Raw genomic sequence first — 89673 nt, forward strand, 5'->3', positions numbered from 1 at the left:
ATACACTCACAAATACTGCAATTGGACCTGTGAAGGCAATGGCGTTGTAAGGACGTATTCCTACCAAACGGGCGATTTCGATCTGACGTAGGCAGAAACCAATCAGAGCGAATGCACCATGGAGAGCGGTGAATGACCACAATCCACCAATTTGACACCAACGAGCAAAGTCTCCTTGAGCCTCTGGACCCCAGAGGAAGAGTAGGGAATGTCCCATGCTGTTGGCGGGGCTGCTGACGGCTACGGTCAGGAAGTTACAGCCTTCTAGGTAAGAACTGGCTAACCCGTGGGTATACCAGGATGTGACAAATGTGGTTCCGGTTAACCATGCTCCAATGGCGAGGAATGCACATGGGAACAAGAGTATACCAGACCAGCCTACAAATACGAAGCGATCGCGTTTCAGCCAGTCATCCAGGACATCAAATGGTCCTCGTTGACTCTGCGGGCGTCCGACTGCTACAGTCATAACTAATTTTATATCCTCTTGCTTTTATTGACATACTCCCGACGTTGCGCTTACGCGACACTGCGGGGTTCTTCAACTCGCAAAGGAGTCGCTGTTTATACAGAGGTGATGTCCTCCCCCTGTTTTTTCTATGTTCCCCTTTGGGAGAGCACGGGACTTCCCGCTGTTTTTGTTAAAAAGTTTGCTTTCTTAAGCAAGTTAACATAAGTATATATAGGTTTAAGAAATTTTGCAATTATCTTCCTGAGTAGCTTGAATTTATTTAAGCTTTTCTTTAGATTTCAGATATAAAAAAAATTATAGAACCCATTTGGAATATTAGCCCACGTAAAAAATTTTAAAATTATACCATCTTTTAAGCTTTCTTCCCTCTTCCTTACCGAAAAATTTTGGCGATCAAGCCTCCCCTTTTAAGGGGATAAAAAGCGGTCGTTAGCGCAGCTTCCCGAAGGGTGGGATGGCGAGGTCTCCTCGCTGGCGTCCATGAGACCAAGAGAAAGAGAATATTTCAGATTTCAATCCCAATACTTTCCTAGGTGATGCTGCGCAAACAGCCTTAGGTACTGATAACTGATGACTGATAACTTAAATGGCCCTTCCAGACCCTGTACTCTCGACACTCCCCATCTTTCCCACACTCTCCACACTCCCCCTATATCTTTAAATATATCCCATAAGGGTTCTCTATTTATTTTGGGTCTAAAAAATTTTAAAATTGAGAATGGTATGTAAATATAGAAAGTTTATGACTACTCAAACTTTGATAGGCGATCGCTTACTGCGCAAGGAAATTATTGGGTCTCGTCGTCTCAGTAATTACTTCTGGGCTGTAATTGTTAGTATGGGAGGTATTGGTTTCCTCTTATCAGGGATATCTAGCTATCTCAAAGTTAATCTATTATTTGTTGCGGACCCTAGCCAACTGAGTTTTTTACCCCAGGGAATAGCTATGGGATTTTATGGTGTGCTTGGTACCCTTTATGGACTCTTTTTGTGGTTCAGTATTATTTGGGACGTTGGTGGTGGCTACAATGAGTATAATCAAGAGAAAGGCCAGGTGATAATTTTTCGCTGGGGATTTCCCGGTAAGAATCGTAAAGTAGAATTTACTTGTCCTACTGAAAATGTGCAATCTATTCAGGTAGATATTAAAGAAGGTCTCAATCCCCGTAGAGCTATATATCTTCGTCTCAAAGATAGTCGGAAAATACCTCTTACCCGTGTAGGTCAACCATTGGCCTTGTCAAAATTAGAAAATGAAGCGGCTCAACTGGCGAAGTTTCTTCAAGTCCCTTTGGAAGGCTTATAGCAGAAGGAAGAAGGAAGAAGGAAGAAGAAAGAAGGAACAGTCTTATTTTGTCTGAGTTTTAAACTTTTGAGATGTCCGCGCCCTTTCCTTCGACTGCTATATAATACCAACGATCAAACAAGAAATTGGAAAATGATGACTAAAATTAGCTATTTTCCCATCCTAGAAGCTACCTATCCCTATCATTTTTTTCCTTTATTTCTTCTTTCTTTACTCTTGTGGCATGACTAGACCGCACTTTGCATAAATTATTTAGATTTTAGACTTAACTTGGGATGATTCACAATTTCCAGATTACTATGGATAGGTACTCTTGCTCCCTTTGAAAGAGGGCAGGAAAAATCTATAAAATCAATATTGAATGTCTAAAGTCCACGATAATAATTTTAGTGAAAATGCAAAGAAAAATCAGCCAGTGGTTATTGTCATTAATCATAGTAGTAACTTTGTTGGTGACAGGATGTACTGCCACCTCTGTTCCTAATAAGGAAGTTTCGACCCTATCAAGTCAAACAACATTAGATGCTAAGTACAGCAGTTTACCTCAGCTCAAGGGTAAAGCAACAGTGGTGATGACTGTGAATTCCTCTCCTATAACTATAGAAGTAGACGGCATTAACGCACCTATTACAGCAGGTAACTTTATTGATTTAGTTCAAAAAGGAGTTTATGATGGGTTAGTATTTCACCGAGTAGTGCGTGAACCTCAACCTTTTGTGGTTCAGGGTGGCGACCCTCAAAGTAAAGACCTCAATATTCCCTTAAATAATTTAGGTACAGGAGGTTTTATAGATCCCACAACTTCTAGTGAACGTTACATTCCTCTGGAAATTAAACCTCAAGATGCTTCAGATCCAGTTTACAGTAACACTTTAGAAGAAGCTGGTATTGCGCAGCCACCTGTTTTACCTCATACAAGAGGAGCTGTAGCAATGGCTCGCTCTCAATTTCCTGACTCTGCTTCATCCCAATTTTATTTTACTTTAACTGACCTGCCATTCTTGAATGGTAACTATGCGGTATTTGGTTATGTGACACAAGGGATGAAAGAAGTTGTTGATAATATTGAAGCTGGCGATCGCATTGAGTCAGTTAAAATAGTTGAAGGTCTGGAAAACTTAACCATAAGCACTAGCAACGAATCATAACTTAACTGTGAAAGTTGTAGTTACGGGTATCGGTCTAACTTCTGCTTTGGGAAACCTTCATCAAAGTTGGGAAAAAATGCTGGAGGGTAAGTCTGCTATTAAGTTACATCAACCTTTTGCAGAATTACCTCCCTTACCTTTGGGTTTAATAAATTTTCAACCTGTTAATTTAACTCAGTTAACCAAGGAAGTCGTAGAAACTGCTGTCAAATCTTCAGGTTTAACACTGCCCCTACCTGAATGTGGTGTAGTCATCGGTTCTAGTCGTGGCTATCAAGGAATGCTGGAAAAATTGGCAAAAAAGCAGCTTATTGGAGATGGTCAGCAAAACGATCTGGAAAAAGATGACACTTCATTTATTAATTTGTTACCACATCAACCTGCTATTTTTGCTGCGAGTCAGATAGGTGCAAAGGGGACTGTTCTTGCTCCAATGGCTGCTTGTGCGACGGGAATATGGGCGATCGCTCGTGCCGTAGAGTTAATTGAAACTGGTCAATGTCAACAGGTAATTGCGGGTGCTGTAGAATCTCCCATTACACCTCTGAGTATAGCAGGATTTAGAAAAATGGGAGCTTTGGCTCAAACAGGTGCTTATCCTTTTGACCGCAGTCGGGAGGGGTTAGTGTTGGGGGAAGGAGCTGCTGTTTTTTTATTAGAGTCGGCTGAATTTGCACGGCAAAGATCGGCTAAAATTTACGGTCAAATCCGGGGTTTTGGTTTGACAAATGATGCCAGTCATGGTAATGCTCCAGACTTGAGTGGCAAAAGTGCAATGTTAGCGATCGCTCAATCTTTGGAAAGAAGCAGTTTATCTGCTGAAGATATTGACTATATTCATGCTCATGGAACGGCAACTCAATTAAATGATCGCCATGAAGCTAATTTAATTCAGCAAATTTTTCCCCAGGGAGTGGCAGTTAGTTCGACAAAGGGAGCGACGGGTCATACATTGGGAGCATCTGGAGCATTGGGTGCTGCATTTTGTTTGATGGTGATGGAACATCAGATTTTACCTCCCTGTGTGGGATTAAATGAGGCAGAATTTGATTTAGACTTGGTGAGGTATGCTCGTCATTCTCAGGTGGAAAATGTTTTATGTTTGAGTTTTGGGTTTGGGGGGCAGAATGCAGTGTTAGTTTTAGCTTCAGGAAATTAAATTTTCCAATCTGAGGAAGAACTAAAAAATTGTGAAGTAAGGGCGATCGCTTTTACTACTCTCGCTGAAATATTCGCTTTCTTTCAATTCAGGATTTTTCCGACAAATTATGTGCCATGAAAAGCCTATCTTTTGTGCTTTTTCAGAGGCATATCTTACCAAACTCACTACCGTATTATCAGCCAGATTAACTGTTCGACTAATGCCTCTTCAACTACTGCATCAACCATAGGCATTTGTTCAGGTTGAATTTTTCTACGATAGTAGAGCTTGTCAAAAGTATCGGTGTTTGCGCAGCATTCCGCAGGAAAAGTTTGTAGGCATTCAGGACAATAATATCGTTGACTTCAAATACTTGTCTTTCCATGATACCTGAGCTTTCTGATGTCTACACAGAGGACATTCCATGATGATTGAAAGTATTTAGCGGGACTTGAATATTTTTTAGGCTAAAAATGGCTTCAAACTCAATGATAACAACGTATTTTCCTTGCTCTGGCTAAAAATGGCTCTTTGCGTAGCATTCCGCAGGAAAACCTAGATAGATCAATCAATAGACTATTTTGACGTTAAAGCATTATACCAATTTAATAAATGTTTGCTACAAATAGCTAGGGTACTTTTTAGGAGTCAGGAGTCAGGAGTCAGGAGTCAGAATGAATTGCTTCAATACCATTTTTTAAGCCGTAAATCATCTTTTTTCTCAAAAGGACATCTCCTGCAAAATATTTTTATCGCCCTTACTATTCGTAACATTCTTTTTTCACGCTTGGTATTACATAGCAAGGGTTGAAAACTATTTTTAAGGCATTTTTTACTCAAGTCCCGCTAGGAACAATAATCATCTTATTATTCCCACACTTTCTTGATGCACTACCATTTCATTTTTCCTAGCTCTTTACTTGATGAATTTTGAAGGATTAAATTTGCGTTTGAGAGTTGAAACTGCACCTAGAGTACCAAGAGCGAGAAGACTTAAGATACTTGTGCTTTCTGGTACATCTACAGAAACCTCAATTTCTTTAATCCGAAAATCGTCGTTTCTATCGTCAGTATAGAAATCGAACACTAAACCCTTGGCAGGGAATAGAGCATTGGTTCCGTCACCATCAAAGTCAACACCACCACTGAAATCTACCTTGCGATCGCTTCCACCGGGAAATCCTGCTCCAGGAAAATTCCGGAGTGTGTCAGTTGCGAAAGTATCATTAATGTCTAAATCTATACCATCAATGCCAAGATCAAATTCGTCAACTCCTGCACCAGCATTACTGGCAGCTTCAAAGATAGTGGATAATAGAGTCACTTTTTTATTAAAAGTAAAACGCAGAAATTCGTTTGGACCAGAAGCATCTAGTTGACGTGAGTCACCAGGTTGTCCACTAAGGACACCAATACCAGGTCTATTTCCATTTCTTTGCGCGATCAGAGCAGAATTAATAACATTTAAAGGAGCATCTGCCGAAGCTCCACCAGAGTGAGTCCCCGCAGTAACTGTCAATTCTAAGCCATCACCTAGATCATAAAATAGTGAAGGCACATTTTGACGAGGCCCTGCAAAGTCTTGGTTTTTGATCAAGGTGATAGCATGAGAAGCTTCGCTAATGCTTAGACCTACAGCAACTACACTGCTTGCTATCAGACTTTTATGTAAGTTATTCATGGAAAACTCCTATTAATTTGTTCTGAATTAAGAATAGCGAATTCTATCAAAATAAAGCAAGAGTAAATCACCATCTTTACTGAATCTTTATCAAATCAAAGATACATGAAGATATAAGTTATTCAAATGCCCATAAAATCTAGTAAAATCGAGATAAATGATATTAAATTTTATTTTAAAAACAACATTAAATCATAGACTAAAAAACGGCGATTATTAATAAATAATAAGGCAGAGAATATCTAAATCATATATCAAAAAAGAGTGTGTTGTTGAACAGGATATAGTGCGTGCAAAAATTCTAATTTTCAACTAAATTTTGATCGAAAAAAATGATGCTAATTAATGATTCAAATATACAAAATCCCTTTAACGACGGAAATACGTTGGACTTATAATTAAAATTTATAGTAGATTTTCAAAAATTCTGAAGATTCATCTTTATTTAATCTTCACAAATTAAAAAATAGGTTGATATTAAGCCTGGGTTATCGTAGCTATGAGTAATATAAAAATTGGCGCTGCTGAGAGGCGGGATGAATCTTTTTTGAACAGGTAAATCTCATCCTTAATACTTCATACTTCTTTTTTGTCCAAGCATACAATTCATCCCACAAATATGCAACGCCTAAAAATTAATTAATATTTTCCCAGCATTCATCTGGAATTGATAATGATGTAATCGATGAGTTCTAGTAGACATCTCCAAAAATCAAAAATAAAATCAATTCTTATCCATAAATTATCAATTACTTCTCCCTGTTGCCAGATGAGCTGTTGCCTCTTTTCTGGAGATGTCTAGTAGAGTGCTTTAGAAACGTAACGCACCTTACAAGATATATGATAGCACTATATTCATGCTCATGGAATGGCAACTAAATTAAACGATCGCCACGAAGCTAATTTAATTCAGCAAATTTTTCCCCAGGGAGTGGCAGTTAGTTCGACAAGGGGAGTGACTGGTAACACATTGGGAGCATCTGGAGCATTGGGTGCTGCATTTTGTTTGTGGCGATCGAACATCAGATTTTACCTCCCTGTGTAGGATTAAATGAGGCAGAATTTGACTTAGACTTGGTTAGGTATGCTCGTCAGTCTCAGGTGAAAAATGTTTTATGTTTGAGTTTTGGGTTTGGGGGGCAGAATGCAGCTTTAGCGATCGCGTTGTCTTAGCGGTGGAAGGGAATTTTCTGTTTCATCCTCTTGAAAGAGGAGGCTTGATATTAACTGTCCGCCGTAACCCACCGAACATAAGGAATATTAAGGCATTCTAGCTGTCTTAATCTTTGCTTGTGTATTCACTCTTTTAAGAAGGCGGGGCTTGTAACTGTTGCCTAAAATCTGGTTTTATCTATAAAATATGGGATTATCTGTTTATGCTACTTGGATTCAAAACTGAACTGCACCCAAATAAGCAGCAAAAAACCTTACTTGCTAAACACGCTGGTATATCTCGTCACGCTTGGAATTGGGGATTATGGTTGACTAGAAACATCCTTAGTCACAATTCAAATAATCCTGACAGCAAACTTAAATTTCCTACTGCAATCGACCTGCATAAACTTTTAGTAGCAATGGTTAAACCTAATAAATATTGGTATTATGAAGTGTCTAAAACAGCCCCTCAGTATGCTTTGAGGTATTTATCGTTATCTTGGAAGCGTTGCTTTAACAAAATTTCTGGTCAACCTCAATTCAAGTAATTGGAGAAAAGCACAACTAAAAATAGCAAGACTACACAGTAAAATAGACAACATCAGAAAAGATACATTGCATAAACTAACTACTTATTTGGCTAAAAACCACAACCCACCCCCATCCTCTCCTGGGAGGGGAGCAACAGGGGTGGGTGAAGACCTTAATGTATCAGGAATGATGGCTAACCATAAGCTAGCTAAAGCTGTTGCTGACATGGGTTTTTATGAGTTTCGTAGACAGTTAGAATACAAATGTCGGTTGTACGGCTCTAAATTAATTATTGTAGATAGATGGTTTCCTAGTTCTAAAACCTGCAGTAGGTGTGGAACTGAATCGCGAGTCTCTGTTTTTATCAGAGCGTGTTTTTAATTGCGAACACTGCATAGCTGTGATTGCTCCGCAACGCTAGCGCGAACGAGACTTGATAAGATCGTTAAATTTAGCTATGGCGGGCAGTGAGAGCTACGCTCCGCGTTCCGCGTTTCGCCCTAGCGTTGCGCAGCAAACGCCGGTATCAGCTTGTGGACTGGATAACGCCGACGTTGCCAGGTTGAAGCAAGAATAGAACAGATTCTTTATAGATAATCATAGGTTTCTAAGAACGGATAATCGCGACTTAGTTTCGACACTCCACGGGATAAATCTGCGCGGATTCTTTAGATGATAGACTTTGACTATCCGGCTCTAAGAGGCTGCTTGTAAAATTTTGTTAAGTATAAATGCTCATTTATTCTGGAAGGATATAATAATAATAGCGGTGTATAGGAGCTTCCGGATTTAGAGCTATTAACTATTAAATTTTCATTTTCTGAATCCGTTAATCAGTCTAAAGTATAACTTTTTTGAACCTTAAACGACTCTATGCGTAAGTCCTGAACATTTTCAAAGAGGTACAGAGTTATAGGGTTTTCACCGAATAGGAAACAGTGATAATTGGGAAGAGAGAGACGCACTCAACTGGAGACAAGAGTAAAAGTATTTTGTTGATACTTTGTAAACGAGACATTTAGTCGCGGGAGGACATTCCGAGACTCGAAACGGACGTGGAGGGAAGCATCACCCTCCCCTATCCCCTCCCAGGAGCGGAACAAAAGGGGTGGGTGCAGCACCCGATGAGACGTCAACACTCTGAGGCAGCTCAGGCTCGGTAGAAATTTCTATGCCTTTGGGCTGCAGAGGATATCAATTGCTAAAAGTTTATTCTCCAAAAGGAGGAGTAAATATGGTTACTTCTTACTTTGATGTAGGATCGGCACCTGCCTATCACCCCTACAGCAATAGCATTTACCTCGATGATTATTACACTGATGATGTTTACACCTTCAGCGTTGACCAGACCAGCAGTATTAACTTGAATCTCCATAATATCACCGCTAATGATGATGCTGATTTGGAACTCTATGAGGACACAAATAATAATGGTGTGTTAGATGATACAGACCAATACCTTGCTGGTTCTTGGAACGGGGGAAACAGTGATGACAGCATTAACTATCAAGTTACTGCGGGTAACTACTTAGCCCAAGTATATCATTATGATCTTGGTAGCGATGGTTGGTTAAATTACGACCTAGACCTATCGGCCACTCCAATCTTTCCCTTCCCAGCAAATGACCCAGCACAGGCTCCTAACCTACTTCCAAGGGAGGTCGAGGTGGGTCATATTGCCCTGGGTAGCCTCGATTCGGAAACCATTACTCAATTTGGCTGGGTAGGCCACGATGATAATGACTTTTATACTGACTCTAATACTGCTGATACCTACCACTTCTCGGCAAGTGGTTCTAACGATGGGGTAGATATCAGTGTAGATCTGACAGGATTGAGTAGTGATGCGGACATCCGACTAATTCAGGATCATAACTGGAATCAAATAGTCGATCCAGGTGAGGTCATTGCTAGTTCTACTTTTGGTGGTTCCTCAAGTGAATCATTTAGCACATATGTAGACAACTTTGACCTCGCAAGCTACGATCACTTCGTCCAGGTTTATCAATACTATGGCAACACCAACTACGACCTCAACATGACCTTTGAATCAGTTATCGGATAACTTTATTAGAGAAATATCTGACAGTTGAGTGCTTGTCGCTGATTAACAGTAAGCGGTGCTAGTGATATAATAGTCAATAGCTCCGCTTCCTACCCCAAGTCTAAATATCTTAGAAGAATGCTGTCTCCTGTGACTTGTACCTGTCACTATCTTGCTAACCAGATAGTCTCAATCATTGGAGGTAAGCAGATATGACAACTTTACCACTCGGCGATCGCTCTCTAACCACTGAAGAAATAATTCCCCTGCTTGCGAGTTACAAGCTCATTCCCCAATTTATCTGCGAAAGCATTATTGACCGAGCAATTGCCCCTATTCGCTGTACACCGGAGGAGACAGCACAAGCTTGCCAGGAGTTTTATCGACATTGGGAGCTAACCTCAGAAGCCGAAAAGGAGGCGTGGCGGGAGCAATACGGCATGAGCCAAGAACAGTTAGAAGGGCTGGCAACGCGCAAGCTGAGAGTGGAAAAATTTAAACAAGCTACTTGGGGAAGTCAACTAGAACGTTACTTTCTCAAACGCAAAAGCCAGCTAGATAGCGTTATTTATTCCTTAATTCGGACTAAAAACGGAGGAATTGCCTACGAACTATATTTTCGCCTTGAAGAAGGAGAGCAATCCTTTGCCGAACTGGCTCGTGAATATTCCGAAGGTCCAGAAGCAGGGACTGGCGGACTGATGGGGCCAGTTGAGCTAGGCACTCTGCATCCAACTCTTGCTAATATTCTCTACAGTAGCCAAGCTCAAATCGGTGTAGTTCGGCCACCGATCCGCCTGGGAGAAGTGTATGTTATTATCCGCGTTGAAAAGTTGATTCCAGCGCAATTGAATAATTTTACCCGCCAGCGATTACTTCAGGAAAAGTTTGAAGCTTGGTTTCAACAACAGCTTAATCAACTCCCAGACCGAGACAAGATTTGGATGGGAGTTCCAGTAAATCGCCAGATTGAGGCGAGCAGCAATCTGGGGTATAGATCAAGATATGTAGGGTTTGCTGAAAAAGTCTTATGAGTGAGGGTAGGAGTCAGGAGTCAGGAGTCAGGAGAAATAGGAATTATAGAAGAGGTAGTCGGATATATTTGTCCCTTGATTTTTCCGCCCTTGTCTGCTCAAAATCCTCATATTTTGAACTTGAGCGACCGAAAAGCTGGCACTTTTTTCACTCCAAAAAAGCTAAAGCCTTTATCTGTAAATGCTTTGAGAGTTAATCAGCCAGCCCTATGTAGAAAATAGGACACGATGTAAAGCTCACGGGGTGACAAGAACCTCAAAACCATTGTGAGTTGAAGAAGGAGACAGGAGACAGGAGACAGGAGACAGGAGGAAAATTACATGGGGATTCGCTCCCCCAAGTAATTTTGAACACTCCAGTTGACGGTGGGGTATTAAACCCACAAAGAAAATGATAAGGGGTTATATCATGTCCGGTTGAACAGTTATAAATAAATAACTACGGAGTCCTCAGGAGTCAGTCGGACTGAGTCAGGAGGGAAGAAAGAATAACAGGAGAAGAAGGAGAAAGTTTTTTTATAACGAATTATCCGGACATGATATTATATCAAATTCGCTTGGCAACGGAAGTGTTATAAGAAACCGGGTTTATGGGAGATAGATGTCAGTGTAGTAGGGCATTTCATATAAACCCGGTTTCTGTGCTTTATTTATACCGATGCTACCGGATTTGGTATTAAAGGATATTTACTCTGTAAAAAATTGATGGTTTTTATAATAATGATAATCATCATTACTGAGGGTGTGAGTGAGCGAATATCTCCCACACCCCCTTTTAGAGGTGATTTTTATGTCAATTATTGATGATAGCCATAAGTCACAAAAGTACCTTTTGATAACCGGATTTGCTATTAGACATTCTGCACCTAGATCGACAAATAAATTTTTGCTCCTTGCTAGTTTAAGACGATTTAGAATTGAGGCAACGGGTCAGTTCAAGAAGTTGTTGATAAACTGATTCATGGGTATATTCATCATCGGGGTGAGGTGGCTGTCCCGGACGCTGAAAATAAGGTCGCTCATTATTCATTTCTCCCCACAGCATATCGACCTGACGTACTAACTCATGAAGAGTTGGGGGATTCTCCAAAATGGATTTCAATAATCCTAATAAAGCTTGCAATGGTGAATCTAGATGTTTACTAATTCGGGCTGTATCTTCATCAACCCACCTACATAGAACTGCTTCTAAAACTCCTGAGACATCCCGCAAATTCTGGCTAATCAAAGTATTGATTTCAGCCTTGACCTGCACCAGTTTAGGAACTGGAGATTCCCCTTTCATAAAAGAACCGCCTTCTTGACCAATAACATCAGCCAGGGTAAACTCCCGGCCTCTCAGCAGATCACGCCGTATATCTTCCTCTTCCAGTTGATTCTGAGGTTTTCCTTTTGGGTGAGATTGTTCGGAGTTGGAGGAGTCTGAAATCATTACTCGCTTAATTAAGACTAAATTCTAAATTCTAATTCAGGGATTTTCCTTAATTTTAATGAGCGATCGGTAGTAACGGAACCAAATTGTAAGCTTTCTTATTAATATTTAAAATAAATAAATAATATTTATGTTTGTTTTCTTACTTTGGGTACAGGTTTGAAAAAAGAATGTTACAAATAATCAGGGGAATTAAAATGATTAAATCAGATTTATCTTTGATTAAAAAAGGATATTCAAGGCAATAAATGAGATTTAAACTATTTATCTTTGATGTCTATTAATAAACAGCAAAATCAGTAATTTTACGTCGCTCAGGTGTTTTGAAACCAAGTACAATTTGCTGATGAGATATACCTAAATTAACAAATTCATTGGCGACACCTTCTTCTGTGCCATCTTGTTGTATCCAAATTTTTTGGTTGATAATGTCAAGATGAATTAGAGTTCCATAAATTCGTCTACTATTTTGCCAACCTATTTCTATTAGTAAGTAATGATTTCGAGTCTCATCTATGACTAATTGAATTTGAGTTTCCGGGTCATTTCCAATATATTCAATATAGTCTTGTAAAACCTTAATAATTGCTTGCTTGAGTTCAATATTTAGGGTATCCATTTGACAATTACCTCTTTAGTGGGATTAAAGCTAACAAGACGTAATATTCGATCTTCTATTAATATTATTCCAGCTTCTTCTTCAAACACTGATTGACGTATTTCTTCAGAAACAGCTAAGTATAATTTTCGCTCAGGTTCGTAACGATTTAAAATATGTTCATACAATACAAATTGACCAATAGCTTGTTCTAAATCTTTCATTTCTGAAGCACTCCGAAAGCTTTTGACTTCAATAGCAATTTTTTCTAGTCCTTTTTCTGCCGCAATTAGACGTTCTGCACCTAGATCAACAAATAAATTTTTCCTCCTTGTAAGTTTAAGAAGATATGAATCCTCAGTGATTCTCCATCCGTCTTTTTGAATAGCAGATTTGACAGTATTATGATAATAATCGCGGGCTGGCATTATGACTATTTTCCTTACTGGACTAATCCGTACATCCGTGGCCAAATCTGTGTCTGCAAATGCAATCTAAAATTCAAACCTTACCGAAAGAAGTTGTCAATTTAATTGCCGCTGGAGAAGTGATTGATTCTTTGGCGGCAGTAGTACGAGAATTAGTAGAAAATTCTCTGGATGCTGGTGCAACTCGCATTATAATTTCTATCATTTCTGAACAGTGGCGAGTGCAAATTTCTGACAATGGTATGGGTATGAATTTAGCTAATTTAAAACAAGCAGCTAATCCTCATAGTACGAGCAAAATTACTAATTTTCAAGACCTAACAAAAATTACCAGTTTGGGATTTCGTGGAGAAGCACTTCATAGTTTAGCTAATCTCTCAACTTTGGAAATATTAAGTCGTCCTAAGTCGCCTCTTTTCGAGAATGAAAATGAAGGTTGGCGAGTTGTTTATAATGAGCAAGGAAAGGCTGTTGAAGTTGAAAGAGTTGCTGTTGCTCCTGGTACTATTGTTAAGGTTTCTAATCTTTTTGGAAAATGGCCTGTACGTCGTCAAGGAATGCCTTCTTCGGCACAACAAATGCGAGGTATACAATTAGTTATTCAGCAAATAGCGCTTTGTTATCCTGATGTTACTTGGCAAGTTTGGCAGGGTAGTAAATTATGGATACAAATTAGTCCTGGCGCTACGGCAAAACAAATCTTACCTCAAATTTTATCAACAGTAAGATTGAGTGATTTGCAATATATTCAACAAGAAATTGATGAGCAAGAAGCAGAAGAATTAAATCTCAAAACATCAAATTTTTCCCAATATCAAGATTCTCAATTTTTGGATAGACAATCATTAGAATTAGTCTTAGGTTTACCTGATAGATGTCATCGGAGACGACCTGATTGGGTGAAAGTTGCTATTAATGGGAGGGTAGTAAAAGTGCCAGAATTAGAACAAAAAATTATTAGTTCTTTGGCGCGGACTTGCCCTCGCGATCGCTATCCTATATGTTTTATTCATTTCCAAATTTTTCCTCATCAAATAAATTGGAATCGTCATCCGGCAAAAACAGAAGTTTATCTTCATAATCTCAGTTTTTGGCAACAACAAATTGAGCTAGTAATTGCTAAGGCATTACAATTTAATATGGAAGTAATGCCAGAATTTCCTTTGTCAGAAAGAGTGGAAAAAATATTAAAAGTATCTGAAAATACAGGGAATTATCAAACTCGTCGGTCGATACAAGTTTCTCCAGATAATACAGCAGAAAAAAATCAAGAATTTGGATTGATAGAACTTAAGGCGATCGCTCAATTACACAATACTTATATAGTAGCTGAACATCCGAGTGGTATTTGGTTGATTGAGCAACATATTGCCCATGAAAGAGTTTTATATGAAAAATTATGTGATGCTTGGGAAATAATTTCTTTAGAGCCACCAATTATTTTGCATAATTTATCTTCTAGTCAAATAGAACAACTTCAACGCTTAAATATAGAAGTAGAAATTTTTGGATATTTCCTTTGGGCAGCTCGTACTGCTCCAGCAATTTTAGCTAAAAGAAATGACTGTGCTGAAGCTTTAATTGAACTGAGTAAAGGTGGTGATTTAGAATCTGCTAAAGTAGCTACTTCTTGTCGAAGTGCTATTAGAAATGGAACTCCTTTAAGTCTGTCAGAAATGCAAAATTTATTAAATCAATGGCGACTTACTCGTAACCCTCGTACTTGTCCTCATGGCAGACCAATTTATTTATCTTTAGAAGAATCAGCTTTAGCTCGTTTCTTTAGACGAAATTGGGTAATTGGAAAAAGTCATGGTATTTGAAGGAAGAAGGTGGTAGGTGGTAGGTGTTAGATAAATAATATTATGTTCTGTTGAATAGTTATAAATAACAAAACAGAATTCAGGTAGGATATCTATCAGATTGGTGAGTTCCAGTATTTACCTCCAAAAGGTATAAATTATAAATTGCCAAGGATTTCATATATTTTGAGAACATTGATATTATTCCACTCCCTAGAATAACTTTTAGGCGCTTTGTCAGCTATTAGGTGGTAGCTTTTAGGTTTTAGGTAAGTAATACTATGTTCTATTGAATACTTATAAATAACAAGGCAGAACTCAGGTAGTATATCTGTCATATTGGCGAGTTATATCAAGTCTCATTAATTAGCCATAATAAAAATGTTTTCTATGATAAATTTTTCCCTGTTACCTGTTCCCTGTTCCCTGTTCCCTAAAATTTTTATTGTGGGCATTTAAAGATACATGATATTACAGTATTTACATCCAAAAGGGTTTTATACATTTTGAGAACATTGATATTATTCCACTCCATAGACTGACTTTTAGACACTTTATTACTTATTAGGTTTTAGGTAAGTAATACCATTTCTCAAAAACTTTTCTACACTTTGTTGAGCAGGGGAGTATGGTAATGGGGTAGTGGGGGGAGAATCAAACATAAGAATAATTAACATTAACTTAGCTGAAATTAGCAAAAAAGTGATTTTACTTGTGCTGATTAGTTGACAACTGAAGTATTGCTATACTTGGGCAATACTTTTGGGAATTGGTATAATACCAAGCGTGAAAAAAGGGGGTTGCACATTATGGAATGATACTGCCAAAAAGAGGTTTAGACTTTGACTAAAAAAACCTAATATTAATTGTTCTAGCAATTATCAAATTCAAAATCAAATTCAATCAAAAATCTCAAATCATTCGCCACTGTGCAACGCCGAAAAAAGAATGTTACGAATAATCAGGGCAATTAAAATACTTTATAGGAGATGTCTCTTGGAGGAAAAAGATAAGTTCAGACCTAAAAATTGCTATTAAAGCTATTCATTCTGACTCAGTCAGACTGACTTCTCCTCCACGGGAGGGGTTAGGGGTGGGTTGACTCCTAAGAAATATCCTAGCTATTTGTAGCAAAAATTTATCAATTTTGTATAAGTAGGTAGGTCTAATTAAACGTAAAAAAATTGTAGGGGCAGGTTTAACCGAAAGCTTTGACTTCAGCGCGATCTAATTCTAAAAACCCGCCCTCTAATATTGCTTTTATTTATGCTCATCTACTTAATATCATCTTCTGTTGAATAGTTATAAATAACAAGGCAGAACTCAGGCAAGATATCTGTCAGATTGGTGAGTTACAGTATTTACCTCAAAAAGGTATAAATTATAAATTGCTAAGGATTTCATACATTTTTAGAACATTGATATTATTCCACTCCCTAGACTGACTTTTAGGCACTTTGTCACCTATAAAGTTTGTCCCATTAGGTAAACTTTCTCATTTACCGAATAATTAAATTTTAAAGCCTTTCCTTTAAAGAGGAAAAAATCAAAAATTTTCCTTTTAGTTAATCCTTTTCTTTTCAGAAGGTATCTATAAAATAAATCTTCAGGGATGTTAAAAAATTGCTTCTAGTGGGTTACGGCTAATCATAGCGACAACTATGAAGTTTAACTATTAATCTGCGCCTAACCCACCCTACACCAGAATTTAATATTTTATTTACAGATACCCTCTCAAGGAGAGGTAATTGTTAATTGTTAAAAACTGCAAAACTACCACCTAATACTTAATATTTTAAAGATGAATTATTCCCAATATCGACAGTTATTTTATTCAGAAATTAATCAACCTGATGAAAAAATAGATTTAGCTAAAGCTGCTCTTTATTTAGCTTTAGAATATGAACCAGAATTTGACCCTGATGAATATCTGAATGCTCTGGATACCATGGCAGATGAAGTTCGAGAAAAACTACCAGAAACGCTTTACCCTCTACAAATTATTAAAAGTATTAATAACTATCTCTATGATGATTTAGGCTTTGCTGGAAATACAATTGACTATTACGATCCACAGAATAGTTTTCTGAATCAAGTAATAGAAAGACGCACTGGTATTCCAATTACTTTATCCCTAGTTTATCTAGAAATTGCCAAGAGAATTAATTTTCCGATGGTTGGTATTGGAATGCCAGGACATTTTTTAATTCGACCTGATTTTGAAGAAGCTGGCATATATGTAGATGCTTTTGATCGAGGTGAAATTCTTTTTCCTCAAGATTGTCAAGAAAGATTGGCCAGGATTTATGGTCGAGCGGTAGAGCTACAACCTCAGTTTTTGGCAAAGGTAAGTAAAAAACAATTTTTAGCACGAATGTTGACAAATCTTAAAGGAATTTATTTGAACCGAAATGAGGGGTTAAAAGCTATTGCAGCTATCGACCGGATTTTATTATTATTTCCTGATGCAATTGTAGAAAAGCGAGACCGAGGCGTATTATATTATCAGTTAAATTTTTGGGCAGAAGCTCGTCAAGATTTAGAGAGTTATCTAGTAAATCTTCCCCAAGCAGAGGATGCAGATATAATTAGACAATTACTGGCTAGTATGAGTCAAGATTTATAACTGAATATGACAGATTTGGGGAACCCCATCTCTCATCTTTCAGACCTTATATACAAGAGTGAAAATACATTGAACAAATGTAATTATTAATTTTTGAGGAATAGTAGAATGAAAAATATTTTTAATTCAGGGCAGTGGAACAATAAATCCAAAAAGTTTGGTGATTTTAGGCAAGGAATATCAAATTTTTTCTACCTTTTTTTTGCCGGATTTTTGGCAATTATTAGTAGTGTTTTAATCTTTACTGCTCAACCAGCAGATGCTATAGATGAAATTAAAATTACCTATGACGGTTTGAATATACCCATAGCTATTGCCGATCTAGTAACTTTTGCTGAGACAGGAGAACAGTCTGAGCAATTAAAGTCACTGTTTTTAACTGCAAATGCTACTCAGGAAAATATTGATACAGTTCGGGAAATTTTAAATTATAAATTAGAGGTTGAAGCTGATTTTGTAAATACATTATTAGAATCGCGTTATGGCAAACTTGGTGTAGAACAATTTAGTCGTTATTTTTCTCCAGATAGTAATGTATCTCAAGTAACTAACGATATTATTGATACAGTTAATCGAATGATTAGTGATGGAGAAATATCATTTTTAGAAATGGTGCAAGAGTTTAAATGGACAGATAAAATTTTGATTGATGCTAAAGGTATTGAAACATTTTTTGTAGAGACTATTGATGTTGCAAAAAGAGGACTAGATTTTCTAAAGGCCCAGCCACAGGTACAAAAATTATTCTGTGAGTAGTCTACAGGTCAGGAAGGTAAAAGAAGCAAGAAAGAAGAAGGTTAATTCTCAATTATTTCAGCTAAAATTAATATTTTTTACTGAATAATTAAGGTTGAAAACCTCTTCTTTTAAGAAGGTAGAAGGCAGAAATAAAAATTTTCGTTGTCTGAGTTTTAAGTTTTTGATATGTCAAATACAGTCATGGTGACTACTATAATTATTAATTGTTGAAAACCAATTTGTTGTCATAAATTTTGATAAATTTAACCCGAGTGCTGCGCAGAAAGTAAGAAGATAAAATTGAAAATAAGGAGTTTACCTCACGGGGTGACAAGCACTTCCAAACTATTTTTTGTAAGGATTTCAAGGGTATCCACTCTGTCAAAAATTGAGGTTTTTTATAGGAGTGGGATCATCATTATTAGTGAGGGTGTGGGTTCGCGATATAGCTGCCGCTAGGCTCCGCCAACGCGAACCCACACCACAAATTACATTGATTCATTGTTCAATCAAATGTATCTTAGAACATTTATGTAAGTCAATTGAAAAATGTTTAATCATCAGATGAAAGGTAAGACGTTGAGTATAAATAGTTAGGGTTTGCGTATGGAAAGTCTTATGGGTGAGGGTAGGAGACAGGAGACAGGAGACAGGAGACAGGAGAAATGGATCGGGGGCGTTGCACAGCGACGAATGATTTGAGATTTTTGATTGAATTGGATTGTGGATTAATCAATTGCTAGAATGATTAATTAATGGTTTTTTTTAGTCAAAGTCTAAACTAATTTTTGGCAATATCATTCCATAATGTGCAACCCCGGATCGGGAGCGAGGAAGTAGGAGCGGGCGTTTTGTAAGAATGATTTTTCTGCCCAACTATGCGCCTAAAATACGCTCCATGCATGAGCGTGAAGAGCTGAAAACCAAGGTATTACAGACCCAAAAAAGGCTAAAACCTTTATCTGTAAATACTTTTAGATTTAATCAGCAAGCCCTAGTTAAATATTATCTAAGATTGACAGAGCTTTTAATCCCCTGTGATTATCAGACTTTTTTTGAGGATTCAGGTTAATTATCTGTTAACAATTTAGGTTTCCCGCTCCGTTTATACGCCTCGTCTCACCGTTAAATCTCGCGATTATAACTGGAGTCCTCTTTCAACATTTATGATAGTATTGTTCTTCTGCTACTCTCTTCAAACGTCGCAGTTGAGCTTCCATATCTGCTTTTGTCCATGAGGCAGCAAACTTATTAAAACCGAATTGAATTACAGGATTCGGTATCTCAAATTCAAAACGATTTAATAAACAAGTACCTTCAGCTTCTGGTTGACATTCCCAGCGATCTCGACCTCGAAAAAAACCCTTAAACTCCCAGACAATTAAACCAGGTTCTCGTTCTACCACAACACTATCTAAAGATGGATATAAAAAGGGAATATTTATGATAAATCTACTACGACTTCCCACAAATGTATCCCATTTGCCCACAGGTTCACAACGTAACATTGGATTTAACCACTTGTGCATGAGAATGTTATTAGTAATACAATCCTCTACAATAGTGGCACTGGCACGAATTAAAATAAATTGCTGAAAAACTTGACTAAATGACATAGTTACCTTCAAGCTATAAGGCATATATTGGTAATCTCATCAGGTTGCTAATTTAAAGGTCACATTAACCCAAAAAAAGCATGAATGGCACTTGGCAAATTATTACACAATCAATCAGTGAGCCAATTCAGGCTAATTTGATGTTAGCCTCAAATATTTTGGCACAAACTGAAGCAAATCCTGTAAATATGGTGTCCCAAAATTTTACAGCAATTGCAATTTTGGACATAGTAACAGCAATTGCAATTCTAGTTGTAGGCTGGATAGTGGCTTGGATTCTCTCCAGCTTCCTTGGAGGACTATTCAAGAAGACCAAAATCGATAACAAAATTGCTGGTTGGGTAACGGGTAGTCAAGAACAAGCTCAGAATTTACCAGTGGAGAAATGGATCTCCTCTTTGATTTTCTGGATCATCATGATCTTTGTTCTGATAGCTTTCTTTGATAAGCTCAACCTGACGGCAGTTTCTCAACCTCTCAATGCCTTCCTCACAGAAATAACTAGCTTCTTACCTAATGTAGCAGCTGCCCTAATTTGGCTAGGTATTGCCTGGTTAGTGGCAACTATAGCTAAATTAGCAGTTACTAAAGGACTGAGGACATTTGGTTTAGATGACCGTCTGAACCAGCAAGTTAGTGATGGACAAACAGAAAATCAAGTGCAAATTAGCGATACTATTGCTAATGCTATCTATTGGTTGATTTTCTTGTTATTCTTGCCTGTAATCCTGGAAGCTTTACAACTACAGATTGCACTACAACCTGTTCAGAACATTGTTGACCAAATCCTGCAGTCTCTTCCCAGAATTCTCAAGGCTGTTATTCTAGCTGGAGTAGGTTGGTTAGTTGCTACTGTGGTTAAGAAAGTTGTTACTAATCTTCTGGCTGCGACAGGTGTAGACCAAATAGGTAGTAGGTTTGGTATGAGTCAAACTACTGGGGGTCAAAATCTTTCTTCCATTATTGGCACAGTTGTTTATGTTCTGATATTGATTCCTGTAGCGATCGCTGCTCTGAGCGCTCTGGATATTTTGGCCATTACTACTCCAGCAGTGGCGATGCTCAATGATATTCTGACGTTTATACCGAAAATCTTTGCTGCTGCTGTGATTTTGGTAGTTGCTTATTTTGTTGGTAGATTTGTTAGTGATTTAGTTACTAATCTTCTGACTAGCGTTGGTTTCAATAACCTTTTCAACTGGCTTGGTTTAAGTTCAACCCCACCATCTACACAACCAGCTTCTGACCCAAATGCTACTGTAATTCAGGGTGAACCTGGTACTCCTGGGGCTAAACCTACTGCACGGACTCCTTCAGAAATTGCTGGTATTGTAGCTTTTGTGGGTATTATCCTTTTTGCTACAGTTTCAGCTACCCAGATTATGGAGTTGGAAGCTCTGACCTTAATTGTCAATGTTGTAATTTATATTGCAGGTCGGGTTCTTTATGGTTTAGTAGTATTGGCTATAGGTCTATACTTGGCTAACCTTGCTTATAATTTAATCACCAGTTCTGGTAATTCTCAAGCTAGACTTTTGGGCCAGCTAGCTCGAATTGGGATTATTGTATTAGTCTCAGCTATGGCTTTGCAACAAATGGGAATTGCTCCTAGTATTGTGAATCTAGCTTTTGGACTTTTCATGGGAGCAATGGCAGTAGCTATTGCTTTAGCTTTTGGTTTAGGAGGACGAGATATTGCTTCTTCTAAAATTCAAGAATGGTTAGAGCAGTTCAAAAATCAGAAATAATAAGTAGTTAAAGCTACTGCAAAAGTATTGTATTGGGGAGAGTAGAAAGAATTTTAAAGATTTTAATCATCCTCTCTCCACCGTAAGCATTCAGCAGTCAGCTATCAGCTATCAGCTTTATTACCTGATAGTGGACAATTTAAGCTTCTTGTTCTTGTACTTCAATTCTTTGTATAAAAATGTAGTAGAAGTTAACAAAATGCTTGCTTCATTCATTAAAAAGCTGACTACGAGAGCATTCCGTAGGAAGAGCTGACTGCTAATAGCTGAATGCTTACTCTCCACCTAGTCAAAATCTCAAACTATTGCCATCCATCAATAACTAAACTATTGTGCTTTTTGTCTGCCAAAATTTCGGATAAATTATCTATTTTTTTTTCTGATAAAGTTCTTTGTAGTTTTTCTTTGAGAGGATCTAACAAAGCATAAAATGTCTCTATATTCTCTAGGTGAACCAGAACATAATTTCTGAATTCAATTTACTCATTGTTGGAAAATTAGCCTTGATCACAGAATTTTTACCTCTGTAGCAGGAATAATTAATATTTGGATATCCTCCACAGCTAAAATAAAAATATCTTCTGTTTTCTTCATAGTGAGGTAAAGTTTGAGACTAATCTATAATTTTTATTCATTCCTTGTTCCCTATTTCCTGTTCCCTATTCCCTAAAAGAATAAAACTTTGTACCTTATCAACTCGAAAACTGCTGTAATTTAATCAGGTAATTTTGCCCCGCACTCTGAAAGAAACATGATGTGTAAAATCTTTCAATGATTCAAATTATTCGTAACATTCTTCTTTCACACTTTACTATTACTCTGCAATACTATTTTTTCGTTAGTAAAGCTTTCCTGATTTTGCTATTTTGCTATTGCTGATTACTGAAATTTTTGATGTTTAACTTAGCTATTAACTCTTCCTTAATTCGACCCATAATTGAAGTTTCATCCAGAGATTCTAAAATATGACTCACTACAGCTTTTGGACCTTCTTCTCCCCAAGATGCACCATTAGCAAGATAAGTTTTGCTTACTTGTCCAATTCCATAAGATGATAAACCTGCCACTGCAGCTTGAGTTACCGCTACAGATAAATAAGGCGCTAAAGACAACCCACCAGTAGCAGGTGCAGCTAAACCCAATAATCCTTTCACAGAACTTAGTCCTAGATTTGCCACTAATTCACTAGCTGTAATGCCACCCATACTAATAGCTATCTTTTGCAGTAAATCTATTGCTCCGCTTTGGCTCATATTTATACCATACAACTTTGATAAAGTCAATATCATAGCTACATCAATTACAGCTCCACTCAGAATATCTACCACAGTTACAGGGTTAAGAGCGATCGCCATGGCTTTGGCCATTACTGCTTTCCAGATTACTTGATTAGCACTTTGTTCGCGAATTTCTATTTTCCGCCGCACCAACTGCTCGTTGACATTATCAGCATAGAGCATACTATTGAGAGCTACCAGAGATTTACCTTCTTGGTCTAAAATTTCTAATATTTTTAGCTTTAAATCTTCTATCTGGGGGTCCCCGCGCTCCATCTGTACTGTAATATTACTGTCGGGTTGTCGCAATACCTTAGCTACAAGTGGATAAGCTGCTGCCATGACTATTTCCTTGGGAGATAGTAGCTCACGGACTCGCTCATCTCGGATTTTATTGTATATAGCTAATCTATCTGCCTCTGGATACTGGTCTATTTTATTAAATACCAACAACATCGGTTTACCAGCATCTCGTAATTGGGAAAGAGCTTCATATTCTACTTGGGTAATATCTCCTGCCACAATAAACAAGAGTAAGTCTGCTTGCTTTGCCACCTGTCGGGCCATCAGTTCCCGAGTTTCTCCGTCTACTTCATCAATACCAGGAGTATCGATAAGTTCAATTTGGGATATTCTGTAAGAAACTAGAGAGGTATCAGATGAGGATTCTGTTTCTTCTAAGTTCTCTGTCCCTAATTGCCATTGCTTGATTTCTGTAGTTTTGGTAACACCATGAATTGGGCCTGTTTCAAATACTTTTTCACCTAACAAAGCATTGAGAACTGAAGATTTACCTCTTCCTACCATACCGAATACGGCAATATGTACAGAGGCTTTTTCCAGTTTTTCTAACATTGATTCTAAACCAGAAATTTCTGAGTCTAATCCGGTTCTTTCTTCGGGAGTTAAATCTATATTATCTACGATTTCTTTTAAAGCATCTTTGGCATTGCGGATGTTAAGTTCTGCTTGAATATCTGCAAAACTTAGTATTGTATTGTCTAGTTCTCGATCTAGATTCATTTCTGGATAGTTTTCATTTAATAATTAATTCCCTATTCTAGTTGTTGATTTCAACTTTATTGAATAAGGCAAAAGGCAGAAGGAGTGTTCCCTACCCACAGGGCTAATTCTTTGTCGTCAGAGAATATTTACAACTCTATATTTTTGGTTAACTAGTTCTAGCAAGATCTACGAAATTTCAAAGGATACAATTTTTCTAAGCGTGACAATAAATTAACCCTACACCGTCAACGGAGGTGCTGAAAATTGTTTGGGGTTATCATACACGCGCGTGGTCTGTCGTTGACTATGCATAAGCAATTAGACCTTCTTTCTTCTTCCTTCTTCAAATTAGACATTACTAATATCATAAAATACTAGCTAAAGCTCTATAAAATTTATTTCAACACTTCTATAATATTTGCCACTGTAAATTTTTTGCTTTAATAAAATTGTTTTTGACGTCGTGCTGCTACTACCTTTTTCTTTCGTTTTTCCTGAGAAGTTTTAAAGTACCGACGTTTTTTTTCACATTTGCAAGGATACCTGCTCTAGAAACTTGACGCTTGAATCGCCGGAAGGCCGACTCTATACCTTCGTTTTTACCTAGTAATATCAAATCCGGTTAAACAACCATAGAATGGTTAAGTTATGAGGAGTCAGGAGTCAGTCCTCAGGAGTCAGGAGAAGAAAGAATTACAAAGATGAGCGTAGTTATGACGATTGAAGATTTTTTTTATGTCCAATTAAACGGATTTGATATAACACTTGGGTCATTACTTTTTCTTTTTGTCTTTACTTAACCTATGCTTAGTATTTAACTACCCACAGCTACAAGCTAAGAGGTTATCTAATTATTTATTATTTATAATACGATAGCTAAATTAGGCAACATATTTAATCTTTTTAATGTTTACCGTATTTTTTATTTATTTTATCATTTTCTTTGTGGGTTTAATACCCCACCGTCAACGGGGGTGTTCACGCATTACTTGGGGGAGCGTAGACGCGGAGCGGCCCTTCGTTGACTATCCCCATGTAATTTTCCTCCTGTCTCCAGTATAGCTGTCTCCTGTCTCCTTCTTCAAATATTTAGATTAACTATAAGTCCATCATGTAAATGATACTTGAAAACTTTACTCTGAGCTTTATTTTAACATTGCAATATTATTCCTGATGTTAACTTAGCTTATTCTAGATTTCGGAAGCTTTAACAGCTTTTAGTAGCTCTGTTCAAGTCCCCGGTTTCTTCTATAAACCGGAAGGTGCGCGGAGGGGTTAAAATCTCCTTCTAAACATTTACTGCTGAGTGCTGAGTGCTTATTTAAAATATTCTAACGAATCAAAGATAAATCAACCCTACCAAAGTTAGTACTTAAAGCAACCTGCATATTTTCTAGAGCTTTAACTAACCACATAACTGTTTCTCTAGTATGTGATTCGTAATGGTTAAATAGTATAGAAAATCGTTTTTCTAGGTATGGTTTGACTCTATAGCAGACCAAAACTATTTTCAGTAAAAGGCCAGTAGTTGTGATCGGACCCAGGTTACTCATTAGATTGAGAAATAGAAAGTGTTGTGGTTTTTGGGTACTTTCTACAACTAGATATCCTAACATTTGATTACAAGTTCTCATCAGCAAAAAGTCATTAAACTGTTTGTCATTACTGTGAGACATAGTATTTTTTAGCTGCTTATATAGTTTATCTTGAAACTGATGCTTAATAGATTTGGAATCTACATCAAAAGATGTACTTAAATATTCATAGAAACTTTCTTTAAAAGAACGATAGGATTGAGGTTGTCTGACATGGGTTAGGAAACTTTTTGCATTATCTCGATAGTTATTACCATTTTCAACTTTACCTACAAATTTTTTAATTGCTGATAATACTTCTCGATCGCTCAAAAGAGTAGGATTTTGAATATTGTTGGTGCCTTCCCAACGAAATGCTGTCAAGTTTGAAAGTGCAGCTTCTCTTTCAGAGGCAGTTGTTACTACTCTCTGTCTAATTTTATGAGTTACATATTTGGATAAGTCTATTTCAAATTTTCTTTGTTTGTGTCGTTGAATTTTTCTGATAACTTGTTGGTGTTCATAACTACTATCTGGAGTAACTAAACAATGTTGGTATATGTAAGGATAGCGTGGAATTAGAGTTCTTAAAGGTTGAGCTAGAGCACTATTAGTGTTTCTGCAACTTCCTGTTTGTTGGTTAATTAATTCTGTTAAGCGTTTTAAGGAGAGATATTGCTCGCTTCTTGTGAATGCTTGAACCAGTTCTAATAATTTCTTACTATTATGAGAACCGTAGTAGTGGCGACGTGCTGGTTGATTTTCAACTCGAGCGAAAAGCTTCATTAAGTCTAGTAAAACATCTTTTTTATAGTTATAGGGTTGTTTTCTATTGATAACTATATGACAGCAGCGATTTAAGATAAAATTAAAATCTTCTTCAATTTCTGGCAATGCTGTAATTCTATCTAGTGCTTGAGATATTTCTCTGTCAGGATATCCCGAACCATTAATAAATAACATTCTAAATCTTTCAATTACTTCTTTTGAAGACTTTAGATCTATCAATTGGATAAAATGGTTATAGATATTTTGTTCATCTTGAGATTTGTATTTGTTATATTCGTCCATAAGATTTTTCATTTTATATACTTCCTACCTACTTTAAGATTTTTATCTTCTAGGGCTAGTTTGACGATTAATTAGCGTCTATAGTTTGTATAAAATTGTATATTTAATTCCAAATTTTAGGTTGATATTTACTTTACTATACTAGGTATAATTTTTATCTATAACTCAGTATTAAAACCCTTAGATTATTCTATACCTAACATCGATACCCTACAGTTGACTAAAACCCATAACTTTCATTATCTTAAAAATTTACTGAATTTGTGTGAAGTTTCAGTAAAGATTTTGCTTGATTAAAAACTCTCCTACATCGGTCAATTTTGATTTTACTGATTTATTAGTAGCATCTACTTCCAACTCCATACAAATTTTTCGTTACTGATTGTCATATACATAAGATAGTCTAAATTTTATTAATCCTTGCTCGGCAAAGTTTTAGTTATTTTGTCTGGTGTCAGCTCTAAATTATGACAAAATTTACCAAACTTAAAAAAAATTTTTCCCCTAGAGAATTATTTATACTTTTTATTTTTTCCTGATTGCTCAGTTAGCTCCCAAAAAATAAATTGACTTCAAAAATAATAAATACTCTAATATAATTGTTATACATATTTGAGTAGGACTGCCAATCGTTATGGTCTGTCACATTACCTTATCTCAATTAATTGAAATCTTGGCTGCTACAACACTTAAAAATTTTCAGATTCCTGAAAAAACATTAATTACAGGCATAAATACAGACACTCGTAACTTACAATCTGGTGAAGGATTTGTGGCATTACGAGGTGAAAAGTTTGATGGCCATAAATTTGTGAAACAGGCAATAGAAAAAGGGGCTTCTTGCATCATTGTTGAGGAAGAATATACCTTAAAGAATAGAGTTACACAAGAGTCAAATAGCGTAACTATATTACAAGTAGAAAATACTTTAGAAGCTTACCAAAAAATTGCTCGTTGGTGGCGAGATCGGTTTGCTATTCCTGTAATTGCGGTCACAGGTTCAGTTGGTAAAACTACTACTAAGGAATTAATTGCTAAAGTCTTGGCTATTCAGGGTCAAGTGCTGAAAACTGAAGCTAACTATAATAATGAAATAGGTGTGCCTAAAACTCTACTAAGACTTTCCTCTGATGATAATTATGCTGTGGTGGAGATGGCAATGCGAGGACCAGGGGAAATAGCAGAATTAACACATATTGCCAATCCGACAATTGGCTTAATTACTAATGTTGGTACTGCTCATATTGGTCGTTTGGGTTCTGTTGAAGCGATCGCTGAAGCTAAGTGTGAATTATTAAGAGAAATGTCTAATAATAGTATTGCTATTCTAAATTATGATAATCAACGGTTGATAGAAACTGCGGCTAAGTTTTGGTCTGGAGAAACTTTTACTTATGGTTTAGAAGGTGGAGATTTACAAGGAAATTTAATTGATTCTCAAACTATAAATGTTGAGGGTTTAGATTTACCTTTGCCTTTACCTGGTAGTCATAATGCTTCTAATTATTTGGCGGCTTTGGCTGTATTTAAGGTAATTCATGGTCAAAGTATTTCTACCAAAAATTTATTCCAACCTTTGATTAATAATTTGTCGGTTCAATTACCTGAAGGTAGGGCAAAAAGATACAATTTAGATAATGATATTGTAATTTTAGATGAAACTTATAATGCTGGATTAGAGTCGATGATTGCTGCTCTAAATTTGTTAGTTGAAACTCCGGGAAAACGTCATATTGCTGTGTTAGGAACGATGAAAGAATTAGGAGATAAATCAGTTCTATTTCATCAACAAGTTGGGAATGTTGTCAGGAATTTGAATATTGATGGTTTATTTATTTTGGCAGATTTTGAAGAGGCACAGGCAATGGCTATTGGTGCTGCTGGTTTGCAGTTTATAGAGGTAGAAAATATTAGTTCTAATGATGTTCATCAGAAATTAGCAACACATTTGCAGGATTTTTTACAACCAGGCGATCGGGTTCTTTTTAAGGCTTCTCATTCTGTGGCACTTAATCAAGTTGTTGAGATTTTAATAAATAAGTAATGTATTTATAGCACAGGCATCTTGCCTGTTACAGTTGTATCTTAACTGATATAAAGCACCCTGGAATATTAAATCCATATTTGTTCTTGACTGTATTAAATATGAAATTTTTAAGAAGCAGACCAACCTCACAAATCAGAGCGATTTTCAGCGTGGGTTGAAAGCTCTATCCCAGCTAAAGTAGTAGTTAGAGCTTTCTTGTCACCCTTAAAACTCCGTTTCTCAGGCGTTGCAAGTCCCTTAGTCCAAACTAGTGCAGGATGACGGAAATAACTGACCAGTTATAAAATCCTAAAACAATTACAAATCAAAAATGATTGACTTTTAAATGCATGACTTTTAGAGCTGATTTATAAAGTAAATATTAAGAGGCTGAATTTCTGTCAATACAAGGGTTTTGGGAGTTATAGTCCAATAATACCTAAATCCCTGAGAGTTAGATGAAATAAGGGTTTTAGCTAAGTTTACAAATCAGCTCTTAACTTCCGCGTAGCGGCAGTAGAGTTTCACCCCTCACCCCCGAAAGTTGGCGGCGGCAGCAGGCCAGTTTTTATTGGCGCGGGCAATATTGCCTGGAATATCACGTTCCCAGCGATCGCGAACCCTTAAACTGAAATTGAGATATAGCCTCCCTTCGACAATGCTCCATGCTTCTGGAACGATAGGAGCAGTGTATCCATTGGCAACGGCAAAAGCACAGAAACCGCCATACTGCGGAGCATATTGCTCTGGGTTTGCTGCAAACAAGTCGCGATTTTTGGCACTGGAAAACCACCAGTTGACACCCATCCAGTTGTGAGTAAATTGTTTATTTCCTTGGACAGGTTTACCTACTTGAAAATACGCAACTGGGTCAGCACCTCGAATGGCAACTCCGTTTTCCGCAAAAATCGGCTCTGTGACATTGGCAATTTGAGATTCATCAGCCTTGTTGGACGATACGGCAATAGCAGGTGGTACAGGATTGGTTGATAGTTCCACTGATGGCTGAGAGGAATCTTTCGTTTGTAGGGAAGCACACCCTATGACCAACCCGAAACTAACTGAAGACAGGACAAAATATCGACGTTTCATTTAACTTTTTCTCAAAAGGATTTTGGGATTGCAGGACCGACATCCTTAACTTAGGTCAGTCAACTGAGCAGACTGTGAGAAATTCCTGAAACTCTTTTCATATTGATACTCCCCGCTCTAAAGATACGGAGATTCTTAAGCAATCCAAAACTGGATTCTTAAAGGCATTATCAAACTACCTCTACTGACTCCTTCGAGAGAAAACTCCAAAGTTGTCGCTACTTTTTTGAGAATATTAGCTGCTCCATTCACATCAGCATTTACTAATACCAAATTCAAAAAAGGCAGTTACATCTTAATTTGTGATTTATTCCTAAAAGAAAAAATTATAAATTCCATAAATTATAAAATTTGCACCTTTTTTCCTCGTTAATATTTATGTTTTTCTTTCTCTGTTCCCAGCTCCGGTGTTCCCTGTTCCCTGTGTCCTCACGCTTTGCAATATTTGATGAAATTGGTATAACAAACCGTTTTTGGTTTGATATAAACCTCTCTGTACTCGCTTTCCTGACGGCGTCCAGCTCTCGGGTTTTTCACGCCCTGTTGGGCAGGAAATCATCATCTAAAAAACTTGCTTGCGAGGTGTAAGATTCTTCAGTTTCAATAAACTCTATGCCGTACAATTCCCATAACTTACTAATTCGTTCTTTGAGTTTAGCTGTGGGAATTTGCACAAATTTTTGATTGTTTTTGGCTCCAATGTTAATAGCATTTTTTTGCCCCTTATTCCATCCAAAAACAATCCTACCAATACCATTTTCTAAGCAGTTATTTATAACTAATCTGGCCGCTTTATTCACAGCATGGCGCATTTGTCTGTTGCGTTTTTCAGTTATATTGGCTAACTTTTTTGACCAGAATCATTGAGGTTTGTTCTCTTTAATTGTTGCTATTTTTTTGTGATACCACTGGTTAAGTGATTTTAAATGTTTGCCATCTACAATCAAGCTTGTTCCTACATTGCTAACCCAAGTTAACCAATTACCAACTCCGTGGTCAATACCGAGAACTTTATCCCTGTCAAGTTCAGGTTAATCGACCTATAACTGATAAACCCACTCAACATAAAAGCAACCATTACGAGGTAGAATCCTTATTTCTCGAATTTTTTTAAACTCAAGATTGCTGGGAAAATTTAGCCAAAAACTATCAACTGAAATAGCTTTAACTTTTTTCCCCAGAGGTACTCTCACCTGGTTTCCTTTCAGTCTCAAAGCTTGTTTTGGATAAGTTATAACTCCTAGTCCTCCCTTTTTTCGATATTTGGGAAGTTGAGGTTTATTTTTCAGTTTTCCTAGATAGTGTTTGTAGGAAAGCTCCTTGTAGGACTTAAAAGACTCTGTTACTCCTCTCAAGGTTTGCTGTGCTGCTTGAGAATGAAGAAATTGATAATTATGATTTGACTTTAATTGCTTCTCTAAGTCGTGTTTTCCCGTGATTTATCCCTACTTAGGGTTTGCTGAAAAAGTCTTATGGGTGAGGGTAGGAGACAGCTATAATGGAGACAGGAGACAGGAGAAAAGGTTCGGGAGCGAGGAGGTAGGAGTAAGAACTGTAAGAATGATTTTTCTGCCCAACTATGAGCCTAAAATACTAACTTTTTGAGCATGAAGAGCTGAAAACCAGGCACTTTTTTAGACCCCAAAAAGGCTAAAACCTTTATCTGTAAATACTTTTAGATTTAATCAGCAAGCCCTACTTAAAATACCATTGTCTAGCCAAATAAATCCCACAATTAATAAGTCGGTTAACCGTGGTACATAAGTATTCTAAAAACGGGATATTTTCTGAACTTTTAATTAGCTCTTGCTGACATCCATACATCTTTATCACTTTTATGTTTTTATAATAAAATTAACATTAAAGGATAAAAAATAACAACTTTTTTAGGCGATTAAAATCGCCCGTTCATTTTTCATCCACGCTTTAAAAAGATGTGGCTTTCAAACTTTCTTCCTTCTTCCGTAATGTTCTGAGTTAAATAAAAGAAGAAATTAGAAACTTGACTCATTATCATTGGTTGAATTTTCTTTGATTGATTAAGGGGGGTATGGCAACCGAATTTAGAATAAATTATCGGATTCTTTCAGTATTTCATTTTTGATTTCAGACTTAATTCGGTAACTTCTAGCCTTTAACTTCTGACTTCAACTATAATCCCCACCAGAACCATATTGCCATTGTTCAATCCAACGACGATAATAATAATTTTGCACCAGAGGAATTTTTGTCACTAAAAACCCCATCATATTTCCTATAGGAGATAATAAACTAAAAATTCCCAAATTAAAATAATGTCTCATCCAATCTAATAAATTTCCAATGCCAACTTGAGGAATAATTTTAATGACTAAACCTGGTTGCTTCAAAGAAGTCATAAATAAAGTTTGTGCTAAAGCAGGAAACTGCACCACATCTTGTAGAAAAGGTGTAAGTACAAATTCCCCTAATTTATCCATTACCTGAAATACACCTGCCAATAGTTGATTAATTTGATTTGGTTCAACTTTTTGGTCTATCCCTACACTCATAGAACGTTGAAACAACCAAGTGACTGATATACTAGGCTGATAAGGTTGCAAAAGTGCTAGAGCATTTGAAGAAAGATTATCAGTTTGGAGAGCTTCATCAATACCCCCGGTTAGACGTTTCAAGTGACGTACCATAGCTCCAAAACCGCCAAAACTAAGAGGAGACTGACTCCCGCTACTATCTCCCACTGGCAAAATACGATTCCAAGGAGTTTGAAGAGGACTTTGACGATAACAAGGAAAAAAACCAAACAGGGCACGTTGGAATGTAAGTTGACTAAGCTCCACTTTTTGATATTCAGGCAATAAGCGGAGATATTCTTCAAAGAATGATTCTAGGGAAATTCTATCTGGATGAGCATCTAAATAGGTAAATAGATAAGTAGTTCGTCCATCTCTAGCAGGAAATGCTTCCCAAAAGTATTGACATTGGTTTTTTATAGGAGTGAATGAGGCAAAAATGTCTCCTGTATCGTTTTTTGGGTATCCAGTGGCACAAGTACCAACTACTAGACAGACAGCATCAGGTTTTTTGCCTTGGCGTACTTGTTTCACAATAGGAGAAAAATGCCCCATTGCATCTAGGAGCAGTCGAGCTTTGAATGATTGGCCACTACTAACCTGAATGTCGATACCATCTGGATGAATGGTTGCTGCTTCGTAAGCTGTGTTTTCAAATAGTTGACCACCTGCTTCCAGGAAACGCTGTTTGAGAGTTTCTAGGAGGTAAACTGGATCTACACCAATATTGAGAACATCTTTGACCCAAATATCCTTGCTCTCTGGAAAGCTAATTCGCGCAGGGTTATATTCAGTGGCGATCGCTGTTTCTAATTCTTCTGAGGAGAGAAGATTTAATTCTATAAATGTTTCTAGTTCTTTGCGGGATATGTTCCATTCTTGTTTTCTCCCTTTGAGGATACCTCGTTCTAACAGAGCTACCCGCCAACCTTTTTTTGCTAAGGTTGCTCCAATAAGTATACCCAGAGTTCCACCACAAATTACTACATCCCAGTCTAAAGTGTTTAATAATTGAGTTTCTTTTTTCACAGTAGTAGGAATAGAAATATTGTCTTCTCGAAGGTTTTGCCAAACCTGGTCAGCTTTCCGCAGACCTTGTAAAGGACTTCCCGGAATTTGCGAGAGAATTTGTTCTGTTAAGGACATAATTTTTTTGATTAATTTTTGCCGTAATTATTTTATTGCTGATTTTTAAATATTCATTCAAATTATAAGCAATTTTGACGTTGCTGATTTGAGGTATGAAATCCTACTTTAGGTAAATTTTCAGCCAAAATAATAGTGCAAATTATACCTATTTCTTCCTATTTAGTCTCCGAAAAACTCCTTTTTATCTACTGAATCGCTCCTGATGAATCCTGTTAACTAGCTATCAGCTTTTCCGTTCCGGAATGCGACCCTTGCCAGCATTTAGTTGTCAGCTAAAAATTCGATGGTTTAAGTCCCCCCATTATATTTGAAAAAATTAGTGGTGCGTGTTAATTGGGGTTTTAATCCCCCATTATAAACCTTGAAAAGCTGACTGCTGATAGCTGAGTGCTGACTCCTACTTCAAATCATACATTTATTCACCAACGCCGTAATTTTATATGACAATTTCAATATAATTGTCATCTTTGTTATGAGTTTAAATAATTACAAAACAGATTTTTAGTTTGGAAGGCTTTTTTAGTAATTTGAAGTATTATAAGATTTTGCTTAACTATATTTAATATAACTATAACCATTTTTATTAATTGGTTAAGAAGCGTTGCACAGTAGACATCTCCAAAAATCAAAAATAAAATCAATTCTCACACATAAATTATCAATTATTTCTCCCTACTGCCTACTGCCTACTGCCTACTGCCTCTTTTCTGGAGATGTCTAGTGACTAATGATTTTTGATTGAATTAGATTTTGAATTTGAGAATTGCTAGAATTATTAATATTAGGTTTTTTTTAGTCAAACTCTAAACTAATTTTTGGCAATATTATTCCATAATTTGCAACCTCGTTAAGATAATTATATTGATACTATAGCAATCCTAAATTGGTTGTGACAATTTTTATAATAGCTAATTTGAACTGAAAACTTTTAAAATTATGACTCTTGACTCCTGAATCCTGTAGGGGCGAATGGCCATTCGCCCCTACCACCAAAATATTACAAGTTAAATAGGATTGCTATATTTATGATTATTTTTAATAATTATTCAATTTCATCTAAGGTAACTTATAACATTTCTCCAAAGTAATACTATAGTTGATCACTATTGCCTCTACTTCATATAGGGATTATTTCAGATATTTACACCTAAATCTCGAAGTAAATTCAACCCTATTTTTGTTATTTTTACCCACTTAACTTTTAAAATAGATGTAAAGAAACTCAATTTTTTTGCATTGTACACCTAATTTAATTAGATTATCTCATCATTACTATCTGATAACTGAGAGCAAATAACAGTTTCAATCCTAAGACAATTCAGTTGTTTCTAATCGCTCTTAACTTACTTAAAACCGATCAAAATTATACCTGACAAAGTTAAAAATAGGTTCACCCATGTTTAGGTATTTTTGAAGATAAAAATACTCAAATTTGTCAACTTGTCTTTCAAAGTCTATTTGCTGCCAAAAACTAGGTTTCAAATACTGTAGATGACTCTAGTTTTTTGCAGCACTTTGGAATACCTAGATGATGATAATCGCAGATTTTAGAGACCATTACGATTACTACAAAATTTATCTATTCTTCCTCATTATTTTCATCTTCTTTTTCTACTTCTATATTAATCTGCCTAAGATGAATATGTTTATGTCCTAACTGGATAATAAATTCATCCCCTGGTTTTAATCCCATTTCTTGTGTATAGTTAGCGCCTATTACTAACTGTCCATTTCTATGAACACAAGCACGGTAAGTAGCAGCACGCCCTCTTCCATCTTTAACATTGTTATCATCTAAATTTAGCCCCTTTGCCTGTAAAACAGCATCGTAGAACTTAGCAAGATTTACTCGTTTCTGCTTATCTTTTGTAGTTGAATAATATCCGCAAGCAATAGCAGTATCTTTCTTTGACTTGTGGGAGAGTTCTTTTACTTTCTTCAACAATGCTTTACCAGTCAGTGGAGTATTTGATTGTTCTGAAGTATTTAATTTTTCTGTTGTTGTTTTAGCCATCTTCTCCATCTACTTAAAATATTCTTCCATAAACTTTAACACTTACGTCGTCTAATATCAAGCCTATTTAACGTTTTCTTTGAGGATATTATCTAATATCAACTTCAGCGGAGCAACCAACCCTTAAAATCAGACTGTTTTAAGATGTAAAAAAACTAATGATTAATAGTTATGTACTACTTACCAAATAATTAAGTTTTCAAGACTCCGATTTCAATAATAAATAAATCAAATAAATTATGTTCGTCAATCATATCCATTTTCAGGATAGGTAATTATTAATTATTAATTGTTAATTGTTAATTATTTATAGTTAACTGTTTGATGATTTTTGCCTTTGTATAAATTGTGATTTAAATAATTCAAATTTATTTTTTCCCCAGCAATATATCCAAAAGAAAAACCTAAATCATTATTAACGGCAGTCGATTTCTGAATTTTACATTTTACACCTTCTTGCTTTAAATATACTTGAATAGCTAAAGAATATTTTTCAAACATTGAGCGTACAACCATAGCAGATGCCGAATTTCGATCGTCACTACTAGCAATACCTTTTTCCTCCATGGATTTTCGTCTTTGCTCTAATCTCTGTCTTAATCTAGTTGCACAACCAACTCGAAAAGCATTAATAAAAGTTCTTCCTTTACCCCTATGTTGTTTTACTAAACTGTCAACTACAGCAGTTAAATATTCATAAAGTGATTTAGAAACTGTAATATTAGTTTCTGTTCCTACTAATCTCATTTCACCACTGTAAGTAGAACGCATTGCTTGACATCCATTAGCATTAGCAATTCCTGCTAAAATCCACATTTTCCAGGTAACATAACGACCTGTTCTATCAATAATACCCTTAGTAATATCTTCATCCTTTTCTTTTCCTAAATCTGCTACAGATAAATTATGTTGAGCTAATAATTCTGCTGCCTTCTCAGCCGCTAATGCAGCTTCATGTTCATTAGGTGAATTGGCAAGAGCTAGGAGTTTACTAATCTTTTCCAGGAGATTCTTATTGACCATTTCTCTCAGCTTATTTCTAATGCTTTATTATAAATTTTTTATTATGCAACTATACTTACTCAATGTAATATTTATGGTGTTGCTGATGCGTAGGTATGATTTGTATTTGTTGGCGATAATGCTCTGCATAGCTACCGCGAACGCTAAACTATTAAATGACAAATACTTGATGTTATTCAGTTTTTATTTTCATACCTTGATTCAGCAATGGGATATTTACTAGATATTATGGTTTGTTTCAGAATAATTTTTTTTGATTATATTTAATTTTTCACAATTATTCTGTAGTGAATATCATATAGATTATGATAGTAATTAGCTTTGATGTAATCCTATATAATCAAAATTTATCAAGCTATAAATAACTTTATTGAATTACAAAATGCTATGGCTTCATAACTATCAAACTTTCAAAAATGTGTTTTAGTATAATTCAACAAATGCTATTTTACTATAGTGCTTAAAACAGTGTTTTATTGAGTGATACATATCCAAATTTATTGTCTATTTTTTGTCCTCTAAATCCCAATTTTTTATCTCATCCAACTGATAAAAGCTATAGGTAGTGCTGCATTGTAATGGTCGTGCATTGTCCGACAATTTTTGTTACGAGGCACGGCAGTGGGAGTCTCTTGCTGCCGTACCTGGTATTTCTGTTTGCTGTATACCACTACGCTCCGCAGGACTACCAAGCTATAAACTACATTTAATTTTGCTTCGAGCGATGCTTGATCGCTTATACCGTTTCACTAAAGTCAGAAGTCAGAAGTGATATTTTAGGTATTTAAAACCTCTACTCTACAGTAATTTCTGTTTATTATTTGACTTCATCAGTTACCAACTATTGGTGACATTATTTTAAGTGAATTGGTATTACAACATCACTTCCTGATATTTTTAATAACTCTATGGTAAATTTTATCCAGAAAAGTTTTGAATTATATAAAAGCTGAAAGATAATTTTCTTCCAGCTCTATACTTATGTCAATTAATTATAACAGATAAAATCTATATCCTTTAAACTTAGTCAGCATTTTCTCGATACCATTCAATTGTATTCTTCAGTCCTTGCTTAAAATCTACATTAGCAACAAAACCAAACTTTTCTTTTGCTTTTTGTGTATCTAAACATCGCCTAGGTTGACCATTAGGTTTATCAGTTTCCCAAACTAATTCTCCCTTGAAATCCATTAATTCACAAATTAACTCTACTAAATCACGAATCTTTACTTCATGATTAGTTCCTAAATTAATAGGATCAGATTCATTGTAAAATTGAGTTGCCATAACAATTGCTCTTGCAGCATCTGTAGAGTATAAAAATTCACGACTAGGACTACCATCACCCCAAACAGGTAATTTTTTATCTCCTCTAACTTGAGCTTCATGTACTTTCCGAATTAAAGCAGGAATTACATGGGAACTCTTAGGATCGAAATTATCTTCAGGTCCGTACAAGTTAACAGGTAACAGATAAACACCATTAAAACCATACTGTTGACGATAAGCATCCAGTTGAACTAAAAGAGCTTTCTTGGCAATACCATAAGGAGCATTAGTTTCTTCTGGATAACCATTCCAAAGGTCTTCTTCTTTAAAAGGAACCGGAGTAAATTTAGGATAAGCACATATCGAACCCACACAAACAAATTTTTCTACATTTGCTTTATAAGCACAATCAATTAATTGCACTCCCATCATCAAATTATCGTAAAATAACTCACCAGGTTTTTCCTTATTCAGACCAATACCCCCTACATGAGCAGCAAGGTGAATTATAATATCCTGTTCTTGGACAGCTTTTTGGCAAGCTTCCAGAGTCCTAAGGTCATAATCACGCGATCGCGGTACAGTAATCTTATCAGGATTAGCTCCTGCTTTATGAAGTTGATCTATAACTTGGCGTCCAAGAAAACCCGATCCACCTGTTACCAAAATTCTCTTGTTTTCTAACTCTAATTTACTCATTAAAAACCTCCAAGATTGATACTAATTAGACTTTAGCTTTAAGGTATTGTGGATTAAAATCAGCCCAATAAAAATACGGTTATACTATAGGTCTTAGAGATAGAAAAATCTCTTATTTCCTATTACTGGGATTTAATTGCTACTCAAGATTTTTCCAGCTTTAGGGTGTAGAAGAAATTTTGGCTTTCCTGAGATGATATATAGCGGTGCAAGTCAAAAGTTATAAGGTAATATCTGAGAGAGTTTTCGATGCCCAAATGCTTCCCTAGGGGATGCTACCCATTCATGTCGCGCAGCGTGTCAAACCATTTTGCTCTGCAACATTAAAAGCGTTTGCGGAGCATGACCTAGGAAAGCTTTCCGCCTGCAAAAAAGCAAACAGGATTTACCAATGTCCAAGTCCTATATGCATAGTGCTATAGAAGAAAATTTGACAATTTAAATTTTACCAAAAATTTAGGAATTATATCCAGCATTTGTACAGTCATAATCTCATAGACCTTAACTGTTAATTTTTAGTTTAACTAAACTTCTCACATTCTGCATTAGTAAACAGCTATTTATGATTGCTATAGTAGCATCTAAAAACAATCAATTCCTACTAGGACTGTAGCTAAATATCATCTTATATTGATGCCAGCTTTTTACTTCATACTTATTCTAGTGCTAGAAATGTTTTTTCTTGAATTACTCTCTACTTTTACTCATTATATTATCTAGATACACCTGATAATTCTCTCTTTCTTTTTAGCTACTTTTTCATCATCAAGTTTGTTTAATTTTGATAGTGCCAAAAGACCAATAAAAGCACTATCACCTCAAAAAAATTAAGGATTACCTCAAGAGTTAAATCCTCTTAATAACTTAGCCAAAAAATTTTAATCAAAACCATTGCTCATGGTAGTAGCTTTTTCCAAAGCTTTAATATCAGAATCAACCATTAAATGTACCAACTCTATAAATGTAACTGATGGTTTCCAACCTAACTTTTCTTGTGCTTTTGTACAATCACCAATTAATAAATCAACCTCCGCAGGACGTAGATAACGCGGGTCAAACTCTACATAATCTTGCCAATTTAGATTTACATAAGTAAATGCTATTTCTAGAAATTCTTGAATAGAATGAGTTTCATTTGTAGCAATCACATAATCATCTGGTTTCTCCTGTTGTAGCATCATCCACATAGCTCTAACATAATCCTTTGCATATCCCCAATCTCGTTTAGCATCCAAGTTACCAAGATAGAGTTTCTTCTGTTTACCCGCTACAATTCTAGCTACAGCACGAGTAATTTTACGAGTTACAAAAGTCTCACCTCGACGAGGACTTTCATGGTTGAATAATATACCATTACAAGCAAAGAGATTGTATGATTCTCGATAATTTATTGTTTGCCAGTGGGCATAAACTTTAGCACAAGAATAAGGACTACGGGGGTAAAAAGGTGTAGTTTCTTTCTGAGGTACTTCTTGAACTTTGCCAAACATTTCCGAAGAACCAGCTTGATAAAAACGAACTTCAATTCCAGTACGTTGTTGATAGTCTCGAATTGCTTCGAGTAAACGTAGAGCGCCCATTCCCACGGCATCTACTGTATATTCTGGAGAATCAAAGCTAACCCTCACATGGGACTGGGCACCTAAATTGTATATTTCTACTGGCTTAACTTCTTCCAGAATTCGACGTAGAGTAGTCCCATCAGTTAAGTCTCCATAATGTAGAAATAATCTAGCATCAGGATTATGAGAATCTTCATATATATGGTCTATTCTATCTGTATTGAAGCTAGAACTACGTCTAATAATACCATGAACTTCATAGTCCTTCTCTAACAAAAGTTCGCTCAAGTATGAACCATCTTGACCTGTAATACCAGTAATTAGTGCTCGTTTCTTTTCAGTCATTGGAGTTAATATTTACTAAGGTAATAAATTGGCATGGGAATGTCCATAATAATTAGCTCAATCGCTACAGTGCAAAAAAATAAATATATATTTATTTTTTTGTTTGCTTATATAGTTTGGTTATACTCTCTACCATCCCCAGATTTCTAGACTAACCTAAAATTGTTCTCATAACCAAGTATTTTGAGTTAATATTTATCAACTTTACTCCTTGAAAAACACTATTTCTCTCAAGCAACTAAAACTGATTTTATTTAAGCTGATCAATTTTGGTTAGTAGGTTAGAAAGATAATAGTTGGAAAAATACTATCAACCTCTAACCCCGTAATAACTTCAATTGATTTTAAATCACTTAGTCATTAATGACAAGCCTTAGTAAGCACCATTATTTTTTGGGAAAACAACAATACCAACTGTTTTAAACATGATCCATATATCTATCCAAAAATTTCTGAAGTTTACATAAAAAAGGTCAATTTGAACTCTCTTAGGATAGGGAATATCATTGCGACCAGAAACTTGCCATAAACCTGTAATTCCCGGTTTGATTGTCAGAATTTTATCCATGTGATGACCATATTTTGGTAGTTCTTCAACCACTAATGGTCTAGGCCCTACAACGCTCATATCACCTTTCAAAACATTCCAAAATTGGGGAAATTCATCTAAACTCGTTACCCTGAGAAATTTACCTATCCATGTAATTCTAGGGTCATGTTTTAATTTAAAACTTTCTTGAAATTCTTGGCGCAGATGAGGATATGTTTCCATAATTTCTCCTAACATCTCATCTGCATTTTTCACCATAGTTCTAAACTTCAAACAACGGAAAAGCTTTCGATTTTTACCCACTCTTTCTTGAACATAAAAAACAGATCCTGGTGAGCTAAAGACAATTAGTAAAGCTATAAACAGGTAAATAGGGGCAAACAATATGAGAACCGACAGAGAAAACAGGATATCAAATAATCGTTTATAACATCCTACCTCTAGGCCCTCTAGAAATCGACTTTTTTGTCTATCTCTGGGGAGGAAAGGTTGAAAACCGTGTCCTGTAAACCCTCTAATTACCTTGCCAGAGATGAATTGGCTATCGGCAGTCATCTTACTCCTTCACTTCACACCACACACAGTCCTGATCATAAAGCTTATAGCGAAATAGAGGGCAAATTTAGTTACGAAAAAGATGACTAATTTTGGAAAAGGACAATTATTTGGCTCTCGCTTCGGACACTTGGGTGCCTCTATTGATAGATTTTATACAAATCTTTGATTTGTATTAATCTCAAGATTAACCATGAGGATTATGATAGTCCCATATTTATATGAAATGCTAAAATTTTTGCTACAAATATAGCAATGTGCGCTGGCATATTTACAAATTGCAGGAGGTGTTCAATAGCTCAAAGTCTTATCTGACCAGCTTTTTATTCCCCCAAATGAGGTGTTCCCTATTGCCTGTTCCCTGGGCGCAGCGCTATAATTAGGATCTTCAAATGAGTCAGGAGGCATAATTTAGAAGTCAGGAGTCAGGAGGAATAGCCTACATATCATGTATTAGAGTAAAACTCTGTTTTTAGTCAAATCGACATTTCTGGGTAAAGTTTTTGAACCAGTTAAATTATTCGTATCATTCTTTTTTATATTTCATATTTCATATTAGATATTTACTATACCTACTTAGTTAATATCAGCCTATACCACCAGTCAATCGGCAATTATAAATAGTCAGTAGTTAAAGTTCAAGTTGAATCTATTGCAACATGAAAGTATAGCAGTACGTTCTTTGGTTAGGACAATAAATTTGAGTGAAAAGGCAATAGGGAGCAGGGAGTTGGGAGTTGAGAATAGGAAGACTGTAGTAAAAAACATCTGAAAAATAGCCTCAAAAGCTTACGTAGCAATAATTTAACGTCAAATTAGCTTGTTTGTCGATCTATCTAGGTTTTCCTCGGTCATGCTACCCAAAGAGGAATTTTGAGCCTATTGATGTATTTCCTTTGTCCTGTATGGGTTTGAGCTATTTTTACCCTCAAAAATATCAAAGTACCTATAGGAAATAGAAGAATCTCCGCGCCCTATTTGCGTAGTGCTATAGTGTGATATTCTACATCTAGCATAGGTTAAACACTAACAGTCGCAGAATTAGCACTCTCAATAATTATATTCTCAATTGCCTCAGCAGATAAACTAGGATTAGCCTGTTTAATTAAAGCTGCTACACCTGCAACATGGGGTGTTGCCATAGAAGTACCAGCAAAGAAACTGTATAAGTTACCTGTTATTGAAGGAGCTACAGGTCCATAAATATCTCCTGCATCTTCAGGAAAACCATCTCCTCCTGGGGCCACAACATAATCCAGTTCACCTCCAGCTTTATTAGAAAAAGAAGAAAATTGGGCATTTCGATCTACTGACCCAACTGCAATTCCATATTCATTAGCTAATCTTGCTGGATAATCAGGACTGCTTAAACTACCATTACCTGCTGCAGAAACAAATACAACACCTCTGTCAGAAGCATAACGAATAGCATCGAGTTCGCTGGGGACTAAATTTCTCCCACCAGAACTAAAGTTAATTACATCTGCTCCATTCTCAACTGCATAGAGAATAGCTGATATTCCATCGCTAACCCTACCCACCCCTTCATCATTTAGTACCCGGAGAGACATAATTTTAGCATTTGGAGCTACTCCAGTTGTTCCTACTCCATCTCTCTTCGCAGCAATTGTACCTGCGATATGAGTTCCATGACTTTCTTCATCCCTTGGGCCATTGTCATTATTGACAAAATCCCAACCCCAGGTATCATCTATATAACCATTATCATCATCATCAATACCATTATTGGGAATTTCACCGCTATTGCTCCACATTTGGCCTGTTAATTCAGGATGGGTATTATCTACACCACTATCAATGACAGCTACTACAATACCTTCTCCCTGAAAACCTTGATTCCAAACTTCTGGTGCTTTGACTAAATCTAGTCCCCACTGATTTCCGCCGATATCTGGAATATCTGGAAAAGGGGCAGCTCCAGTAGCACTGGCCACTGCTGCTGAGGCATCAACTAAACCATATCCAAAAGTACTGTTAAAGCTTGACTGTATAGAACTAGCTGTTTGTGGAACTTCATTTATACTTATAGTATTATCAAAAATCAAGCGACTTTCAACAAGTTGTGTGTCAGATATTGCTTTAATTCTTGCTAAAATTAAACCATTTGTCTGAACTTGAATTAATGTATCCCCCGATAAAGAATCTGCTGTTAATAAGATATCATTTTCTGTTAAATTTTCTGGTATTTTAATTCTGTCAAAATTAAAGTCAAAATCATTAATAATATCTGCCATGTCTATATTATTATTTTGATATTCTCGCAGCACAAATGTGTCATTGCCTGATCCTCCAATTAATGTATCTTTTCCTAAGTCTCCAGAAATTAGATCGTTACCATCTTCACCTAATAAAAGATCGTTTTCTTTACCTCCAAACATTGTATCGTTGCCTAAATCTCCATAAATTGTATCGTTGCCTAAATCTCCAAAAATTTGATCGCTACCTTGGTCAGCATAAATCAAATCATTATCTTTACCTCCTCGTAAAGTATCAGAACCGTCCCCACCAAATAGGTTGTCGTTGCCTTTATTACCATTAATTAGTTCAGGATTTGATGAGCCTATTACTGTATCATTACCATCTAGAGCTTTTAGACCTTCTGGGTATGGAGTCAGTAAATTTAGGGGTACAATAAAGTTATTAGGATTGTTATCTAATGAATAAGATAAACCATCAGAGCTAGGACCAATCATTGCATTCTTTTCTTGATACTAATTTTTAGTATAGGCGCACTTTATTTATTTTGCGTTAAATCATATATTCCCTTTTTCCCTGATGCCTTAAATTTCATTAATCTTAGGAAATTAATTATTTTGCTTTAGCAACTTTTCAAAGTTATTCTTTCTGATTATTCCTATTCATTAGGAGTCTTACTTATTCCTATTTTAATTATTTTCCATTTCATATTCAGCTTTTTGATAATTCTTTTTATTGTATCTTTACTTACCTCTATTTACAATTTTTTTTGAATTTTAACCATCACTTTATTGAGACTTTTTGATTCAGATTTTACCATCTATTTTGTCTAAATTTTTTAACCTACATTCCGCACTTCAAAACTTAGTATAAATGGCAAGTAGTCAGTAGTCATTTAGGGGAGCAGTCGGATTGGCGACGTACATTAGTCAGTAGGCAATGACCCTGACTAATTAGGGCTTGCTGATTAAATCTAAAAGTATTTACAGATAAAGGTTTTCGCCTTTTTGGGGTCGAATTGCAGTGCCTGGTTTTCAGCTCTTCATGCTCAAAAAGGAGCGTATTTTAGGCGCATAGTTAGGCAGAAAAATCAAAGGACAATTCTTACTGCTACCTCCTCGTTCATTCCCTTTTCTCCTGTCTCCTGTCTTCCACTCCACCGGAGGGGTTAGGGGTGGGTTGTCTCCTGTCTCCTACCCTCACCCATAAGACTTTTTCAGCAAACCCTAATAATCTGACTCCATCAAATATTTATGCTTGATTTATTCAATTAAATTTTGCTTTCGTCTCAGTTAAATTATGATGATTTATAGACTATAAATACCGATAACACACTGATATTTGTGCTACTTTTTATGTAACAAATTGACGTGGGGAATCTGATTTTCAAAATCATTATCCCCTTTTAATGCCCAATTTTTTCGATTATTCTTTACTTTTTGTATGCAACGAGCAACTTTATTACTCTTAATCAATACCACCATGTGATAGTCTTAAATCTAATCTTTTCTTGATTTTTTTGATTTGCTATTCCCTTAAAATAGGTTTTTTCCTATTTGCTTTCGTTCGTTATTGTTTAAATTTTTGAGGAATCTATCTCCTTGATTATTGTATCTTGATAACAATTTATTTTTCATCAGGCAATGTAGCAAGACCAACATTAGTAGTGGAATGACCACTCTTAAATGTTGCTTTGGAAAAAATGCTCAAACTTTGCCAGAATAGAAATTAAACTCAAAAAGCTAATGCACTCTTTAAAAGTAATAATTCCAGTAGTGGATTGACACATCTAAAATGGTGCGTTATGACGGATTGTTAAATACTCTTCACAAATTATATTTTAGACATCTAACGCACCCTAATGGACTGTTTGAGCTAAAATACTGCATTAGATTTGTCATTTTAGCTAGAGGAAGTTATCTCTTAAAAATTTGTTATTGCAACATTTAAGATTAAACAGTCCACTACTGGATTGACACGCCTTAAATGTTGCTAAAAAAAAAGCTTAAACTTTTGCAGAACAAGAGTTACATCAAAACAGCTAATGCACTATTCTAGCTTTGTCAGTCCAGTAGGTTTTGAGCGAGAAGTTAGTAAATCTGTTCCAAATCACCTCAACAGCTATTCAAAAGGCCATTGAAGGAGGTGAAATTAAATTTATCCAGAAAAATGCTATCCAGAAAAATGCTGGTGGACTTGGTGTTTGCTTTAGTTGTGTATAATTTCTAGAACTAAACAGTAAATAGGGAAAGCTGACAAGGACTAAACGAGAGACGGTGTTGAGGCGATAGCCCATAATTTAATATTCCTTGCTTGTGCTTATGAGTACCATAACCTTTGTTATTAGTCAAGTCATAAACAGGATACTTTTTTGCTAAACGTATAATCAATGTATCTCGCCAAACTTTAGCCACAATACTTGCAGCAGCGATCGCTAAACACTTACTATCTCCTTTAACAATGACCTTCTGAGGTATAGATAAATCTTTAATTTGCTGATTCCCATCAACCAAAACCAAATTTGGCCGACATTTTAACCTAAGAACAGCTCGCCTCATAGCCAATAAAGAAGCTTGTAAAATATTCAAACGGTCAATCTCGCGCACGGAAGCTATACCAATTTTACAATCCAAAGCTATAGCTTGAATCTCACTAGCCAAATGACTACGACGCTTTTTTGTTAATTTTTTACTATCTGTTACTTCTCCCCCTTGATAAAGGGAAGCTAGAGGGGATGGCAAATCATCCAATTCTGGCAAAATTACTGCTGCTGCCACTACAGGCCCAAATAATGCTCCACGTCCTACTTCGTCCACACCAGCAGTGATAGGTTCAATTATATTAACAGGATATACCATTTATTCTTGAGTAGGGGAGTAGGGGAGTAAGGGAGAAGTCATTTCAGTTATCAGTTATCAGTTATCAGTACCTCTGGAATAAGGAGGCTTGACATAAGGAATATTCTCTTTTTTTTATCCCCTTAATAAGGATAGGCTTTAGACCACAATTTATCGGTAAACATAAGAATAATTAACAATAACTGGTTAATAATCATCAAAAAATTATTCATTATATGTTAATTACTTAATAACTGAAGTGTCACTTAAGCGTGGCACTTTTTTTAAAATTGGTATTACAGAACTGAGGTTTATAGATATAGCAAGGAACGAGTTGGTGTTTGATAGAGATTGATGATGAACTTGAGACAGAGAAAAGCTTTTACCGAATAATATTGGTTTAAAGCCTCTCATTTAAAGGAGAAAAAATTTTTTCTTTTGCGTCAATCCTCTTCTTTTCAAGGAGAGGTAATAATTAATAATTAATTATTAATTATTAATTGTTGAACACTGTTCCCTGTTCCCTACTATAAATATAAATTCTGTTTATTCTTCTGTCGGTGCTGAAGAACGACGACGCCGTCGCCGAACTTGCCCTGAATCACCAGGGTCATTGCTATCTGAACTTATATCGGCATCTGGATCGCTAAATTCTACCTCGTACTGACCATTTTCCTCATCACTATCAAAATTAATTTGCTCCTCTTCCTCTAAAGACATTGATGAGTCAACCTCCTCTAATTGTGGATCTTCATCGTTATTCTCCTCTTCGTACTCTACTTCTGACTCAAGCTCAACATCTTCTTTTTTTTCTGTTATTTCTCTAATACTTTTCTCCCCAGGTTGCTGAATAGAAATAATTACTGATTTAGGACTTTTAACCGTTCCCTCCTCTAAAAGTGTTATTGGAGAAATACCCATCAAAGCATAAACATCTTGCTCATCAGGTGTCATTTCTACTGTCACTATCTCTGGAGGTTCAGTAATAGGTCTAATTATCTCTCTTCCCGGGCGTCGATTAGGTGTTGTTAGTGGATATCCTTCTGAAAGCATAGGATATTCCATATCTGTGCCCATTTCTCTTTCTTGCAATTCTAATGATTCATCTTGCATTGTTTCACCGACTCCTACTCGTCGCCGTCGTCGCCGTCGGTTAGATTCTTGATAACTAGGGTGATTCAACAATTCTAAATCTGAGGAATGATTAGTAGACTCTACTTCTTGATATCCTTGTGTAGTCTCCCCAGTAGAAGTTTGAGTTGCTGTTACCAAAGTTGGAGGAGCAATAGTTGGTCTCATAGTTTCTTCGACCTCTGGGGTACGACTAACCACAGACAAATTAACTTCCTCCATCGGAATTTCTGATTCCCCTGGTAAACGAACTAAATGTCCTAATCCATTACAGCTAGGACAAGTGTGACCAAAAAGTTCATATACATTTTGACCTTGGCGTTTACGAGTCAACTCAACTAACCCCAATTCTGATAACTGAGCTATTTGAGGTCTCGCTTTATCAGCTTTGAGAACTTGATTAAAGTGTTCAAGAACTTGGAGTTGGTCTCGCCGTGAGTCCATATCAATAAAGTCCACAATAATGACTCCAGCAATATTACGCAGGCGTAGTTGACGAGCTATTTCTGTAGCTGCTTCACAATTTGTCCAAAGTACTGTTTCGCGAGCTGTAGCGGAGCGTGTGAAGGAACCGGAGTTGACATCTATCACAGTTAGTGCTTCAGTAGGTTGGATAATAATGTAACCACCAGAGGGTAAGTCTACTCTAGGTCTAAGAGCTTCTCGAATGGCTGCATTAACCCGGAAATATTCTAGAATCGGGATACGATCGCTATGATAGTCAATTAAAACTTGTAGTGGTTTGCCCCCGCTCCAGTTAAGCAGGTGTTTTTTGACTCGCTTCACTGCCTCATTGGAGTCCACTACAATCCGATTTACATCTGTGCTATACATATCTCGCAGTACTCGTTGAATAAAGTCACTATCACGATTTAGTAGTGCAGGTGCTCTATTGGAGTTGCCCTCCATTTGAATTGTTTCCCACTGTTTCTGCAAGAGTTCTAAATCTTCTAGAATTGCTTCTTCTTCCATTCCCTCTGCTTCAGTACGGACTAATAGTCCCATGCCTGCTGGTTTGATTAAAATCGCTAATGCTCTGAGGCGATTTCTTTCGTTTTCAGAACGAATACGTCGGGATAGGTTGACACCCCGTCCATAAGGCATTAGGACTAAATAGCGACCTGGTAGAGTTATGTTGCCTGTTAAGCGTGGTCCTTTTGTCCCAGTGGGTTCTTTCATCACTTGCACCAGGACTTTTTGTTGGGGTGTAAGTAGTTCTGTTATTGCACCGGAAGACCGTTTTAATCTTAATGGCCCTAAGTCGCTAACATGAATAAATCCGTTGCGTTCTGGATCTCCAATGTTTACAAATGCTGCATCTATCCCAGGTAGTACATTTTCTACTACTCCTAGATATATATCACTAACTTGATGGCTACCTGTAGCAACGACAAGTTCTTGTATTTGGTCTTCAGAAAATACCGCAGCAATTCTATGTTGCTCGGCAATAATTATTTGCTTTGGCATTCAATTCCCTCAATTGCTTAATAAAAATGTGGCGCTATAAATTAAGTCACCTTTGGTGTTATTTAGGTTATTTGTAATCTTGGATATTCACTACAATGCTTGTTTTTTTCGGTGAATTTTACTTCTTTTTTGGCGTTTGTGATTTGAGGTATGAAATCAGTAATTTAGGTAAATTAAGAGTAATTCTTTGAATGGCAAGATTAGATATTGTCTTTACTTAGATTGACCGAAAAGCACTTTTCTTTCTCCTGAATCCTGTCTTTCTCCTGAATCCTGACTCCTGACTCCTGACTCCTAAGTAATTAAAATGAATATCATACACTAATTCACTAACGCCTCTTTTTTTTTGATAATGCTTGGTCTGGTGTTGAGTAGTTTAAGCTTCAGTTTACCCTTACCCAGTTGAATACTTCTACCAACTTATATCTTATTGTATTTTCAATTATTCACACTCAAAATAATCCAATTTTTTTACAAATCTTCATTTTTTGACCGGTTCTATATCAACCTAAATTGTATTGCTTATGATTCACATTTTTGTAATTTGAATGAAATTACAGCGTTTTTTATGACCTAAAGAAATACGTTAAGTCAGCTTTGCTAGAGGCATAAATAATCAGGTATATTTTTGCTGTAAACTCTATATTAGAGCGGAACTAAATTTATTAGTGAATCAAGGTAAAAAATGTTTTTTAGGTTTAGAAAGACAGTAAGCATTCAGCTATTAGTAAGTCAGCACTTCCTTCCGAATGCTACGCAAACAGCAGTTAGTAATGAATAATTACTTCTAAGGTTCAGGAAAGGGACTTTGGCAGCAACTTTTATTCAAACTCAATTTCAAAGGTTGCTTTTACCTTTCCCAAAATTAATAGCTGACGGCTGAATGCTTAGGAAAGATAAGAGAGTAAAGGTTTCCTGATTCAAATCCCGATCATTTATTTGTAGGATTTCTATTCCAACTTATACCTTCTTACCTTTTTCCTCCTTTGTAAAGTAATTTTATCAATTCTGACACTAAAAAAAACAAAAACCTAACTATAGATTCTTATTTAATTTATATCACCTCAAAAACAACTTTTTCCGGTGAGAATGCAATAATTCAAACTCCTGTTTGCTTACTTGTTCCAGCATATAAATTATATGTTGTGGTCTTAGTAAAGTTCCATCATTCTGATAACTTCCTACATAACGAAGAATGCCATCTATTTTAGCGTCCCATTTCGTTTCTAAAGAAAAAATATCAGTGGTTGGATACTCTATATACTCCAACTCAAATAAGCGATCGCGTAAGTTAATAACTTTTACTTTACCCGACTTAGTTGTTTGTTCCCACAGAATTGACTCACTATTATTTATTGCCTCTACCCACCCTTGCCAATTTAGCTTTTCTTCTGTTGTTTGATTGTGGAAATCTTTTGTTAAATTTTCTGAAGATTCAGCTATTTTTCGGACTTTCAAAATATATTCTGCTTTCTCCAATATCTGAGATACAGAAGGACTCTTTACCTCTACTTCTTCAACCTTATATATAGGTATATCCGTTGGTAAAGCAGCTCCCAGTTTATTTTGAAATGCTACCACATCCATTCGTTCTGTCAACTCAAAATCCACAATTTCCCCTGTGCTAGTTGTTCCAAGAGATAAAGCACTAGCCGGAATAATTCGTGGACTTGGATGATATCCTCCTGTAAAAGCAATAGGTATAGAGCTGCGACGAACTGCCCTAGCAAATAGTCGAGCTAAATCTAAATGACTAACTAAAGCCATTTCTCCCAACTTCCCTAGCCAAACTCTTAGACGTTGTACCTTATTCTGGTTTGGTACAAACTGACCATCAAACTCTGGAATAGACAAAGGTGGAACTACAATATTATGACCTAAATCGGGACCACATACACCACAATGAGAACAAGTTGCGAAAAAGCAGTCCGGAACAGTTATTGCTGCTAAAGCTCTGTGCAAATCTTCTTTTAGCCAATTTTTATCAATTCCAGTCTCTATATGGTCCCAAGGTAGAGGTTGGTCAAGTAGAGATGATAAGTTTTGAACAGAAGTAATTTCAGTAGAATTTTCTGTATTTTTAAATACATTCCACTCACCATTTTCTACTTGGCGATATTTCCAACTCAAGTCTGATTCTGCAATAGCTTCACTCCATGCAGCAAAAGCTCTGTCCAAACTTTCCCACCAAGAGTCCATTCCTGCTCCTCGTTCCCAAGCACGGCGAATTACAGATGCTAGACGGCGATCGCCCCTACCCAGAAAGTCTTCCATTGCTGAGATACGAACATCGGTATAATTTACCTTTACACCTTTCATTCTTCTAAATTCTGCCTTCAGTAATTCTTGCTTACGTTCAAATTCAGCTACTGAGACAGAATGCCACTGAAAAGGTGTATGAGGTTTTGGAGTAAAGTTGGAAATTGTCAGAGTCACCTGTAGTTTCTTGCGACCTTTAGTTCTGCACTCTTGTTGTAACCAATGAACTGTTTCTGCAATACCCAACACATCCGCATCAGTTTCACCAGGTAAACCAATCATAAAATAGAGTTTAACCTTATCCCAACCTTGTTCATAAGCGGTTTTGACTCCTCGCAAAAGTTCTTCATTTGTCAATCCCTTATTAATAATGTCCCGCATTCTTTGCGTGCCTGCTTCTGGTGCAAAAGTCAGACTACTTTGCCTCGTACCACCAATAATATTGGCAATATTTTCATCGAATCTATCAACTCTTTGACTTGGTAGAGATAGGGAAATATTTTCATCTTTGAGGCGGTTTCTAATTTCAGTGCCTACTGCTGGCAATGCTAGATAATCAGAACAACTTAGGGAAAGTAAAGAAAACTCATTATGTCCAGTAACTCTCAAACCTTTTTCGATAGTATCTATTATTTCTTCTGGGTCTACATCTCTTGCTGGTCGAGTCAACATACCTGGTTGACAAAAGCGACATCCTCTGGTACATCCACGTCGTACTTCTATTACCAGTCGGTCATGGACTGTTTCTACATAAGGAACTAAACCTATAGAATAAGCTGGCATGGGAGTGGCCACTCGGCGCAAGATTTTTTCTGGCACATCCTTACGAATGGGGAACACAGAACCATCTTTAGCCATTTCATAAAATTGTGGCACATACACCCCAGGAATTTGGGCTAAATCTAACAGTAATTCTTCTCTAGTTAATCCATTAGTTTTTCCTTGCTCAACTATTAGTCCAATTTCTGGCAGTAACTCTTCTCCATCTCCTAAAGCAATAAAGTCAAAAAAGTCTGCATAAGGTTCTGGGTTTGAAGTTGCTGTTTGACCACCTGCAAAAATTAAGGGATAGGTTTGTTGTGCTTGAGGAGACTGGGACGTTAATTTTCGTTCTTGCCAAGTTAGGGGAATACCTGCCAAACTTAGCATCTCTAAAATATTTGTAGCTCCTAGTTCATAACTGAGGCTAAATCCTAGAATATCAAAGTCAGTGAGCGATCGCCTTGATTCTACAGCAAATAGTGGGGTATCTGTAGCTCGTAATTTCTGTGCTAAGTCTGGAGCTGGTAAATATGCGCGGTCGCATAGTTGTCTTGGTTGAGAGTTTAAGATGTTATAAAGAATTATATGTCCTAAATTAGAAGCTCCTACTTCATAAACTTCTGGATAGGTTAGTACCCAGTGGACTTGAGCATTGTCCCAAGGTTTATGGAAGGTTCCCAACTCATTACCAAGGTAACGAGCAGGTTTTAATATTTCGGATGTTAGTAAATTCTCTACTGCTACTGCCACTATTCGTACCTAACTTGTATTTTTTGGACACACATATTTCGGCGTTGCTGAAATATGTGTATGATATTAATCTTAATTACTTAGGAGTCAACCCACCCCTAACCTCTCCCAGGAAGGGAAGGACCGAGTCAGGAGAGAAGAAAGAAGAAGAAACAGTAGTAGAAGGAGAAAGTTTTTTACTCGCGCTCTTATCCTGACATGATATCGTACCTCAAATCAGCAATGCCCATATTTCAAGATAACACCAAAAACTTACTACTGGCGTGACATGCCTAAAACTGTGTAATAGATTTTTGTTTCTAGTGTCTTTATCTACCATCTCCCCATCTCCCCATCTCCCCATCTAATCCACCATTTTAGCTGTGTCAGGCCACTACTGTGAAATTCTGATTTACAGATGACAAGTTACTGGTAATTTCAAGTTCAAATGATTCATATCACTCTCTTGTCTAGGATTAGATCACCTACAAGAGTAAGCATTTAGCAGAGAATTTAATTATGTAGGGTTTTTCTATTAGCAATGGAACCAAAATGTATGATTCAGAAACTTGTATCTAAAGCTCTTTATTTTCGCAGACTGACTCCTGAAATCGAAAATCAAATCAACTTAGAGTTGACACGACTTGGCTATATTTCTGATGTAGATTATGAAGCATTAGAATTATTAATGGAGGAGATGGATGCAGGCAGAGTCCAGCTTGTTCCCAGTATATAAACTGCAAATCATTTGAATTTTATTATGGTTGAAAATTTCAGATGTTTAACTGATATCTAACATCTATCAATTGTTGGTATTTGGTATATTATGTAAGTCTTTGATAGATAGCCTTGGTCTTTGAAAAATAAATGCTTTAATGGGTATAATTATTTAGTTGATTGTATCTGAGTCTAGTGAGTTAGTTGAATTATGATTATATTTTTTGTTAGGGTGCATAAATCTGAATTTTATATATAATTTTGATATTTTATCTAGATTTTGTGAAGTAGATTTATTTTATGTAGTTGGAGATAAATTTAAGAAGCATAAGTTAGGTGTATTAGGTTGAGATTTTGAGTGTTGATTAATTCTTTATTTGTTATTTTCATGCTATCTTCTCTACATCATTAACACAAGTTCTAAGCTTAATAAGTTTTCATAAAAATTTTTCATCACTAAATCCAGTTGAGATAGACCAGACAAAAGTCTACTATAATCCATCTCTATCAAGCTTTTTTCCATAATATACTTGGTCTATAGTAATCATATTTGGTATAACTTTAGTCAAATTCAATAACCTCTAATATTATGTCTCTTTAAATAACCACAATAAAAAATTTAGAGAGTAGGAAGTAGGGAGTAGAGAACAAGGGGAAGTTTGAAGAATATTATCTCTCATAGACATAGAGAAGAAAATTTTTATTATGGCTAATTAATGAGATTTAATATAACTCACAGTTAAATTTTTGGTAAAATTATCAATATATCTAATAACTATAGTATTTTTATAGCAATTCCCAAGAAGCATAAGGTACAAAATTTATTTTTTTTAGGGAGTAGGGAGTAGGGAGTAGGGAGTAGGGAGTAGAAAAGAAGAAAAACAACTGTACCTCAGTAACTTGAGAAACGCTATATTTGAGATGTAAATTATAGATTGAGGTTTTTTCTTATTAAAAAAAGCGGGCAGATTGAGTACTTATATCCTTGTGTTTGCTACTATTTAATACTGCTTTCCCTCCTTTACTATTCCCTCCATACCTTTTTCATAGCACTTGCTCTCCACATCCTAGTGTCGCTACCCGGAAGTTAAAAGTCATGCATTTATAGCGGTTTTCATTAACATAGAATACAGCTATCAAGTTTGTAACTTATCAAACTTCAAACATACTTATATTTTTCTGTAGTCTACCTTTGTGAAAACCGCTATAAAAGCGAGTGCTAATTGGTGAGGTTTCCTCAGAATGTAAGACGCACATCTGAGAGTCAATCATTTTTGATTTGTAATTGTTTGAGGATTTTGTAAATAGTTTTCAACTAATAGTTTGGGTTGAAATATATTTTATAGCAGTCCTAAGGAAAGGAGAGGGAAAAATCGAAAACTTAAAACTCAGACAACGTAAGATTTTTCCTGATTCCTTCTTGCTTATGCTATAAATTATCTTTCTCTTGGTTTCAGTAGAAATCTAAACAGTTTGCGGAGCATTCCGTCAACAAAAGCTTTTTAATCTAAAAGAATAAAAATTTGGTTGTAAAGAATAGTCTATTCAGTAAATTCTAATTTGTTAGATAATAATTTTAATTAAATCTACAAGAATAAAAAAAATCTGAACATTTTTAAATTTTTACTTTTGACTTGGAAAAACTCCTGACTCCTGTTTAATTTGATAAGATACACTTTGCTATTGTAGATTAACTTAGTTCAGGAGTCTATAGAAATTACCATGCAGCTTGCCAAAAGGTTAGAACGAATACCACCTTATCTGTTTGCTGAAATTGACCGTAAACGGAATGAATTAGTTGAAAGAGGAGTTGACATCATTAATTTGGGTGCAGGAGATCCAGATCGACCCACACCAAAACATATTATTCAGGCAATGCATGAGGCAATTCAAGACTCTACCAATCATCATTATCCACCCTACAAAGGTATAAAGGAATATAGACAAGCAGCAGCAGATTGGATGAAACGTCGGTTTGCCATTGAAGATTTAAACCCAGAAACAGAAGTAATTTCTTCAATAGGTTCTAAAGAGTCAATTCACAATACTTTCCTAGCTTTTGTCAACCCAGGTGATTATACCATAATTCCTGACCCTGGTTATCCAGTTTATCGCACCTCAACAATTTTTGCGGAGGGTCAACCCTATCCAATGCACCTCCAGACTGAAAATTGGTTACCAAATTTAAAGACTATTCCTCAAGAAGTCGCTCAAAAAGCAAAATTGTTGTGGGTGAACTATCCTAATAATCCTACTGGTGCGACAGCTACTTTAGATTTTTTTCAGGAATTAGTAAACTTTTGTCGCCATTATGACATATTACTATGTCACGACCATGCTTATTCTGAAATGGCTTATGACGGTTATAAACCACCTAGTGTATTACAAATTCCTGGTGCAAAAGATGTAGCAATTGAATTTCATAGTTTATCTAAGTCTTACAATATGACAGGATGGCGAATTGGTTTTGTAGTAGGAAATAGTTTAGGAATTAAGGGATTAAGTCAAGTTAAATCTAATGTAGATTCTGGAGTATTTAAAGCAATTCAAAAAGCGGCGATCGCTGCTTTTTCTACTACTGAAGAAGAGTTGCAAAGTTTAGTAGCTGTTTACCAACAGCGAAGAGATATTCTAATAGAAGGTTTACAATCTTTAGGGTGGCCGATTAAACCTAATTTAGCAAGTTTATATGTATGGGTTCCGGTTCCCAAAAATTATACGTCTCAAGAATTTGTTAACTTATTGTTAGACAAATGTGGCATTATCGTGCCTCCTGGAAATGGATATGGTGCTTCTGGAGAAGGGTTTTTTCGTATTGCGTTAACAGTGGAAGAAGAGCGGATTTATGCAGCATTAAAAAGAATGAAAGATGCAGGCATTAGCTATCAATATTATGCAAATATTCAGGGATTAAAGAAGTAATACCAATTTTATTTGAGGCTGCATAAAATTAGGTGTTAGGCGGTAGGTGGTAGGTGTTGGGTGTTATACAAATTTTATGTGAAGTGACACATAATTATGAAATTTATTAACTTGTCTATCTCAATCTACGCTTAATTCTGATTAATATATTATTCTCTGCAACTGCTTATGAATTTGGTATAAGTAATCAGGCAAATTCACCAGAGTAAGAGAAAGGTGATAATTATACCAAATTCAAAAAAAGTCCTTACAGTATTAATCTCTAAATTCCCACCAGCAGATAAAACCACTGTAGCAATATTTTATGAAATTGGTATTAAATAGTTTAATGCCAAATTCACGCAAAGGCAGTTACATCTTAATTTGTGATTTCTTCTTAAAAGAAAAAATTATAAATTCCATAAATTCTAAAATTTCCACCTTTTTTCCTCTTTAATATTTATGTTTTTCTTTCTCTGTTCCCAGCTCCGGTGTTCCCTATTCCCTGTGTCCTCACGCTTTGCAATATTTTATGAAATTGGTATAATTAAAGCAATAAATCCTAATTGAAGCAGAATTATCAACAGAGATAAATAAACTATAATGGAACAATAAATTGGATAACTAAACGAAAATAATTAAAAGTATTTTTCCATCCACTCTTGTAATTTTATTGTTGATTTCTCTGTTAATCAACATAATTATGTCTGGTTTCAAGTTATACCAAGCGTGAAAAAAGAATGTTACGAATAATAAGGGCGATAAAAAGACTTTACATAAGATGTCTTTTTGATTAATAAGATAAGTTATGAACTAAGAAATGGCACCGAAGCTATTCATTCTGACTCCTGTTGGTCGCCCTACCAACGGCTCCCCAACCTGACTTCTAAGAAATACTCTAGCTATTTGTAGCAAACATTTATCAATTTGGTAAACATAGATTTCAGTGTAAAAAAGCTTAGGATTTTTAACTAATTATTGTGTTTAGACAAAAAATATTTTCCTAACATTTTTCAAAATTATAAATATCGATTAATTTTGGATACAAATAGTGAAGTTATTAATAGTAGTTCAGTAGTCATTAGTCAGTAGGTATCGGGAGAAAGGTGACAGGAGAAAGTAAGGATAAGAGCGGGAAAAATCTTGGGATATCTGGGCATTTTATATCTGCATTGAATGGAAATATAGAGTGCGAAAACTGTATAACCGGATTTCATATTAAGACTGAGAAACACCAGGAATATTTTTTCACCATTTATTTATTGGTCTGAAGTTTTATTTTTAGTCAAAGAGAGATTATGGGTAAAGTCTAGAAATTACTCAAATTATGCGTAATACCAAGGGCAAAAAAAGAATGTTTAGAATAATAATGGGACTTAAAAGATTATTATTTGGATGTCTCTTTGATTCAAAAGAGATACTTACACTAATAAATAATATTTAAGTTATTTATTCTAACTCCTGAGGACTGAGGACTGACTCTTATAACTAGATAAAAATGCTACAGGCTAATTATTAATAATATTCCACCCATACCAATGGCGAGTTACTAACCAAATAACAGAAAGTAATCCGGCAATACTTAAAGTTAATCCACTATAGGGAACTAATAATGCAAAAACAGGTAAAATTCCCCCAGCAATAGTACAAATAATTACGGCTAAAGAAGTTTGACGAGTTGAGCCTAAACCCCAAACTAAAAATAGCAAAATAGGAGAAATTAAACTCCAGACAAATTTAGCATCTATTAAGCGACTACAGTAAGTCAAAGTTAATAAACAAGCAAAGAAAATTCCGCCTAATATTGCCACATCTCGTAAACTTAAAGATAGGGAAAAATATAACAGAATTAACCACCATAAAAATAATAGGGGAGCTAATATTAATAGACGGGGTAAAATGCCAGTATTTTTAACTGGGTCTGTGGCAGTAAAAACTCCAAAAGGATTTTTGACAGAAACATTATCATCAAATATCCAAGTAAATTTACGACCCTCATTTGATTCGATAGTTTCGGTAGGAACAATACCACTGGCAAAGTCTGCTTTGGGAAAATTTGCTAATGCTGTTAATTGGAAGTTTGATAATAGTTGATGATCCGCATTATAAATCCAACGAGGTCCTCCTTGAGCCTGATAATTTACTTTGAAATTGACAGTTTCTCCAGGTGATAAATTAAAGGGAAAACTATAATTTCCAGGGTTAGTAGTAATTAATCTTTGATTATTTTGTTCGACGCGAAAGTTTTGAAGTAAAGAATAGCCATAAGGAGGAAGAATTTCAAATAAAAAATTCTGGATATCTTGAAGTTTGTTAGTAACTTGATATTCTGCGGAAAAATCTGCAACATAAATAGCTTTAAGATTTTGAACATCTTTAGCTTGGTTAATATTTACCTGAATGTTTGAGGCATTTATTCTTAAATATTTATCGACATTTCTCGTGCTTTTAACTTCAACTTGTTTATTATCAATCCACTGATAATATGTATATGGTTCTTCTGCTATATAACGAACTTTTGGAGCCATTTGTTCGAGGCGTTCTCCTGCCACACCCGCAGCAATTTTAGCAATTTTTGCTTGTTCCCAATGATGATAACGATTACTGATAGTTGAACAAAGAAAAAATCCTCCCACTAACAAAATTGAAACTAGAATTAGATGTGGCAACTTTTTCAGTAAACTTGAATATTGAGACACTAATTCATTAATCAAAATATTTGGTTCTGATTTTTGATTACGGATAGTAAAACTGATAATAGCTATACTTAAACCAAAGAAACCAATGAAAATAATTAATATCAGAGATAGTTTCAGAATGTGATTGCCAAATTCAATTAATTCTTGGGGATGAGTAAGATCGGGAATATTGGGAATGCCTTGAGTAGATTGCCACATATTTTAAAAGTATAGTAGGTTTTAAGTCTTAAATTATAGTTCTTAGGTATGGGGTAATTCTGCAAAACTTAACGACAGGAGATAGTTGATTAAATCAACATTATTAATTGTCCGTCTGGAAAGACTCTATAGCAATTCTAAATAGGCTGTAAAAACTCAAAAAATAGATAAAAACTCTGAAGCTGTTACTCCGTTTGTATATTGTTTTTCAGAGCTGTTGCGTTTTTCAACGTTATTTTTTACATAACCAAAATAGGACTACTATAATAATAGCTACAAATTTAAAAATTTAATTCCGCTACTCTAACTAATTTGAATCAACAATTTTGTAAGTAGGCTAAATTTATGGAAAATCAGACATTAGAAAATCTTTTTAACTCCGCAGTAAAGAATTATCAAAAAGGAAATTTAAAATTAGCGAAAAAATTCTGCCATCAAATCTTAGAAAGAGATACAGAAAATTGGCAGTTGCTGAATTTATTAGGGGTTATTGCTGGTTTAGAGGGGCAAGCAAAAGCAGCATTTGCCTACTTTGATCAAGCAGTGAAACTGAATCAAAATAATGCCGAAATCCATAGTAATTTGGGTCTGGCACTGAAGGAGAACCAGCAACTTGAAACAGCCATTAAACATTATCAAAAAGCTATTGAACTTAAACCAAATTATGCTGAACCGTATAACGGTTTAGGGAACATATTTTTAGAGCTAGGAAAACTTACAGAATCTCAACTTGAAGCTGCCATTGAATATTATCAAAAAGCCCTTGAACTTAAGCCAAATTATGCTGAACCATATAACGGTTTAGGGAACATATTTTTAGAGCTAGGAAAGCTTATAGAATCTCAAAAATATTATCAACAAGCTCTTACAGCTATTAGCTTTCAGCTAGGGAAGCATTCCGCAGGAAATGCTTACACCATATTTACCAGCAAATTTTGACCAAAAAATAAGGTTTCAAGCCTCCGATGAAAAAAATAAAGTTCAATATTTCAAGCCTTTAACTTCAGGCAGAGGTACTGATAACTGATAACTGATAACTGAAATGACTTTGTATATCAATATTATCAACAAAATAATTTAGGAAAAGCAGAAAAAATATGCAGTCTAATACTTGCAGAAAAATCTCAAGATTTTCAGGTACTGCATTTATTGTATTAGCTGTACTAGAAAATTTAGTAGGTCGAAATGAAGTAGTAATTCATATATTGCATTAGGTTATTACTTTTGTTCCTAACTTGAGACAGTAATTTCAGTTATCAGTACCTGCTATTGAAGCATCAGGCTTGAAATACAGAAGTTGATTTTTTTAATTACCTTAAAAGTAAGCATTCAACGAGTCTGTACTTTTTAATAAATGAAGTCAGCATTTTTTTAACTTATACTATTAGATAATTGAAATGCAAGAACAGCAAACTTTAGTTACAAACCTATACAATTCTGTGGCAAGAAACATAGATATGTCTCAGAAGCTGATAACTGATAGCTGACTGCTGTTTGCGCAGCATTCCACAGGAAATGCTTACCCTTAAAAGGGGAGGCTTAAGACCTTACTTTTTTGTTGAAAATTGGAGATTGGGATAATATATTTGAATAACTGAAAGATAATTTAAAAAATGTGCTGGAGAATATTTATCCTCAAAAGGAAATGTAAAAAAATATGGATATAAAATTTGATGATGCTCAAATAAAGCAAGCAATAAAAAAATATCAATCTGGAAACTGGGAAGAATCAACAAATATTTGTCATCAGATTATAAAAAGACAGCCTAATAATTTTTTAGCTTTAAAACTTTTGGGTGTATGTGCTTATAAAAAAAATCAAATAGAACAGGCGATCGCTTATTATCAAAAATCTTTAAAAATTAATCCTAATGATGCAGAAACTCATAATAATTTGGCTGTTGCACTTCAAGACAATCAGCAAATTGATGCTGCACTTAGTCACTGTCAAACTGCTATTAAACTTTATCCTAATTATGCTGAGGCATGGCATAACTTAGGACGTATTTTGCGAGATAAAGGTCAATTTGAGGCAGCTATTAAGCATTATCAAAAATCCCTTGAACTTAAGCCAAATTATGTTGAAGCATATAACAGTTTAGGCAGTATATTTTTAGATATAGGAAAACTTGCGGAATCTCAAAAGTATTATCAAGAGGCTATTAAATTCGACAAAAATTATGTAAATGCTCGCTTTGGTTTAGCTGTTGTTTTGCTGAAACAGGGAAATTTTATTCAAGGTTTTTCTGAGTATGAATGGCGTTGTCAACGTAGAGATTATGTAACTGGTAATTTTGCTCAACCTGTGTGGGATGGTTCAGATTTTTCAGGAAAAACTTTATTGGTTTATACTGAACAAGGTTTAGGAGATTCTATTTAATTTATCCGCTATATTCCTTTGGTGAAAAAATTAGGAGGACGTGTAATTGTTAGATGTAATAAACCTGAGTTGGAATTATTATTTACGACTGTTCCAGAAATAGATGAATTATTTGTTAGTGGTGAAGAATTACCAGATTTTGACCTGCAAATTCCGTTGATGAGTCTACCTAAAATTTTAGGTACTACCCTAGAAACTATACCTGATGAAATTCCTTACTTATTTGTACCAGAATCAAAAAAAATTAAACTGCCAGGAACTGCAAATAGTTTCAAAATAGGCATAACCTGGGAAACAAATAGCCAAAGGAAGACTAGCAAAAAACGTTCTTGCTCTGTAGCAAATTTTCAATCTATTTTGAATGTAGATAATGCTAGCTTTTATATTTTACAAAAAGAAGTCTCTCCCCAAGATTTGAAATGGCTGAACTCTCAGACTAAAATCCATAATTTAAGTTCATATTTTCAGGATTTAGCTGATACAGCAGCAGCGATAAAACAATTAGATTTAATAATTACAATAGATACAGTTATTGCTCACTTAGCAGGAGCATTAGGAAAACCAGTTTGGGTAGTATTAAATTTTGATTCTGACTGGCGTTGGTTAATAGACCGGGAAGATAGCCCTTGGTATCCAACAATGAGATTATTTAGACAGTCAAAAACTACAGATTGGCATAGTGTATTTGTTGAAGTAAAACAAGCATTAATTGAATTTGTAGAATCTCAGAAAAATTCAAGAGAAAAAATTAATCTGGCATATCAATATTATCAACAAAATAATTTAGGAGAATCAGAAAGAATATGTCGTCGAATACTTGCAGAAAAACCAGAAGATTTTGAAGTTCTCCATTTATTAGCTGTACTAGAACATTTGGCAGGTCGAAATGAAATAGCAATTCAGCTTTTGAATCAAGTTATTACTTTGCATCCTAACTATAGTCAAGCTTATTCAAACTTAGCCAAGGTTATGAAAAAAGAAGGACGTTTAGAAGAGGCGATCGCTCATTATCAAACAGCTATTTCTCTGGAACCTAGTGATAGTAGTAACTATTCAAATTTAGGACTTATTTTCTTACAAAAAGGTCAAGTTGAGTCAGCAATTATTAACTATGAAAAATCTAGAAAAATTAATCCTGACAACTCATGCACAAATCTAAATTTAGGCTTTGCTTGGGAAAAAAAGGGAGACTTATCAAAGGCGAGTACCTATTATCAACAGGCAATTAAAATTAATCCTAATTATGCTAAAGCATGGTACAACTTAGGGCATATTTTACGAAAACAAGGTCAACTTGAAACAGCTATTGAACATTATCAAAAATCTCTTGAACTCAATCCAGATTATACTGAAGCATATAATGCTTTAGGCTTTATCTTTTTAAGACTGGGAAAAATTGCAAAATCTCAAAAATATTATGAACAAGCTCTGAAATTAGACAAAAATTATGTAAATGCTCACTTTGGTTTAGCTGTTGTTTTGCTCAAACAGGGAAATTTTATTCAAGGTTTTTCTGAATATGAATGGCGCTGTTTAGAAAAGAATACTAATACTCGTAGTTTTTCTCAACCTTTGTGGGGTGGTTCAAATTTTCAGGGTAAAACTTTGTTAGTTTATACCGAGCAGGGTTTAGGAGACTCTATTCAATTTATCCGCTATATTCCTCTGGTGAAAAAATTAGGAGGATGGGTAATTGTTCAATGTAATCAACCTGAGTTGAAATTATTATTTACTTCTGTCTCAGGAATAGATGAATTATTTGTTGAAGGTGAAAAATTACCAGATTTTGATCTGCAAATTCCACTTCTTAGCTTACCTAGAGTTTTCGGTACTACCCCAGAAACTATACCTGCTAAAATCCCTTACTTATCTATTCCTAAATCTACCCATTTTCAGATGCCACCTATCCCAGAAAAAAAATTTAAAGTTGGGATATTTTGGCAAACGAGTAGTACTACTAGAACGAGTCAAGAACGTTCTTGTTCTATTCAATATTTCAGAGACATTTTAAATATATATATAGATAAGGCTAACTTTTATATTTTACAAAAAGAAGTTTCTTCCACAGATTTAGAATGGCTTAACTCTCAAACTAAAATTCATAATTTAGGTACATCTTTTAATAACCTAGCTGATACAGCAGCAGCAATAAAACAATTAGATTTAGTAATTACAATAGATACAGTTATTGCTCACTTAGCAGGAGCATTAGGTAAACCAGTTTGGGTAATGTTAAATTTTGATTCTGAATGGCGTTGGTTAATAGACCGGGAAGATAGTCCTTGGTATCCCACAATGAGGTTATTTAGACAGTCAAAAACTGCAGATTGGCATAGTGTATCTAAACAAGTTAAAGACAGCTTGGAAAATTTGCTCAATAATAATTGTCCAAGCAATAAAATTTCTGAAAAAAAGGGTATTAAATTGTCAGAAGAATCAATTAAAAAAGCTTTAGCACAATATAAATCTGGCAAACATCAAAAAAACACAACTTTATCTACCTTTATAACTTCTCAAAAAAATCTACAAACTAAAACTTCTACTCTTGAAATAATGAAAACAATTGCTATTAGCTGGCCTTTAAATCCGATGACTGGTTGGGGTATTTATGGCATTAATCTTACTCTCCAACTACTTAAAAACCCAGAATATCAACCCCTATTACTAACACCTCCTTCTATTCAACCTGGAATGTTAAACCCCCTACATCAAGCTTTACTAAATCCAGCTTTTAATGCTCAGAAAAATTTGCAAAATAAACTCAAAAATCACCAGGGCAAAAAGATTAATCTCAACTTACCAACCTTACAAGCTTTAGGTAGTAACTTTTCCGTAAGTAATAATATTGTAGGAACCAAAAATATTGGAATTATTTTCTCAGAAAATACTCAATTTACCCCTGAACAAATTAATCGCTCCAAAGCTTATGATTTGATTATTACCGGCTCTACCTGGAATACCAAAATTCTAGAAAACAATAGTATCAAACCTATACAAAAAGTTTTACAAGGCATTGACCAAACAATTTTTCATCCCGCACCTAAATCTAATATTTTTGGCGATCGCTTTGTTGTTTTTTCTGGTGGAAAGCTAGAATATCGCAAAGGTCAAGATATTGTCATAGCAGCTTTTAAAATCTTCCAAAAACGTTATCCAGAAGCACTATTAATTACAGCTTGGCATAATTTCTGGCCTCAATTTATGGTGGGAATTGAACAAACTGGAAATGTTGTAGGATTACCGAAAATTAGTCAAAATAAACGTTTACAAATTACTGAATGGTTATTAGAAAATGACATTCCTAGCAATGCAGTTATTGATGTTGGTCTGATTCCTAACTATATGGTAGGACAAATATTACGAGAAGCTGATGTGGCTGTATTTACAAATCGCTGCGAAGGCGGTACAAATCTTGTAGCGATGGAAAGTCTTGCCTGTGGTATCCCAACAATTATTTCTGCTAATACTGGGCATTTAGATATTATTAATAACTCTCATTGTTATCCCTTATATAATCAAAAATCTGTCAAACCTACCCCACAGTTTCCAGGTGTAGATGGTTGGGGAGAATCTGATGTTGAAGAAGTAGTAGAAATGTTAGAAAAGGTTTATTTTGATCGAGAAGATGCTCAACTTCGGAGTAAAACTGCTGTTAGTTTTATGCAAGATTTGACTTGGGAAAAACAAATTCAACGTCTTCTTATTATTCTGCAAAATATCATTTAATAAGTTATACCAATTTGATAAATGTTTGAGACAAATGATTAAGCTTTTATTAGGAGTCAGGAGTCAGTAGTCAGGAGTTAGAATCAATAACTTAAATATCATTTATTAGTCTAAGTATCTCTGTTTAATCAAAGAGACATTTGAAGGATAATCTTTTAAGTCCCGTTACTATTTTAAACATTCTTTTTTTATGGTTGATATAAGACCATTTGTCAAAAGTAATGCTAACCTTGACAAGTGGTAAAAATTACTATCAAAATTACAAAAATTATTCCTAAGCGTTTCCTGACGGAATGCTCTGCAAACAGCAATTCAGCAATCAATATTTCCTCAAATCTGGGATGCATGATTTTCTGTTTTATCTCCTTAAAAGGGCAAGCTTAATACCTGATTTTTTTGGTCATAATCAATAACTTAAATATCATTAATTAGTGTGAATATCCCTTTTTATAGGAACTACCAGGGCAGTTAGGATAGAGAAAAATATAAAATTATTAGACCATTTCATAGAGGCGATATAGCTGCTACACTTGCTTCGCCAACGCTATGTTTCTCCTTTATGTCCTAAGCGACTTGGCGACTGCTATAATTGAAGAGACATTTGAAGGATAATATTTTAAGTTCTCTTATTATTCTAAACATTCTTTTTTCACGCTTGGTATTGATTTATGAAAAGCAATGCTATCTTTGGCAAGTAGTAAAAATTACTATCAAAATCACAAAAATTATTCCTAAGCTTTTCCTGACGGAATGCTCTGCAAATAGCAATTCGGCAATCAGTACTTCCTCAAATTATGCTCCGTAAACGGCTTATATTTATACTAAAACTAAGATAAATGCAATTTAAAAGTTTATTTTAACACCTCTTGTACCATTGATCAAAAACTTTTCTATATTTTCTTGAGCCGGGGAGTAGGGGACCCACCCCTAACGCCTCCCAGGAGGGGAATAGGGGGAGAATTAAACATAATAATAATTCACATTAACTGGGCTGCTAATTAACAAAAAGGTTATTCTACCTGTGTTAATTACTTAATAACTGAAGTTTTGCCTAAATATAGCATTACTGTTGGTAATTGGTATTAAATTACCCAGTTTCTACAAGCCGATAATTTCAATCAAAGCAGATAACTGACAGCTAGTTAAATACTAAAATCATGTCAAATAACTAATAGTAAAATATCAAATATAAATCTCGCAAAATTATTGATAATTGGCATTATATAATTTTCAGTTAAATACTTATAACATCGCAAACAAAGGAATAGTAGTAATACTTGTACTAGCGGATTGACCACTCTTAAATGTTGCTTTGGAAAAAATGCTCAAACCTTGCCAGAGTAAAAATTAAACTCAAAAACCTAATGCACTCTTTAAAAACCGTCATTCCATTAGCATAAATAAAAAATGGTATTTAATTGTTAATTAAACAGACCTAATATGATCTAGACTGAATACAAAATGTAGATTTATCAGATTGGAATAATCTATTATATTAACCATCTTTGAAAACAAGATATTTTCAGTAAAAAAACTGGTATTTTATCGGCAATTTGCCAATTACGATATCTTTTAATTGAGTGCCATAATCGTATAACTGCCAAATATTTTTAGGGTTTCCGTATAGGTTTTCAATTCCTCTATTGCTACCTCAATAAAATCATCATTATTCTTAACTTCTATATCAATAAAAAATAAATAATCCCCTAGCGATCGCTTCGTAGGACGAGACTCTATTCTACTCATATTAATTCCCCTTTTAGCAAATACTTCCAAAGGCTTCACTAAAGCTCCTGGTACATTTGCAGGCACACTGAAACCTAGAGAAATAAAGATAGAATTTTCCGGTTGATTTATCCTATTAATTATTAGTTTTAAGTCAGAATTTTCTATTTCTGTACATCCTTCTTTCAATACCCAAAAGCGAGTACAATTGTCAGGATAATCATTAATTGGATAAGCTAATATAGGTAATTTATAAAGTAGAGCCGCTCTTTGAGAAGCGATCGCTGCAGCACTCCGATCCTTACCTAAATGTCGCAATGCTTCTGTAGTAGAATTATCTGGAATTTGCTGTATTTGTGGCAAAAATTTTTCTAACCAACCTTGACATTGAGCTAAAGCTTGTGGATGAGAATAAACTGTTTTAATCTCCTCAAAACTATCAGCTAATGATATTAATCCATGAGAAATAGGCAATACTAATGCTGTTTGAATCTCTAAAGAGTCCAATTGCCAAAGTGTATCCAGAGTAACAGTAACACTCCCTTCAATAGAATTTTCTACAGGTACAACTGCCAAATTCACTTCCCCTTGAGAAACTGCCCATAAAGTTTGAGCAATACTAGGATATGGACACAGAAAAGATTTTTGACCAAACTGACTTAGTTTATTAGTAAATGCCACTGCTGCTGTCTCCGCATTAGTACCAGCAGGGCCAAGATGTGCAATTGATATGGTCATTTCAGTTATCAGTTATCAGTTATTCAGTGCCTTTGCAATAAGAAGGCTTGAAATATAGAATATCCTTTTTTCTCTTGGTCGATTAATATGGCCAGGAAACCTGCTCTGATCAGAGCCGCTCCGAATATCGCCATCTCTCGACCGCTTTTTATCCCCTTATAGCAACCGCCAAGGTGGTTAGGACAATTAGTGCGAGCATCTTGCTCGCGTCATAAATCATCATAATTACCCGATGTCCTAACTATAGTGGCGACTGCGATAAAAGGGCAGGGCTAATTCTTTATCGTCAGAGAATATTTACAACCCTATATTTTTTTGAGACCCTGTGCTTTCAACACTTCCCACACTTCCCACGCTTCCCACCCCCTCCTCCTTTTTTCTAGGCGTGACAATAAATTAGCCCTACCCTTAAAAGGGGAGATTATTGACCAAAGTTTTTCGGTCATAGAATCTCGATTTTATTTTAGATTTTAGATTAAACCCAATTTCTATAAAATTGAATAAATTAACACTTCGTAAAATTAAGTTATATTTCTTCAACCAGTTCTCATCCATCAACCATTATGATTACTAGAATTACTCAATTTTACCTAAATCCCCTACTGGTGAATGACTAAACTTGAGTAAAGACGTCAGTATGATCCAAGTCACATTAATAAATGTGAAGATTTAATAAAATTTAGGTATTAAAATATTGATTTTTATACAAATATAAATATACAAATTAATGATTACTAGATTTACCGCATCCCAATCAGTAGATATTCCTGTAGTTGAGCAAAAAGTTCCTATTAATCACTATCTTCGTCAACCGAAGCGCCTAGTCAATTCTTTAGTAGATCCAACAAGATTAGAGCAGTTAGACAAAGATACCTTCCGCCTCAAAATGCGTCCACTACACTTTATGATGTTAACTATTCAACCAACTGTAGATATACAGATTTGGGCTAGTCCTAATGGCACAATTTACTTAAAGTCAAAAGGTTGTGAAATTCGTGGCGTAGAATATATTAATCAACGTTTTAGCCTCAATCTAGTTGGTATTCTCCAAACCCACCAAATTAAAGGAGTTACTCATCTCAAAGGCAATGCAGATTTAGAAGTTAAGGTAGAATTACCCCCTCCATTATGGTTAACACCTCTACCAGTTTTAGAAACAACTGGTAATGGTTTACTGAAAAGTGTATTAATGACAATTAAGCAAAGATTGACCCATCAACTATTAGCTGATTATCAAAAATGGGCTTGCGATGAGACTAATATATTAACAAATAGTCAACAAGGTTCCGTTTTATCTCCTGGTAGTCAGGCTGTTTAATTTATACCAATTCACTTTAAAAATAAATTACTGTAACATCAAAGTTTTGAGCTTCTATAAAATCTTAATTAATAACTTTTGACTTTTGACTTCCGTGAAACGGTATTTAGTTCTCTCCACTCAAGCTAGACGGAAATTGTTACAATACTCAATATCCTCTAATATAAGGTAATTAGGGCTTGCTGATTAAATCTAAAAGCATTTACTTATGAAGACAAGTGCCTTTTTGGGGTCGAATTGCAGTGCAACTGTTTCAGCTTTTCGACCCCAAAAAGGAGCGTATTTTAGGCTAATAGTTAGGCAGAAAAATCATTCTTACAATTCTTACTCCTACCTCCTGTCTCCTGTCTCCTACCTCCTGTCTCCTGTCTCCTGTCTCCTGTCTCCTGTCCCAGCAAAAAGACTTTCCATAAGCAAACCCTAATTAATAGTTTTAATAAAAATTACTTACTTCTACTAGCTACTATGTATAATAATTTTTTTTCATCCCAATCTGTCAATATACCTGTTCCAGAGCAGTCTATAGGTATTCAGACTTATTTAAGTCAACCACAACGTATTGTAGAAGTTCTAGCAGACCCTAATTGTATAGATAAATTAACTAAGGATACATATCGTTTGAAAATGAAACCTCTCAAATTCTTTATGTTAAAAATTGAACCAATTATCGACATGAAAATTTTGACAACTTCTAAAGGAGTAGTCAAATTAAAGTCTGTTGGTTGTGAACTTAAAGGAATTGAAATGATTAATTAACATTTTCAATTGAATCTCAATGGTACAATGCAGCCTACCCAAATTCAGAATAAAACTATCCTAGAGGGAAAAGTAGAGTTAGCCTTACAAATATTTTTACCTCCTCCTTTCAACAAAATACCTAAATCAATTTTGCTATCTACAGGTAATAATTTATTAGGTAGTATCTTACTCAAAATGAAGGAAGGATTGATGGATAAATTATTATTAGACTATAGCAACTGGGCAAAGTCAGAAGAGAGGAGTTTACTAGCTGCTTAGTTTTCTAAAAAAGTACTTGATGAGGTTGTGACAAAGCTTATGGGAAAATAATATTTAGGAAGTGAGTCAGAAAGTACAATTAAGTAGCTTCCTAATTCCCACTACCAATTATTGAGCTATATATTCTATTATTGAGATTATCCCGACATTCCGCCCCTGCGACAACGCGAGATTTCAACCATTGCTGATTAGGGCTTTCTGCTGCCTCTTGACAGAGGAGCTACACTAACAATACACCTACTTCCAAGGCTTTTACCTCTTTCCGGTTTTAAGGTTACTCAACATACTGAAACCGCTAGCCCTGTATACTTACCTATAATAACACACTATTGCTAAAAGCACAAGATTAATTGGTTTTTCCTTAGGGATGCGGAAGCAAACATCCCGACCCTACCTGATAAGGAGAGCGCGGGTATTCAACCAACCTGGAGATAACTTTCTCTAAACAAAAGCCTTGAATTTATACATCATTCATTGCTAAAGTTTATTTTAAAGTATCTTTCAGAACAGTTCTAGCTGCAAGATGATTGCGAGTAGATGTGAGAATTTCTACTTCTCTTTCCAATCTAGTAGCAGTATCTTGCATCTCCAAAAGAGCTTGCTGTTCAGTTGCTACCCCATAAAGATTGCTAGCTACCCAATATGACAATTCTTTTGGTAAACTAGGAATATCAGTTGGTAATTCTATACTCTGGTCCATAAGTTTACCTGAAAGATGAACTACATCTTTTAGCAAAGCTTCAACTTGATTTGATAACTCTCCAAGAGTATTTTCTGAAGAATCATCTTCTATCCACTCAACCAAACCAACTAGATAAGGTTTCTCTCTAATTGTGTCTAAAACTCTAAATCTCTGCTCACCTACTGTCAAAACCTTCATCCGATCGTCAGGTAAGCGTTGGTAGTTCTCAATCTTAGCGCAACATCCAGTGGCCACAACTCGGCCTTGAGTAGAATCCCACATCAAAATACCAAATCTACTATCGCTTTCTAGAACTGTATTCATCATAATTCTATAGCGAAATTCAAAGATGTGTAGTGGTAGAGGTCTACCTGGAAATAATACTACTTCTGGTAGTGGAAATAGGGGAAGTTCTCGAACAGCTACAGAAGAGGATGCCATCTTTCATCATTAAATAAAATAAAGTTTTGCTTCTTAATACTTCTTATACTTTAGCTGATTTTTCTATTCTTTAGATATCTATAGGCTTAATATTTTTGATTTTTGGGAATTTTTACATATAGCAGGGAACAGGGAACAGTAGGAAAAGCATTTCTCTGTCTTACTGTTCATCAGCAGTCTATGTCAAACACCAACTCGTTCCTTGCTATAAATATCAAGATAATTTGAAGTTTTGGTAAAAAATTTGTATTTTTGAGCATCAAACACAAAAAATTGTAGTGTCTCAGAATTCTTATTCACCAAAGTACATTAATATAAGTCAGAACCATAACTTTAGGCCATGGGTACATTCAATAATTCTAGACTAGCAACTACCCATGGACTAATTTTGCTATAACTTCACTTCAATATCTACACCTGCTGGTAAATCAAGTTTCATCAGCGCATCAATTGTTTTTGATGAAGGTTGATAAATATCAATAATTCTACGGTGTGTCCTAGTTTCAAAGTGTTCTCGTGAATCTTTATCAACGTGAGGCGATCGCAGTAGACAGTAAATGCGTCGTTTTGTGGGCAATGGTATTGGCCCAATAGCTGTAGCTCCCGTTCTATTTGCTGTATCTACAATTTTTTCACAAGATGTATCAAGTAAACGACGGTCAAATGCCTTAAGGCGAATCCGAATTTTTTGCTGTTGAATTGTGGCCATTTATCTTCTTTAATTTTCTAGGTTCAGATTTTAATGAAGTCAGTAGTCAGTAGTCAGTAGTCAGTAGTTATTGTTGCAACTCGAACTTTGAGCAACCCCCTTTTTTTGAAGTGAGAAGTTGCTTTTGTAAAGGAGATTTTAAGTAACCCTCCAAAAAAATTATTATTTTGATCAAAATTAACCTTCATCAATAAGCAGCAGAAAAGCAAATATCAATAAGTTATGTATGTACTTTTCTGCCACTTAATCTTTGAGGAAGTTGTCCTACTCTATAATCTTAGAAACAACACCAGCGCCAATAGTTCTCCCACCTTCACGAATGGCAAAACGCATACCTTGTTCAATTGCCACTGGGTTGATTAGTTGAACCGTCATTTTAATCCGGTCACCAGGCATTACCATTTCTGCCGCACTACCATCATCAGCAGTAAAAGACTCAATAGCACCAGTCACATCTGTTGTCCGGATGTAGAATTGAGGACGATAGTTAGGGAAGAAAGGTGTATGACGACCTCCTTCTTCCTTTTTGAGAACATAAACTTCAGATTCAAATTTTTTGTGGGGAGTGATAGAACCTGGTTGGGCCAATACCATACCACGTTGAATATCATCTTTCTGCATACCACGTAGTAGTAATCCCACATTATCACCAGCCATTCCTTCGTCCAGAATTTTCTGGAACATTTCCACACCTGTAACTGTGGTATTACGAGTGTCTTTGATACCTACCAATTCCACAGTTTCACCGACTTTAACCTTACCACGCTCAATCCGTCCTGTAGCTACAGTACCACGACCAGTAATAGAGAAGACGTCCTCTACCGCCATTAGGAAAGGCTTATCAACATCGCGTTCTGGTGTAGGAATATATCCATCAACTTCATCCATCAGAGCGAGAATTTTATCTACCCACTCATTTTCACCCTTTCCTATGCTGGGGTTAGCTGTTAGTGCTTCTACTGCCTGTAAAGCAGAACCAGCAGCGATCGGAATATTATCTCCATCAAAATCATAGTCACTTAAAAGTTCCCGAACTTCAAGTTCCACCAATTCCAAAAGTTCCTCATCATCCACCATATCTTGCTTGTTGAGGAAAACAACTATATTAGGAACCCCTACCTGCTTCGCCAATAGAATATGCTCGCGAGTCTGGGGCATTGGACCATCAGCAGCAGAAACTACCAGAATTGCACCGTCCATTTGAGCTGCACCTGTAATCATATTTTTTACATAGTCAGCGTGTCCAGGACAATCAACATGAGCATAGTGCCGTCCTTCTGTTTCGTACTCTACATGAGCAGTATTAATTGTGATACCCCGTGCTTTCTCTTCTGGAGCTGCATCAATATCAGCATAATTCCTCGCCTTAGCTTTTCCTTGCGCTGCTAGACTCATGGTAATTGCCGCAGTCAAGGTTGTCTTACCATGGTCAACGTGGCCAATAGTTCCAATATTGACGTGAGGTTTGTTTCTTTCAAATTTTGCGCGTGCCATTAATTACTTGTTCCTTTTTTTTCCGTTGTTAATTCCGCCTCCCTTGCATGAGGAAACGGATGCACTGATTCATAATAGATAAATTTTGACAACTCTGCCGAGCCGTTTAACTAATCTTTGTTGGCCGTTTCTTTCAATCGCCTATTTTTTTTAGTCAATTGTCAGTTTTCATTTAGCAGTCAGTTCTTTTATTTTCACATTATTCAATCCAAAACTAAAACTTTAATCTAAGAACTAAATAAATTCCAGAATTGCTAGACATATCCTTTGGTCTTAGCAATGATAGTCTCTGCCACATTACGAGGCACTTCCTCATAGTGACTAAATTCCATTGAAAAGATACCACGACCTTGAGTTTTTGACCTCATGTCAGTAGCATAACCAAACATTTCTGCTAAAGGAACTTTTGCTGTTACTTTAGCCATACTTGATTCTACTCCTTGCCCCTCTATTTGTCCTCTTCTAGAGTTAAGGTCTCCGATAATATTACCAATATATTCTTCAGGTACTTCTATCTCAATCTTCATCTTTGGCTCTAATAACACAGGTGAAGCTTTAGTAACACCTTCCTTAATTGCCATAGAGCCAGCAATTTTAAAAGCCATTTCCGAAGAATCCACATCATGGTAAGATCCATCTACCAGAGTAGCCTTAACATCTATTAATGGATAACCAGCCAAAACCCCTGCTTCACAAGCCTCTTTCATTCCTTGTTCTGCTGGACTAATAAATTCTTTAGGTACTGTCCCTCCAACAATCTTGGAGACAAACTCAAAACCACTACCTAGCTCTCCTGGTTCCAGTTCTATGACCACATGGCCGTACTGACCTTTACCACCACTTTGACGGATAAATTTACCTTCAGCCTCAACCTGTTGGCGAATAGTCTCTCGGTAAGCCACCTGTGGTTGACCTACATTAGCTTCCACCTTATATTCCCGCAGCATCCGGTCTACCAAGATTTCCAAGTGAAGCTCACCCATCCCAGCAATTACTGTTTGGTTAGTTTCTGGATTAATACTCACTCGGAATGTAGGGTCTTCGTCTGAAAGAGCCTGAAGTGCCTGAGATAGTTTCTCCATATCTTGTTTAGTTTTGGGTTCCACGGCCACAGATATAACCGGCTCAGGAACATAGAGAGACTCTAGAATAATTGGATTATCCTTATCACAAACAGTATCACCTGTCAAGGTATGTTTCATACCTACAACTGCCCCCAAATCTCCTGCCCGCAGTTCATCTACATCTATTTTTTCATCAGCTTTTAGAACAATTAGACGAGAAATTCTTTCTTTCTTATCTTTAGTAGAGTTGAGGATATAACTACCTTTAGAAAGGACTCCAGAATATACCCGTAAAAAGGTGAGACGACCATAAGGGTCTGACATAATTTTGAATGCCAGAGCTGCTAGAGGTGTTTCATCATCTGAAGGTCTTGTATCTAGATCGCCATTTGGCAATGTTCCTTCAATTGATGGGACTTCTGTTGGAGCGGGTAAATAATCTACTACCGCATCGAGTAGAAGTTGAACACCTTTATTTTTGAAAGCTGAACCACATAACATTGGTACGACTGTACCTTTAATAGTGGCTTGACGTAGAGCTTTACGAATTTCTTCTTCTGTAAACTCCTCTCCTTCAAGGTACTTTTCTGTCAGAGCATCATCTGTTTCTGCTACTGACTCAACTAGCTTCAGGCGATATTCCTGTGCTAATTCTTCTACTTCTGCTGGAATTTCCGTTTTTTGAATATCTGTTCCGAGGTCATTGGTGTAGATAAAAGCTTTCATCCCCACCAAATCTACAATTCCCCTAAATTCATTTTCACTACCGATAGGAATTTGGACTGGAACTGCATTAGCTCGGAGGCGACCGCGAATTTGCTCGTATACCTTGAAGAAGTTAGCCCCTGTCCTGTCCATCTTATTGACAAAGGCCATACGAGGCACTTCGTAACGGTCAGCTTGACGCCAGACAGTTTCTGATTGAGGCTGTACTCCTCCTACTGAGCAGAATACAGCTATTATTCCATCCAGAACCCTCATAGAACGTTCTACTTCTATTGTGAAGTCTACGTGTCCTGGAGTATCAATAATATTAATTTGATGGTCTAACCACTTAGTGCTAATAGCAGCCGCAGTAATAGTAATTCCACGTTCTCGCTCTTGAGCCATCCAGTCGGTAACTGCGGTCCCATCGTGAACTTCCCCCATTTTATGTACTATACCGGAATAAAATAGGATTCTTTCTGTTGTTGTTGTCTTACCAGCATCTATATGAGCTGCGATACCAATATTTCGCACGCGCTCAAGTGGCATACTACGTCCCACAGTTACCTCCTTTATCTATGCTTCAGATTTTTACGCTTGATTAAAATTCTATATTTTAGGCATAAGTGGTTATATTATTCTTAATAACGATAGTGAGCAAAAGCCTTATTTGCTTCTGCCATTCTGTGAGTTTCTTCTCGCTTACGAACTGCACTACCTGTTTCGTTAGCTGCATCCATTAACTCATTGGCTAATTTCATGGCCATTGTTTTTCCTCCTCTAGACCTAGAATATTGCACCAACCAACGCAGAGCTAGGCTAGTTCCACGATCTGAGCGGACTTCCATTGGCACTTGGTATGTTGCACCACCCACACGACGGGCTTTAACTTCTACTAAAGGAGTCACATTCCGGACTGCTTTTTCAAATAGTTCTAAAGGATCTGAATCTGTCCTTTCTTCAATAGTTTTAAACGCATCGTAGACGATATTAAAGGCTAAAGATTTTTTACCGTGACGCATTATACGTCGTACCATCATACTTACTAATCGACTATTGTACTGTGCATCTGGAGGAACAGGACATCTTTGAACAACTCTACGACGAGACATATTATCACAACCAATAAACTAAACTTTAAATAATTTATATTTGACTAATAAATACAAAATTCAATATCTATTACATACTAATTTTACCTAATGTTTTCTTGAATTTTGCATTCTACCTACTAACTTAAGCTTTAGGCTTTTTCGCCCCATACTTAGAACGACTTTGTTTACGATCTTTAACTCCTGCGGTATCTAATGTGCCACGAATAATGTGATATCTCACACCAGGCAGGTCTTTAACCCTACCACCTCTAATCATAACTACAGAGTGCTCTTGTAAGTTATGACCAATACCAGGGATATAGGCAGTTACTTCAAAACCCGAAGTTAGACGTACCCTAGCCACCTTACGGAGAGCTGAGTTAGGCTTTTTTGGTGTAGTGGTGTATACTCTTGTGCATACTCCACGACGTTGAGGGCAACTTTTAAGAGCCGGAGATTTAGTTTTCTTCTGAGTTTCTTGACGAGCTGAACGAATTAGTTGTTGGATTGTTGGCATGAGTTATTAGTAACAGTTTTTCTTGTAATTCTTCTTAATCCCCTCGCTACAAAATATAATACTTTTGGGCGAGCTTACTTAGAAAATTTGTTCCCAATTTTTTTCCTAATAATTATTTATGTAAAAAGCGTTTCAGTCCGGAATTATCCGCAAACAGCTAATCAGCGTTTAGCAGTCAGCTTTGTGCAAAGGTGATACGCGACCCCTCCTAAAATTAAACGACAAGCTCAGAAGAAGTCGGAGATTTAAACCCAAGCTTTTAGCGTGCTGAAAGCTAAGTGCTGTTTGCAGAGCATTCCGGTACGGAAAATGCTGATAAATAGTTAAAGAAGAAGTATATTTTGGTAAATTACTTTGACCTTTAAAAAATATCCACTTTATAAATTAGCCTCTTTAACTATTAGGAATAAATTACCGTTGCGCCATAGGAACCTTTGGTGCAACGGCCTATTTTTCAGGAAGTTTAGGGAAATTATCAAAACATTAATTTTTTGCTTTGTCCCTACTTATTCTAAAAAACTTTACAAACAATCTTTTATTATAGGTTAGTAATACGTTTTTGTCAACATCAAATCGAAAAGGAATTTCCACAACCACAGGTAGCTTTAGCATTAGGGTTGTTAAATCGGAAGCCTCCACCCATAAGGTCCTCAGAATAGTCCAAGGTTAATCCATTCAGATAGTTTAGTTGTTGAGAGTCAACTACGACTTTAACTTTCCCACAGTCATAAACTCGGTCGTTACTGGCCAACTGTTCGTCAAACTCCATTATGTAATAGAAACTACAGCAGCCACCAGATTTAAACTTCAAACGAAATAAGGAATTTTGGTTTTGATGTTTAGACCTAAGACGAATAATTTCTTGGACTGCTGCTTCGCTCAAGTTAATCATTCACAAATTTTTTTTTGCTTACCAGTTAAAATTAGGACTTTGTTCGGGCATAATCATCTTGAAAACGAACAATATCATCCTCTCCAAGGTACTCTCCATTTTGTACTTCAATCAATACTAAAGGAATAACTCCTGGATTTTCTAAGCGATGAGAAGTACATTGAGGTACATAGGTAGATTGATTGTTTTGCAGAATTTCTTCTTTGTCTCCACAGACAACCTTAGCAGTTCCTGAAACAACAATCCAATGCTCGCTACGATGGTGGTGCATTTGTAGACTAAGTCTATGCCCTGGTTTGACTTCTATTCGCTTGATTTTGTATCCAAGTCCATCTTCTAAAACTGTGAACGATCCCCAAGGACGTTCGGTGGTAGCCATTCCTTTTAAGGAAGAAGGTATAGACAATTTAGGAGTTTGGGCTACTTCTTTAACTTGTTGTACCATTTTTTGACGATCTCCAAAAAAAATAAAATACTTATGGTTATGTGTAATCTCCTGAACTCAGAGATTATTAGAGACTATATCTCTAAAATCTGGTATACAAACAATTCTCTCACCTAGTATTTTTAGAGGTTCAGACTAAATACAAATAGCTTAGGGGTCGAGTCAAATTGGATACCATATCAACCATAGCAAAATTACCCCTATTACTGTCACCCCATATTCAAGCTTTTTGAATATCTCTATCAAATCTTCATATATCTAGATAGATATATAGAGTTAGAGAAAATCAAAAACTATTTATAGTAGACATCTGGTGAAAACTTAGTTTTTGCCCAGGTATGCCAAGGGTTTGAGATTAATTTTTAAAGAGGTCTAGTACCTATAGTCCTCATAACTAAGTTTTGCTTCATTCTGCTTCAGATTTTTTAAGCTATTTAAAAGTCATAGATATTTTCGAGCTTTATACACTATGTATACTATTGACTCCAGTATCATAATTAACTCGATCCTGAAAAATTATACTGTGAGTATGTATAAGGCCACCATGATCAAAGTAAGGCCTAATTTTAGAGGCATGTCCATAAGTAAATATTTTTTATCTAAAGTCTAAATATTATCAGGGTGAAAAAGTTAAAAAATATATAAGCCTACTCGATCTAATAAACACTGGACTATAATAATTAAAACAATTCTAACTAAATGATGAGCTATAAGCGATCAGGATGAAAGCAAGATTCAAGCTCATATTGATATTAGGTTAAAACATAATTGGGAAAGATCGCACTATAAAATTTAACTTAATCGACAAACAAGAAATTAGCGTGAGCTGCGTGTTTCATCATACATAAGTTGAGTATAACTTAGAGTATTTTTTGTATCATAATTATTTTCAAGCAATAGTTAAGATAGTTGATAAAATAGCAAAAACATGGGTTTTGTAGGTTTTCGTGGTTGATAATATAGCGAGCTATTTTTGTAAAATCTTATATCTTTGTAAAGAAAATGAGGAAAAAACGAAATACTATACCAAGTATTATATCAACCTTCAAACAATATTAAAATTTCACTCAATTATGCGACTTGTTTTGTAGTGTATGTATCCCAAGCAAGTAGCAATAGGATGAGATGAACACTTCTATATCAAGGGTGAAACCCTTACTTAAAGTTTACAATATTATGAGTAAGTTAAACATGAATCAAATCAGTAACGATTCCCAACATAAACAAATCTCTGCGCCCATAAATCTCAAAGTAAACAAAGAAACTTATAGCGGCCAAAGATGGCTAGTAGAAGAACGAGATGCTTGTGGAGTAGGTTTCATTGCTCATCCATCAGGAAAAAAGAGTCATGAAATTATGATGAAAGCTTTACCTGCTCTAACTTGCTTAGAACATCGTGGTGGGTGTAGTGCTGACCAAGACTCAGGAGATGGAGCAGGTTTAATGAGTCAAATTCCGTGGAAATTATTATCTGAAAATTTGGAGTTAGATCCTGAACGTTGTGGGGTGGCAATGATATTTTTACCCCAAACAGAAGAGAAGGCAGCACAGGCACGTCAAATAATTGAAAAAGTAATTACTAAAGAAGGTTTAAAAGTAGTTGGTTGGAGAGTTGTACCAGTCAGACCAGAAGTATTAGGACCACAAGCACGGGCAAATCAACCACAGATTGAACAGCTCATTGTAGTTTCAGAAACATTGCAAGGAGATGATTTAGAACGATCACTCTACTTAATACGTCGTAATATTGGTTGTGCTCTAGAAGCAGAGGGTTTTATTTGGGGAATAGATGCTTATATTTGTTCTTTCTCCAGTCGCACTATTGTATATAAAGGAATGGTGCGATCTGCTGTTCTGGGAGAATTTTACACAGACCTACAAAACCCTGCCTACGAGAGCGCCTTTGCAGTTTACCACCGACGCTTCAGCACCAATACAATGCCTCGATGGCCTCTCGCTCAACCGATGCGTTTGCTTGGTCACAATGGAGAAATTAACACTCTGTTGGGAAATATTAACTGGATGAGAGCTAGGGAGTCTAGTCTAAGTTCATCGACTTGGGGAGCGCGATTAAATGAATTAACACCCTTTGTAAATTCTGACAGTAGTGATTCGGCAAATCTAGACAACGTCATGGAATTAATTGTACGTTCCGGACGTTCCCCAATGGAAACATTGATGATTATGGTGCCGGAAGCATACAGGAATCAGCCGGATCTAGTAGATTATCCAGAAATTGTTGATTTTTATGAATATTACAGTGGTTTGCAGGAAGCTTGGGATGGTCCGGCATTATTGGTGTTTAGTGATGGCAAACAGGTAGGAGCAGCTCTAGACCGGAATGGTTTGCGACCAGCACGTTATTGTATTACAAATAACGATCTAATAATTGTGGCATCTGAAGCAGGAGTTGTAGAAATACCGGAGGCAGAAATAGTCGAAAAAGGTCGCCTCGGGCCCGGACAAATGATTGCTGTAGATTTAGCGACTAATGAAATTCTGAAAAATTGGGAGATTAAAAAACGTATTAGTTCCCAACACCCCTACGGAGAATGGTTAAAGCAAAGAAAGCAGATAACAAAGCAACCTTTTAGAACCAAAACCAAACTAGAAGCACAAACGCTACTGCAACTACAAACAGCTTATGGCTATAGTTTAGAAGACCTAGATATGGTGATTAGCAGTATGGCAAATTTGGGCAAAGAACCAACATTTTGCATGGGTGATGACATTCCCCTAGCAGTGCTTTCCCAACGCCCTCATTTGCTATACGACTATTTTAAACAAAGGTTTGCTCAAGTGACAAACCCCCCCATTGATCCGCTCCGGGAAGGAATGGTAATGTCACTCAATATGCTCCTTGGCAACCGTGGCAACTTATTAGAAACTACTCCCGAAAATGCACGGTTATTAAAAGTAGAATCACCCGTATTAAACGATGAAGAACTACAAGAAATTCGTTACAACTCAGAATTTGCCACAGAAACTCTTTCTACTCTATTTGCCGTAGCTGATGGACCAGGAGGGTTGCAAAGTGCAGTCAATAATTTGTGCCAACGGGCAGCAACAGCAGTTCGGAATGGTAAGGAAATTATTATTTTATCTGACAAATGTGATGGTGGTATAAATGCAGAACTTACTTACATTCCGCCTCTGTTAGCTGTAGGTGCAGTTCATCATCACTTGATCAAAGAACAGTTGCGGATGAAAACATCTTTAGTAGTAAAAACAGCTCAGTGTTGGAGTACCCATCATTTCGCTTGTTTAATTGGTTATGGAGCAAGTGCAGTTCATCCTTATTTAGCATTAGAGTCTGTCCGTGCTTGGTGGTCAACTTCCACAGTTCAAAACCAAATGGAACGAGGTAAAATTAACAAAATCACCATCGAAGAAGCTCAGAAACATTATTGCAAAGCAATAGAAGCAGGATTATTGAAAATTCTGTCTAAAATGGGAATTTCTTTGTTGTCTTCTTACCACGGAGCGCAGATTTTTGAAGCTATTGGTATTGGTGGAGATTTATTAGAATTAGGTTTCCGGGGAACTACTTCTCGAATAGGTGGTTTAACGGTGGCAGAGTTAGCACAAGAGGTGATTTCTTTCCACAGTCGAGCATTCCCAGAACTGAATATTAAAAAGCTAGAAAATTACGGGTTTGTGCAATATCGCCCTAGTGGGGAATATCACATGAACAGTCCCGAAATGGCGAAAGCACTCCATAAAGCGGTGGCTACTTTTAGTAATGCTAATGGCAACGGCAATGGGAAACACCCAGAAACAACAGAGTATGACCACTACGAAGTTTACAAGAAATCTTTGCAAGAGCGACCAGTAACAGCTTTGCGGGATTTGTTGGATTTTAATAGCTATTCCCCTTCTATACCTCTAGAGGAAGTCGAACCCGCAGCAGAAATAATGAAACGTTTCTGTACTGGGGGAATGTCTCTCGGTTCGTTGTCACGGGAAGCACATGAAACTTTGGCGATCGCTATGAACCGGATAGGAGGCAAGTCTAATTCTGGTGAAGGTGGCGAAGATCCGACAAGGTTTAAAATCTTAGACGATGTGAATGGTCAAGGTTTGTCTACTTTGTTACCCCATCTCAAGGGATTACGAAATGGTGACACCGCTTCCTCTGCTATTAAACAGGTTGCTTCTGGTCGGTTTGGTGTGACTCCAGAATATCTGATGAATGCCAAACAGATAGAAATTAAAGTTGCTCAGGGTGCAAAACCAGGTGAAGGCGGTCAGTTACCTGGTAAAAAGGTAAGTAACTACATTGCCACACTCCGTCGTTCTAAACCAGGAGTTACATTGATTTCACCCCCTCCTCACCATGACATTTATTCTATTGAGGATTTGGCACAGTTAATTTTTGACCTCCACCAAATTAATCCTAATGCTGGTGTTTCTGTGAAGTTGGTAGCAGAAATTGGTATCGGTACTATTGCTGCTGGTGTAGCTAAAGCAAATGCTGATGTGATTCAGATATCTGGTCACGATGGTGGTACTGGTGCTTCTCCTCTGAGTTCGATTAAACACGCTGGTAGTCCCTGGGAATTAGGTTTGACTGAAGTACATCGGGTATTGATGGAAAATCAATTGCGCGGTCGCGTTACTCTCCGGGTAGATGGTGGTCTCAAAACAGGTTGGGATGTAATTATGGCAGCTTTAATGGGTGCTGAAGAATTTGGCTTTGGTTCCATTGCGATGATTGCTGAAGGTTGTATTATGGCCAGGATTTGTCATACTAATAGTTGTCCGGTTGGTGTGGCAACTCAGCAGGAAAAGTTGCGTAAGAAATTTACTGGGGTGCCAGAAAATGTGGTTAATTTCTTCTGGTTTATTGCTGAGGAAGTACGAACTATTTTGGCAAGGTTGGGTTATCGTTCCCTCCGTGAAATATTAGGTCGTGCAGACTTGCTGAAAGCACGGGAGATATCAGCTACTTCCCCGGAGGGGAAAGGTGTGCAGTTAACTAAAACAGAAAGTTTGAATTTAGATTGTTTGCTCAAGTTGCCAGATACTCGCACTAACCGCGATTGGTTAAACCATGAAACAGTTCATAGCAACGGTCTTGTTTTAGATGATGTACTGTTGGGTGATCGGGAAATTGAAACGGCAATTCGTAACCAGGGTAGTGTTTCTAAGACAATAAAGATTGTTAATACTGACCGTACTGTGGGAGCAAGGTTGGCGGGAGCGATCGCTGGTCGTTATGGTAATACTGGTTTTGAAGGGCAGATTAATCTGATGTTTAATGGTAGTGCAGGTCAGAGTTTTGGTGCTTTTAATTTGCCAGGAATGACTTTGACGTTACGAGGTGAAGCGAATGATTATGTTGGTAAGGGAATGCACGGTGGAGAGATTATTATTAAGCCACCTGCGAAAACTGGTTACGACCCGGCAACAAATGTAATTATTGGCAATACTTGTTTGTATGGTGCTACTGGTGGAATTTTGTTTGCAAATGGTCAAGCAGGGGAACGTTTTGCTGTGCGGAATTCTATGGGTAAGGCAGTTATTGAAGGTGCTGGCGACCATGCTTGTGAATATATGACTGGTGGTGTGATTGTTTGTTTGGGTAAGACAGGTCGGAATGTCGGCGCTGGTATGACTGGGGGAATTGCTTATTTCTTGGATGAGGATGGTGATTTTCCAGCTAGGGTGAATAATGAAATTGTTTCTATTCAGCGTGTTTGTACGCCAGAAGGTGAGGCGCAGTTGCAGGATTTGATTTCATTGCACGTTGATCGGACTGGAAGTGAGAAGGCGAAGATTATTTTGGCGAGTTGGTCTGAGTATTTGCCGAAGTTTTATCAAGTTGTTCCTCCTTCTGAAGCGAGTACACCACAAGCAAGTGTTGATGCGGAGGAGAAGGTTGCTGTGAAGGTTTAGGAAAAATATTTTAGGGGCGAATGGCCATTTGCTAACGCAAAGCTGCGCTAACGCCCCTACAAATTGTATAATGATCGACGGAATTATATTACTCCGATTTCTCGGGAACCGTAGCCAACGGATTTGATATGACCCAGTGATTTTGATCAAATGGACTTTTGTGGGACAATGGACGGAAATCCAGGGAAGAGCAATAATAGTCTGCATCACTTATATAGCGTTTCTCAGGCCGAAGTACTTTTATCTTTCTTCCCTGTTGCCTGTTGCCTGTTGCCTGTTGCCTGTTGCCCAGAATTTTGTACCTCACCAGTATGGGAATTACTATACGATCGCTTTTTGGCTCAAATTGGGAAGACTGGAGAAAGTAGGTATTGGGATAAAAGTAGCTAATGCAAGGAACAGAGAAAGAATATATGGAAGCTCGTCAGCAGCGAAGTAAGACATTGAAAAAGATAATGTCCCTAGTTGGGGTTGTATCTTTTGGTGGTACGGCCTTGTTTGGGATGGCGAATATGTTTAAAACTGCTTTTCAAGAGTCTCAACAAGTAGAAACGGTGGAAGTTGTGTCGGTAGAGGAGAGGTTGCAGAAACTGGAAAAAGGATATGAAAAAGTATTGGAGCGGGAACCTGAAAATGTTACTGCTTTGGAGGGTTTGGTTAAAGTGCGGTTGGAGATGGGGGATAAAGAAAGGGCGATCGCTCCTCTGGAAAAATTGGTGAATTTCTATCCAGACAGAGAGGATTATAAAGTGGTTTTGGAGCAGGTGAGGTTGGAGGTTAAAGAGAATAATTAACTATAGTGTTTCTCAAGCTTCAGAATTTTGTAATTAAATATTATTATTAAAGATGAATCAGTATTTACAAAATATTTTAGCTTCATTTTATGAAAGAAAAGAACAAATGCTAGTACAAAAAACTGTCAAAGAAGGAATGACGGTTTTTGATATAGGTGCTAACATTGGTGACTATTCGATTTTATTTAGTCACCTTGTTGGTGCAACTGGAAAAGTATATTCATTTGAGCCTACTTCTAGCACGTTTAAAAAGTTACTTGCTAGACTAAAAGAATGTCAATGTACTAATATTTTGGCATTTCAAAAAGCAATATTTTCAGAAAATAAGCTATTAGAGTTTAATGAATTTCCTGACGAATATTCATCATGGAATAGCATTGGTAAACCTAAAATGGAAGATCCAAAAAATCCGACACAGTATGTGCCAATTGTTAAGAGTGAAAGGGTAGAAGCAATAACACTAGATAATTTTTGTCAAGAGTATAAAGTTAAAAGAATAGATTATTTGAAAGTGGATGTTGAGGGAGCAGAAAGCTATGTATTTCAGGGAGCAGCTAATCTCTTAAAAGGTGGCTCTATTAATTTAATTCAGTTTGAGATATCGCAAAAAATGCTAGAAGGTATCAACAGTAGAGCCAAAGATACTTTCAATATTTTAGCAGAAAATGGTTATGAATGTCACGGTATAAATGTTGATGGTTCAATTGGAGATGTGGTTACTGATTCAGAAGAATTTTATGAAAATTATGTTGCTTTTATTAGGGAATCAAAAACAATGGTTAGCGGATCAAAATCTGTACTAGATCGAATAATTCCTCCGGAAATAGAAAATGATGAATTTTCTATGGTAATTGAAAAGATTACTAGAGAAGGAGATATTAAAACTGTTTTAGAAATAGGTTCATCATCAGGAGAAGGTAGCACTAAATCTTTAGTCAAAGGTATGAGTGCTAATCCCAATAATCCTACTTTATTTTGCATAGAAGTTTCTCAAACTCGGTTCAAGGAACTAGAGAAGCGTTATCAACATCAATCTTTTGTGAAACCCTATAATGTCTCCTCGGTTGATATTAAGGATATACCAAAAGAACAAGAAGTAATTGATTTTTATCAAAACTACAAAACTGGGTTGAATAATTACCCTCTTGAAACTGTTTTAGGGTGGTTTAATGAGGGAAACAAATATCTCAGAGAGACAGGATTAATTGATAATGGAATTGACAAAATAAAGCAAGAAAATAATGTTGATGTTTTTGACGTAGTATTAATAGATGGTTCTCAATTTACTGGTAGTTTGGAACTCGATCAAGTCTATGGTGCAAAATACATCATGCTTGATGATATTGATACTTTTAAAAACTATAAGAATCATCGGAGATTACTTGCAGATCCTAATTATGACCTAGTGTCTAAAAATTTATTTTTGCGTCATGGATATTCTATTTTTAAGAGAAATGAGCAAAAAATAGCAAGTCAAGATTTAGATTTACCTATTCACTTCTTTACAATTGTTCTAAACGGCCAACCATTTATCCGCTACCACATTGATATATTATTTAAGGGACTTCCTTTTAAGTGGCATTGGCATATTATTGAAGGAGTGGCTGAGTTAAACCATGATACTAGCTGGTGCTTAAGACGAGGCGGAAAAATAACTGATGAAATTCATAAAAATGGTCGCAGTAAAGACGGTACATCAGAATACCTAGACGAACTCGCAGCTAAGTATCCAGAGAATGTCACTATTTACCGCAAACCAGAAGGGGAATTTTGGGATGGCAAACGGGAAATGGTTAACGCACCTTTGCCAAATATTAAAGAAGAATGTTTGCTGTGGCAGGTAGATGTTGACGAAATATGGACTTTAGAGCAAATTTGTGATACTCGCAAACTATTTATCAAGAATCCTGATAAAACGGCAGCGTTTTATTGGTGTTGGTATTTTGTGGGAGAAAATTTGCTAATTAGAACTCGTAACTGCTACGCACAAAATCCTCAACGAGAGTGGTTGCGAACTTGGCGGTTTAAACCAGGGTATGTTTGGGCAAGTCATTCACCACCAATATTAGTGGAAAATTTACCAGATGGTAAACAAAAAAATATTGCTGCTATTAATCCTTTTATGCACGCAGAAACCGAAAAAGAAGGTTTGATTTTTCAGCACTTTGCCTACGTTACCCCAGAACAACTAAGCTTTAAACAGCAATACTATGGTTATAAGAATGCCGTAAGTCAATGGCAAAGTCTACAGTCACAAACTAAATTCCCAGTTTACCTGCGGGATTATTTTGCCTGGGTGAAGGATAACACTATGGTTGATCGTCCTAAGACCTTGGGTATAGTGCCACTGGTGCAAAAAAATGTAACTGCGGGCAGTTGGAAATTTTTGGAAGCGGCATATTTACAAAAACCAGTAAAGTTAGAAAAGCGATCGCCTACCATTATTATTGACGGTATATTTTTCCAACTTTCTCGTACAGGTATTGCTCGCGTGTGGCGCTCTGTATTGGGAGAATGGGCAAAAACAGAATTTGCTCAGCATATAATTGTACTAGATCGCGTCAACACTTCACCTAAAATTCCTGGCATTCGGTATCGTCAAATTCCAGCTTATAACTACAACAATACTGACGCTGACAAGCAAATGCTCCAGAAAGTCTGTGACGAAGAGGGAGCAGATTTATTTATCTCAACTTACTACACGACTCCCATATCTACACCTTCGGTATTTATGGCTTATGATATGATTCCTGAAGCATTGGAAACTGACTTAAACAAAGCGATGTGGAGGGAAAAACATTATGCTATTTCTCACGCTTTTTCTTACATCTCCATATCAGAAAACACCGCTAGGGATTTAGTTAAGTTTTTCCCAGATATTACACCAGATGAAGTTAGTGTAGCTCATTGTGGTGTTGCTCCCAATTTTACTCCTGCTACAACAACAGAAATAAATGGGTTTAAATATAAGTACGGTATTAGTAAACCCTATTTTCTTTTGGTGGGTGCTGGTAGTAACTATAAAAATGCGATTTTATTTTTCCGAGCTTTTGCCCAACTCTACAGTAAACAAGGATTTGAAATAGTCTGCACGGGTAGTGGTTTAAACTTTGCTAACGAATATAGGGAATATGCTGCTGGTAGTGTCCTACATTCACTGATACTCAGCGATGAGGAATTGAAAATTGCTTATTCTGGTGCAGTTGCTTTAGTTTATCCTTCTTTATACGAAGGTTTTGGGATGCCAGTTGCTGAAGCATTAGCTTGTGGTTGTCCGGTGATTACTTGTGCTAATTCTTCTATTCCTGAAGTTGCAGGGGAAGCTGCTATATATATTGATGCTAATGATGTTGATGGTTTAACGGATGCGCTGTGTGAAGTACAAAAGTCAAAAGTTCGTAATTCTCTAATTGTTGCTGGTTTAGAACAAGTGAAGCAGTTTTCTTGGGGTAAAATGGCTGATATTATGAGTGCTGCTTTAATGAAAGCAAGTTTACAACGTTTAAATCTCAGGGAGATTAATTTAATTATTTTCCCAGATTGGTCGCAATCGGAAGAGACGGTGGGATTAGAATTGCAAGAAGTAATTAAAAGTCTGGTAACTCATAAAGACAAAGCTAAGATGACTTTATTAATAGATAACAGTAATATTTCTGCTGAAGATGCAGATTTAATTTTATCTAGTGTGGCAATGAATTTGTTAATGGAGTCAGAATTAGAGGTAGATGAGGGACCGGAAATTGTTTTAGTTGGGGAGTTGAGTCAAATACAATGGTCAGCTTTAATTCCTCAGTTGCAAGGTCGAATTAAATTGGAACATGAGAATGAGGAGGCGCTCACTCAAGTCAAAGCAGACACAATAAAATTAATTGAACTAGACAGTTTAAAAACATTAAATTCAGAGAAGTGGCTAACCAAACCTACATCAAATCTAATACTACCTGAACATTTGTTTAGAAATCCTGTTATAGCTAAAAATACTACAAAGGTAAAAGCAATTTTAGAAGCTATATCCAGGAAAGAAAAAAATATCCTAGAACTAGGTTCTGGGAATCAAAAAAGACCAGTAAATTGGATTACACTTGACTATTATGGTTATCCATGCGATCTAAACCATGACTTAAAATATCCTTTGCCTTTTCCAGATGATAGTATTCCAAATGTTTACTCATCTCATGTACTAGAGCATTTTTATTATTATGAATTGATGGGGTTACTACAAGAAATTTACAGAGTATTAATGCCTGGTGGTAATTGTTTGATATGTGTACCAAATGCGGAAATTTATATTAGAGGGTACTTGGAACCAGATAAATTTGATTCAGAGTTCTATTGTAAATTTAAACCAGGTTACAATTACTACTCGCCCATTGATTATCTTAATTATATCGCTTACATGGGCGGTCATCACAAGATTCTGTTTGATACAGAAAATTTGAAGTTAATTTTGGAGAGCATAGGTTTTAAGAATGTAAGAACAAGAAGTTTTGACTCCGTATATGATTTGAAAGAGAGGGAACATGAATCAATTTATTTTTACTCTGAAAAACCCCTGGGTCGAGTAGATTATTTGCTTGAGTTTTTACGAGATATTAATTTAATTATTTTCCCAGACTGGTTACAACCGGAAGAAACGGTGGGATTAGAATTACAAGAGGTAATCAAAAGTCTGGTGACTCATCCAGAGAAAGCTAAGATGACTCTATTAATAGATAACAGTAATATTGCTGCTGAGGATGCAGATTTAATTTTATCTAGTGTGGCGATGAATTTGTTAATGGAGTCAGAATTAGAGGTAGATGAGGGACCAGAAATTGTTTTAGTTGAGGAGTTGAGTCAAATACAGTGGTCAGC

General features: G+C 36.1%; 59 protein-coding genes and 5 pseudogenes. 30 read left to right on the forward strand and 34 right to left on the reverse strand.

What is annotated here, in order from left to right:
* Positions 1–469: pseudogene (locus F6K18_RS21965) on the reverse strand (photosystem II D2 protein (photosystem q(a) protein)); the annotation flags it as partial.
* A 745-nt stretch (positions 470–1214) separates the two neighbouring features.
* On the opposite strand from F6K18_RS21965, the gene F6K18_RS21970 reads away from it, so the two are divergent.
* The 3 genes from F6K18_RS21970 to F6K18_RS21980 all read left to right on the forward strand — a co-directional run bounded on the left by F6K18_RS21970 (position 1215) and on the right by F6K18_RS21980 (position 4085).
* Entirely contained in the window at positions 1215–1778 is a 564-nt protein-coding gene (locus F6K18_RS21970) for a photosystem I assembly protein Ycf4 (protein WP_287524047.1), read from the forward strand.
* A 395-nt stretch (positions 1779–2173) separates the two neighbouring features.
* Complete coding sequence (locus F6K18_RS21975) at positions 2174–2926, forward strand: peptidylprolyl isomerase (protein ID WP_287524050.1); 753 nt, start codon at positions 2174–2176, stop codon at positions 2924–2926.
* A 7-nt stretch (positions 2927–2933) separates the two neighbouring features.
* The gene (locus F6K18_RS21980; RefSeq protein WP_287524053.1) at positions 2934–4085 is read left to right on the forward strand and encodes a beta-ketoacyl-ACP synthase; all 1152 of its coding nucleotides are present in this window, start codon (positions 2934–2936) and stop codon (positions 4083–4085) included.
* An 898-nt stretch (positions 4086–4983) separates the two neighbouring features.
* Here F6K18_RS21980 and F6K18_RS21985 read toward each other — a convergent pair.
* Positions 4984–5748, reverse strand: coding sequence for a PEP-CTERM sorting domain-containing protein (locus F6K18_RS21985; RefSeq protein ID WP_287524055.1), 765 nt, complete (start codon positions 5746–5748; stop codon positions 4984–4986).
* A gap of 850 nt (positions 5749–6598) precedes the next feature.
* Between F6K18_RS21985 and F6K18_RS21990 the strand changes: the two are divergent.
* The 7 genes and pseudogenes from F6K18_RS21990 to F6K18_RS22020 form a co-directional block, all read left to right on the forward strand.
* Positions 6599–6921: pseudogene (locus F6K18_RS21990) on the forward strand (beta-ketoacyl-ACP synthase); the annotation flags it as partial.
* Positions 6922–7124: 203 nt separating this feature from the next.
* Complete coding sequence (locus F6K18_RS21995; protein WP_287524058.1) at positions 7125–7451, forward strand: helix-turn-helix domain-containing protein; 327 nt, start codon at positions 7125–7127, stop codon at positions 7449–7451.
* A 43-nt stretch (positions 7452–7494) separates the two neighbouring features.
* A complete protein-coding gene (locus F6K18_RS22000) occupies positions 7495–7815 on the forward strand; it encodes a zinc ribbon domain-containing protein (RefSeq protein WP_287524166.1) in 321 nt (106 codons plus the stop codon).
* 790 nt (positions 7816–8605) lie between these two features.
* Complete coding sequence (locus F6K18_RS22005; protein WP_287524061.1) at positions 8606–9499, forward strand: pre-peptidase C-terminal domain-containing protein; 894 nt, start codon at positions 8606–8608, stop codon at positions 9497–9499.
* Between the two features lie 191 nt (positions 9500–9690).
* Entirely contained in the window at positions 9691–10512 is an 822-nt protein-coding gene (locus F6K18_RS22010) for a peptidylprolyl isomerase (RefSeq protein WP_287524064.1), read from the forward strand.
* Entirely contained in the window at positions 10513–10734 is a 222-nt protein-coding gene (locus F6K18_RS22015; protein WP_287524067.1) for a hypothetical protein, read from the forward strand.
* A gap of 50 nt (positions 10735–10784) precedes the next feature.
* On the forward strand, positions 10785–10907 hold the full coding sequence (locus F6K18_RS22020) for a hypothetical protein (protein WP_275670435.1): 123 nt from the start codon (positions 10785–10787) through the stop codon (positions 10905–10907).
* A gap of 506 nt (positions 10908–11413) precedes the next feature.
* On the opposite strand, the gene F6K18_RS22025 is transcribed toward F6K18_RS22020, so the two are convergent.
* The 3 genes from F6K18_RS22025 to F6K18_RS22035 form a co-directional block, all read right to left on the reverse strand.
* Positions 11414–11944, reverse strand: a complete 531-nt coding sequence (locus F6K18_RS22025; protein WP_287524070.1) for a hypothetical protein — start codon at positions 11942–11944, stop codon at positions 11414–11416.
* Between the two features lie 280 nt (positions 11945–12224).
* A complete protein-coding gene (locus tag F6K18_RS22030; RefSeq protein ID WP_287524073.1) occupies positions 12225–12563 on the reverse strand; it encodes a XisI protein in 339 nt (112 codons plus the stop codon).
* Entirely contained in the window at positions 12551–12970 is a 420-nt protein-coding gene (locus tag F6K18_RS22035) for a XisH family protein (RefSeq protein WP_287524075.1), read from the reverse strand. Before F6K18_RS22035 ends, F6K18_RS22030 begins: the two co-directional genes overlap by 13 nt.
* Before the next feature lie 59 nt (positions 12971–13029).
* Between F6K18_RS22035 and mutL the strand changes: the two genes are divergently transcribed.
* The 3 genes from mutL (at position 13030) to F6K18_RS22050 (ending at position 18154) form a co-directional block, all read left to right on the forward strand.
* The gene (gene mutL / locus F6K18_RS22040; protein WP_287524078.1) at positions 13030–14793 is read left to right on the forward strand and encodes a DNA mismatch repair endonuclease MutL; all 1764 of its coding nucleotides are present in this window, start codon (positions 13030–13032) and stop codon (positions 14791–14793) included.
* Between the two features lie 1780 nt (positions 14794–16573).
* Positions 16574–17398: a transglutaminase-like domain-containing protein gene (locus F6K18_RS22045; RefSeq protein WP_287524081.1), complete on the forward strand. Its 825-nt coding sequence runs from the start codon at positions 16574–16576 to the stop codon at positions 17396–17398.
* 108 nt (positions 17399–17506) lie between these two features.
* The gene (locus F6K18_RS22050) at positions 17507–18154 is read left to right on the forward strand and encodes an alpha/beta hydrolase (protein ID WP_287524084.1); all 648 of its coding nucleotides are present in this window, start codon (positions 17507–17509) and stop codon (positions 18152–18154) included.
* 1139 nt (positions 18155–19293) lie between these two features.
* On the opposite strand, the gene F6K18_RS22055 is transcribed toward F6K18_RS22050, so the two are convergent.
* Positions 19294–19752 (reverse strand): SRPBCC family protein, encoded by a 459-nt coding sequence (locus tag F6K18_RS22055; RefSeq protein ID WP_287524087.1) that lies wholly within the window; start codon positions 19750–19752, stop codon positions 19294–19296.
* A gap of 80 nt (positions 19753–19832) precedes the next feature.
* Between F6K18_RS22055 and F6K18_RS22060 the strand changes: the two genes are divergently transcribed.
* The gene (locus F6K18_RS22060; RefSeq protein ID WP_287524090.1) at positions 19833–21500 is read left to right on the forward strand and encodes a mechanosensitive ion channel; all 1668 of its coding nucleotides are present in this window, start codon (positions 19833–19835) and stop codon (positions 21498–21500) included.
* A gap of 302 nt (positions 21501–21802) precedes the next feature.
* Here F6K18_RS22060 and F6K18_RS37350 read toward each other — a convergent pair whose 3' ends face one another.
* The 4 genes and pseudogenes from F6K18_RS37350 to F6K18_RS22075 all read right to left on the reverse strand — a co-directional run bounded on the left by F6K18_RS37350 (position 21803) and on the right by F6K18_RS22075 (position 26439).
* Complete coding sequence (locus tag F6K18_RS37350; protein WP_375341337.1) at positions 21803–21979, reverse strand: hypothetical protein; 177 nt, start codon at positions 21977–21979, stop codon at positions 21803–21805.
* Positions 21980–22369: 390 nt separating this feature from the next.
* Complete coding sequence (locus F6K18_RS22065; RefSeq protein WP_287524092.1) at positions 22370–23800, reverse strand: GTP-binding protein; 1431 nt, start codon at positions 23798–23800, stop codon at positions 22370–22372.
* A 422-nt stretch (positions 23801–24222) separates the two neighbouring features.
* Positions 24223–24398, reverse strand: a pseudogene (gene rpsU / locus F6K18_RS22070) (30S ribosomal protein S21).
* 715 nt (positions 24399–25113) lie between these two features.
* Entirely contained in the window at positions 25114–26439 is a 1326-nt protein-coding gene (locus F6K18_RS22075) for a hypothetical protein (protein WP_287524095.1), read from the reverse strand.
* Positions 26440–27061: 622 nt separating this feature from the next.
* Between F6K18_RS22075 and murF the strand changes: the two genes are divergently transcribed.
* Positions 27062–28471, forward strand: coding sequence for a UDP-N-acetylmuramoyl-tripeptide--D-alanyl-D-alanine ligase (gene murF / locus F6K18_RS22080; protein WP_287524098.1), 1410 nt, complete (start codon positions 27062–27064; stop codon positions 28469–28471).
* 513 nt (positions 28472–28984) lie between these two features.
* On the opposite strand, the gene F6K18_RS22085 is transcribed toward murF, so the two are convergent.
* The 4 genes and pseudogenes from F6K18_RS22085 to F6K18_RS22100 form a co-directional block, all read right to left on the reverse strand.
* Positions 28985–29545: a YHS domain-containing (seleno)protein gene (locus tag F6K18_RS22085; protein ID WP_287524099.1), complete on the reverse strand. Its 561-nt coding sequence runs from the start codon at positions 29543–29545 to the stop codon at positions 28985–28987.
* A 135-nt stretch (positions 29546–29680) separates the two neighbouring features.
* A complete protein-coding gene (locus F6K18_RS22090) occupies positions 29681–29818 on the reverse strand; it encodes a hypothetical protein (protein WP_287524101.1) in 138 nt (45 codons plus the stop codon).
* Positions 29819–30078: 260 nt separating this feature from the next.
* Positions 30079–30357: an IS200/IS605 family accessory protein TnpB-related protein gene (locus F6K18_RS22095; protein WP_287524103.1), complete on the reverse strand. Its 279-nt coding sequence runs from the start codon at positions 30355–30357 to the stop codon at positions 30079–30081.
* Between the two features lie 48 nt (positions 30358–30405).
* A pseudogene (locus F6K18_RS22100) lies at positions 30406–30552 on the reverse strand (RNA-guided endonuclease TnpB family protein); the annotation flags it as partial.
* A 427-nt stretch (positions 30553–30979) separates the two neighbouring features.
* On the opposite strand from F6K18_RS22100, the gene F6K18_RS22105 reads away from it, so the two are divergent.
* A complete protein-coding gene (locus F6K18_RS22105; RefSeq protein WP_287524106.1) occupies positions 30980–31150 on the forward strand; it encodes a hypothetical protein in 171 nt (56 codons plus the stop codon).
* Positions 31151–31692: 542 nt separating this feature from the next.
* Here F6K18_RS22105 and F6K18_RS22110 read toward each other — a convergent pair.
* The 3 genes from F6K18_RS22110 to F6K18_RS22120 all read right to left on the reverse strand — a co-directional run bounded on the left by F6K18_RS22110 (position 31693) and on the right by F6K18_RS22120 (position 36283).
* A complete protein-coding gene (locus tag F6K18_RS22110; protein ID WP_287524108.1) occupies positions 31693–33243 on the reverse strand; it encodes an FAD-binding oxidoreductase in 1551 nt (516 codons plus the stop codon).
* Positions 33244–34825: 1582 nt separating this feature from the next.
* Positions 34826–35260 (reverse strand): AbrB family transcriptional regulator, encoded by a 435-nt coding sequence (locus F6K18_RS22115; protein ID WP_287524110.1) that lies wholly within the window; start codon positions 35258–35260, stop codon positions 34826–34828.
* 303 nt (positions 35261–35563) lie between these two features.
* A complete protein-coding gene (locus F6K18_RS22120; RefSeq protein WP_287524111.1) occupies positions 35564–36283 on the reverse strand; it encodes a DUF2786 domain-containing protein in 720 nt (239 codons plus the stop codon).
* A 565-nt stretch (positions 36284–36848) separates the two neighbouring features.
* Between F6K18_RS22120 and F6K18_RS22125 the strand changes: the two genes are divergently transcribed.
* Entirely contained in the window at positions 36849–37055 is a 207-nt protein-coding gene (locus F6K18_RS22125; protein WP_287524113.1) for a hypothetical protein, read from the forward strand.
* A gap of 251 nt (positions 37056–37306) precedes the next feature.
* Here the strand turns inward: F6K18_RS22125 and F6K18_RS22130 are convergent, their stop codons facing one another.
* From F6K18_RS22130 to F6K18_RS22145, 4 genes are all read right to left on the reverse strand, one after another.
* On the reverse strand, positions 37307–38251 hold the full coding sequence (locus F6K18_RS22130) for a GDP-L-fucose synthase (protein ID WP_124147616.1): 945 nt from the start codon (positions 38249–38251) through the stop codon (positions 37307–37309).
* Between the two features lie 878 nt (positions 38252–39129).
* Positions 39130–40158 (reverse strand): GDP-mannose 4,6-dehydratase, encoded by a 1029-nt coding sequence (gene gmd / locus F6K18_RS22135; RefSeq protein WP_287524115.1) that lies wholly within the window; start codon positions 40156–40158, stop codon positions 39130–39132.
* Between the two features lie 373 nt (positions 40159–40531).
* Positions 40532–41263 (reverse strand): sugar transferase, encoded by a 732-nt coding sequence (locus F6K18_RS22140; RefSeq protein WP_124147618.1) that lies wholly within the window; start codon positions 41261–41263, stop codon positions 40532–40534.
* A 1019-nt stretch (positions 41264–42282) separates the two neighbouring features.
* Positions 42283–43977, reverse strand: coding sequence for a S8 family serine peptidase (locus tag F6K18_RS22145; protein ID WP_287524118.1), 1695 nt, complete (start codon positions 43975–43977; stop codon positions 42283–42285).
* Positions 43978–45558: 1581 nt separating this feature from the next.
* On the opposite strand from F6K18_RS22145, the gene F6K18_RS22150 reads away from it, so the two are divergent.
* Entirely contained in the window at positions 45559–45702 is a 144-nt protein-coding gene (locus F6K18_RS22150) for a hypothetical protein (protein ID WP_287524121.1), read from the forward strand.
* A 9-nt stretch (positions 45703–45711) separates the two neighbouring features.
* Here the strand turns inward: F6K18_RS22150 and F6K18_RS22155 are convergent, their stop codons facing one another.
* The 3 genes from F6K18_RS22155 to F6K18_RS22165 all read right to left on the reverse strand — a co-directional run bounded on the left by F6K18_RS22155 (position 45712) and on the right by F6K18_RS22165 (position 52686).
* Positions 45712–46338 (reverse strand): ribonuclease HII, encoded by a 627-nt coding sequence (locus F6K18_RS22155; RefSeq protein WP_287524124.1) that lies wholly within the window; start codon positions 46336–46338, stop codon positions 45712–45714.
* Between the two features lie 525 nt (positions 46339–46863).
* Positions 46864–48915 (reverse strand): Rne/Rng family ribonuclease, encoded by a 2052-nt coding sequence (locus F6K18_RS22160; protein WP_287524127.1) that lies wholly within the window; start codon positions 48913–48915, stop codon positions 46864–46866.
* A 1059-nt stretch (positions 48916–49974) separates the two neighbouring features.
* Positions 49975–52686 (reverse strand): TIGR03960 family B12-binding radical SAM protein, encoded by a 2712-nt coding sequence (locus tag F6K18_RS22165; protein WP_287524130.1) that lies wholly within the window; start codon positions 52684–52686, stop codon positions 49975–49977.
* Positions 52687–52730: 44 nt separating this feature from the next.
* Between F6K18_RS22165 and F6K18_RS22170 the strand changes: the two genes are divergently transcribed.
* From F6K18_RS22170 to F6K18_RS22180, 3 genes are all read left to right on the forward strand, one after another.
* A complete protein-coding gene (locus tag F6K18_RS22170; RefSeq protein ID WP_287524133.1) occupies positions 52731–52883 on the forward strand; it encodes a hypothetical protein in 153 nt (50 codons plus the stop codon).
* Positions 52884–53221: 338 nt separating this feature from the next.
* The gene (locus F6K18_RS22175) at positions 53222–53401 is read left to right on the forward strand and encodes a hypothetical protein (RefSeq protein WP_287242750.1); all 180 of its coding nucleotides are present in this window, start codon (positions 53222–53224) and stop codon (positions 53399–53401) included.
* Between the two features lie 1703 nt (positions 53402–55104).
* On the forward strand, positions 55105–56304 hold the full coding sequence (locus tag F6K18_RS22180; RefSeq protein WP_287524136.1) for a pyridoxal phosphate-dependent aminotransferase: 1200 nt from the start codon (positions 55105–55107) through the stop codon (positions 56302–56304).
* 1487 nt (positions 56305–57791) lie between these two features.
* Here F6K18_RS22180 and F6K18_RS22185 read toward each other — a convergent pair.
* On the reverse strand, positions 57792–59180 hold the full coding sequence (locus F6K18_RS22185) for a hypothetical protein (protein WP_287524139.1): 1389 nt from the start codon (positions 59178–59180) through the stop codon (positions 57792–57794).
* Between the two features lie 345 nt (positions 59181–59525).
* Here F6K18_RS22185 and F6K18_RS22190 point away from each other — a divergent pair, with 345 nt between their 5' ends.
* The 3 genes from F6K18_RS22190 to F6K18_RS22200 all read left to right on the forward strand — a co-directional run bounded on the left by F6K18_RS22190 (position 59526) and on the right by F6K18_RS22200 (position 65286).
* Positions 59526–60119, forward strand: a complete 594-nt coding sequence (locus F6K18_RS22190; protein ID WP_287524141.1) for a tetratricopeptide repeat protein — start codon at positions 59526–59528, stop codon at positions 60117–60119.
* Between the two features lie 718 nt (positions 60120–60837).
* Positions 60838–61560 carry a tetratricopeptide repeat protein gene (locus tag F6K18_RS22195; protein WP_287524144.1) on the forward strand — a complete coding sequence of 241 codons (723 nt, stop codon included), beginning with the start codon at positions 60838–60840 and terminating at the stop codon, positions 61558–61560.
* A 21-nt stretch (positions 61561–61581) separates the two neighbouring features.
* On the forward strand, positions 61582–65286 hold the full coding sequence (locus F6K18_RS22200) for a tetratricopeptide repeat protein (protein ID WP_287524171.1): 3705 nt from the start codon (positions 61582–61584) through the stop codon (positions 65284–65286).
* A 1572-nt stretch (positions 65287–66858) separates the two neighbouring features.
* Here F6K18_RS22200 and pheA read toward each other — a convergent pair.
* Entirely contained in the window at positions 66859–67749 is an 891-nt protein-coding gene (gene pheA, locus F6K18_RS22205; RefSeq protein ID WP_287524147.1) for a prephenate dehydratase, read from the reverse strand.
* Positions 67750–68476: 727 nt separating this feature from the next.
* Here pheA and F6K18_RS22210 point away from each other — a divergent pair.
* Positions 68477–69067, forward strand: coding sequence for a DUF1997 domain-containing protein (locus F6K18_RS22210; protein WP_287524149.1), 591 nt, complete (start codon positions 68477–68479; stop codon positions 69065–69067).
* Positions 69068–69532: 465 nt separating this feature from the next.
* Positions 69533–70084: pseudogene (locus F6K18_RS22215) on the forward strand (DUF1997 domain-containing protein).
* A gap of 484 nt (positions 70085–70568) precedes the next feature.
* Here F6K18_RS22215 and F6K18_RS22220 read toward each other — a convergent pair.
* The 8 genes from F6K18_RS22220 to F6K18_RS22255 all read right to left on the reverse strand — a co-directional run bounded on the left by F6K18_RS22220 (position 70569) and on the right by F6K18_RS22255 (position 78127).
* Entirely contained in the window at positions 70569–71207 is a 639-nt protein-coding gene (locus tag F6K18_RS22220; RefSeq protein WP_287524152.1) for an LON peptidase substrate-binding domain-containing protein, read from the reverse strand.
* A gap of 391 nt (positions 71208–71598) precedes the next feature.
* Positions 71599–71907 carry a 30S ribosomal protein S10 gene (rpsJ, locus tag F6K18_RS22225; protein ID WP_202219847.1) on the reverse strand — a complete coding sequence of 103 codons (309 nt, stop codon included), beginning with the start codon at positions 71905–71907 and terminating at the stop codon, positions 71599–71601.
* A 273-nt stretch (positions 71908–72180) separates the two neighbouring features.
* Complete coding sequence (gene tuf / locus F6K18_RS22230) at positions 72181–73410, reverse strand: elongation factor Tu (RefSeq protein ID WP_124155033.1); 1230 nt, start codon at positions 73408–73410, stop codon at positions 72181–72183.
* A 254-nt stretch (positions 73411–73664) separates the two neighbouring features.
* Positions 73665–75740: an elongation factor G gene (fusA, locus tag F6K18_RS22235; protein WP_124155034.1), complete on the reverse strand. Its 2076-nt coding sequence runs from the start codon at positions 75738–75740 to the stop codon at positions 73665–73667.
* 80 nt (positions 75741–75820) lie between these two features.
* Positions 75821–76291 (reverse strand): 30S ribosomal protein S7, encoded by a 471-nt coding sequence (gene rpsG / locus F6K18_RS22240; RefSeq protein WP_124146103.1) that lies wholly within the window; start codon positions 76289–76291, stop codon positions 75821–75823.
* Positions 76292–76415: 124 nt separating this feature from the next.
* Positions 76416–76790 (reverse strand): 30S ribosomal protein S12, encoded by a 375-nt coding sequence (rpsL, locus tag F6K18_RS22245; protein ID WP_124146104.1) that lies wholly within the window; start codon positions 76788–76790, stop codon positions 76416–76418.
* A gap of 568 nt (positions 76791–77358) precedes the next feature.
* Positions 77359–77682, reverse strand: a complete 324-nt coding sequence (locus F6K18_RS22250) for an iron-sulfur cluster assembly accessory protein (protein ID WP_124146105.1) — start codon at positions 77680–77682, stop codon at positions 77359–77361.
* A gap of 31 nt (positions 77683–77713) precedes the next feature.
* Complete coding sequence (locus F6K18_RS22255) at positions 77714–78127, reverse strand: phosphomannose isomerase type II C-terminal cupin domain (RefSeq protein ID WP_124146106.1); 414 nt, start codon at positions 78125–78127, stop codon at positions 77714–77716.
* Positions 78128–79318: 1191 nt separating this feature from the next.
* Here F6K18_RS22255 and F6K18_RS22260 point away from each other — a divergent pair.
* The 4 genes from F6K18_RS22260 to F6K18_RS22275 all read left to right on the forward strand — a co-directional run.
* On the forward strand, positions 79319–84025 hold the full coding sequence (locus F6K18_RS22260; RefSeq protein WP_287524157.1) for a glutamate synthase-related protein: 4707 nt from the start codon (positions 79319–79321) through the stop codon (positions 84023–84025).
* Positions 84026–84193: 168 nt separating this feature from the next.
* Positions 84194–84415, forward strand: coding sequence for a hypothetical protein (locus F6K18_RS22265; RefSeq protein ID WP_287524159.1), 222 nt, complete (start codon positions 84194–84196; stop codon positions 84413–84415).
* Positions 84415–84819 (forward strand): tetratricopeptide repeat protein, encoded by a 405-nt coding sequence (locus tag F6K18_RS22270; RefSeq protein ID WP_287524161.1) that lies wholly within the window; start codon positions 84415–84417, stop codon positions 84817–84819. The genes F6K18_RS22265 and F6K18_RS22270 overlap by 1 nt, the downstream gene beginning before the upstream one ends.
* A gap of 52 nt (positions 84820–84871) precedes the next feature.
* Positions 84872–89673 (forward strand): FkbM family methyltransferase (locus tag F6K18_RS22275; RefSeq protein ID WP_287524163.1); only part of this gene is annotated, 4802 nt, incomplete at its 3' end.

Source organism: Okeania sp. SIO2C2 (assembly GCF_010692625.1).
GTDB lineage: Bacteria > Cyanobacteriota > Cyanobacteriia > Cyanobacteriales > Microcoleaceae > Okeania > Okeania hirsuta.

What these genes read in the sequence shown, in the direction of transcription:
- F6K18_RS21970 (WP_287524047.1), top strand. Translation starts at nt 1,215, where the DNA reads ATGACTACTCAAACTTTGATAGGCGATCGCTTACTGCGCAAGGAAATT.
- F6K18_RS21975 (WP_287524050.1), top strand. Translation starts at nt 2,174, where the DNA reads ATGCAAAGAAAAATCAGCCAGTGGTTATTGTCATTAATCATAGTAGTA.
- F6K18_RS21985 (WP_287524055.1), bottom strand. Translation starts at nt 5,748, where the DNA reads ATGAATAACTTACATAAAAGTCTGATAGCAAGCAGTGTAGTTGCTGTA.
- F6K18_RS21995 (WP_287524058.1), top strand. Translation starts at nt 7,125, where the DNA reads ATGCTACTTGGATTCAAAACTGAACTGCACCCAAATAAGCAGCAAAAA.
- F6K18_RS22005 (WP_287524061.1), top strand. Translation starts at nt 8,606, where the DNA reads ATGCCTTTGGGCTGCAGAGGATATCAATTGCTAAAAGTTTATTCTCCA.
- F6K18_RS22010 (WP_287524064.1), top strand. Translation starts at nt 9,691, where the DNA reads ATGACAACTTTACCACTCGGCGATCGCTCTCTAACCACTGAAGAAATA.
- F6K18_RS22025 (WP_287524070.1), bottom strand. Translation starts at nt 11,944, where the DNA reads ATGATTTCAGACTCCTCCAACTCCGAACAATCTCACCCAAAAGGAAAA.
- F6K18_RS22030 (WP_287524073.1), bottom strand. Translation starts at nt 12,563, where the DNA reads ATGGATACCCTAAATATTGAACTCAAGCAAGCAATTATTAAGGTTTTA.
- F6K18_RS22035 (WP_287524075.1), bottom strand. Translation starts at nt 12,970, where the DNA reads ATGCCAGCCCGCGATTATTATCATAATACTGTCAAATCTGCTATTCAA.
- mutL (WP_287524078.1), top strand. Translation starts at nt 13,030, where the DNA reads ATGCAATCTAAAATTCAAACCTTACCGAAAGAAGTTGTCAATTTAATT.
- F6K18_RS22045 (WP_287524081.1), top strand. Translation starts at nt 16,574, where the DNA reads ATGAATTATTCCCAATATCGACAGTTATTTTATTCAGAAATTAATCAA.
- F6K18_RS22050 (WP_287524084.1), top strand. Translation starts at nt 17,507, where the DNA reads ATGAAAAATATTTTTAATTCAGGGCAGTGGAACAATAAATCCAAAAAG.
- F6K18_RS22055 (WP_287524087.1), bottom strand. Translation starts at nt 19,752, where the DNA reads ATGTCATTTAGTCAAGTTTTTCAGCAATTTATTTTAATTCGTGCCAGT.
- F6K18_RS22060 (WP_287524090.1), top strand. Translation starts at nt 19,833, where the DNA reads ATGAATGGCACTTGGCAAATTATTACACAATCAATCAGTGAGCCAATT.
- F6K18_RS22065 (WP_287524092.1), bottom strand. Translation starts at nt 23,800, where the DNA reads ATGAATCTAGATCGAGAACTAGACAATACAATACTAAGTTTTGCAGAT.
- F6K18_RS22075 (WP_287524095.1), bottom strand. Translation starts at nt 26,439, where the DNA reads ATGAAAAATCTTATGGACGAATATAACAAATACAAATCTCAAGATGAA.
- murF (WP_287524098.1), top strand. Translation starts at nt 27,062, where the DNA reads ATGGTCTGTCACATTACCTTATCTCAATTAATTGAAATCTTGGCTGCT.
- F6K18_RS22085 (WP_287524099.1), bottom strand. Translation starts at nt 29,545, where the DNA reads ATGAAACGTCGATATTTTGTCCTGTCTTCAGTTAGTTTCGGGTTGGTC.
- F6K18_RS22095 (WP_287524103.1), bottom strand. Translation starts at nt 30,357, where the DNA reads ATGCGCCATGCTGTGAATAAAGCGGCCAGATTAGTTATAAATAACTGC.
- F6K18_RS22110 (WP_287524108.1), bottom strand. Translation starts at nt 33,243, where the DNA reads ATGTCCTTAACAGAACAAATTCTCTCGCAAATTCCGGGAAGTCCTTTA.
- F6K18_RS22115 (WP_287524110.1), bottom strand. Translation starts at nt 35,260, where the DNA reads ATGGCTAAAACAACAACAGAAAAATTAAATACTTCAGAACAATCAAAT.
- F6K18_RS22120 (WP_287524111.1), bottom strand. Translation starts at nt 36,283, where the DNA reads ATGGTCAATAAGAATCTCCTGGAAAAGATTAGTAAACTCCTAGCTCTT.
- F6K18_RS22130 (WP_124147616.1), bottom strand. Translation starts at nt 38,251, where the DNA reads ATGAGTAAATTAGAGTTAGAAAACAAGAGAATTTTGGTAACAGGTGGA.
- gmd (WP_287524115.1), bottom strand. Translation starts at nt 40,158, where the DNA reads ATGACTGAAAAGAAACGAGCACTAATTACTGGTATTACAGGTCAAGAT.
- F6K18_RS22140 (WP_124147618.1), bottom strand. Translation starts at nt 41,263, where the DNA reads ATGACTGCCGATAGCCAATTCATCTCTGGCAAGGTAATTAGAGGGTTT.
- F6K18_RS22145 (WP_287524118.1), bottom strand. Translation starts at nt 43,977, where the DNA reads ATGATTGGTCCTAGCTCTGATGGTTTATCTTATTCATTAGATAACAAT.
- F6K18_RS22155 (WP_287524124.1), bottom strand. Translation starts at nt 46,338, where the DNA reads ATGGTATATCCTGTTAATATAATTGAACCTATCACTGCTGGTGTGGAC.
- F6K18_RS22160 (WP_287524127.1), bottom strand. Translation starts at nt 48,915, where the DNA reads ATGCCAAAGCAAATAATTATTGCCGAGCAACATAGAATTGCTGCGGTA.
- F6K18_RS22175 (WP_287242750.1), top strand. Translation starts at nt 53,222, where the DNA reads ATGATTCAGAAACTTGTATCTAAAGCTCTTTATTTTCGCAGACTGACT.
- F6K18_RS22180 (WP_287524136.1), top strand. Translation starts at nt 55,105, where the DNA reads ATGCAGCTTGCCAAAAGGTTAGAACGAATACCACCTTATCTGTTTGCT.
- F6K18_RS22185 (WP_287524139.1), bottom strand. Translation starts at nt 59,180, where the DNA reads ATGTGGCAATCTACTCAAGGCATTCCCAATATTCCCGATCTTACTCAT.
- F6K18_RS22190 (WP_287524141.1), top strand. Translation starts at nt 59,526, where the DNA reads ATGGAAAATCAGACATTAGAAAATCTTTTTAACTCCGCAGTAAAGAAT.
- F6K18_RS22195 (WP_287524144.1), top strand. Translation starts at nt 60,838, where the DNA reads ATGGATATAAAATTTGATGATGCTCAAATAAAGCAAGCAATAAAAAAA.
- pheA (WP_287524147.1), bottom strand. Translation starts at nt 67,749, where the DNA reads ATGACCATATCAATTGCACATCTTGGCCCTGCTGGTACTAATGCGGAG.
- F6K18_RS22210 (WP_287524149.1), top strand. Translation starts at nt 68,477, where the DNA reads ATGATTACTAGATTTACCGCATCCCAATCAGTAGATATTCCTGTAGTT.
- F6K18_RS22220 (WP_287524152.1), bottom strand. Translation starts at nt 71,207, where the DNA reads ATGGCATCCTCTTCTGTAGCTGTTCGAGAACTTCCCCTATTTCCACTA.
- tuf (WP_124155033.1), bottom strand. Translation starts at nt 73,410, where the DNA reads ATGGCACGCGCAAAATTTGAAAGAAACAAACCTCACGTCAATATTGGA.
- rpsG (WP_124146103.1), bottom strand. Translation starts at nt 76,291, where the DNA reads ATGTCTCGTCGTAGAGTTGTTCAAAGATGTCCTGTTCCTCCAGATGCA.
- rpsL (WP_124146104.1), bottom strand. Translation starts at nt 76,790, where the DNA reads ATGCCAACAATCCAACAACTAATTCGTTCAGCTCGTCAAGAAACTCAG.
- F6K18_RS22250 (WP_124146105.1), bottom strand. Translation starts at nt 77,682, where the DNA reads ATGATTAACTTGAGCGAAGCAGCAGTCCAAGAAATTATTCGTCTTAGG.
- F6K18_RS22255 (WP_124146106.1), bottom strand. Translation starts at nt 78,127, where the DNA reads ATGGTACAACAAGTTAAAGAAGTAGCCCAAACTCCTAAATTGTCTATA.
- F6K18_RS22260 (WP_287524157.1), top strand. Translation starts at nt 79,319, where the DNA reads ATGAATCAAATCAGTAACGATTCCCAACATAAACAAATCTCTGCGCCC.
- F6K18_RS22265 (WP_287524159.1), top strand. Translation starts at nt 84,194, where the DNA reads ATGGACGGAAATCCAGGGAAGAGCAATAATAGTCTGCATCACTTATAT.
- F6K18_RS22270 (WP_287524161.1), top strand. Translation starts at nt 84,415, where the DNA reads ATGCAAGGAACAGAGAAAGAATATATGGAAGCTCGTCAGCAGCGAAGT.